Origin of the sequence: Brevundimonas sp. (genome assembly GCF_046299535.1) — a bacterium.
In the GTDB taxonomy this organism is placed as follows: Bacteria; Pseudomonadota; Alphaproteobacteria; order Caulobacterales; family Caulobacteraceae; genus Brevundimonas.
The window spans coordinates 1-108,384 of record NZ_JBKBIB010000008.1; the positions used below are offsets into that span (position 1 = coordinate 1).

General features: G+C 66.3%; 124 protein-coding genes and 3 tRNA genes (1 of these 127 only partly in view). 74 read left to right on the plus strand and 53 right to left on the minus strand.

Annotated features, from left to right (window positions below; translation table 11 throughout):
- The 7 genes from ACK4FB_RS07610 to ACK4FB_RS07640 all read right to left on the minus strand — a co-directional run.
- Positions 1–3,150, minus strand: a 3,150-nt coding sequence (locus tag ACK4FB_RS07610; RefSeq protein ID WP_409750046.1) for a discoidin domain-containing protein, incomplete at its 3' end; no start/stop codon positions are given.
- 21 nt (positions 3,151–3,171) lie between these two features.
- Positions 3,172–3,993 carry a carbohydrate ABC transporter permease gene (locus tag ACK4FB_RS07615; protein WP_409750049.1) on the minus strand — a complete coding sequence of 274 codons (822 nt, stop codon included), beginning with the start codon at positions 3,991–3,993 and terminating at the stop codon, positions 3,172–3,174.
- A complete protein-coding gene (locus ACK4FB_RS07620; RefSeq protein WP_409750050.1) occupies positions 3,990–4,880 on the minus strand; it encodes a carbohydrate ABC transporter permease in 891 nt (296 codons plus the stop codon). The genes ACK4FB_RS07615 and ACK4FB_RS07620 overlap by 4 nt, the downstream gene beginning before the upstream one ends.
- On the minus strand, positions 4,877–6,157 hold the full coding sequence (locus ACK4FB_RS07625; protein WP_409750053.1) for an extracellular solute-binding protein: 1,281 nt from the start codon (positions 6,155–6,157) through the stop codon (positions 4,877–4,879). Before ACK4FB_RS07625 ends, ACK4FB_RS07620 begins: the two co-directional genes overlap by 4 nt.
- Positions 6,154–7,572 (minus strand): glucoamylase family protein, encoded by a 1,419-nt coding sequence (locus ACK4FB_RS07630; protein ID WP_409750056.1) that lies wholly within the window; start codon positions 7,570–7,572, stop codon positions 6,154–6,156. The genes ACK4FB_RS07625 and ACK4FB_RS07630 overlap by 4 nt, the downstream gene beginning before the upstream one ends.
- An 87-nt stretch (positions 7,573–7,659) precedes the next feature.
- Positions 7,660–10,662 carry a TonB-dependent receptor domain-containing protein gene (locus ACK4FB_RS07635; RefSeq protein WP_409750059.1) on the minus strand — a complete coding sequence of 1,001 codons (3,003 nt, stop codon included), beginning with the start codon at positions 10,660–10,662 and terminating at the stop codon, positions 7,660–7,662.
- Between the two features lie 4 nt (positions 10,663–10,666).
- Positions 10,667–11,704: a LacI family DNA-binding transcriptional regulator gene (locus tag ACK4FB_RS07640; RefSeq protein WP_409750063.1), complete on the minus strand. Its 1,038-nt coding sequence runs from the start codon at positions 11,702–11,704 to the stop codon at positions 10,667–10,669.
- Positions 11,705–11,915: 211 nt separating this feature from the next.
- Here ACK4FB_RS07640 and ACK4FB_RS07645 point away from each other — a divergent pair, with 211 nt between their 5' ends.
- Positions 11,916–13,271 (plus strand): GH1 family beta-glucosidase, encoded by a 1,356-nt coding sequence (locus ACK4FB_RS07645; protein ID WP_409750066.1) that lies wholly within the window; start codon positions 11,916–11,918, stop codon positions 13,269–13,271.
- On the opposite strand, the gene ACK4FB_RS07650 is transcribed toward ACK4FB_RS07645, so the two are convergent.
- Positions 13,268–14,956, minus strand: coding sequence for an alkaline phosphatase D family protein (locus ACK4FB_RS07650; RefSeq protein WP_409750069.1), 1,689 nt, complete (start codon positions 14,954–14,956; stop codon positions 13,268–13,270). The two genes, ACK4FB_RS07645 and ACK4FB_RS07650, sit on opposite strands and share 4 nt — an antisense overlap.
- 11 nt (positions 14,957–14,967) lie before the next feature.
- Entirely contained in the window at positions 14,968–17,514 is a 2,547-nt protein-coding gene (locus ACK4FB_RS07655; protein ID WP_409750072.1) for a TonB-dependent receptor, read from the minus strand.
- A 210-nt stretch (positions 17,515–17,724) separates the two neighbouring features.
- Between ACK4FB_RS07655 and ACK4FB_RS07660 the strand changes: the two genes are divergently transcribed.
- Together ACK4FB_RS07660 and ACK4FB_RS07665 are read left to right on the plus strand one after the other, a co-directional pair.
- Positions 17,725–18,009, plus strand: a complete 285-nt coding sequence (locus tag ACK4FB_RS07660; protein WP_409750075.1) for a DUF4212 domain-containing protein — start codon at positions 17,725–17,727, stop codon at positions 18,007–18,009.
- On the plus strand, positions 17,987–19,927 hold the full coding sequence (locus ACK4FB_RS07665) for a sodium:solute symporter family protein (protein ID WP_409750078.1): 1,941 nt from the start codon (positions 17,987–17,989) through the stop codon (positions 19,925–19,927). Before ACK4FB_RS07660 ends, ACK4FB_RS07665 begins: the two co-directional genes overlap by 23 nt.
- Before the next feature lie 168 nt (positions 19,928–20,095).
- On the opposite strand, the gene ACK4FB_RS07670 is transcribed toward ACK4FB_RS07665, so the two are convergent.
- Entirely contained in the window at positions 20,096–22,033 is a 1,938-nt protein-coding gene (locus ACK4FB_RS07670) for a S9 family peptidase (RefSeq protein WP_409750081.1), read from the minus strand.
- Between the two features lie 144 nt (positions 22,034–22,177).
- Here ACK4FB_RS07670 and ACK4FB_RS07675 point away from each other — a divergent pair, with 144 nt between their 5' ends.
- Positions 22,178–24,163 carry an acyltransferase family protein gene (locus ACK4FB_RS07675; RefSeq protein ID WP_409750083.1) on the plus strand — a complete coding sequence of 662 codons (1,986 nt, stop codon included), beginning with the start codon at positions 22,178–22,180 and terminating at the stop codon, positions 24,161–24,163.
- Here ACK4FB_RS07675 and mnmA read toward each other — a convergent pair.
- The 5 genes from mnmA to ACK4FB_RS07700 all read right to left on the minus strand — a co-directional run bounded on the left by mnmA (position 24,160) and on the right by ACK4FB_RS07700 (position 29,739).
- Positions 24,160–25,362: a tRNA 2-thiouridine(34) synthase MnmA gene (gene mnmA, locus ACK4FB_RS07680; RefSeq protein ID WP_409750582.1), complete on the minus strand. Its 1,203-nt coding sequence runs from the start codon at positions 25,360–25,362 to the stop codon at positions 24,160–24,162. The two genes, ACK4FB_RS07675 and mnmA, sit on opposite strands and share 4 nt — an antisense overlap.
- Before the next feature lie 104 nt (positions 25,363–25,466).
- Complete coding sequence (locus tag ACK4FB_RS07685) at positions 25,467–25,751, minus strand: DUF1153 domain-containing protein (RefSeq protein WP_409750086.1); 285 nt, start codon at positions 25,749–25,751, stop codon at positions 25,467–25,469.
- Positions 25,752–25,921: 170 nt separating this feature from the next.
- Positions 25,922–27,376: a flagellar hook protein FlgE gene (gene flgE / locus ACK4FB_RS07690; RefSeq protein WP_409750088.1), complete on the minus strand. Its 1,455-nt coding sequence runs from the start codon at positions 27,374–27,376 to the stop codon at positions 25,922–25,924.
- A gap of 21 nt (positions 27,377–27,397) precedes the next feature.
- Positions 27,398–28,144 (minus strand): flagellar hook assembly protein FlgD, encoded by a 747-nt coding sequence (locus ACK4FB_RS07695; protein WP_409750091.1) that lies wholly within the window; start codon positions 28,142–28,144, stop codon positions 27,398–27,400.
- 2 nt (positions 28,145–28,146) lie between these two features.
- A complete protein-coding gene (locus ACK4FB_RS07700; RefSeq protein WP_409750093.1) occupies positions 28,147–29,739 on the minus strand; it encodes a flagellar hook-length control protein FliK in 1,593 nt (530 codons plus the stop codon).
- 404 nt (positions 29,740–30,143) lie between these two features.
- On the opposite strand from ACK4FB_RS07700, the gene flgK reads away from it, so the two are divergent.
- Positions 30,144–32,261 carry a flagellar hook-associated protein FlgK gene (flgK, locus tag ACK4FB_RS07705; protein WP_409750096.1) on the plus strand — a complete coding sequence of 706 codons (2,118 nt, stop codon included), beginning with the start codon at positions 30,144–30,146 and terminating at the stop codon, positions 32,259–32,261.
- Positions 32,258–33,187, plus strand: coding sequence for a flagellin (locus tag ACK4FB_RS07710; RefSeq protein WP_409750099.1), 930 nt, complete (start codon positions 32,258–32,260; stop codon positions 33,185–33,187). Before flgK ends, ACK4FB_RS07710 begins: the two co-directional genes overlap by 4 nt.
- Here the strand turns inward: ACK4FB_RS07710 and ACK4FB_RS07715 are convergent.
- The 3 genes from ACK4FB_RS07715 to ACK4FB_RS07725 form a co-directional block, all read right to left on the minus strand.
- A complete protein-coding gene (locus tag ACK4FB_RS07715) occupies positions 33,184–34,230 on the minus strand; it encodes an ABC transporter ATP-binding protein (protein WP_409750585.1) in 1,047 nt (348 codons plus the stop codon). The two genes, ACK4FB_RS07710 and ACK4FB_RS07715, sit on opposite strands and share 4 nt — an antisense overlap.
- Positions 34,231–34,249: 19 nt before the next feature.
- Positions 34,250–35,794: an ABC transporter permease gene (locus tag ACK4FB_RS07720; RefSeq protein WP_409750102.1), complete on the minus strand. Its 1,545-nt coding sequence runs from the start codon at positions 35,792–35,794 to the stop codon at positions 34,250–34,252.
- An 86-nt stretch (positions 35,795–35,880) separates the two neighbouring features.
- Positions 35,881–36,921: an extracellular solute-binding protein gene (locus ACK4FB_RS07725; RefSeq protein WP_409750104.1), complete on the minus strand. Its 1,041-nt coding sequence runs from the start codon at positions 36,919–36,921 to the stop codon at positions 35,881–35,883.
- A gap of 168 nt (positions 36,922–37,089) precedes the next feature.
- Here ACK4FB_RS07725 and ACK4FB_RS07730 point away from each other — a divergent pair, with 168 nt between their 5' ends.
- Genes ACK4FB_RS07730 through ACK4FB_RS07745 form a run of 4 tightly spaced genes read left to right on the plus strand, consistent with a single transcriptional unit; the run spans position 37,090 to position 40,611 of the window.
- Positions 37,090–38,202 (plus strand): MlaE family ABC transporter permease, encoded by a 1,113-nt coding sequence (locus ACK4FB_RS07730; protein WP_409750107.1) that lies wholly within the window; start codon positions 37,090–37,092, stop codon positions 38,200–38,202.
- Positions 38,199–38,999 carry an ABC transporter ATP-binding protein gene (locus tag ACK4FB_RS07735; protein ID WP_409750110.1) on the plus strand — a complete coding sequence of 267 codons (801 nt, stop codon included), beginning with the start codon at positions 38,199–38,201 and terminating at the stop codon, positions 38,997–38,999. Before ACK4FB_RS07730 ends, ACK4FB_RS07735 begins: the two co-directional genes overlap by 4 nt.
- A gap of 2 nt (positions 39,000–39,001) precedes the next feature.
- Positions 39,002–39,940: an MlaD family protein gene (locus ACK4FB_RS07740; protein ID WP_409750113.1), complete on the plus strand. Its 939-nt coding sequence runs from the start codon at positions 39,002–39,004 to the stop codon at positions 39,938–39,940.
- The gene (locus tag ACK4FB_RS07745; protein ID WP_409750116.1) at positions 39,937–40,611 is read left to right on the plus strand and encodes an ABC-type transport auxiliary lipoprotein family protein; all 675 of its coding nucleotides are present in this window, start codon (positions 39,937–39,939) and stop codon (positions 40,609–40,611) included. Before ACK4FB_RS07740 ends, ACK4FB_RS07745 begins: the two co-directional genes overlap by 4 nt.
- On the opposite strand, the gene ACK4FB_RS07750 is transcribed toward ACK4FB_RS07745, so the two are convergent.
- On the minus strand, positions 40,608–42,392 hold the full coding sequence (locus tag ACK4FB_RS07750) for an acyl-CoA dehydrogenase (RefSeq protein ID WP_409750119.1): 1,785 nt from the start codon (positions 42,390–42,392) through the stop codon (positions 40,608–40,610). The genes ACK4FB_RS07745 and ACK4FB_RS07750 overlap by 4 nt on opposite strands.
- Before the next feature lie 160 nt (positions 42,393–42,552).
- Between ACK4FB_RS07750 and ACK4FB_RS07755 the strand changes: the two genes are divergently transcribed.
- Both ACK4FB_RS07755 and ACK4FB_RS07760 read left to right on the plus strand, forming a co-directional pair.
- A complete protein-coding gene (locus ACK4FB_RS07755; protein WP_409750122.1) occupies positions 42,553–43,101 on the plus strand; it encodes a cytochrome b in 549 nt (182 codons plus the stop codon).
- Positions 43,102–43,111: 10 nt separating this feature from the next.
- Positions 43,112–44,035 carry an L-threonylcarbamoyladenylate synthase gene (locus tag ACK4FB_RS07760; protein WP_409750125.1) on the plus strand — a complete coding sequence of 308 codons (924 nt, stop codon included), beginning with the start codon at positions 43,112–43,114 and terminating at the stop codon, positions 44,033–44,035.
- Here the strand turns inward: ACK4FB_RS07760 and ACK4FB_RS07765 are convergent.
- The 5 genes from ACK4FB_RS07765 to ACK4FB_RS07785 form a co-directional block, all read right to left on the minus strand.
- Positions 44,032–44,946, minus strand: coding sequence for a hypothetical protein (locus ACK4FB_RS07765; RefSeq protein ID WP_409750128.1), 915 nt, complete (start codon positions 44,944–44,946; stop codon positions 44,032–44,034). The genes ACK4FB_RS07760 and ACK4FB_RS07765 overlap by 4 nt on opposite strands.
- 50 nt (positions 44,947–44,996) lie before the next feature.
- A complete protein-coding gene (locus ACK4FB_RS07770; protein ID WP_409750131.1) occupies positions 44,997–45,656 on the minus strand; it encodes a 3-oxoacid CoA-transferase subunit B in 660 nt (219 codons plus the stop codon).
- Entirely contained in the window at positions 45,656–46,360 is a 705-nt protein-coding gene (locus ACK4FB_RS07775; protein ID WP_409750134.1) for a CoA transferase subunit A, read from the minus strand. The genes ACK4FB_RS07770 and ACK4FB_RS07775 overlap by 1 nt, the downstream gene beginning before the upstream one ends.
- A gap of 216 nt (positions 46,361–46,576) precedes the next feature.
- Positions 46,577–47,359, minus strand: coding sequence for a DUF1365 domain-containing protein (locus ACK4FB_RS07780; RefSeq protein ID WP_409750137.1), 783 nt, complete (start codon positions 47,357–47,359; stop codon positions 46,577–46,579).
- A 4-nt stretch (positions 47,360–47,363) separates the two neighbouring features.
- A complete protein-coding gene (locus ACK4FB_RS07785; protein ID WP_409750140.1) occupies positions 47,364–48,755 on the minus strand; it encodes an NAD(P)/FAD-dependent oxidoreductase in 1,392 nt (463 codons plus the stop codon).
- A gap of 124 nt (positions 48,756–48,879) precedes the next feature.
- Between ACK4FB_RS07785 and ACK4FB_RS07790 the strand changes: the two genes are divergently transcribed.
- The 7 genes from ACK4FB_RS07790 (at position 48,880) to ACK4FB_RS07820 (ending at position 57,045) form a co-directional block, all read left to right on the plus strand.
- Positions 48,880–49,908 carry an SAM-dependent methyltransferase gene (locus ACK4FB_RS07790; RefSeq protein WP_409750588.1) on the plus strand — a complete coding sequence of 343 codons (1,029 nt, stop codon included), beginning with the start codon at positions 48,880–48,882 and terminating at the stop codon, positions 49,906–49,908.
- Positions 49,909–49,929: 21 nt separating this feature from the next.
- Positions 49,930–50,343, plus strand: coding sequence for a DUF2177 family protein (locus ACK4FB_RS07795; RefSeq protein ID WP_409750143.1), 414 nt, complete (start codon positions 49,930–49,932; stop codon positions 50,341–50,343).
- Positions 50,344–50,471: 128 nt separating this feature from the next.
- Positions 50,472–51,365 carry a DUF459 domain-containing protein gene (locus tag ACK4FB_RS07800; RefSeq protein WP_409750146.1) on the plus strand — a complete coding sequence of 298 codons (894 nt, stop codon included), beginning with the start codon at positions 50,472–50,474 and terminating at the stop codon, positions 51,363–51,365.
- A gap of 71 nt (positions 51,366–51,436) precedes the next feature.
- A complete protein-coding gene (locus ACK4FB_RS07805) occupies positions 51,437–52,588 on the plus strand; it encodes a GDSL-type esterase/lipase family protein (RefSeq protein WP_409750148.1) in 1,152 nt (383 codons plus the stop codon).
- A 3-nt stretch (positions 52,589–52,591) separates the two neighbouring features.
- Complete coding sequence (locus ACK4FB_RS07810; RefSeq protein ID WP_409750151.1) at positions 52,592–53,995, plus strand: MBOAT family O-acyltransferase; 1,404 nt, start codon at positions 52,592–52,594, stop codon at positions 53,993–53,995.
- A gap of 15 nt (positions 53,996–54,010) precedes the next feature.
- A complete protein-coding gene (locus tag ACK4FB_RS07815) occupies positions 54,011–54,520 on the plus strand; it encodes a hypothetical protein (protein WP_409750154.1) in 510 nt (169 codons plus the stop codon).
- A gap of 65 nt (positions 54,521–54,585) precedes the next feature.
- Positions 54,586–57,045 carry a prolyl oligopeptidase family serine peptidase gene (locus ACK4FB_RS07820; protein WP_409750157.1) on the plus strand — a complete coding sequence of 820 codons (2,460 nt, stop codon included), beginning with the start codon at positions 54,586–54,588 and terminating at the stop codon, positions 57,043–57,045.
- A 52-nt stretch (positions 57,046–57,097) separates the two neighbouring features.
- Here ACK4FB_RS07820 and ACK4FB_RS07825 read toward each other — a convergent pair.
- From ACK4FB_RS07825 to ACK4FB_RS07865, 9 genes are all read right to left on the minus strand, one after another.
- A tRNA-Lys gene (locus tag ACK4FB_RS07825) sits at positions 57,098–57,173 on the minus strand.
- 99 nt (positions 57,174–57,272) lie between these two features.
- Positions 57,273–58,286 carry a tyrosine-type recombinase/integrase gene (locus ACK4FB_RS07830; protein ID WP_409750160.1) on the minus strand — a complete coding sequence of 338 codons (1,014 nt, stop codon included), beginning with the start codon at positions 58,284–58,286 and terminating at the stop codon, positions 57,273–57,275.
- 171 nt (positions 58,287–58,457) lie between these two features.
- Complete coding sequence (locus ACK4FB_RS07835; protein WP_409750163.1) at positions 58,458–58,925, minus strand: hypothetical protein; 468 nt, start codon at positions 58,923–58,925, stop codon at positions 58,458–58,460.
- A gap of 71 nt (positions 58,926–58,996) precedes the next feature.
- Complete coding sequence (locus ACK4FB_RS07840; RefSeq protein WP_409750165.1) at positions 58,997–59,260, minus strand: hypothetical protein; 264 nt, start codon at positions 59,258–59,260, stop codon at positions 58,997–58,999.
- The gene (locus tag ACK4FB_RS07845; RefSeq protein WP_409750168.1) at positions 59,257–59,586 is read right to left on the minus strand and encodes a hypothetical protein; all 330 of its coding nucleotides are present in this window, start codon (positions 59,584–59,586) and stop codon (positions 59,257–59,259) included. Before ACK4FB_RS07845 ends, ACK4FB_RS07840 begins: the two co-directional genes overlap by 4 nt.
- The gene (locus ACK4FB_RS07850; RefSeq protein WP_409750171.1) at positions 59,579–60,184 is read right to left on the minus strand and encodes a hypothetical protein; all 606 of its coding nucleotides are present in this window, start codon (positions 60,182–60,184) and stop codon (positions 59,579–59,581) included. Before ACK4FB_RS07850 ends, ACK4FB_RS07845 begins: the two co-directional genes overlap by 8 nt.
- Positions 60,185–60,187: 3 nt before the next feature.
- Positions 60,188–60,388 carry a hypothetical protein gene (locus ACK4FB_RS07855; protein WP_409750174.1) on the minus strand — a complete coding sequence of 67 codons (201 nt, stop codon included), beginning with the start codon at positions 60,386–60,388 and terminating at the stop codon, positions 60,188–60,190.
- Entirely contained in the window at positions 60,385–61,041 is a 657-nt protein-coding gene (locus tag ACK4FB_RS07860; RefSeq protein ID WP_409750177.1) for a hypothetical protein, read from the minus strand. The genes ACK4FB_RS07855 and ACK4FB_RS07860 overlap by 4 nt, the downstream gene beginning before the upstream one ends.
- Positions 61,034–61,531 carry a hypothetical protein gene (locus ACK4FB_RS07865; protein ID WP_409750179.1) on the minus strand — a complete coding sequence of 166 codons (498 nt, stop codon included), beginning with the start codon at positions 61,529–61,531 and terminating at the stop codon, positions 61,034–61,036. The genes ACK4FB_RS07860 and ACK4FB_RS07865 overlap by 8 nt, the downstream gene beginning before the upstream one ends.
- 9 nt (positions 61,532–61,540) lie before the next feature.
- Here ACK4FB_RS07865 and ACK4FB_RS07870 point away from each other — a divergent pair, with 9 nt between their 5' ends.
- Entirely contained in the window at positions 61,541–61,696 is a 156-nt protein-coding gene (locus tag ACK4FB_RS07870; RefSeq protein WP_409750182.1) for a ribbon-helix-helix protein, CopG family, read from the plus strand.
- Positions 61,697–61,727: 31 nt separating this feature from the next.
- Here the strand turns inward: ACK4FB_RS07870 and ACK4FB_RS07875 are convergent, their stop codons facing one another.
- The 19 genes from ACK4FB_RS07875 to ACK4FB_RS07965 form a co-directional block, all read right to left on the minus strand.
- Positions 61,728–62,075: a hypothetical protein gene (locus ACK4FB_RS07875; RefSeq protein ID WP_409750185.1), complete on the minus strand. Its 348-nt coding sequence runs from the start codon at positions 62,073–62,075 to the stop codon at positions 61,728–61,730.
- Positions 62,072–62,494, minus strand: a complete 423-nt coding sequence (locus ACK4FB_RS07880; protein ID WP_409750188.1) for a hypothetical protein — start codon at positions 62,492–62,494, stop codon at positions 62,072–62,074. Before ACK4FB_RS07880 ends, ACK4FB_RS07875 begins: the two co-directional genes overlap by 4 nt.
- Entirely contained in the window at positions 62,491–63,048 is a 558-nt protein-coding gene (locus ACK4FB_RS07885) for an HNH endonuclease (RefSeq protein WP_409750191.1), read from the minus strand. The genes ACK4FB_RS07880 and ACK4FB_RS07885 overlap by 4 nt, the downstream gene beginning before the upstream one ends.
- On the minus strand, positions 63,045–63,746 hold the full coding sequence (locus ACK4FB_RS07890; protein WP_409750194.1) for a hypothetical protein: 702 nt from the start codon (positions 63,744–63,746) through the stop codon (positions 63,045–63,047). The genes ACK4FB_RS07885 and ACK4FB_RS07890 overlap by 4 nt, the downstream gene beginning before the upstream one ends.
- A gap of 95 nt (positions 63,747–63,841) precedes the next feature.
- Positions 63,842–64,195, minus strand: coding sequence for a hypothetical protein (locus ACK4FB_RS07895; RefSeq protein WP_409750197.1), 354 nt, complete (start codon positions 64,193–64,195; stop codon positions 63,842–63,844).
- A 1-nt stretch (position 64,196) separates the two neighbouring features.
- A complete protein-coding gene (locus tag ACK4FB_RS07900) occupies positions 64,197–64,517 on the minus strand; it encodes a hypothetical protein (RefSeq protein WP_409750200.1) in 321 nt (106 codons plus the stop codon).
- Positions 64,514–64,936: a hypothetical protein gene (locus ACK4FB_RS07905; RefSeq protein ID WP_409750203.1), complete on the minus strand. Its 423-nt coding sequence runs from the start codon at positions 64,934–64,936 to the stop codon at positions 64,514–64,516. Before ACK4FB_RS07905 ends, ACK4FB_RS07900 begins: the two co-directional genes overlap by 4 nt.
- Positions 64,933–65,472: a hypothetical protein gene (locus tag ACK4FB_RS07910; RefSeq protein ID WP_409750206.1), complete on the minus strand. Its 540-nt coding sequence runs from the start codon at positions 65,470–65,472 to the stop codon at positions 64,933–64,935. The genes ACK4FB_RS07905 and ACK4FB_RS07910 overlap by 4 nt, the downstream gene beginning before the upstream one ends.
- A 9-nt stretch (positions 65,473–65,481) precedes the next feature.
- The gene (ssb, locus tag ACK4FB_RS07915; RefSeq protein WP_409750209.1) at positions 65,482–65,940 is read right to left on the minus strand and encodes a single-stranded DNA-binding protein; all 459 of its coding nucleotides are present in this window, start codon (positions 65,938–65,940) and stop codon (positions 65,482–65,484) included.
- Positions 65,940–66,575, minus strand: a complete 636-nt coding sequence (locus ACK4FB_RS07920) for a lambda exonuclease family protein (protein ID WP_409750212.1) — start codon at positions 66,573–66,575, stop codon at positions 65,940–65,942. The genes ssb and ACK4FB_RS07920 overlap by 1 nt, the downstream gene beginning before the upstream one ends.
- The gene (locus ACK4FB_RS07925) at positions 66,572–67,318 is read right to left on the minus strand and encodes an ERF family protein (RefSeq protein WP_409750215.1); all 747 of its coding nucleotides are present in this window, start codon (positions 67,316–67,318) and stop codon (positions 66,572–66,574) included. Before ACK4FB_RS07925 ends, ACK4FB_RS07920 begins: the two co-directional genes overlap by 4 nt.
- A complete protein-coding gene (locus tag ACK4FB_RS07930; protein ID WP_409750218.1) occupies positions 67,311–67,544 on the minus strand; it encodes a hypothetical protein in 234 nt (77 codons plus the stop codon). The genes ACK4FB_RS07925 and ACK4FB_RS07930 overlap by 8 nt, the downstream gene beginning before the upstream one ends.
- Positions 67,541–67,750 carry a hypothetical protein gene (locus ACK4FB_RS07935; protein WP_409750221.1) on the minus strand — a complete coding sequence of 70 codons (210 nt, stop codon included), beginning with the start codon at positions 67,748–67,750 and terminating at the stop codon, positions 67,541–67,543. The genes ACK4FB_RS07930 and ACK4FB_RS07935 overlap by 4 nt, the downstream gene beginning before the upstream one ends.
- Entirely contained in the window at positions 67,747–67,980 is a 234-nt protein-coding gene (locus tag ACK4FB_RS07940) for a hypothetical protein (protein ID WP_409750224.1), read from the minus strand. Before ACK4FB_RS07940 ends, ACK4FB_RS07935 begins: the two co-directional genes overlap by 4 nt.
- A gap of 94 nt (positions 67,981–68,074) precedes the next feature.
- Positions 68,075–68,572: a hypothetical protein gene (locus ACK4FB_RS07945; protein ID WP_409750227.1), complete on the minus strand. Its 498-nt coding sequence runs from the start codon at positions 68,570–68,572 to the stop codon at positions 68,075–68,077.
- A gap of 193 nt (positions 68,573–68,765) precedes the next feature.
- Positions 68,766–68,942 (minus strand): hypothetical protein, encoded by a 177-nt coding sequence (locus ACK4FB_RS07950; RefSeq protein ID WP_409750230.1) that lies wholly within the window; start codon positions 68,940–68,942, stop codon positions 68,766–68,768.
- 11 nt (positions 68,943–68,953) lie between these two features.
- Entirely contained in the window at positions 68,954–69,304 is a 351-nt protein-coding gene (locus ACK4FB_RS07955; RefSeq protein WP_409750233.1) for a hypothetical protein, read from the minus strand.
- A gap of 47 nt (positions 69,305–69,351) precedes the next feature.
- Positions 69,352–69,741 (minus strand): hypothetical protein, encoded by a 390-nt coding sequence (locus ACK4FB_RS07960; RefSeq protein WP_409750236.1) that lies wholly within the window; start codon positions 69,739–69,741, stop codon positions 69,352–69,354.
- A 211-nt stretch (positions 69,742–69,952) separates the two neighbouring features.
- Positions 69,953–70,549 carry a hypothetical protein gene (locus ACK4FB_RS07965; RefSeq protein WP_409750239.1) on the minus strand — a complete coding sequence of 199 codons (597 nt, stop codon included), beginning with the start codon at positions 70,547–70,549 and terminating at the stop codon, positions 69,953–69,955.
- Positions 70,550–70,642: 93 nt separating this feature from the next.
- On the opposite strand from ACK4FB_RS07965, the gene ACK4FB_RS07970 reads away from it, so the two are divergent.
- The 49 genes from ACK4FB_RS07970 (at position 70,643) to ACK4FB_RS08210 (ending at position 105,395) form a co-directional block, all read left to right on the plus strand.
- Positions 70,643–70,870, plus strand: coding sequence for a hypothetical protein (locus tag ACK4FB_RS07970; protein ID WP_409750242.1), 228 nt, complete (start codon positions 70,643–70,645; stop codon positions 70,868–70,870).
- A 115-nt stretch (positions 70,871–70,985) separates the two neighbouring features.
- Positions 70,986–71,153 (plus strand): hypothetical protein, encoded by a 168-nt coding sequence (locus tag ACK4FB_RS07975; RefSeq protein ID WP_409750245.1) that lies wholly within the window; start codon positions 70,986–70,988, stop codon positions 71,151–71,153.
- Positions 71,154–71,324, plus strand: a complete 171-nt coding sequence (locus ACK4FB_RS07980) for a hypothetical protein (protein ID WP_409750249.1) — start codon at positions 71,154–71,156, stop codon at positions 71,322–71,324. It begins immediately after the preceding gene.
- An 86-nt stretch (positions 71,325–71,410) separates the two neighbouring features.
- Positions 71,411–71,842, plus strand: coding sequence for a hypothetical protein (locus tag ACK4FB_RS07985; protein ID WP_409750252.1), 432 nt, complete (start codon positions 71,411–71,413; stop codon positions 71,840–71,842).
- Complete coding sequence (locus ACK4FB_RS07990) at positions 71,842–72,186, plus strand: hypothetical protein (RefSeq protein ID WP_409750255.1); 345 nt, start codon at positions 71,842–71,844, stop codon at positions 72,184–72,186. The genes ACK4FB_RS07985 and ACK4FB_RS07990 overlap by 1 nt, the downstream gene beginning before the upstream one ends.
- Positions 72,183–72,362, plus strand: a complete 180-nt coding sequence (locus ACK4FB_RS07995; RefSeq protein WP_409750258.1) for a hypothetical protein — start codon at positions 72,183–72,185, stop codon at positions 72,360–72,362. The genes ACK4FB_RS07990 and ACK4FB_RS07995 overlap by 4 nt, the downstream gene beginning before the upstream one ends.
- The gene (locus ACK4FB_RS08000; RefSeq protein WP_409750261.1) at positions 72,359–72,514 is read left to right on the plus strand and encodes a hypothetical protein; all 156 of its coding nucleotides are present in this window, start codon (positions 72,359–72,361) and stop codon (positions 72,512–72,514) included. Before ACK4FB_RS07995 ends, ACK4FB_RS08000 begins: the two co-directional genes overlap by 4 nt.
- A complete protein-coding gene (locus ACK4FB_RS08005) occupies positions 72,511–73,164 on the plus strand; it encodes a GcrA family cell cycle regulator (protein ID WP_409750264.1) in 654 nt (217 codons plus the stop codon). Before ACK4FB_RS08000 ends, ACK4FB_RS08005 begins: the two co-directional genes overlap by 4 nt.
- Entirely contained in the window at positions 73,161–73,502 is a 342-nt protein-coding gene (locus ACK4FB_RS08010) for a hypothetical protein (protein WP_409750267.1), read from the plus strand. Before ACK4FB_RS08005 ends, ACK4FB_RS08010 begins: the two co-directional genes overlap by 4 nt.
- Positions 73,499–74,803, plus strand: coding sequence for a DNA-methyltransferase (locus tag ACK4FB_RS08015; RefSeq protein ID WP_409750270.1), 1,305 nt, complete (start codon positions 73,499–73,501; stop codon positions 74,801–74,803). The genes ACK4FB_RS08010 and ACK4FB_RS08015 overlap by 4 nt, the downstream gene beginning before the upstream one ends.
- Positions 74,800–75,033 carry a hypothetical protein gene (locus ACK4FB_RS08020; RefSeq protein WP_409750273.1) on the plus strand — a complete coding sequence of 78 codons (234 nt, stop codon included), beginning with the start codon at positions 74,800–74,802 and terminating at the stop codon, positions 75,031–75,033. The genes ACK4FB_RS08015 and ACK4FB_RS08020 overlap by 4 nt, the downstream gene beginning before the upstream one ends.
- Positions 75,030–75,971 carry a ParB N-terminal domain-containing protein gene (locus ACK4FB_RS08025; protein ID WP_409750276.1) on the plus strand — a complete coding sequence of 314 codons (942 nt, stop codon included), beginning with the start codon at positions 75,030–75,032 and terminating at the stop codon, positions 75,969–75,971. The genes ACK4FB_RS08020 and ACK4FB_RS08025 overlap by 4 nt, the downstream gene beginning before the upstream one ends.
- A complete protein-coding gene (locus tag ACK4FB_RS08030; RefSeq protein ID WP_409750279.1) occupies positions 75,968–76,222 on the plus strand; it encodes a hypothetical protein in 255 nt (84 codons plus the stop codon). The genes ACK4FB_RS08025 and ACK4FB_RS08030 overlap by 4 nt, the downstream gene beginning before the upstream one ends.
- Positions 76,216–77,790 carry a DEAD/DEAH box helicase gene (locus ACK4FB_RS08035; RefSeq protein ID WP_409750281.1) on the plus strand — a complete coding sequence of 525 codons (1,575 nt, stop codon included), beginning with the start codon at positions 76,216–76,218 and terminating at the stop codon, positions 77,788–77,790. Before ACK4FB_RS08030 ends, ACK4FB_RS08035 begins: the two co-directional genes overlap by 7 nt.
- Positions 77,787–78,716 carry a hypothetical protein gene (locus tag ACK4FB_RS08040; RefSeq protein ID WP_409750284.1) on the plus strand — a complete coding sequence of 310 codons (930 nt, stop codon included), beginning with the start codon at positions 77,787–77,789 and terminating at the stop codon, positions 78,714–78,716. Before ACK4FB_RS08035 ends, ACK4FB_RS08040 begins: the two co-directional genes overlap by 4 nt.
- 362 nt (positions 78,717–79,078) lie before the next feature.
- Complete coding sequence (locus ACK4FB_RS08045) at positions 79,079–79,300, plus strand: hypothetical protein (RefSeq protein ID WP_409750287.1); 222 nt, start codon at positions 79,079–79,081, stop codon at positions 79,298–79,300.
- A 235-nt stretch (positions 79,301–79,535) separates the two neighbouring features.
- Positions 79,536–80,375: a DNA cytosine methyltransferase gene (locus ACK4FB_RS08050; RefSeq protein ID WP_409750290.1), complete on the plus strand. Its 840-nt coding sequence runs from the start codon at positions 79,536–79,538 to the stop codon at positions 80,373–80,375.
- A gap of 85 nt (positions 80,376–80,460) precedes the next feature.
- Entirely contained in the window at positions 80,461–80,946 is a 486-nt protein-coding gene (locus ACK4FB_RS08055; RefSeq protein ID WP_409750293.1) for a hypothetical protein, read from the plus strand.
- A gap of 1 nt (position 80,947) precedes the next feature.
- Entirely contained in the window at positions 80,948–81,661 is a 714-nt protein-coding gene (locus ACK4FB_RS08060) for a hypothetical protein (protein WP_409750296.1), read from the plus strand.
- A gap of 118 nt (positions 81,662–81,779) precedes the next feature.
- A tRNA-Thr gene (locus tag ACK4FB_RS08065) sits at positions 81,780–81,855 on the plus strand.
- Positions 81,856–81,870: 15 nt separating this feature from the next.
- Positions 81,871–81,941: transfer RNA gene (locus ACK4FB_RS08070), tRNA-Val, on the plus strand.
- A gap of 273 nt (positions 81,942–82,214) precedes the next feature.
- Complete coding sequence (locus tag ACK4FB_RS08075) at positions 82,215–82,691, plus strand: hypothetical protein (RefSeq protein ID WP_409750299.1); 477 nt, start codon at positions 82,215–82,217, stop codon at positions 82,689–82,691.
- A gap of 91 nt (positions 82,692–82,782) precedes the next feature.
- A complete protein-coding gene (locus ACK4FB_RS08080; protein WP_409750302.1) occupies positions 82,783–83,169 on the plus strand; it encodes a hypothetical protein in 387 nt (128 codons plus the stop codon).
- Complete coding sequence (gene terL, locus ACK4FB_RS08085; protein ID WP_409750305.1) at positions 83,156–84,532, plus strand: phage terminase large subunit; 1,377 nt, start codon at positions 83,156–83,158, stop codon at positions 84,530–84,532. The genes ACK4FB_RS08080 and terL overlap by 14 nt, the downstream gene beginning before the upstream one ends.
- The gene (locus tag ACK4FB_RS08090) at positions 84,532–85,932 is read left to right on the plus strand and encodes a DUF4055 domain-containing protein (RefSeq protein WP_409750308.1); all 1,401 of its coding nucleotides are present in this window, start codon (positions 84,532–84,534) and stop codon (positions 85,930–85,932) included. The genes terL and ACK4FB_RS08090 overlap by 1 nt, the downstream gene beginning before the upstream one ends.
- An 80-nt stretch (positions 85,933–86,012) precedes the next feature.
- A complete protein-coding gene (locus ACK4FB_RS08095; protein WP_409750311.1) occupies positions 86,013–86,825 on the plus strand; it encodes a hypothetical protein in 813 nt (270 codons plus the stop codon).
- 89 nt (positions 86,826–86,914) lie between these two features.
- Complete coding sequence (locus ACK4FB_RS08100) at positions 86,915–87,892, plus strand: major capsid protein (RefSeq protein WP_409750314.1); 978 nt, start codon at positions 86,915–86,917, stop codon at positions 87,890–87,892.
- Between the two features lie 58 nt (positions 87,893–87,950).
- The gene (locus ACK4FB_RS08105; protein ID WP_409750317.1) at positions 87,951–88,388 is read left to right on the plus strand and encodes a hypothetical protein; all 438 of its coding nucleotides are present in this window, start codon (positions 87,951–87,953) and stop codon (positions 88,386–88,388) included.
- Complete coding sequence (locus tag ACK4FB_RS08110) at positions 88,388–88,636, plus strand: hypothetical protein (RefSeq protein ID WP_409750320.1); 249 nt, start codon at positions 88,388–88,390, stop codon at positions 88,634–88,636. Before ACK4FB_RS08105 ends, ACK4FB_RS08110 begins: the two co-directional genes overlap by 1 nt.
- The gene (locus tag ACK4FB_RS08115; protein ID WP_409750323.1) at positions 88,623–89,573 is read left to right on the plus strand and encodes a hypothetical protein; all 951 of its coding nucleotides are present in this window, start codon (positions 88,623–88,625) and stop codon (positions 89,571–89,573) included. Before ACK4FB_RS08110 ends, ACK4FB_RS08115 begins: the two co-directional genes overlap by 14 nt.
- Positions 89,561–90,004 carry a DnaT-like ssDNA-binding protein gene (locus tag ACK4FB_RS08120; RefSeq protein WP_409750326.1) on the plus strand — a complete coding sequence of 148 codons (444 nt, stop codon included), beginning with the start codon at positions 89,561–89,563 and terminating at the stop codon, positions 90,002–90,004. Before ACK4FB_RS08115 ends, ACK4FB_RS08120 begins: the two co-directional genes overlap by 13 nt.
- The gene (locus ACK4FB_RS08125; protein WP_409750329.1) at positions 90,001–90,273 is read left to right on the plus strand and encodes a hypothetical protein; all 273 of its coding nucleotides are present in this window, start codon (positions 90,001–90,003) and stop codon (positions 90,271–90,273) included. The genes ACK4FB_RS08120 and ACK4FB_RS08125 overlap by 4 nt, the downstream gene beginning before the upstream one ends.
- A 2-nt stretch (positions 90,274–90,275) precedes the next feature.
- Positions 90,276–91,301 (plus strand): hypothetical protein, encoded by a 1,026-nt coding sequence (locus tag ACK4FB_RS08130; RefSeq protein WP_409750332.1) that lies wholly within the window; start codon positions 90,276–90,278, stop codon positions 91,299–91,301.
- Positions 91,298–91,666: a hypothetical protein gene (locus ACK4FB_RS08135; RefSeq protein WP_409750335.1), complete on the plus strand. Its 369-nt coding sequence runs from the start codon at positions 91,298–91,300 to the stop codon at positions 91,664–91,666. Before ACK4FB_RS08130 ends, ACK4FB_RS08135 begins: the two co-directional genes overlap by 4 nt.
- Positions 91,667–91,907: 241 nt before the next feature.
- Positions 91,908–92,084: a hypothetical protein gene (locus ACK4FB_RS08140; protein WP_409750338.1), complete on the plus strand. Its 177-nt coding sequence runs from the start codon at positions 91,908–91,910 to the stop codon at positions 92,082–92,084.
- A gap of 31 nt (positions 92,085–92,115) precedes the next feature.
- Positions 92,116–92,655 (plus strand): hypothetical protein, encoded by a 540-nt coding sequence (locus tag ACK4FB_RS08145; RefSeq protein WP_409750341.1) that lies wholly within the window; start codon positions 92,116–92,118, stop codon positions 92,653–92,655.
- Positions 92,656–92,953: 298 nt separating this feature from the next.
- The gene (locus ACK4FB_RS08150) at positions 92,954–93,364 is read left to right on the plus strand and encodes an HNH endonuclease (RefSeq protein WP_409750591.1); all 411 of its coding nucleotides are present in this window, start codon (positions 92,954–92,956) and stop codon (positions 93,362–93,364) included.
- Entirely contained in the window at positions 93,318–93,719 is a 402-nt protein-coding gene (locus ACK4FB_RS08155; RefSeq protein WP_409750344.1) for a hypothetical protein, read from the plus strand. Before ACK4FB_RS08150 ends, ACK4FB_RS08155 begins: the two co-directional genes overlap by 47 nt.
- A complete protein-coding gene (locus ACK4FB_RS08160) occupies positions 93,716–94,150 on the plus strand; it encodes a hypothetical protein (RefSeq protein WP_409750347.1) in 435 nt (144 codons plus the stop codon). The genes ACK4FB_RS08155 and ACK4FB_RS08160 overlap by 4 nt, the downstream gene beginning before the upstream one ends.
- An 84-nt stretch (positions 94,151–94,234) precedes the next feature.
- Complete coding sequence (locus ACK4FB_RS08165) at positions 94,235–94,666, plus strand: phage tail tube protein (protein WP_409750350.1); 432 nt, start codon at positions 94,235–94,237, stop codon at positions 94,664–94,666.
- Between the two features lie 4 nt (positions 94,667–94,670).
- Positions 94,671–95,057, plus strand: a complete 387-nt coding sequence (locus tag ACK4FB_RS08170) for a hypothetical protein (RefSeq protein WP_409750352.1) — start codon at positions 94,671–94,673, stop codon at positions 95,055–95,057.
- Positions 95,054–95,311 (plus strand): hypothetical protein, encoded by a 258-nt coding sequence (locus ACK4FB_RS08175; RefSeq protein WP_409750355.1) that lies wholly within the window; start codon positions 95,054–95,056, stop codon positions 95,309–95,311. Before ACK4FB_RS08170 ends, ACK4FB_RS08175 begins: the two co-directional genes overlap by 4 nt.
- Entirely contained in the window at positions 95,304–97,805 is a 2,502-nt protein-coding gene (locus ACK4FB_RS08180; protein ID WP_409750358.1) for a tape measure protein, read from the plus strand. Before ACK4FB_RS08175 ends, ACK4FB_RS08180 begins: the two co-directional genes overlap by 8 nt.
- Entirely contained in the window at positions 97,805–98,494 is a 690-nt protein-coding gene (locus ACK4FB_RS08185) for a hypothetical protein (RefSeq protein WP_409750361.1), read from the plus strand. The genes ACK4FB_RS08180 and ACK4FB_RS08185 overlap by 1 nt, the downstream gene beginning before the upstream one ends.
- A complete protein-coding gene (locus ACK4FB_RS08190) occupies positions 98,484–99,068 on the plus strand; it encodes a hypothetical protein (RefSeq protein ID WP_409750364.1) in 585 nt (194 codons plus the stop codon). The genes ACK4FB_RS08185 and ACK4FB_RS08190 overlap by 11 nt, the downstream gene beginning before the upstream one ends.
- Positions 99,068–99,466 (plus strand): DUF6950 family protein, encoded by a 399-nt coding sequence (locus ACK4FB_RS08195; protein ID WP_409750367.1) that lies wholly within the window; start codon positions 99,068–99,070, stop codon positions 99,464–99,466. Before ACK4FB_RS08190 ends, ACK4FB_RS08195 begins: the two co-directional genes overlap by 1 nt.
- Positions 99,451–102,015 carry a hypothetical protein gene (locus ACK4FB_RS08200; RefSeq protein WP_409750370.1) on the plus strand — a complete coding sequence of 855 codons (2,565 nt, stop codon included), beginning with the start codon at positions 99,451–99,453 and terminating at the stop codon, positions 102,013–102,015. The genes ACK4FB_RS08195 and ACK4FB_RS08200 overlap by 16 nt, the downstream gene beginning before the upstream one ends.
- Before the next feature lie 26 nt (positions 102,016–102,041).
- Entirely contained in the window at positions 102,042–104,603 is a 2,562-nt protein-coding gene (locus ACK4FB_RS08205) for a hypothetical protein (protein ID WP_409750373.1), read from the plus strand.
- 21 nt (positions 104,604–104,624) lie between these two features.
- Positions 104,625–105,395 (plus strand): hypothetical protein, encoded by a 771-nt coding sequence (locus ACK4FB_RS08210; protein WP_409750376.1) that lies wholly within the window; start codon positions 104,625–104,627, stop codon positions 105,393–105,395.
- A 21-nt stretch (positions 105,396–105,416) separates the two neighbouring features.
- Here the strand turns inward: ACK4FB_RS08210 and ACK4FB_RS08215 are convergent, their stop codons facing one another.
- Positions 105,417–105,743: a hypothetical protein gene (locus ACK4FB_RS08215; protein WP_409750379.1), complete on the minus strand. Its 327-nt coding sequence runs from the start codon at positions 105,741–105,743 to the stop codon at positions 105,417–105,419.
- Positions 105,744–105,933: 190 nt separating this feature from the next.
- Here ACK4FB_RS08215 and ACK4FB_RS08220 point away from each other — a divergent pair, with 190 nt between their 5' ends.
- The 5 genes from ACK4FB_RS08220 to ACK4FB_RS08240 form a co-directional block, all read left to right on the plus strand.
- Positions 105,934–106,179 (plus strand): hypothetical protein, encoded by a 246-nt coding sequence (locus tag ACK4FB_RS08220; protein WP_409750382.1) that lies wholly within the window; start codon positions 105,934–105,936, stop codon positions 106,177–106,179.
- Positions 106,176–106,382, plus strand: coding sequence for a hypothetical protein (locus ACK4FB_RS08225; RefSeq protein ID WP_409750385.1), 207 nt, complete (start codon positions 106,176–106,178; stop codon positions 106,380–106,382). Before ACK4FB_RS08220 ends, ACK4FB_RS08225 begins: the two co-directional genes overlap by 4 nt.
- A gap of 26 nt (positions 106,383–106,408) precedes the next feature.
- Complete coding sequence (locus ACK4FB_RS08230; RefSeq protein WP_409750388.1) at positions 106,409–107,104, plus strand: glycoside hydrolase family protein; 696 nt, start codon at positions 106,409–106,411, stop codon at positions 107,102–107,104.
- Entirely contained in the window at positions 107,101–107,484 is a 384-nt protein-coding gene (locus ACK4FB_RS08235; RefSeq protein WP_409750391.1) for a hypothetical protein, read from the plus strand. The genes ACK4FB_RS08230 and ACK4FB_RS08235 overlap by 4 nt, the downstream gene beginning before the upstream one ends.
- Before the next feature lie 174 nt (positions 107,485–107,658).
- Positions 107,659–108,384, plus strand: partial view of a hypothetical protein gene (locus tag ACK4FB_RS08240; RefSeq protein ID WP_409750394.1) — the 5' portion only. It continues 462 nt past the right edge of the window; only the first 726 of its 1,188 coding nucleotides appear in the window; it begins with the start codon at positions 107,659–107,661; its stop codon lies off the right edge, out of view.

The following is a 108,384-nucleotide window of genomic DNA, read 5'->3' on the forward strand; positions in this document are numbered from 1 at the left end:
GGTTAAACGCCTGGTCCTGCCGCCGATCTCCACCCGCCGCGCGCCGGACGGAACCGCGAGTTCCAGCCCGTCCCATCCGGCCGCCACGCCGTCGACCAGCGTGCGCCCCGGCGCCGGGGCGTCCGACGGCCACGACAGGATGAAGCCGGCCGGGGGCGCCGCGTCTCCATCCAGCGTCAGGGTCCAGCCGGTCTGTGACGGCGTGAGGGCCCAGGTGATGGCGCCATACGGCGTGCGTAGATCACGGACTCCCACCCCCGCCGGATCGTCCAGCCAGCGGCCCGGCACGCCCGCCGCCAGCACCAGGGCCTCGCCCCGGTCGTGCACGAACAGGTCCAGCGCCGAGCGGATGTAGTCCGAACTGATCCAGGCGTGGGGCATGTCGCCGATGAAGCGCGGCTCGCGCTTGTCGCGCACCACCACCTCGGCCCAGCCGTTCCACGCCCGGGGCCGCACGTCCCCGAAGAAGAAGTCCAGCGCCGCCAGCGCCCGCTCCCGCTGGCCCAGCCGCACGAAGGCGCCGACGTTGCGCAGCTCGTAGGGGGTGTAGTCGTCCCAGTCGCGGCGGTTCTCGATCCGCTGCTCGAACTCGCTCCAGTAGCGCTCGAAGGTGCCGGCCAGCAGGACGGGGTCGAGCCGCGCCTGCTCACCGCCCGGCGACAGGCCGATGGTGGTGGAGGTGGGATCGAAGTCTCCCCGGTCCGCCGCCCCGGCGATGAAGTCGATGCCGTGATGCTCGGCCGTCGCGCGGATGGAGGCGTGCAGGTCCGCCGCGAACTCGTCCCGCGCCGCGGCGATGCGGGCCGCAGCCTCGGTCTCGCCCAGCGCCTCGGCGATGAACACCGCGTCCTTGTAGCCCAGCAGGCCCCAGAAATCGTCCCAGTAGGAATAGGCCGGCTGGTCCGAATAGCCCTCGTGGCTGATGGTGGGCGGCAACAGGCCGTACAGATGCCGCCGCTCCGGCGTCTGGTTCCGGGCCGTGCGCTCCGAGGCGCGCAGCTGGTCCATGTAGCCGATGGCGCCCTGCACCTGCGGCCACACCGACCGCAGCAGGTCGAGATCGCCGTTGTAGCGATACGTCTCGGCCGCCAGGAAGATGTACTCCCCATGGCTGTCGTTCTCGGGCACCGGGTCGGCGCCGCGCGCATCCACGCAGCACGGCACCTTGCCGTCGCTGAAGATGTAGGGGGTGAACCAGCGCAGATAGTCCGCCGACACATCGACCCAGCCCAGCCGGTTCAGCCCTTCGGCGATCATGGCCCCGTCGCGGATCCACGAGCGATTGTAGGATCGGGTGCCCGGCTTCAGGTTCGGCCCGTCCCGCGACATCAGGATGTGCGCCAGCGACGAGCGCATGACGTCGACGATGCGCTGGCCCTCGTCCGGCACGGTGATGTGGAACCGGTCCAGCTTCTCGCGCCAGACGGCGGCGGTGCGCTGCTCGACGCCGGCCAGCACCGCCTCGGGCGCGCCGGTCAGGGCGGGCAGGGCGCCTTCCAGCGGCGCGGCCCAGCCGACCACGCGGCGTTCGCCGGGCGCCAGGGTCACGCGCCATGTCATGGCGGCGGCGGCCAGGCCGGTATCGTCCTGAACCGAATGGGACGGCTCGCGGCCCGAGGCGATCAGGCTCTGCGGGTCCGATCCCGCATCGAAGGTCGAGGCCGTCACCGCGTCCGGCGCCGACAGGGGCGTCACGGCGAAGGCCTCGCCGAGGCGCAGGCGCCGTCCGTCCCAGTGGATGCGCTCGACGGGGCTTACCCCGCCCGGCGTGGACAGGAACTGCACCGGTCCGTTCACCTGCAGCGGCCGGGCGGCCAGCGCGAGAGTCAGGTCCAGCGTCCGGTTCGAGGTGTTGGTCAGCACATAGCGGCCATACAGGGCGGCCCGCTCCGGCTCGCCCTCGGCCATGGCGGTGACGTCCAGCGTCCAGTCCTCCGCCGCCCAGCGCACGGACGGAATGGGGAGGTCGTCGTCCCGCAGGCTCTGGGTCACGCCCACGTCGGCCCAGGTGACCAGCCGCCCGTTCTCCACCAGGAAGGGCTCCATCGACGGCCCGCCGCGGCCCAGCTCGATGGCGCCGTCCTCGCCCATCAGGCCGCTGTCGCCGCCGCCGTCCACGCCCACCAGGGTCCAGTAGGGTTGCTCGCCGTGGAAGCCGCGGGGATACAGGCCGCGCCGCGCCTCATCGGCCACCGCTGCGACGAAGGTGGTGGCGTCCTCGCCGAAGCTGAGGGGTTCGATCTCGATCTCGTTCAGGGCGTAGGCGTCGCCGGGGCCGTCCATCAGGTCCAGACGCAACCAGCGCGCGGCGGTCTCGGTCAGCATGATGGGGTCCGCCCCGCCGTTCCCCCCGGTCACCTCCCGCAGGCGGGTCCAGACCTGCCCGTCCGACGACGTCGACAGCGTGTAGCGGGTCGCCTGCTCGTCCTCGGCCCACCGCAGGGTCACGCCGCCGAACGCCCGCTCATAGCCCAGATCCAGCGTCAGGCTCTGGGCCCCGCCCGCCGCGCTGCGCCACGGGGTCTCGGGGTCGCCGTCCACCGCCTGTGCGGCGGCGAACACGCCGGCCTCGGAGGTGGCGGCGGCGAGGGGGCGGGGCGGCGACGACGGCTCTGGCGGCAGTTCGCGCAGGGTCAGTTGATCCACCTCGATGAAGCCCACGCCGCCTTCGCCCGCGGCGATGACGAACTCGATGCGCTCCGACCCGCGATAGACCGGGTCCGGGTTCGGCCCCCACGCCTTGACGATGTGACGGCGGCGGATGGTGACCAGGGTCCAGTCGTCGGGGGCCTCCCAGCGGGTGACCTGGCGCCAGTGCACATTGTCCACCGAGGCGTCGGTGAACTTGACCTCGAAGGTGTTGGCGGGTCCCGCGCCGCGCACCCAGAAGCTGATCTCGTAGTTGGCGGGCGGGTCGATGGTCAGGGGTCGTGCGGCGAAGGCGTAGCCCGACACATCGTTGAAGTCATAGTCCAGACGCAGGGCGCGCCCCTCGCGTCCCTCCACCTGACTGACCCTGGCGCTGATGTCGGTGGAGGCGTCCGCGCTCCAGACCGAGATGTCCTCGAAATCGTCCAGCACGATCTCCTGCGCCAGGGCGGCGGCGGGCAGGATCAGGACGAACAGGGCGATCAGCAGACGGGTCAGCATGGGTTACGCACTCACAAGGGATCAGCCCTTCACGCTGCCCGCGAGCATGCCGCGGATGTAGTAGCGTTGCAGGGCGAGGAAGAGGATCAGCACCGGCAGGACGGTGATGACCGATCCGGCCATCATCATCTCGATGTCCTGCACGTGCTCCCGCGACAGGGTCGCGAGGGCTACGGGCAGGGTGTAGTTCGACTGGTCGGTCAGGATGATCAGGGGCCACAGGAAGTCGTTCCAGGAGCCCACGAACACGAACAGGGCCAGAGTCACCAGAATGGGCTGCAGCGTCGGCAACACCACGCGGGTGAAGATCTGGCGCTCCGAGGCGCCGTCCACCCGCGCGGCTTCCAGCATCTCGTCGGGGATCGACAGGGCGTACTGGCGCACCAGAAACAGGCCGAAGATGGACGTCAGCCATGGCACCAGCGCCCCGGCGTAGGTGTTCACCAGACCCACCTGCTTGAGCATCAGGAACAGGGGCAGGGTGCCGATCTGGGCCGGGATCACCAGCGCGCCCACCAGCATCTGGAACAGCCGGTCGCGGCCGGTGAACCTCAGCTTGGCGAAGGCGTAGCCCGCCGGCACCGTGAACAGCAGGCACAGGCCCGTGGCCAGCCCGGCCAGCGCGAAGCTGTTCCACAGATACCGGCCCATGCCCTCGTTGGCGAACAGGTCGCGGTAGTGCTCGAAAGTGGGCCGGGACGGCAGCAGCGGCGGCGGGAAGGTCGCCGCCTCGCCCGCGCTCATGAACGAGACCGACACCATCCACGCCAGCGGGAACAGCACGATCAGGCCGATCAGGGCCACGGCGATGTTCAGCAGAATCTTGGGCAGGGCGTGCTTCATGTCTCGCTCCCCAGACGGCGCGAGACCCACAGCTGCACCAGGGTGATGGCGAAGATGCACAGGAACAGGATGAAGGCCACGGCGCTGGCGGAGCCCAGGTTCCACCATTTGAAGCCCTCTTCGTACATGAAGTAGAGCACCGTCACCGTGCTCTGGGCCGGCCCGCCCTGGGTCATCACATAGGGCTCTGCGAACAGCTGGAAGAAGGTGGCCACCGAGATGATGCTGACCAGCAGGACGGTCGGCGCGATGGCCGGCAGGGTCACGTGGCGGAACTGCTTGACCGGCCCGGCGCCGTCGATGCGGGCGGCTTCGTACAGCTCCTCCGGCACGGTCTGCAGCACGGCCAGGAAGATCAGCATGGAGTAGCCGAACAGCTTCCACACCGCGAAGATCAGGATGGCGGGGATGGCCGTTTCGGGCTGGCCCAGCCAGTCCACCGGCGGAATGCCGAACCCGTCCAGCACCCAGTTGATGACGCCGTAGCGGGTGTGCAGGAGGTAGCGCCACACCACCGCCGTGGCCACCAGGGTGGTCACATAGGGGGCGAAGAACGCGACCCGCCAGATGGGCCGCCACTTCACCATCTTCGAGTTCAGCAGCACCGCCGCCAGCAGCGAGGCGACGATGGTGGCCGGCACGCCCAGAACGGCGAACCAGGCGGTGTTGCGCATGGCTGTCCAGAACAGCGGATTGCCCAGCAGGCCCACGTAGTTGTCCAGCCCCACGAAGCGCATGTTGCGGATGTCAGCGAGGGCGTAGATGTCGAAATCGGTCAGGCTCAGCAGCAGGGCGCCGAACACCGGAATGACCAGAAACAGGCCCACCGCCGCCAGCGCGGGCGAGACGAAGCCCCAGGCCGCCCGTTCAGTCCGCGCCGCGCTCATACCGCCCGCCCCTGATCCAGCATCCAGCGCCGCTTCTCCAGCAGCCGGTCGGCGCGCCGGTCGATTTCCACGCCGGCCGTTTCAGGCGTGTATTCGCCGCGCACCATGCGCTCGGCCACCACCTGCATCTCGGTGACCACCCGCTCCCATTCCGGAGCCTTGGGCACGGGCACGGCGCGCTCCAGTTGACCCTCGAACGGCGCCAGCTTGTCGTCGCCGCGAATGCCCGCCACGTCCCAGGCGTCCACCTTGGCGGGCAGGTTGCCGGTCAGGGCGTTGAAGCGCGCCTGGGTGTCCACCTGCGACAAATACCGCACCAGCCGCCAGGCGGCCTCCTTGCGGGGCGAGCTGTCGAACACGATCAGGCTGGAGCCCCCCGGCGCCGAGGCGCCCGGCCCGTCCGGCCCCGGCACGCCGACGGTGGCCCAATTCGCCTGCATGGCGTCGGACAGGCGACGGCGGAAATCGCCCACGCTCCAGGGACCGGAGAAATAGAAACTGAAGAAACCGCGGCTGAACTCGTCCCAGACGTTGGAGATCTGCGTCGCCGACATGGTGGGCGCCAGACCCTCGTCGAACAGGCTCTTGTAGAAGGCCAGGGCCGAGACAAAGGCGGGGCTGGAGAAATTGCCCCGGCTGTCATTGTCGCGCAGCAGGGGCTCGCCGGTCTGCAGCCCGAAGGTCAGCAGCTGCTCGAACTCGTTCACCGGCATGAGGATGGCGTAGTTTCCGTCGCCGGCCGTGCGCTTCACGGCGTGCATGGCGCGCTTCCAGCCGGTCCAGTCCCGGGGCACGGCGTCATAGCCGGCGCGGGACAGAAGATCGGTGCGATAGAACACCAGCCGGGTGTCCACATACCAGGGCGCGCCCATCAGCCGACCACCGACGCGGTTGGTCTCCATGACGCTGTCGAAGCCGCCGGCCACGATGTCGTCGGCGTCGGCCGGCACCGGCGTGGCCGCGCCGATAGCGGTCATCTCGGCGATCCAGGTGTTGCCCACCTGGCTCACGTCCGGCAGGGAGTCCCCGGCATAGGCCGTCAGCAGCTTCTCGTGCGCGGCGGTCCAGGGCAGGGCCTGCACCGTCACCCGGACGTCCGGGTTCAGACGGTGGAATTCCTCCAGCAGGGCGGGGGTCGCCGCCCCCTCGTTGCCCATGGCCCACAGGCTCAGGCGCGTGACCCCGTCGTCCGGCCGCGCGCAGGCCCCCGCCGACGCGGCCAGACCCCCGGCCATCAGGCCGAGCGCCGCGCGTCGATGGAGGCCGGACCCGGTCATGCGCTCAGCCATCCTCCGGTGAACCCTGCCCGCTGGAGTCCCCGGCGCAGGTGCGGGTCGGTGCGCATCAGGCGCCAGACCAGATCGGACCTGTGGTTCTCGATCATGATGACGATGGGGCCCTGATCGATGCCCAGATACTCGTCCGCCACCCAGCCCCGCTCGGGGTCGACCGAGCCGTGAAGCAGGCGGTTCCCGCCCGTGTCGGTCAGGCTGGGGTTGAAGGCGTCAAGGAAGCCGTAGTCGGTGTAGATTTCGGGATAGCGCGCCTTGATGGCCTTGACGCAGGGGATGACGATTTCCGGCGCGAAGGCGATGGAGGCCGCCGCCGCTGTCGGGGCGATGGTGCCGTCGTCGCGCTCGCCCGGCCCGCGCGCGGAATAGCTGAAGAACTCTCGTTCGCTCCCGCGGATGTTCAGGAAGAAGTCCCCCGGTCCGTCACAGGCGGTCAGGCCCCAGACCTCGTCTGAATAGCCGGCCCAGCCGCCCGGATTCTCCCGCGCGTAGGCCTGCTGGGCGTAGGCGGCGCGCCGGCTGTTCTCGAAATAATCGAAGCCCTTCTCGCGCATGTACGGGTCAAGGATGCCGCGGAAATCCACCCACTTGTGGCTGTACTGGTGCCCGAACATGGGCGCGAAATGCAGGTGCGGCTGGCCCCAGCGGTCCGTCCAGCTGAGGGTGTCGTAGGTGGAACACCAGGTGGTCCAGGCTTCGGGGCCGACCGGATGGGTCGGGCTGCCAAGGGCCATCAGGATCACCAGCATGGCCTCGTTGTAGCCTTCCCACCGGTGCTCGATGAAGCCGGTCTCCGGATGCCAACCCATGGTGATGTAGGCGTCGCCGTAGGGCTGGGCCCAGGGCCATTCCACCCGCGCATAGACGGCCTCGGCCAACTGCCGGATCTCGGCTTCGTCGGGGTGGTCCTGATCGAAATAGCGGGCGGCGAACAGCATGCCGGCCACAAGCAGGGCCGTGTCCACGGTGGACAGCTCGGTGGTCCCGAAGCGGTGGCCGGTGTCCATCTCCAGGAAGTGGTAGAAGAAGCCCTTGTAGCCGGTGACGCCGCGCGCCTCGGGCCCCTGCGGCGCGTTGTAGAAGAAGCGCATGGTGTTCAGGGTCCGCTCGCGCCCCTGCTCGCGGGTGATCCAGCCGTTCTCGATGCCGATGGGCCAGCAGGTCAGGGCGTCGCCCACCGCGGCCACGGAGCAGAAGCTGAGGCTGGGCGCCCGGTCCGGGGTCAGGCCCGTGTCGTGGGGCGTGACGTCCCAGAACCAGCGGAAGGTGCGCTCCTGGAGTTCGGCGATCTCGGGATCGAGCCGGCCCGGCGCGGCGCCCGTGGCGCAGGCGCCCAGGGACGCCAAGGAGAGGCCGGCGGCGGCGGCGCATGAGGTCAGAAGAAAACGACGGCGGTCCATGGGGGAACCTCCCTACGCAATACTGTAACAAAAAAATCGGCCGCCCCCGGGGAGATTTGGGAGCGGCCGAGGCTCAGGAGAAAACCGTCACCAGCGGTAGCGCATGCCCACCTGGAAGCTGCGGGTGGGCAGCGACACGCTGTTCGGACGCCCGTATTCCGGCGAGTTGAAGTCCTGGTTGAAGCCCGAGTAGTTGCGGAAGCCGAATACGTTGATGGCGTCCACGTAGATCTGGGCCTGGTGGCCTTCGAACAGGTCGAAGTTCTTGGTCAGGCGCAGGTCCAGCTGGCGGTAGGCCCAAGCGTCCGGAATGATGAAGCTGAACTTCTCCGGACGGCCCTCGTTCCAGCAGATGTTGGGGCCGCCGGCCGGCGCGTCGGGGCAGTTGAAGATGGTGTAGGGCCGGCCCGATCCCAGCGTCAGGAAACCGGACAGCTGGAAATCCCAGGGCAGATCCACCAGGCCGCTGGCCGTGACCCGGTGCCGCTCGTCCGTGGGCGAGTAGAACGTCGGGGTAGTGTCGATCCAGTTGTAGTCGAAATCAAAATTGCCCAGGCCCTGATCGCGGCTGCCGTTCTGGGTGGCTTCTGACAGGGTGTAGTTGATCTGGAAGCCCCAGCCGTCGGTCCGGTTGTAGGGTTTCTCGGCCTGCAGGTGCAGGGCCGCATATTCCCGCTCGCGGTCATGGTTGGAGATGAAGATCAGATTGCGGAACTCGGGGAAGCCCACCGAGGCCGGCGTGGGGCCGCCGAAGCGGTTGCCGTCCGTGGCCGGGTTCCCGATGTACCATGAGAACTCGTTATCTGTGAACGCATACGCCAGGGTGGCCGACAGTTGCCAGTCGTTCCATTGCTGGCGAACACCCAGATTGAACTGGTCGGTACGCGGCGGCGGGGCGTCGTTTCGGATCAGGAACACCTCGCCGGCGCCGGGGGTGGCCGCCAGCAGCGGGTCCAGTCCTTCGGGCGTCAGATAGCTGGGATCCCACGCGACCGTGCCCGGCCGGGAGCCGTCGGCGGAGAACTGGATTTCAGTGATGAACTGGGTCGGCTTGAACCGCTCGTCGAACGGGAAGTTGAAACCGATGCGATCATAGTACCGCCCGGCGCCGCCGAAGATCACCGTGCTTTGATCGCCTAAGACATCAAAGGAAAACCCGATGCGTGGCTGGAAGGCCTTGGCGAAGGCATCGCGGCTTCCATCGGTGACATAATCGGCCGGGTTGAAGTACGTCGGGAAGCTGTAGTCGGGCAAGGCCTCCATGGCGGCCAGCATGTCCCGGATATTCTGGGGCGTGGTGTAGTCGTTGTTGACGGCGTTGTCCTCGTAGTCCCAGCGCAAGCCGAGGTTCAGTTCCAGACGCTCAGTGATGCGCCAGTCGTCCTGGATGTAGAGGCCGATGACCCGGTTCGACAAATCTGCAGGCGGCACCGCCGATCCGAAGGTCACCCTCACGGGGATGGCGTCCGAGCCATTGATCTCCGGGCGTCCTTCTATGTCGAAAAGAAACTGCGGGTTCCGGCCGAACTCCTTGTTCACGAAGTAGCTCTGGTCCGAGTACTTGAGGCCCATCTTTATGGTGTGTTCGCCATTCCACTCGATATTGGTGAACGTCAGGTCATTGCGGAATGTGATGCTTTCCTGCTCGGACGTCTGATCGTCACTGCGGCCGCCCAGAAAGAAGACAGTCGCTTCGCGCGAATTGACGTCAAACTGAAACCCGGGTGCGGTTTCGCTCGAATCCCGGAAGATCACGTACTCCTGTCCGAACGTGTCGAAATTCAGTGACGTCGGATTGTAGGTGTAGCTGAAATAATCCAGCGACATTTCATTGAGGAAGTTGTCGCCCTGATACTGATGCCGGAGCACGAGCGACCGGGTGTCGCTGTTGATCTGTCTGGCGCGTTCGGGGCCATTCTGCCCGCCCACGTCGCGGATGTCAGATTCTTCGCGCCATGTCCCGGTGAGTTCAATGCGGTTGCGGTCGTTGACCTGCCAGCTCAGCTTGCCAAAGAACAGGTCCTGTTCGAAGGGCGTGGCGAAGTTGCCGATCTGGTCGGCGAACCGGTCCGCATACTCCGGCCGCGTGATGAAGGTCTGGGCCGAACGCATCTCATCCTTGCGCTCATAGGACGCCAGGAAATGCAGGCGATCCCGGATGATCGGACCGGACAGGACGAAGCCATACTGTTCGCGGGTCAGTTCAGGCTGTTCCGCGCCGCGCAGCTCCGAGAAATAGTCCTGCTGGATCCAGTTCTCATTTTGATATGTGGCGAACACCTCCCCTTCGAACTCATTGGAGCCCGACCGGGTTACGGCGGTGATGATGGCCGAACCAGCCTGTTCATACTCGGCCTTGAAGTTCTGCGAGACGACGCGGAATTCCTGCACGGCGCCTTGCGGGAACGGATTGCCGCGGCTGTCGTCCTGACCGGCCACACCGCCGTCGACGATGGTGGATTTCTGGTTCTGGCCGTCGATGAAGACATTGATGGCGGAAGCGGGTTGGCCGCCGGCCGTGATGGTGCGCTCGGTCTCGCCTTCGGTTACGCGTACGCCGGGGGCCAGAGCCGCGAAGTTCAGGAAGTTGCGGCTGATCTGCGGGAGGGTATCGATCTGGGTCCGGCTGACGTTGGTGGCCACCTCGGAGGTGCGTGTATCAGCAAGCTGGCGAGCGACGATGATGACTTCGGCCACTTCCGTCGCACCCGGAGCAGCCTCGGCAACCGATCCGGTCGCGCTGGCCACGTCCACGTCCAGCGTGCCGGTCTGGCCTACGCCGATGCTGACGCTTTCGGTCGTGCTCTGGCCATCGGCCGTGGTTACCGTAACGGTGTAGGAGCCAGGACGCAGGCCCGACAGCACGTAGTTGCCAGCTGCGTTGGCTGTGGTTCTGGAGACGTAACCCGAGGCATTGTCACGCGCGATGATCTGGGCGCCGGCCTCCGCCTGGCCCTGGTCGCTGACATTGCCGCGAATGGTCGAGGTGGCGGTCTGCGCCATGGCGCCGCCCGCGAGCAGCAGTGAGGCCGCCAGGGCGGCGGCCGAGACGCCCATCAGGCCTCGGTGACGCTTGGTGTTCCGGATCATGATCTTAACCTCCCTGAGCGGGCACGGCCTTGACGCCGCATTCCCCGCTGTTGCTGCTGCTGGACTCGCGCACGACCAGTTCGGGTCGCACGATCTCGTGGGCCGGAGACGACTCTCCAGCGTCGCCGATGATGCTCACCAGTCGCTCCAGAGCGCGGCGGCCGGTTCCGGCGATGTCAATTCTCATGGTGGTCAGGGCGGGCCGCACCAGCGATGAAATCGGCACGTCGTCGAACCCGCCGACGGCCACGTCCTGCGGGCAGCGCAGCCCCGCTTCCTGGAGCGCCATGAGCACGCCGAGCGCCATCATGTCATTTCCCGCGAAAACGGCGTCAGGACGAGGGGTCATGGCCGCGATCGCGGCGCCGGCGCGATACCCGGATGCCTGATGGAAATCGCCGTCCAGCACCACGGGCTCGATTCCGGCCTCGGTCATGGCGGCCAGGTATCCGGTGCGCCGCGCCTCGGCCTCGAGGTTGCCGCCGGGACCGGCCACATGCGCTACGCGCCCGCGACCCTGGTCCAGCAGGTGACGGGTCATGGCCCGGGCGCCGCCATGATTGTCCACGGTGATGGACGGACGCTCCGCATCCCGCGCCCCGCCGTTCATCAGCAGCACGGGCAGCGACTTCGGCAGGCTGGCGGCCAGGGCCGCCGCGTCAAGATGGGGGGACAGGATGATCAGCCCGTCCACGCGTCCGCGCATGGACTTGATGGCGAAGGACGCCTCATCGGCGTCATCGTGGGAACTCGAGACGATCAGGTGCAGTCGCTTCTCGCGCGCGGCCAGATCCAGGCCCCTGATCAACTCCGAGAAGAACTCGCCGAACAGGTCCGGCAGGATCACCCCCACGGTGTCGGTGCGGCGGGTGATGAGGCTGCGGGCGCCGGAATGGGGGACGTAGGACAGGGCGTTGACCGCCTCGGTGACGCGACTGCGGGTATCCTCGGCGACCACGCCCTGGTCGTTCAGCACCCGTGACACCGAAGCCACGGATACGCCGGCGCGGGCGGCCACGTCCTTGATGGTCGCGGGCTTCACGGGCGCGACCCAAAGGCTGATTTGAGGGCTTTCGCCGTCATCCTGCTGCCGTCTCCCTGGCGTCTCGTTGAACCGTCCCGGCGGCCTTGACGGCGGTCCGGCGTTCAGCGTGTAATCGTTTACATGACACAGCCGTAATCGTTTAGGCAAGCGTTTGTCGAACGCCCGCACGTGAACGAACCGGCCACAGGGCAAGGGCAGGAAGACTCGCATGAACAGAAGCTACGAATTTCCCGAGGGTTTCCTGTGGGGCGCCGCCACCGCGGCCTATCAGATCGAAGGCTCGTCCATGGCCGACGGCGCCGGCGAGTCCATCTGGGACCGTTTCGTTCACACGCCCGGCATGATGAAGGACGGCGACACGGGTGAGGTGGCCTGCGACCACTACAACCGATGGCGCGAGGACATCGCCCTGATGACGCGTCTGAATCTGCAGGCCTATCGCTTCAGCGTCTCATGGAGCCGGGTGATGCCCGAGGGCCGAGGGCGCATCAACGAAGCGGGCCTGGACTTCTATGACCGGCTGGTGGACGGCCTGCTGGAGGCGGGGATCGAGCCGCTTTGCACCCTGTATCATTGGGACCTGCCCGCCGCCCTGGATGATCGCGGCGGCTGGCTGAACCCGGACATGGCCGACTGGTTCGCCGACTACGGCCAGGTCCTGTTCGAAAAGTTCAGGGGCCGCATAAAGACCTGGGGCACCATCAACGAGCCCTGGGTGATCGTGGACGGCGGCTATCTGCACGGCGCGCTGGCCCCGGGCCACCGCTCGGCCTTCGAGGCGGTCATCGCGGGCCATAACGTGCTGCGCGCCCACGGCGCCGCCGTGCGCCGTTTCCGCGAGGCGGGCGAGGGCCGGATCGGCATCGTCCTGAACATCGAGCCGAAATATCCGGCGAGCGACAGGCCGGAGGACGAGGCCGCCCGCCGCCGCGCCGAGGCCCAGATGAACCGCTGGTTCCTCGATCCCCTGATGGGGCGCGGCTATCCCGAGGAACTGAAGGACGTCTATGGCCGCGCCTGGCGCGAGTTCCCCCGGGAAGACTTCGACCTGATCGCCACGCCCACCGACTGGATGGGCCTGAACTGGTACACGCGCGCCGTGCCCGAGAACGATCCCTCCGCATGGCCCGTCCGTGCGCGGCCGGTGAAACAGGTCCGGCACGCCCACACGGAGACCGGATGGGAGGTCTATCCTCCCGCCCTGACCGACACCCTGGTCTGGCTGCACGAGCAGACGAACGGGCTGCCGCTGATGATCACCGAGAACGGCTCGGCCTGGTACGACCCGCCCCACGCCATCGACGGCCGCATCCACGATCCCATGCGGGTCGAGTATCTGAAAAACCACCTCAAGGCCGCCCATGACGCCATCGGCAAGGGCGTCAACCTGACCGGCTACATGGCCTGGTCGCTGCTGGACAACCTGGAATGGTCGCTGGGCTTCTCCAAGCGGTTCGGCATCACCCACGTGAACTACCAGACCCAGGAGCGGACCATAAAAGACTCAGGCCTGCTCTACGCCGAGATCATCCAGACCAACGGCAAGGTGCTGGATACGCTCTAGGCCTGGGTCAGGTCGCCCGCGCCCGTCTGGCTCCGCGCCACAGTGAAGCGCGCCGCATCGCGCACCTCGAAGGGCTTGGCCAGGATGGTCGACACCGCCTTCAGTTCGGCGGTGGCCTGATCGCGGGTCAGGGTCAGCAAAACGAAGCCCTTGGAGGACTGGTCGCAGAACACGACCTCCTCATTGGTCTGGGCCAGGGCCGGGCCCAGCGGCAGACCGGGGACCGCGTCGCCCACCGACGGGCTTGAGATGGCGCTGGTGCCGAACTCGACGCCGCGGCGTTCCCCGCCCGCATCCTTCAGCTCGTTGACCCAGAAGGCGTGACTGTCGCCGGCCAGGACGATGGGCGACACCCCCGCCTCGGCGAAGGCGGCGTACAGGCGCTCGCGCTCGGCGGGATAGCCGTCCCAGCTGTCCAGATTGAACGGCAAACCGAAGCGGAACAGCTGGATCGACTGCTGCACCTGGGCCCGGATGTCGTCCGGAAGTTGCGCCAGCAGACCCTCGATCATGGCCGGCGGCAGGGTGTCGGCGATATTGGGCCCGGCCACCCGGGCCATGACCACCTGGTTGCCTATGATCTGCCAGGGACGACCCGCCACACGGGACGCCTCCAGCTCGCCCTTCAGCCAGGCGATCTGGTCGTCGCCCATCAGAGCGCGCGCCGGGTCATTGCGGATGGCCTCGAACCCGGCCACGTCGGGGATCGGATTGCCCGCTGCGTCCGTGGTCATGGGCAGGTGGGTGGCGTAGCCGATGGGCTCGTCCCGCGCGGTCAGGCGGGTCTCGACCATTATCAGGGTCGCCAGGTCGCCGAAGTGGAAGGTGCGGTTGATCGCCTCCATCGACAGGCCGCCCTGCGGCTCGCGAATGGGCATCCATTCGTAATAGGCGCGCAGGGCCGCGGCCTTGCGCGCGCCGTAGTCGCCCTCGTCGCGAGGCTGGTGGTTCTGGGCGCCCTCGGTCCAGCTGTCGTTGGCGACCTCGTGGTCGTCCCAGACGCAGATGAAGGGCGCGCGCGCATGGGCGGCCTGCAGGTCGGCGTCGGTCTTGTACTGGGCGTGACGGCGGCGATAGTCGTCCAGGCTGACGATCTCGTGGGCCGGGTCGGGGACGCGGTTCAGCGCCGCCCCGGTGGCCATGCCGTAGTCGTCCGCCTCGGCGCCGTACTCATAGATGTAGTCGCCCAGGTGCACGACCGCGTCCAGGCGCTCCAGCCCGGCCATGGCCTCATAGGCGTTGAACAGGCCGCCGGGGTGCAGCTGGCACGACGCCACGGCCAGCACCACGTCCCCGGTTCCGCCCGCGGGCAGGGTGCGGGTGCGGCCCTCGGGCGAACGCACATCGCCCACCGCGAAGTCGAAGCGGTAGTCGGCGTCGGGCTGAAGACCGCCCACATCGACCTTGACCGTGTGGTCGCGCTCCGGGCCGGTCTCGACCACGCCGGAGGCGACGACCGTGTCGCCGTCCAGCGGCCGGATGCGCCAGTCCACCGAGACCGCCCCATCGGTGCGGTCCGGGCTCACCCGGGTCCACAGGATCACCCGGTCGCCCAGCGGATCGCCCGAGGCGACGCCGTGGCGGAATTCGACCGCCGCGGCGGCCTGGCGGGCCTGGGCGGAGGCGGCGGGGGCGGCGGCCCCCGCTCCGATCAGGCCCAGAACGCGGCGACGGTCGATGCGCATGACAGCGGCTCCTAGTAACGCAGGCTCAGGTTGACGCCCCAGGTGCGGGGACGGCCGGGGATGAAGGTGGGCATGCCGATGCCGTCGCCGGTGTTGCCGGCGTCCTTGATGAACTGCTCGTCGAACAGGTTGTCGCCGAACACCTCCACGCCCCAGTTGGCGCTGTCGGGCGCGTAGCGCAGGCGCAGGCTGGCCAGGCCATAGCTGTCCTGCAGTTCGTCCTGGATCAGATCGGGCACGAGATTGTTCGCCTGCAGGGCCGGAAGGTCGTTGTCGTCGTCGAAGAAGACCTGCGACTGCCAGGTGTAGCTGGGCTGGATCTCGAAGGCGCCGGCGCCCGCCCGCACCCGCCACACCGCGCCCACCGACGCCATATGGTCCGGCGACAGACGGAAGCGGTTGCCCTCATAGATGCCGTTGCCGAAGCGGGAGTGATTGAAGCCGTAGGTGGCGAACAGGTCCAGATCCGGCGTGGCGGCGTAGAAGATCTGGCCCTCGAAACCGTAGGACTCCGCTTCGCCCGCGTTGGTGACGAAGAACTGGGTGCCCTCCTGCACGGTGGTCTGGAAGTTTTGGTAGTCGTAGAAATAGACCGCGCCGTCCAGGCGCAGACGCCGATCCATCAGCACGGTCTTGGCGCCGATCTCGAAGCTGTCCACCGTCTCGGCCTCGATCACATTGAAGGTGGGTGCGCCCTGGGGGGCCGAAGGCGGGCTGACCGACAGCACCTCGGGGCGACGGCCCCGGGCGTAGTTGGCGTAGACGTTGACGTTGTCCGACACCGCATAGCGGGCGGTCAGGCGCCAGGTGAAGCCCTCGTCCTCATGATCCTGGGTGATCATGTCGCCGTTGTTGGCGGTCGGTTGGGCGGTCAGGGCGAACAGGGGCAGGCCGGGCAGGGTGGCGAAGCCCGGCGTGGCCAGGGCGCCGATCAGACCCGTCAACTGGCCGTTCAGGGCTGCGGCCTGGGCCAGGGCCTCGGGCGTGCCGACGGCGATCAGTTGCTGGATCTGGGTTGCGATGCCCTGCGCCCCCAGGATGCCGCCCAGGGTCGAGCGGCCGTTGTCCACCTGGGACGCATAGCCCGTGGTCTTGTCGTCGCGAGTGTAGCGAACGCCGGCCGACAGCTCCAGCCGGTCGGTAGCCTGGAACGTCATGTCGGCGAACACATCCCAGGACGTGAGCTCGGACGCATTGGTGGGCGTCTCGATGTGCACAGGCTTGAGGTTCGCGGCGATGGCGGGCGCCAGGGCGCCGGCGCCCAGCGGCGTCAGCAACTGGCCCAGGATCAGCTGGGACAGGCCCGGATAGGCCGCCGCCGGCAGCGTTCCGCCGCCCAGTCCGCCGTCGAGGAAGCCCGACAGCTGGGCCAGGGCCATGCGCTCGTCGAACTGTGTGGGCGTGCGCTGGTAGCCTTCCTCATGGAAGTAGCCGGCGCCGACAAAGCCCGTCACGCGAGGACCGGCCTGGAAGTTCAGGCGCAACTCCTGGCTGAACTGCTCGCCGTAGGCTTCCTCGGCGGCGGTGAGGATGGGCAGGGATACGCCGTCGGCGTCGAAGGTTTCGTAGGAGTCGAACTCGCGGTAGGCCGTGATGCTGTTCAGGGTCAGCGAGGGCGAGAGCTCCCAGGCCATCAGTCCGGTCACGCCCCAGACGTCGCGATCCAGCCCCAGGGACTTGCCGCCGTCGAAGTCCGCGCCCGGCGTCAGGGCCGCGCCCGCCCACGGATCAATCGGGCCCAGCGGGGCGCCGGTCACGGGATCGGCGGGGGCGTAGGCCATGGAGGTGAACGGCGTGCCCGACGCGCGATCGGTCTGATAGTTGGCGATGACGTCGATGCTGAACCCGGGCGTCGGTTCAAACGCGCCGGACAGGCGGAACGCCTCGGTGTCGATGCTGTTGTAGTCCTGACCGCCCAGCAGATTCTCCACATAGCCGTCACGGCTCTTCAGGCGCGTGGCGAATCGGATGGCGGAGGTCTCGCCCAGCGGCACGTTGATCATGCCTTCGGCCAGACGATAGCCCAGGTCGCCGACCCCGACGCGGGCCTCGGCGTCGAACATGCCCGGTTCGGCCCGGCGCTGGACAATGTTCACCGCGCCGATCAGGGCGCCGCGTCCGTACAGGGTCGACTGCGGACCCTTGGCGATTTCCATGCGCTCGATGTCGAACAGTTCCACGTAGGAGCCGCGCGACTTCGAGATGGACACACCGTCCTGATAGACCGACACGCGCGGTTCGGCGGTGGCGGCGCCGGAGTCAGAGGTGATGCCGCGCATCACGAAGCCGGGGTTGTTGGGCGACTGGTTCTGCACCAGGAAGCCGGGAACGAAAGCCGAGAGTTCCTCGAACTCCTGAACCCCCAGATCGCGCAGGAAGTCGCCGTTGTACGCGGTCAGGGCGAAAGGCACCTCGATGGGGTCCTGGGCGCGCAACTGGGCGGTGACGATGATTTCCTCGACCTGGGTGGCTTCCTGGGCCTGGACGGCTCCGGCGCCGAGCGCGCAGGCGGCCGCCGCGCTCATGAGACCGATGCGATAGGATGTGGTGCGCGACATGACGGTTTCCCCAAATGGTTCGAGACCCCTAATCACCGTTCATGTAGCTCGCGCGACAACTCGACCACGGAAACGTGACGCTTGATCCGGGGCGGCTGAAATACCGGATCAGCGGCGCCCGCGCCACAGCCCGCAGGCCCGTGACGGCAAAACTTGGTTGCGCCCTGCGGCGTCATCGTTTCACTCTGCGCAAACACAGGGAGGCGATGCATGACAGACCCCAGTCGCGCCGAGATCCGCCGGGCCGAGCACAGGGCCTACTGGAAAAAGAACCTGACCCTGATGGGCGCGCTGCTGGCCATCTGGTTCCTGGTCTCGTTCGGGGCGGGCATCCTGTTCCGCGACTGGCTGGACCAGTTCAGCATCGGCGGCGCGCCTCTGGGCTTCTGGTTCGCCCAGCAGGGGTCGATCTACGTGTTCGTGGCGCTGATCTTCGTCTATGCGGCGGTGATGGACCGTATCGAGCGGCGCCATGCCGCAGACGACCAGGACTGAGGGGCGGATCATGGAGACCATCTTCGGCCTGTCGCCGACCCTGTTCTGGACCGGCCTGTTCGTCATCACCACCTTCGGGCTCTACATCGGCATCGCCATCTGGGCCCGGGCCGCCAGCACCAACGACTTCTATGTGGCCGGGCACGATGTGCATCCGGTGTTCAACGGCATGGCCACCGCCGCCGACTGGATGAGCGCGGCCAGCTTCCTGTCCATGGCCGGGATCATCGCCTTCTCCGGCTATGACGGCTCGGTCTATCTGATGGGCTGGACCGGCGGCTATGTGCTGCTGGCGCTGCTCCTGGCCCCCTATCTGAGGAAGTTCGGCAAGTTCACCGTGCCGGACTTCATCGGCGACCGGTACTATTCCCAGACCGCCCGGATCGTGGCGGTGATCTGCGCCCTGTTCGTGTCCTTCACCTACATCGCCGGCCAGATGCGCGGGGTGGGCATCGCCTTCTCCAACTTCCTGAACGTGCCTATCGAGATCGGGGTGATCGTGGGCGCGATCGTGGTCATGTTCTACGCGGTTCTGGGGGGCATGAAGGGCATCACCTACACCCAGGTGGCTCAGTACTGCGTGCTGATCTTCGCCTTCATGGCGCCGGCCATTTTCCTGTCGCTGCAGATCACCGGCTCGCCCATTCCGCAGCTGGGCTTCGTGGGTAACGCCCAGGACGGGACGCCGCTTCTGCTGAGTCTTGACCGGACCCTCACCGACCTGGGTTTTTCGGCCTACACCGAGGGGACCAAGGCGCGCATCGACGTGTTCGCCATCACCCTGGCCCTGATGGTGGGCACCGCGGGCCTGCCTCACGTGATCATCCGCTTCTTCACCGTGCCCAAGGCCTCGGATGCGCGAAAGTCGGCGGGCTACGCCTTGGCCTTCATCGCGATTCTGTACACCACAGCCCCGGCGGTGGCCGTGTTCGCCCGCTCCAACTTCATCGATACGGTGCACCAGTCAGAGTACTCGGTGGACGTGCGGCGGGGCGAGGCCACGGCGGCCGAGGAGGGCGAGGGCGCCACGCCCCAGTGGTTCTACAACTGGGAGCGGACCGGCCTTCTGGAGTTCACCGACAAGGACGGCGACGGCCGCATCCGTTATGACGCCGACCCGGCGGTCAATGAGGTGACCCGGCTGGATCAGGACATCTTCGTCCTGGCCAATCCCGAGATCGGCGGCCTGCCGGCCTGGGTCATCGGCCTGGTGGTGGCGGGCGGTCTGGCGGCGGCCCTGTCCACAGCGGCGGGCCTGCTGATGGTCATCTCCTCGGCGGTGTCCCACGACCTGTGCAAGAAGGTGCTGTTCAAGGGCATGAGCGATGCGCGGGAACTGCTGGTGGCGCGGCTGGCGGCGGTTGTCGCGGTGCTGATCGCCATTCTGGCGGGGATCTATCCGCCCGGCTTCGTGGCGGCGGTGGTGGCCTTCGCCTTCGGCCTGGCCGCGGCCAGCTTCTTCCCCGCCATCTTCCTGGGCATCTTCTGGAAGCGCATGAACAAGCACGGCGCCATCTGGGGCATGATCTCGGGACTGACGATCACCGGCACCTATCTGATCCACTTCAAGATCGGCTTCTCGCCCATGGTCATCGGCATCACCGCCCTTGTGCTGGCGTTGGCGGTTTTCGTGCTCCATCTGGGCGCCTCCCAGGACAGCGGGCGGCGCTTCACGCCGTTCGCGGCGGCCTCGGGCCTGCTGGTCCTGATCGGGCTGGCGGGGCTGTTCGGCCTGTTCCCCGGCGTGGCCATGGGCACGCCAGAGGCCTGGTTCCTGTCCATCTCGCCCGAAGGATTCGGCGCTGTGGGCATGCTGATCAGCTTCGCCGTCTCGATCGTCGTGACCCTGGCCACGCCCGCCCCGCCCGCCGAGGTCCAGGCCATGGTCGAGGAGATCCGGCTGCCGTCGGCCAGTTAGCCTGTCGGAGCGAAAAACCGTCTAACTTTGGAGTCAACTGCGTCCATTCTCTCCCTTCCGCGCGCAGTATGGCAGCGCCCGGAAGGGGCGGGACGAAACAGGGGCCTCGCCAGTCGAAAACCCTTGCGGGGCTTGCGACTGGCCCATGGAAATGCGGAAATTAGGGCCCTATTCGCCGCGCACGTGCTCGTTGAGGAACGCCAGATAGGCCTCCTGGGCGGTGATGCGGTTCTCCCGGCGCAGGAAGCCGTGGCCCTCGTCCGGGAAAAGCACGTATTCCACCGGCACATCGTTGGCCCGGATGGCGGCGACCAGTTCGTCGCTTTCCACCTGCAGCACACGCGGGTCGTTGGCGCCCTGGACCACCAGCATGGGCCGCACGATGTTGGCGGCGTGGAACAGGGGCGAGATGCGGCGGTGGCGCTCGGCGTCGGTGGCCGGGTCGCCCATTTCGTCAAAGAGGGCGTCGCGCTGGGCGCCCCACCACGGCGGGATGGACTCCAGCGTGCGCACCCAGTTGGTGACGCCGAAGATGTTGACCCCCGCCTCGAAGGCCTCCGGATGGAAGGCCAGGGCCGCGGCCGTAATGTAGCCGCCGTAGGAGCCGCCCATCACCGCCACCTGGTCGTCGGCCACCCAGTCCTGCTCGCGCAGCCACTGGCCGCCGTCGACGATGTCCTGAAGGTCCGCCTCGCCATGGGCCCGGTCGTCCATGTGGAAGAAGGTCTTGCCGTAGCCGGACGAGCCCCGGTTATTGGCGCCCAGCACCGCATAGCCATGATTGACCAGATGCTGGACCATGGCCGAATAGCCGCGCCGGGTCTGGCCCCCCGGGCCGCCGTGCACCAGCACGAGGGCGGGGACCGGATTGTCGGACGAGGCGCCGCGCGGCCGGTAAAGCACTGCCGGGATTTCAACCCCGTCCGAGGCGCGGTAGCGGACGATGACAGCCTCCACCAGATCGCTTTCGGCGATGGCCGGGTTCAGGGCCGTGGTCAGGCGCCGCGCCTGTCCGGTGGCCAGATCCGCCACGAACACGTCCGACGGTGAGGTGTCGGACGCGACCGTAAAGGCGATGGCGCTTTCATCGGCATTGAAGCGCACCTGGCCGATGTCGCCGTCCGGCACGCCGGTCAGGGCGACGGGCTGCCCCGTGGCAGTGTCCAGCAGGGTCAGTTCGGTGGAGGCGTCGGCGTTGACCGCGGACACCCGGTACCGGCCGGACGGCGAGAAGGCGACGTACATCACGTCCCAGTCCGCCGCCAGATAGGGCGTCTTCTCGCCGGTGGACAGGTCGTGGCGCCAGGCCTGATTGAACTCACCGTGCGCGTTGGTGGCGTAGATCAGAGCGGCGCCGTCCGGGGTGAAGTCGTAGGTCCCGTGGGCGACATTGCCTTCATGTTCGGTGATCAGCACCGGCTCGCCGCCGCTCTGCAGGTCCACCACATAGACGTCGGCATTGGCCGAGGTGATGGGTTTGTCCATGGCCAGCCAGCGCCCGTCGCGCGAGATCGCCGAGATGAACATGCCGGGGTTCTCGTAAACCAGCCGGCTGTCATAGGTCGCCGCGTCATAGGCGTAGAGGTCGAACACCTGCGGGTCGCGGGCGTTGGAGGTGATCCAGAACGCAGCACCGTCAGCGCTCCAGCCCAGCAGATCGGCCTTGACGTTTTCGCCCGGGGTCAGGTCGCGGACCGATCCGTCCTCCTCGCGCACATAGACATGGGTGAGCTCGCTGCCCCCGCCGCCGGAATCAGCGGTCAGCAGCACCCGGCCGTCGTTCGGAAAATAGCTCTCGGCGAAGGTGGCCACGTCGGTTGACGCCGTGAGCGGCACGGGATCGCCGCCGTTGAGGGGCAGGGCCCAGGCGTTGAACACACCCGTGCGGTCGCTGGAGATCAGGATCGAGGATCCATCGGGCGAGAAGGCCGCGCCCGATGGACTGGCCATGCCGTAGCTGGTGGTCTCGAAGAACTGGGCGGCGGTGTAGGTGCGCGGGGCCTCGGCCGATGCGGCGGTCTGGGCCAGAGCCGGGACGGGCGCGATCAGGGCGGGAACGGCGGCGGTCAGGGCGAGCGCCGAGACCAGGCAGGCGAGCTTACGCATGGAGAACCCCTCTATCGATGATGATCCCTAGAGGCCGCAATCCATCACGCCGGATGCAGGCTGTCGCGGAATTAATCGCCGGTCGTTGAGCCGCCGGTAACCGCGACTGTGGCACGGAGGCCGCTCAACTGTCGGGGAACGCCCATGTCCGTCGCGCCAGCGCGCACCGATCGCCGGGGAGACATCCAGGGCCTGAGGGCCGTGGGCGCCTTGCTGGTCGCCGTGTTTCACATCTGGTTCGCCCGGGTGTCGGGCGGGGTGGACGTGTTCTTCGTGGTGTCCGGCTTCCTGCTGATCGGCTCGCTGGGCCGGGAGACGGTGGCCAGGGGCTCGGTGGACCTGATCCGCTATGCGGCCAAGCTGGCCAAGCGGCTGTTGCCCGCGTCCCTGTTCGTGCTGGTGGTCATCGTCCTGACCGCGCCGCTGTGGGCGCCGGGCGTGCGGTGGGAGCCCTACGCCAAGCATGTGATCGCCTCGGCCGCCTATCTGGAGAACTGGTATCTGATCCGGTTCTCCACCGACTATCTGACCCGCGACGCGGCCACTCCGCCGGTGCAGCACTACTGGGCCATGGCGGTTCAGGTTCAGGCGCTGGCCTTCTTCGGCGTGGCCATGTGGGGTCTGGCCTGGGCGCTGGGCAAGACGGCCATCGACCGCACCAAGGCGGTGACCGGCTTCCTGATCCTGATGTTCGTCGGCTCGCTGGCCTGGTCGGTGATCCATACGGCGCGCGATCAGCCCGCCGCCTATTTCGACACCTTCGCCCGGCTGTGGGAGTTCGCCCTCGGCGGCATCGTCGCCCTGATCCTGCCGCGGCTGAAGCTGGGCGAGGGGATGCGGCTGATCGTGGGCTGGCTGGGTCTGGTCCTGATCCTGTCTTGCGGGTTCCTGCTGCAGGTCTCCACCGTGTTTCCCGGCTATGCGGCCCTGTGGCCGACGCTGGGGGCGGCCATGGTGTTGATCGGCGGACTGGGCGCCAGCCGCTTCGGCGTGGCCCGGCTGCTGGGCAGCCGTCCGTTCACCTGGCTGGGGGACCGGTCCTATGGCCTGTATCTGTGGCACTGGCCGATCCTGCTGGCCTATCTGGCGATCAGCGAACGCACCGTGGCCACCCCGCTGGCGGGTCTGGTCATCATGGGCGTGTCGGTCCTGGCGGCCGACCTGACCCTGCGCTTCATCGAGGGGCCGACGCGGTATCTCAGCGACGCGAAACCCTGGCGCATCCTGATCGCCGGGGCCGCCGCTGTGGCGGTGGCCGGCGGGGTCGCCGTGGGCTGGATCGGCTACACCAAATTCCAGGCCCGGGCCGAGTGGGCGCGGTTGGCGGATGCGGAGGCCTATCCCGGCGCCGCCGCCTTCGGTCGCGATATCCCCGACGCGCCGGTGACGCCCGGCCCGTTCACCGTGCGCGCCGACCGGCCCGAGCTTTACGACAACGGCTGTCACCAGTCCGAGACCGGAACCGCCACGCCGGGCTGTGTCTATGGCGACCCGGATGCGCCCCATACCCTGGCGGTGGTGGGCGGCTCCCACGTGACCCAGTGGTTCCCGGCCTTGCTGGGCGCCGTGGAGGGCTCCGACTGGAAGCTGATGATCTTCACCAAGAGCGCCTGCCTGTTCCGCGAGACGCCGGAGCCGCACGAGCCGCCGTCCTGCGCCGTGTGGAACCGCAATGTGATGGCCGAGCTGGAGCGCATCCGCCCGGACGCGGTCTTCACCACCACCACCCGCGGCGAGTATGCGGCGGACGAGATCGCGCCGGGCTATGTGGACCGCTGGCGCGAGCTGGAGGCGCTGGGCATCCCCATCGTGGGCATGCGCGACACGCCGTGGTTCCAGTTCGATGTGGCCGAGTGTGTGGAGCGGTTTGGGCGCGACGCGGCGCGGTGCTCACGGGCGCGGGCGGACCTGCTGTCGCCGGAAAACCCGACGCTTCAGGTGACCGGGATCGATGGGCTGTATCCGCTCGATTTCTCCCGCTTCTTCTGTGATGAGACCACCTGCCCGGCGGTGGCAGGCAACGTCATGATCTATCACGACACCCATCATTTCGGGTCGACCTACGCCCGCTCGCTGGCGCCGATGCTGAGGGACGAGCTGATGCCCGTGCTTGACCGGATTGCGGACTAGACCACGACCGCCGTGGTGCCCTTGATGAACCCGCCGCCCAGCAGGCGGTCGGGATCGGCGGGGTCATAGAGGACGCAGGCCTGGCCCGGCGCCACGCCTTCCTCGCCGTCGTCGAACACCACAGCCACCGCGCTGTCCTGGATCGTCAGGCGGGCGGGGGAGGGATCACGGGTCGAGCGCACACGGGCCAGCACGGCCGCGCCGTCGCGGGCCGCTTCCTCGATGGATGCCTGATCGCCCAGCCAGTTGGTTTCCTCCAGCGTCAGGGACGCGGTCAGCAGAGCCTCACGCGGGCCGACAATGACGCGGCGGGCCTCGGGCTCCAGCCTGATCACGAACAGGGGCTCGCCCACCGCCACGTTCAGACCCCGGCGCTGGCCGATGGTGTAGTCGGTGATGCCGGAGTGCGTCCCCAGCACGCGCCCGTCCATGTGCACGATCTCGCCGGCCTCGCGCCCCTGCGGCCGCAGCCGGTCGATCAGGGTGCGGTAGTCGCCGGTGGGCACGAAACAGATGTCCTGGCTGTCCGGCTTGGCGGCGATCTTCAGGCCCAGTTCGGCCGCCACGCCCCGCACCTGGGGCTTGTCCAGATCGGCCAGGGGAAAGCGCAGGTAATCGAGCTGGTCCGCCGTGGTGGCGAACAGGAAATAGGACTGGTCTCGGGAGTGATCGACGGCCTTCCTCATCTGCGCGCGATTGCCGACGGCGGCGCGGCGCACATAGTGGCCCGTGGCCATGGCCTCGGCGCCCAGGTCGCGAGCCACGTCCAGCAGGTCGCGGAACTTCACCGTCTGATTGCAGCGGATGCAGGGCACCGGCGTCTGGCCGCGCAGATAGCTGTCGGCGAACTGGTCGATGACCGCGTCGCGGAAGCGGCTTTCATAATCCAGCACATAGTGCGGAATGCCGATCATTTCGGCGGCCAGCCGGGCGTCGTGGATGTCCTGACCGGCGCAGCAGGCGCCCTTTTTCTTCAGCGCCGCGCCGTGGTCGTACAACTGCAGGGTCACGCCCACCACGTCGTAACCGGCCTTGGCCAGCAGGGCCGCCACCACGGTGGAGTCCACCCCGCCCGACATGGCCGCCACCACCCGCGCGCCCACGGGCAGACCCACCGCCGCGCGCGCGGCCTCGATCGCCACGTCCATGTCGGCGCGCGCGATGTCGGGAACGGGGCAGATGGGCTCCATCAGGGTCATGGGCGCCATTTAGGGGCTAAAGACGGAGAATTCGAGGCTGCCGCCAAAGGAAAGGGCCGCGCCCTTGCGGACACGGCCCTGAAACCTTCGGAGAAACCCCGCGACTACTGGCGGTAATGCTGGATGCGCGTGGTGCGCAGGCCCTGCATGCCCCATTTGTCGATCGCCTTCTGCCAGGCGATGAATTCCTCGGCGGTCAGACGATAGCGCTCAAGGGCGTCCTCAAGCGAAAGCAGACCGCCGCGCACGGCGGCGACCACCTCCGCCTTGCGGCGGATGACCCAACGATCGGTGTTGGGCGGCGGCAGGTCGGCGAGGGTAAGCGGCGTGCCCGTCGGACCCACCACATACTTCTCGCCGCGGTTATTTAGGCGCTGTTCTTTCAGCATGGGCTTGAGCCTCGTACGTCACCATCACGATCATGAGCATAGGCCGACGCCCTAAAAGGCCGCTTAAGCGCCTTGGTGAACAGAAAGATAAAATCCGCCGTTTCCCAAGGGATTCCACCCGAATTGCTTAGGCAATGATTCATTGACTCTAACGATTACTTGCCTGCGTATCAGCGTTTGATCCGCAGAAGCTCTTCCAGCATCTCGTCCGCCGTGGTGATGATCTTGGACGAGGCCGAGTAGGCCCGCTGGGTGGTGATCAGGCCTGTAAACTCGGTCGACAGGTCCACCGTCGAGGCCTCCAGCTGTGAGGCGCCGATGAATCCGGCTCCGCCGGAGCCCGGCGCCTTGAGGTTGAAGGTGCCGCTGCCCTGGGTCACCCGATAGGCGTTGCCGTTGACGGCCGTCAGGCTGTCCGGGCTGGGGAAGGTGGCCAGCGCCACCTGGGCGATGCGGCGCACGACCCCGTTGTCGAAGATGGCGGTGACGTAGCCTTCGTCATCGATCTGGATCTCGGTCAGATTGCCGAAGGCGGTGCCGTTGGTGAGGGTGGCCTGCACCACCGAGGCGCTGTCGTACTGGGTCAGGCCCCCGGCCGAGGCGTTGAGATCGAAGCTGACCGTCTGGTTGTCGATGCCCAGGCCGTCGGCCCAGCGGAATTCGCCGGCCCCCGGCGCCCCGCCGTTCGAGGCGCCGAACGTCAGGCTGGCGTTCTGCGGGTCGTCGAACAGGGCGTCGGCGCCCAGGGCCTGCATGGCCGGGACATCCAGGCGGCCGTCCTGGGTGAAGGCGATGATGCCCGAGCGCAGCTGGCCGTTGGTCAGACCCGCGCCGGTGACCACGTCATCCTCGGGAATGGCGCGGATTTCAGCATACCACTGGTTGGGAACGTCGCTTTTCAGGAAGGACACCGCGAGGGTGCGCTGGCCGCCCTTGGAGTCCGAGACCGGAATGGTCAGCTCGAAATCGGGCCTTACGCCGGTGCCGGTTTCGGCATCCCACATGGCCATGGAGTTGGTGGCGGGATCATAGGCGTTGGCGCCGGGCGGTATGGCGGCGGCGGCCAGGGCCTCTGCGGAAACCGCCTGACTGGAGCGCAGATTGGCGTTCAACTGGACCCGCGTGGTGGCCTCGGCCGTGCCGCCGACGGTGCCCACATTGATCGAGCGCAGACGGTTGAGGTCGGACGGATCGGTGTTGAGGTTGCCTTCGGAATCCACGGGCCAGCCCTGCAGATAGAGGCCGGCGGTGTTCTTGAGATAGCCCATCTGGTCGACGCGGAAGGCGCCGGCGCGTGTGAACAGCCGGGTGTCGGTGGGCTCAAGTCCTTCGGAGCGTTCCGTGACCACGAAGAATCCCGAACCCGAAATGCCCAGGTCGGTGGACGAGTTGGTGCGCTGCAACTGTCCGGCCTGGCTGATGAAGTTCCGCGTGGCGGCCATGACGCCGCCGGCGGAATAGCCCGTGCCGAAGCTCTGGGCGTTGACCATGGTCTGGAACTCGCCCTGGGTGCGCTTGTACCCGATGGTGTTCACATTGGCGATGTTCTGGGAGATGGCGGACAGGGCGGCCGAGTTGGCGGCGAGGCCCGAAACGCCGGCGAGAAGCGCGCTGTTGATGCTCATGATGAGACTCCTGGGAAGAAATCAGTTGAAGGGGTTAAGGGCCGAGACGACCTGAGCCAGCAGGCTCTCGTCATCGTCGTCGTCCGGAAGGGGCGGGGTCGGCGTCGGGCCTGGCTCATCCAGGGCGATGACGTTGCTCAAGGGTACGACAGAGCGGCCGATGGTCAGGTAAGGCTGGCCATTATAGAGCTCGACCCCGGTGACCCGGCCGCGCACCAGCACCTGGGAGTCGATGCGGGAGCCTCCGGTCGAGGCCGCAGTGACCCGCAGGGTGTAGACGCCGCCCTCGGCCACCTGGCCCCCGGCTTTGGTCTGGCCGTTCCATGTGAAGTCATGGACGCCTTCGGATTTGCCGTCAGGCTGCCCGGACCAGACCACGTCCCCGTTGCCGTTCAGCACCTCGACCGTCACCTGTCCTGCGTTGGAGGCCAGCTCGTAGCTCCATGTGGCCTGGCCGTCCTGGAATTTGACGGCCTCCCAAGCGGCGGTGGCGTCACGACCGATGTAGTTGGCTGCGTTGGCCATGCCGCCTCCGCCGCTCTGCTCCAGCAGCGCGGTGAGGAGGTCGTTGGTGAGCAGTTGCTGCTCCACGCCCGCCATCTGGGTCAGCTGGGACGTGAACTGATTGGAATCTACCGGTGACAGGGGGTCCTGGTTCTTCAGCTGGGCGGTCAGCAGAAGAAGGAAGGTCTCGAAATTCGAGGCCAGCATCTGGCTCCCGGCATTCAGTCGGCTGCCAGCCTGGCTGGTGGAAACGGCGTCAACCATGGTCAGACTTTCATGTCCACGCCCTCGGGCGTCAGGGCCAGGGCCGCCCATCGGGAGGGCGGCGGCGTGGCGGGTGCATCGTCAATCAGTCGTCCGGCCCCCGCGAAGGCGCGGTCCGGGCGACGGTCGAAGGGATTGTCGGGCGCATGATCCCGTCGGGACTCGCGGTCCGTGAACTCCAGAGCGTCCTCGCCCAGATGGAAGCCCGAGGCCTCCAGCTGGCGGCGCAGGTCGTCGACACGCCCGCGAAGCTCGGCGGCGGCCGCCGGATTGTCGAACGCCAGACGGGCGGCCAGCCGCCCCTCGGAGTCGATCTCCATGCTCACGTCCACCCTGCCCAGACCCTCCGGGGTCAGGGCCATCTCGAAGCGGGTGGATCGACCCTCGAGGCGGCGCACGATCTGGGCCGCCATCAGGGCGGTCGTCTCGATCGTGGCGCGCGACAGGCCGGAGGGCAGGCCGTCCCGGCCGAGCAGGGGGGCGGACGACGGGCTGTCCAGCGGGCGCCCCGTTGCTTCTGCTTCCCCCTCAGGCAGGGACGCTTCGACGAGCGGTTGCGCCGGGGGCGGCGTGGCGTCCGCCTTCACCTGTCCGCCCTGCGGGCCTGTCGGGGTCAGACCGCCCTGCGAGAGCGAGGGAAAGAAAGAGGCGTTCTGACCATTGGACGTCGGTCGCGCCGTGGCCTCCCCCGACTCGGAGGTCGAGGCCAGCAGCGGGTTCATGAACGGCGGAGGGCGCTCGCCGCGGCGCCCGGCCTCGTCTGTCACCCCTCTCATGGGCTGCATCATCCGCGCCGCCTCTCCGGACGGAACGGGCAGTGCGCCGCGCGCGGCCATCTGGCTCGCCTCGACCGGGCCTGAAGGAACGCGTCCTGAAAGACCGGCCAGCGTCAGACCGTCTTCAACCGCGGTGAGGGGGCCGGGCGTCGGGGAGGTGACCGCGGCCTCAACGCCAACCCCTGGCGCCGGTGTCGGGGCCGAAGGCGGAGTCGGAGTCGGAGTCGCGGAGACCGGAATGTTGACGGCGGCGGTGGCCGGCCCGCCACGCTCCGTCATCGCCCGGGAGACGCCCGGCCCCGCCGGGTCTCCCGCATGAGGCGCGGCGACCTTCGTCTCCATGCCCGATCCTGCCGGCTCCGCCGAGGCGACAGGTGCAGCGGAGGCGCCGGCCGTTTCGAGGGTCTGCAAGGGCGGTCCGGCGGTCCCGTCCCCTGTCAGGGGCGGGATCATCGTCTTCCCGGCATCCCCCCCGACCGTCGTCCCCGCGTCGTCTTCGGGAGCAGGCAAGCCGGTCGGGGACGTCGGGGCGAGATTGAGCAACTGTCCCTGGATCGCCAGCAGTGGGGCGGAGGCGACATCGGCGGCGGGCGGCGTGGGGGCGAAGGCAGGTGCGGGAACCATCAGGACCGGCGTTTGGCCCTGGTCTTCATCGGCGACGGTTTCCATGCCGGCGACGGCAGGCCCCGCCTGACCCGCCTTTCCGCTCGTCGGCGCCTGCCGGGCGAGAAAGCCGGCGAACGCGCTCGCGACGCCCTCATCACCCGCCGCCGACGCGCTGCTTGCGCCGCCGATGGAGGCGGGGGCTGACAGGATCATGGACAGATCAAGCGCGGGCATGGGCGCGGGCGTGCCTTGTGACAGGGGATGAGGCGGCGCCTGCTGCGCCCGGAGTGTTCAACAGGGGCCCAAGCAACTGCCGCGCCAGTCCGGAAATGATGGTTAGTACGCTGATATAATTAGAAAAAATTGCGCTCTTGTGCCGGGTGATAAACACGGCACGGGGTGTTTTTTGCCGCGCTTCAGACCGATTATTGCCCGGCGCGAGGACCCGGCTCCGTCTGGCCCGCCATTTGCGCCGTGCCGGACGCGGACTTCCGTCCCCGCACAGAGACCATCATGAATATCAATGACTTGAGCAAATTGATCTGCAGCCGCGCCGGGCAAAAATCGCCATGGCGCCAGCAGGCTTTGCCGGGTCGCCAGCCGGAAGGCGCGCGCGCATGTCCCTGAACATGATCATGAACACCGCCACCTCGGGCATGATGACGGCCCAGGGGCAGCTGCGGGTGATTTCTGACAACGTCGCCAACGTCAACACCCCCGGTTATGTGCGCAAGGTCGGCGAGCAGCAGGCCCTGACCACCCAGGGCGTGGGGGCGGGCGTCGAGCTGACCCGGGTGCGCCTGGCCACGGATCGCTTTCTTCAGGCCGCCAGCTTCAACGCCGGGGCCGAGGCGGCCCGCCAGGGCGTGCGCTATGAACTGTATGACCGGATCCAGTCGCTGTTTGGCAATCCCAGCGGCGGGACCGATTTCTTCAGTCAGGTCGACTCCATGTTTTCGGCCTTCGCCGTGGCGGCCGAGGATCCGGTGTCCTCGCCTCGCCGGCAGGAAGCGCTGTTCCGGGCCCAGACCCTGTTCGACGAGGCCGCCCGCATCCACACCCAGATCCAGGCCGTGCGCGAGGATGCGGACGGGCGCATCAAGAGCGCGGTGGGCAGCGCCAATCTGCTGCTGGAGCAGATCGAGGCCCTGAACATCGAGATCGCGCGCGCAACGGTGACCAGCGCAGACGCCTCGGGCGCGGAAAGCGCCCAGGCCAGGCTGATCGGCGAACTGTCCCTGCTCATGGATGTGCGGGTTTCAGCGCGAAGCCAGGGCGGCGTCACCCTGCGCACCAACGCAGGGGTGCTGCTGGCCGGCGACGGCCATGCGACGCTGGAGTACCAGCGCGCCGGCACGGTCAATGCCGAAAGCGCCTTCTCCGACGTGTGGATCACCGAACCGCGCGGCACGAAGCGGGCGCTGGCGGAAAGCATCACCTCGGGCGAGATCAAGGGTCTGCTGGAGCTGCGCAACGTCGAGGCGCCGGCTGCGGCCGAACGGCTGGCCGAACTGGTCACCCGCGTCGCCGATGAACTGAACCGCGCCCACAACGCCAACAGTGCGGTGCCTGCGCCCGTCGAGCTTACCGGGCGCAACGTCGGCCAGTCGTTCGAAAACGCCATCGCCGGCTTTACCGGGACCACCAATATCGCCGTGGTCAATCCCCAGGGCGTGGTGCAGACCCAGGTGGAGATCATCTTTTCGGGCGGGACCATGACCGTCAACGGAACGGCGGCCACTCCGGCCACCTTCCTGGCGGTGCTGAACGCAGAACTGGGCGGTCAGGCCACGGCTACCTTCAGCAACGGGGTGCTGAGCCTGTCGACTGGCGGGACGAACGGTGTGGTCGTCGCCGACGATCCGGCCGATCCATCCAGCAAGACGGGGCGCGGGTTCTCACACTTCTTCGGCCTGAACGATCTGGTCACCACCGACCGTCTGGCGCTCTATGAGACCGGACTGACAGGACTCTCGGCGCACGGTTTCACCCCCGGGGAGACCATCAAGTTCCGCTTCACCGGCGACACGGGCGCGCGGTTGCGCGACATCGAGGTGACCATTCCGCCGGGTGGAACGGTGGACGACCTGCTCGCCGCCATGAACGACCCCACGACGGGGGTGGGCTATTACGGAAGCTTCTCGCTCGACGCCTCCGGCGCCCTGAACTTCACGCCGGCCAGAACACCCGCGCCGCAGTTGTCGGTGGTGGAAGACCGCACCACCCAGGTTCCGTCCGGCGTGTCCCTGACCGAGCTGTTCGGCATCGGCGGCGGGGTCAGGGCGTCGCGCGCGGACGGGTTCGCGATCCGGGCCGACATCAACCAGAATCCCTCGCGGCTTGGCCTGGCCCAGCTGGACCTGAACGCCGCGCCTGGAACCCAGGCCTTGTCGACGGGCGACGGTCGCGGCGCGCTTCTGCTGGCCGACGCGGGTCAGCGGGCGGCCGCCTTCCAGGCGGCGGGCAGCGCCCAGGGCGGGCCCATATCGATCTCCCGCTATGCTTCCGAGATGGCGGGAGACATCGGCGCCCGCGCGTCCATCGCCAAGGATCGCCGCGACGCGGCCATGACCCTTCACCAGGAAGCCAGGTCGCGCCAGATGGCGCAGGAAGGCGTGAACATGGACGAGGAACTGGTGCTGCTGACCACCTATCAGCAGGCCTTCAACGCTTCGGCCCGTCTGATCCAGGCGGCCAGCGACATGTATGACACCCTGATGGGGATGATGCGATGACCCGTGTTTCCACAATGGGCAACTATCAAAGCGCCCTGCTCAATCTGATGACGGCGCAGGTGCGCGGACTTGACGCCCAGAAGCGGGTTTCCACGGAGAAGGTGGCCCATGATTTCGCTGGCTACGGACGGGCTTCGGAAACCCTGACCGCCCTGAAATCCGCCCAGAGCCGCATCCAGGGCTTCATCGAAACCGGCCAGGCGGTGGCGGGCCGCATGAAGACCCAGGCCCTGGCGTTCGATCGCATCGCCGAGGGCGCCAGCGGCGCGCGCCAGACCATCGCCGAGGGACTGGCCGCGGGCCGGGTCGACGGGCTGATGCAGGAGTTGCAGTCCTACTTCCAGATTTCCCAGGAAGGGCTCAACGCCAAGCATCAGGGCCGCCATCTGTTCGCGGGCGGCGACACGGAAACGGCGCCCGTGACGGTCTCGAGCCTGGCGCAACTGGCGGCGGCGCCGGACGTGGCCTCGGTATTCGTCAACGACAGGCTGGCGACCGTGTCACGCCTTGATGAGAACGCCACACTTCAGACCGGCTTTCTGGCCGATGACGTGGGCGCCGAGCTGTTCCAGATTTTCCGCGACATTCAGGAGTATCACACCGGTCCGGACGGCCCTGTGGACGGCCTGCTGACCGACCAGACGCGGGACTTTCTGACCATCCAGCTGGGTCGCTTCCGGGACGCCCATAGCCGCATCACCGACGTGGCGGCGCGCTCAGGCTCAATGCAGGCCCGCGTGGATTCTCTGCTGACCTCCCACGACAACCAGAAGCTGACTCTTCAGCAGCTGATCGGCGACCGTACCGACGCCAACATGGCCGAGGCGCTGACCGACCTCGAGATGTCTCAGATCTCGATCCAGGCGTCTGCCCAGGTGATCAGCCAGCTTCAGTCCACGTCGTTGCTGAATCTTCTGAGGTTCTAGGCGGGGAACACCCGGGCCCGGTCCGCATCGATCATCACCGATACGTCTTCGTCCACAGCGGGGACGCCGCCATGCAGGCGCAGGCGCGCGGTCTGGCCGCCCGCAGCGATCGTCACCTCGTGGAAGCCCCCGCCGAAGGCCACGGATGCGATCCGGGCGCGGGCGCCCTCCAGCCACAGGCGCAGGCCCTCGGGCCGCACCATGACGACGCCCGCGCCATCGGGCAGGCCGGGCGCGGGCACATCGCCGAATGCGGTTTCGGCCATCCCGCCGGCGATACGCGCGGGCAGGGCGTTGGCCTCGCCCAACAGGCGCGCCGCCGCCATGCTGACCGGATTGAGATAGCAGTGGCGAGGGTCGCCGATCTGCAGGATGCGGCCCTCGCTCATCAAGGCCAGATCGTCGGCCATGAGCAGGGCTTCCTCGGCGTCATGGGTGACGATCAGAACCGCCGCCCCCGCCGCGCGCAGGGCCGACAGCAGGGTCTGGCGCACCTCGGCCTTCAGATGGCTGTCCAGTCCCGAGAAGGGTTCGTCCAGAAGCACGGCTGCGGGCTCGCGGGCGAGGGCGCGGGCCAGGGCCACCCGCTGTTGCTCGCCGCCCGACAGCATGTGGGGCCAGGCGTCGGCGCGCACCGCCAGTCTGACCTTCTCCAGCAGGGCCAGGGCGCGGGCGTTGCGCGCCTTTCGCGGTAGATGCCTGAGGCCGAAGGCCACGTTGGCGAGCACGCTCAGATGGGGGAACAGGGCGTAGTCCTGAAACACCAGGCCCACGCCCCGCTGTTCGGGCGGCACGTGAAGGCCGGGGCCGGACAGCGTCTGGTCGCCGGCGAGGATCTCGCCCTCATCCGCAGGCTCCAGTCCCGCGATCAGGCGCAGCAGGGTGGACTTGCCGCAGCCGGACGGCCCGAGCAGGCAGGTGATGCGGCCCGGCCGCAGGTCGAGATCTGCGCCCTCAACCGCCGTCTTGGCACCGTAACGCCGCGAAACGCCGCGCGCCGAGAGGGCGGGCGGGGCGAGAACGGGGTCGGCGTTGACGTGCATATCCAAGGGGCGGGTCCGATCAGGCGGGGGCGCCGGGGCGCGAGGCGGCGACCTTCCGGGTCAGCCATACCACCGCGGGCAGGGCCATGAGAACGATGATCAGGGAGGGCCAGCCTGCCTGGGGCAGGCGTTCATCCAGGGCGTAGTTGTTGGCCAGCACCGCCAGGGTGTCGAAATTGAACGGCCTCAGGATCAGGGTGGCCGGCAGCTCCTTCAGAACGTCGATGAAGACGACCAGCGCTGCGGTCAGGAGCGACCCCCAGGCGACGGGCAGTTGCACCGCCCGGGCGGCGCCGCCCTCGGTGCGTCCCAGGTTGCGCGCGGCCCAGACCATGTTGGGCGTGACGCGGGACAGGCCGGCGTCGATGGGTTCCAGCGCTGCGGCCATGAGGCGTGCGGCATAGGCGTAGATCAGCAGCGCCAGCCCCATGCCGAAGCCTGAGGCCGCGCCCGGGACGGTCTGCCAGACGAACGCGGCGGGCACGAGCAGGCCGATGGCCATGACGGCGCCCGGGGTGGCGTAGCCCAGGCTGGCGATGCGCGCGGCCATGGGCATGCTCCGGGCGCCCAGGGCCAGAGCCGCCGCGAGAACGACGGTGACCAGGGCGCCGCCGGCGCCCATGATCAGGGTGTGCAAGGCGGCGCGTCCGACGCGGGGCCATTCGGGCGTGACGTCCAGCGACGACCAGGCCAGCCACCCGGCCGGCAGCAGCAGGCCGAAGGTCAGAAGCGCAAGGCAGAACGCGGTCGCGCTCCACGCCTTGACGCCGGTGAGAACCGTGGTGGGCAGGGGGCGCCAGCGGGCGTTGGGACTTTCGAAGCCGCGACCCTTCCGCCCCCAGCGCTCCAGCCACATAAGCAAGGCCGCTGCGCCCAGCAGCGGCAGGGCGAACTGGGCCGCGCTCGCCGTCGAGCCGTAGACCGACCAGGCGCGCACCACGCCGGTGGTGAGGGTCTGGACGGCCAGGAACTGCACCGCGCCGTAATCGGCCAGGGTCTCCATCACCGCCAGGGCGATCCCCGCCGCCAGCGCGGGACGGGCCAGGGGCAGGGCGGCGCGCAGGAAGGCCTGACGCGGCGTGCAGCCCAGGGTGCGGGCGGCCTCCAGCGCATGCACCGACTGGTTCACGAAGGCCGCGCGCATGGCCAGATAGACGTAGGGATAGAAGGCGCAGCTGAGAATGAACGCCGCGCCGTAGAGGGTGCGCATCTCGAACGGCATGTCGAAGCCCAGCGTCGGGCGCATCCACATGCGAAGCGAGCCGGCCACGTCGAACAGGTCGGCATAGGCGTAGGCCACCGCGAAGGCGGGCGCCGCAAGCGGCAGGGCCAGAGCCCAGGCGAACAGGTTGCGGCCCGGAAAGCGGTGCATCACCACAAGCCAGGCGGCGATGGACCCGGCCACGCCAGTCAGCACCGCCACCATCAGCGCCAGCGCGGCCGAGGTCAGGGCGTAGCGGATCAGGTCCCGGGCGGCGATGTCCGCTGTTTCCCCGGACAGGGCGGCCATCACCACCCCGATCAGCGGCAGGATCGCCGTGAGCGCCGCCAGCAGGGCCAGCACGCGCAGGGGGGTGAGCCGGAAAGGCGAAAACCCGCCCCGTCGCGTGACGGGGCGGGCGGTGTCGGCCGTCGGTGCGGCGACGGGGCTTATCGCCAGCCCGCCGCGCTGATCAGGCTTTGCGCTTCGGCCTGACGCGGACCGTAGGCGGAGACCGGCATGGGATGGGCCGCGAAGTCCGCCCAGGCGTCCACCGGAGCGGGCGCCGGCACGTTCGGGCTGGCCGGGAACTCATTGTTGTATTGCGACACGAGGGTCTGGGAGGGGGCGGAGGCCAGAAATTCCAGCAACCGCACGGCGTTCTCCCGGTTCGGCGCATTGGCCGCCACGCCGCCGCCGGAGATGTTTACATGGCTACCCTGCCCGTCGAGGCTGGGGAAGGCCAGCAGCACATTCTCGGTGATCGCGCGGTCCCCTGCATCGTCGCCGTTGGCCATGCGTATGTAATAATAGCTGTTGGTCAGGGCCACGTCGCAGACGCCGGCGGCGATGGCGCGGATCTGATCCCGGTCGCCGCCTTCAGGCTGACGCGCCATGTTGGCCACGATCCCCTCGACCCACCCACGAGTCTTGTCCACACCCCAGGCCTCGATCAGGGCGCCCACCAGCGACAGATTATAGACATTGTCGCCGGACCGGACGCACAACCGTCCGCGGAAGCGCGGCGAAGCGAGCTGCTCGTAGGTGGCGACTTCCTCCGGGCGGACCCGGGCGGAATCATAGGCCACGACCCTCGCGCGGCGTGAAAAGCCGAACCATTCGCCGCCGGACGCGCGCAGGTTCTCGGGGATGGCCTCGTTGAGGGTCTCTGAATTCGCCGCCTGGAACAGGCCTGCATTCTGGGCCCGCCACAGGGCGCCCGCATCGGCGGTGACGAAGACGTCGGCGGGGCTGTTGGCGCCCTCGCTCTGCATGCGGGCGATCAATTGGTCGGCGTTGCCCTCGATGCGGTTGACGCGGATGCCCGTCTCCTCGGTGAAGCGGTCGTACAGCGCCAGGTCCGCATCGTAGTGACGCGCGGTGTACAGGTTCACTTCGCCAGAGCCGTTATCAGGGGCCGGATTCTGGCCGCAGGCTGCCAGGGCGGCGGCGCCGGCGACAGCGGCGATCAGGGACAGGCGAAGGCGCATGGGGGACTCCTCGTTCGGTTCGACGTGGTCCTAGCGGCATTGAGAATAAATCGCAAGAAGGCGAAGGGGCTTGTTCTCCTGTGACTGAACGGAAACAGCTTTCGAGACGTTAGGGCCAAACGCAGCACAGCCATTAGGCGACGCGCGGGGGCAGGGTATGATGCGCGCATGAAGGCTGCGGAATTCCAGATTGATTCGGGCGCGAAGGGCGCGGTTCTGCGTCTGTCCGGCGACTGGACCACCGCAGGCCTGCGCCGCACCCCCGAAAAGCTGAACCGCGCCCTGGACGGTGTTCAGGTCGAGAAGCTGGACATCGACGAACTGGGCGGCTTCGACACAGCAGGGGCTCTGGTGCTGGTCCAGGCCACGGCCAGGGCCCTGCCTGCCTCGGCATGGAAACCCCGGCCTGAAGCCGGGCGCATCTATGCGCTGGTGGAAAAACTGGAGCGCGGAACCGCCCCCCCGCCCAAACGACCGGACGCCATCACCCGTATCTTCGCCAGGATCGGTCACGGCTTCTATGACGTGATGGCCGAGATCATGCTCAGCATGGTGTTTCTGGGCCGGTTGATAATGGCCATCGGCGGCTCCCTGAAGCATCCGGGCCGGATTCGATGGGCCGCCTGGGTCAGCCATGTGGAGCGCGCCGGGCTGGACGCCATTCCCATCGTCATCGCCACCAATTTCTTCATCGGGGCGGTGATCGCCTTCATCGGCGCGGACCTGCTGCAGCAGTTCGGCGCCCAGGTTTTCGCGGTGGAACTGATCGGCATCTCGGTCTTCCGCGAGTTCGCCGTGGTGATCACGGCGGTTCTTCTGGCGGGCCGGTCGTCCTCGGCCTTCGCCGCCGAGATCGGCTCCATGAAGATGAACCAGGAAATCGACGCCATGCGGGTGATGGGGGTGGATCCGTTCCAGGCCCTGGTGATTCCGCGACTGGCGGCCCTTCTGATCATGTTGCCGCTGCTGACCTTCATCGCCGTGCTGGCGGGCATGCTCGGGGGGCTTCTGGTCAGCTGGTCGCAACTGAATCTGGGCCCGGCCTTCTTCATCCAGCGTATCGAGCAGAATGTGGGCATCCAGCACCTGTGGGTGGGCCTGTCCAAGGCACCGGTTTTCGCCATCGTGGTGGCGGCCATCGGCTGTCGTCAGGGCATGGCGGTGTCCGGCGATGTGGAATCCCTGGGCCGCCGGGTCACGGCCGCCGTCGTCCAGGCCATCTTCGCCATCATCTTTCTCGATGCGGTGTTCGCCCTGATCTTCCTGGAGCTGGGCGTATGACCGAGCGGGCCGAGCCCATCATCGAGGTCGAAGGCATGGTCACCGCCTTCGGCGATCTGGTGATCCATCAGGACCTGGATCTGACGCTGGAGCGCGGCGAGGTGCTGGGCGTGGTGGGGGGCTCGGGCACCGGCAAGACCGTGTTGCTCAACTCCATCCTGGGCCTCAAGCAGCCGGACGGCGGTCGCGTGCGCCTGTTCGGCAAGGATGTCTCAGAGATGTCCAAGGCCGAACACGCCGACGCCGAGCGTCGTTCGGGCGTCCTGTTTCAGCAGGGCGCCCTGTTTTCGGCGCTCACCGTGATCGAGAACGTCTCCTCACCCCTGATCGAGCACACAGGGCTGTCGCGGGACACGATCCGCGAGTTGGCCGAGCTGAAGATCGCCATGGTGGGCCTGGGGCCCGAAAGCCATCATCTGAAGCCCGCCGAATTGTCCGGCGGCATGCGAAAGCGCGCCGGTCTCGCCCGCGCCCTGGCGCTGGACCCCGAGCTTCTGTTTCTGGACGAGCCGACGGCGGGCCTCGACCCCATCGGCGCGGCGGCGTTCGACAAGCTGATCCGCACCCTGTCTGACGACCTGCACCTCAGCATCTTCATGATCACCCACGACCTCGATAGCCTCTACGCGGTGTGCGACAAGGTCGCGGTGCTGGCTGACAAGAAGGTGGTGGTTAAAGCCCCGGTTGAGGATCTGGAGCGGTCCGATCATCCGTGGATCAAGGAATATTTCCTCGGCCCGCGCGGCAGGGCCGCGAAGGCCAGCACGACAGAGAAACCCGACAGGAGAGCGGGATAATCATGGAAAGAGACGCCCATTACGCCGCCGTCGGCATGGCCACAGTCGCGATCGTCGCGGCTCTCGCCGTGTTCGTCATCTGGCTGGCCCGGTTCCAGTTCGCCAACGAGTACGACATCTACGACATCGTGTTCTACGGCCCGGTTCGCGGGCTGCAGGAAGGGGGAGAAGTCCACTTCAACGGCATCCGGGTCGGCGAGGTGACGGACCTGAACCTGGACCCTGAACAGGCCGATCAGGTCATTGCGCGTGTCCGTCTGGGGGGCGGCACGCCGATCCGGCTCACGTCGCGCGCCCAGCTGGAGCCCCTGGGCATCACCGGTCTGAATTACATCCAGATCACCGCCGGCGATCCTGAAAGCGCCCTGCTGAAGGCGCAGTACGATGACAACGTCATACCGGTGATCCAGAGCCAGCCCAGCCCCATCGCCGAGCTGCTGCAGGGGGGCGGAACGGTGCTGGCCGAGGCTGTCGACGCCCTGAACCGCATCAACCGGGTGCTGTCGGACGACAATATCCGCTCTTTCTCCACCAGCCTGAACAACGTGGAGCAGGTCACCACCGAGCTGGAGGCCCGGCGCGGCATGCTGCGAGAACTTGAGGAGGCGCTGGCCGGGGCTAATCGCGCCATCGCCGAATACGAGGCACTGGGAGCCAGCGCCCGGCGTCTGGTCGAGGGCGACGGCGCCCGCGCCATCGCCAGCATCGAACAGGCCTCAAGCGAGGCCAGTGACGCCATGGTCACTCTCAACCAGACGATCCAGGGCGTTCAGGCCCCGGTGAACGACTTCGCCACCAACGGGCTGCCGCGCTTCGCCGCGGCGATCCAGGCGCTGGAAGAAGCGTCTGAATCCCTGGAGCGCCTTGTGGACGACGTGCGTTCCAGCCCGCGCGACTTTATCGGGCGTCCGCAATCCCGTGAACTGGAGGTCGAACAATGAGCCGCGTCATGATGCTCCGACGCCTGTCGGGTCTGGTCGCTGCGTCGACCCTGCTCTCGGGCTGCGCCCTGTTGTCCACGCCCGATCCGGTGCAGCTGTACCGCTTCGGGCCGCCGTCGGCGGAGATGATGGCGGCGTCGGCTGCTCCGGCGGGGGAACTGCGTCCTGTCGCCCTGCGGCGTCTGCAATTCTCCGAAGCCTCCCGGGGCGACCGCCTGCTGGCCGTCACCGGAACCCGGGCCGCGTATCTTTCGGGCGCGCGCTGGGTGTCCACCGCGGATCAGTTGTTCACGGAAAGCCTCACCAACGCCTTCTCGGACCGCAGTCGCAACACCCGGCTGATCGGCCCGCGCGAATTCAGCGCGTCGACTCTTTCCCTTGATCTGGATGTGCGGGCCTTCGAAGCCCGTTACGCACAGGAGGGCGCCATGCCTGTGGTGCATGTGTCCGCGCGCGGCCGCATCATGCAGTTCCCGGACCGGGAGGTCGTGGACGAACGAATCTTCACGGTGACCCGCCCGGCGGCGGACAACCGGGTGTCTGCCATCGTCGCCGCCTTCGAGTCGGCGGTGGACGATATCAACGGACAGATTGTCGACTGGACAGACGCGGCGGCGGTCAACGCACCGGTCCCCGAGAGCCTGTTCGGAGGGACGAGGGGCCGCGACTAGCCGCCCAGCGCCTCGACGGTCATGCGGTGAAGCAGATCACCGCCCTGGCCCACCGCAGCCAGCCGGCTCGAGGCGTGGCCCAGCACGTTGGCGGCATAGACCTCGTACAGGGCGATCAGGCCATTCAGCCAGGCGGGGTCGCCCTCGCCCGCATCCAGCCGCGTTTTGGCCGCCAGCGCGCCTCTGGCCAGCATCCAGCCGCCGACCACATCGCCCATGAGGCCCAGGTAGGCGTCCGCCGCGGCCAGGACGTCGGCGGAGGCTTGCGGGTCGGCCTTGCGGTCGATCAGCCACAGGGTCGCGTCCTCCACGGCCTGGATGGCGGCGGTGAACCGCTCGACGGGCTTGCCTTCAAAAAGTCCGTGCAGCGCCAGCAGGGTCTCGCGCATGTCCGCAATCACCGCGCGGGCGGCCTCGCCGCCGTCCATGGACAGCTTGCGGCCGACCAGATCCATGGCCTGGACGCCATTGGTCCCCTCGTAGATCGGGGCGATACGGGCGTCGCGGTAATGCTGGGCCGCGCCGGTCTCCTCAATGAAACCCATGCCGCCATGCACCTGAACGCCCATGGAGGCGACCTCGACCCCCATGTTCGTGGACCACGCCTTGGCGATGGGGGTGAAGAAGTCCTCGCGCGCCTTCCACTTGCGGCGCTCTTCCTCGGTCCCGGCGTGACGGGCCAGGTCGGCGGCGACGCCGGTGGACAGGCAGATGCCGCGCGCCGCCTCGATCCGGGCCTTCATCACCGACAGCATGCGACGCACGTCGGGGTGGTCGAAGATCGGGGCGTTGTGCTCGCCGGTCCACACGCTGCGGCCCTGACGGCGGTCCAGCGCATAGGCCAGCGCCCCCTGATACGCCCGCTCCGCGATGCCGACGCCCTCGACGCCCACAGCCAGGCGGGCGGCGTTCATCATGGTGAACATGTGCGACAGGCCCTGATTGGGCTCGCCCACCAGTTCGGCGGTGGCGCCCTCATAGCTCATGACGCAGGTGGGCGAGGCGTGGATGCCCAGCTTGTGCTCGACGCCCACCGGCCGGAACGCGTTGCGCTCGCCAAGCGAACCGTCGTCCTTCACCAGGAATTTCGAGGCCAGGAACAGGCTGATGCCCTTGGGCCCCGCGGGGGCTTCGGGCAGGCGGGCCAGCACCATGTGCACGATGTTGTCGGTGGCGTCGTGGTCGCCCCAGGTGATGAAGATCTTCTGGCCGTTCAGGGCGTAGGTCCCGTCGCCGTTCGGCGTGGCGGTGGCTGTGAGGGACCCCAGGTCGGTGCCGGCCTGAGGCTCGGTCAGCACCATGGCGCCGGTCCATTCGCCGGAAACCAGCTTCGAAAGGTATGTGTCTTTCTGGGCCTCGGTCCCGTGCTCCTGCAGCGCCTCAATGGCCGCCAGCGACAGCATGGGGCACAGGCCGAAGGCCATGTTGGCGGCATGCACCGTCTCGAAGGCCGCAAGCTCCAGCGCCCTGGGCAGGCCCTGACCGCCATGGGCCGGGTCGGCGGACAGGCCGGTCCAGCCGCCGGCCGCGAACTGGCGATAGGCGTCGGCGAACCCGGGCGCCGCGGTGACCGAGCCGTTGGCGTAGACCGAACCCTTCTGGTCGCCTACGCGATTGAGGGGCGCCAGCACCTGCTCCGAAAACTGGCCTGCGGCTTCCAGCACCGCGCTCATCAGATCGGCGTCATAGTCTGGAAAGGCGCCGGTGGCGGCGACATCCTCGATGCCGGCGACGGCCTCGAGGGCGAAAGCCAGGTCACGAACGGGGGCGCGGAAGGTCATGGGGGCGTTCCTGAAGCGGTGCGTTTTCTTTCGCTTCTGATTGGGGGATGCGGGCCCGGTACGCAAGGTCACGCAGGGTCAAGCGGGTAAGGTTGTATCGCGCGTCTTGGCGAAGGCCGCCGGCCGGGTCACTGTGGGGGCCACGATTCAGGAGGGACCCATGATCCAGACCCGCAGCCGCTATTCCGCCGTGTCCATGGCCCTGCACTGGGTCATCGCCGTTCTGGTGATCGGTCAGGTCCTGCTGATTTCTGCAGCCGATCAGGAAGGGCCGAACCGGGCCCTGTGGATCGCCACCCACAAGGCCAACGGCATCTCGATCCTGCTGCTGACCCTGTTTCGTCTCGGATGGCGGTTCAGGCACCCGGCCATTCCACTGCCCGCCACGACCCCGCGCTGGCAGAGGCTGGCGGCGCGGACCACCCACATCCTGTTCTACGTTGTACTGCTGGTGATGCCCCTGACCGGCTGGCTGGCCTCCTCGGCGGCCGGCCGGGCGATCGAGTGGTACGGCCTGTTTAACTGGCCCCTGCTGCCGGTCGGCGGCGGACGCGAGACGGCCGGGCTGATGATGGCGATCCATGGCGCGGTGGTGAAGTCGCTGTATATCCTCATCGCCCTGCATATCGCCGGGGCGCTGAAGCACTACTTCATCGACAGGGACAATGTGCTGCAGCGCATGCTGCCCTTCCTGCGCCAGAGGGCGTAAGCTGGCGGGCATGACGCCCGAGGCCGAAATCCAGCACGCCGCCGTCGCCCTCAAGCGGGGCGAACTGGTGATCCTGCCGACCGAGACGGTCTACGGGCTGGCGGCCGATGCGGCCAATGGCGAGGCGGTGGCGCGCATCTTCGAGGCCAAGGGCCGGCCGCGCTTCAACCCCCTGATCGCCCATGTGGCCGACGCCGCCCAGGCCGAGCGCATCGCGGTGCTGGACGACCGGGCGCGCGCCCTGGCTGACGCCTTCTGGCCGGGGCCCCTCACGATCGTGGCGCCGGTGCGGGACCGGGCGGCGGTCTGCGATCTGGCGCGGGCGGGCCTGGACACGGTGGCCGTGCGCGTCCCCGGCCACATGCGGGCGCGGGCGGTGATCGCCGCCTTTGGCGGCGCCGTGGTGGCGCCGTCCGCCAATCGCTCGGGACGCCCCAGCCCCACCACATTTGACGACGCGGTGGAGGAGACGGGCGACCACGCGGGCGCCGCCCTGGACGGCGGGCCCTGCGCGGTGGGGGTGGAAAGCACCGTGGTGGCGGTGATGGACGGCGCGATCCGCCTGCTGCGCCCCGGCTCGGTGACCCGCGACGAGATCGAGGCGGTGGCCGGCGCCCTGTCGGACGGCGGCGGCGAAGGCCATCGCTCGCCCGGGCGGCTTGCCCTGCACTATGCGCCGGATGCGCCGGTCAGGATCAATGCGGAGCGGGGGGAGCCGGGCGAAATCCTGCTGGGCTTCGGCCCGGTCGGCGAGGGACGCTGGAGTCTGTCCGAGGCCGGCGACCTGCGAGAGGCCGCCGCCAATCTGTTCCGCATGCTGCGCGAGGCGGATCGGGAAAAGCCCCGCGCCATCGCCGTGGCGCCCATTCCGGCCCACGGTCTGGGGGAAGCGGTCAACGACCGGCTGAAACGCGCGGCCGGGTTCGTGGGTTAGGCCGCCTGTTCGTCGCCCCGCACGGCGGTCAGGGTGCGGTCCATGCGGGCCATGATCTCGTCCCGGCGCGCCCCGGCGGCGATCACGGCGGCCTCGGCCCGGTCGATGGCGGACAGCAGCGCTTCGCACGCCTGATGGAGAGCGGCCTGATCGGGGTTTACGCGGCGCAGGGGCGTCAGTTTCTTGCCGTCGGCGCCCAGAGCCTTCAGCAGGTCGTCGCGCCAGCCCGTGGCCGCCTCGGCTGCCTGTCCGGCGATCTCAGCGAGGCGGGCGTCCACGTTCTGGACCATGCGCGTGAGGGGCAGGTGCTTCAGTCCGCCGTCGCGGGCCGGATCGGCGCGCTCGGGAAAGGCCATCAGGGCCTCGTCCAGCCCGGTGATGGCGTCCAGCAGGCCCTGATGGTGCGCGTTCAGCGCGCCGTTGCGGCGGGCCAGCTCCGCCGCAGCGTCGCGCAGCTTGACCGCGGCCGTGGAGATGGAGGGGGCCAGATCGGTCACATGGTGACGGAAACGGGCGAGACGCTTCTTGCGGCTGTCGAACAGTCCGCCCAGGCCGCTGCGCGGCGTCAGTTCGGCCGGGCGCACGCTGGCGACCCTAAGGCGCAGATCCTGAAGCTGGCCCCGGATGAAGTCGGCGTCAGCGCCCTGACAGGTCTGGTTCAGCCGCTCGCAGCCCGCGATGACGGCCGCCCGCAGGCTCTCCAGAGGACCGGGGTCGGCAGAGGCTTCGGAGGGAGCGGGCGACTTATCTGTAGCCCCATCGACAGTTGGCCCGACGCTGTCCGTCCCGGCAAGCGGCTGATCGCCAGCCGCCTCATCCGCCACGGTCCCGGCCGCGGCGGTCTCCTGCGGTTCCGTAACGACAGGCTCCGGCGCGTCCCGGAGCCTGTCCTCGGTTTGCACGTCTGACACTGGCCCCCTCCATGTCCTGAACATCCGGGTCTTTCGCCCGGTGAACAGCACTATGCCAGCGAATTAACCTTTTCGGAAACCGTGAAGTCGGCCTCGGTCTTTGCGCGCACCTCGTCCAGGGCGACGCCGTCGGCCAGTTCGATCAGCTCCAGGCCCGACCCGTCCGGCTTGACGTCGAACACGGCCAGGTCGGTGATGATGCGGCTGACCACGCCGGTTCCGGTCAAGGGCAGGGTGCAGGATTTCAGCACCTTGGACTGGCCGTGCTTGTTGGCGTGGTCCATGACCACCACCACGCGCTTGACGCCGGCCACCAGATCCATGGCGCCGCCCATGCCCTTCACCAGCTTGCCGGGGATCATCCAGTTGGCGATGTCGCCGTTCTGGGCCACTTCCATGGCGCCCAGGATCGACAGGTCGATGTGCCCGCCCCGGATCATGGCGAAGCTGTCGGCGCTGCTGAAATAGGCGCTCTCGGGAATCTCGGTGATGGTCTGCTTGCCGGCGTTGATGAGGTCCGGGTCCACCTGATCCTCATAGGGGAAAGGCCCCATGCCCAGCATGCCGTTCTCGGACTGCAGCGTCACCTCCATCCCCTCGGGGATGTGGTTGGCCACCAGGGTCGGGATGCCGATGCCCAGGTTCACATAGAAGCCGTCCTGCAGTTCGAGGGCGGCGCGTTCGGCGAGTTGGTCGCGGGTGCGGGGCATTATGCGCTCTCCTTCTGACGGACGGTGCGCTGTTCGATGCGCTTTTCGAAGGTCCCCTGGATCAGGCGGTCCACATAGATGCCCGGGGTGTGGATGTGGTCGGGGTCCAGCGACCCGGTGGGGACGATCTCCTCCACCTCGACCACGCAGACCTTGCCGGCGGTGGCCATCATCGGGTTGAAGTTGCGGGCGGTCTTGCGGAACACCAGATTGCCGCGCTCGTCGGCCTTCCATGCCTTCACGATGGACAGGTCGGCGACCAGGCCGGTCTCCATCACATAGTCGCGGCCGTCGAAATTGCGGATTTCCTTGCCCTCGGCCACCAGGGTGCCGACGCCGGTGGCGGTGAAGAAGGCCGGGATGCCCGCCCCGCCCGCGCGGATGCGCTCGGCCAGGGTGCCCTGGGGATTGAACTCCAGCTCCAGCTCACCGGCCAGATACTGGCGCTCGAACTCCTTGTTCTCGCCGACGTAGGAACTGATCATTTTGGCGACCTGCCGGGTCTCCAGCAACTGGCCCAGGCCGAAGCCGTCCACGCCGGCGTTGTTGGAGATGACCGTCAGCCCCTTCACGCCAGAAGCCTTCAGCCCGGCGATCAGGTTCTCGGGAATGCCGCACAGGCCGAAGCCGCCCGCCATGACGGTCATGCCGTCGAAGGTCAGGCCCTCAAGCGCGGCCGTGGCGTCGGGAAAGATCTTCCGCATCGCGTCCTCTGATTTTATTTCACCGCCCGGTGAATATCGGCGGCCTTGTCTCGTCTCTAGGGCCGGGCGGCGGCGGGGGCAAGTCCGACCGGGCGCCGAGGCGAAGTGCACTGTCATGTGCATGGTGCAATTGGTGCAATTGGTGCAATTCCGTTCCGACAGGACACGGCCCCCGATATAGGCATCGGGTTCGTCATTTTCGGACGTGGGGCGCCTCTAGCGCGCCGTTCCAAGCGTCACGGGCCGGACGGGGGGCGCTCCGCGCGAGCGGTACTTTGCGCCCTTGATCATGCTGACCGCCGCCTCCCAGTGGATGCCCCACATGACCTTCCAGGTCAGCAGCGGGTGGGTGACGAAGGCGCGGATCAGCGCGCCGCTGGTCAGGGGCCGGCGCTGGCCTGCGAAACTGGCGGTCAGGATCGGGGTCTGGCCCCTGCGCACGGCGATGGTGACCACGACCGCCTCGCCGGGCGGGCGCACCGTGAAGTCATAGGTCAGGTCCATGTCCATCAGGGGCGAGACGAAGAACGTCTTGTCCGCGCTCTGACGCACCGGTCCGTCGGTCGGCGGCGTGGCGATCAGATAGCTGTGGCGCTCATGAAAGGTGTTGGTGACCTCGTACAGGATCGCCGCCAGGTCGCCGTCCGGGCGGTGACAGAAGAAGACGCTGAGCGGATTGAAGCCATAGCCGAGGATGCGCGGCATGGTCAGCAGGCGGATCGGCCCGCCCGCGATGTCGATGCCCGCTTCGGCCAGATGGGCCTCCACCTGTCCGCGCAGGGTGCGGCCCGATCGGTCGCCGTGGTCGGCGGCGCGCCAGCTCATCAGGCCGAACCGGCCCCGGCTCAACAGGCCCGGCCGCCGGTCCTCCATATGGTCCAGATCCAGCAGCAGCATATAGACCCGGTAGGCCAGCCGGTGGCGGATGCCGTGCATGCGCTCGTGGGTCACCCGACCCACATACAGCGCGCTGGCGTCGGGCGGGGCGGCCATCAGCATGGGATCAGGCCACCTGCCCCACCGGCCGGCTCATGGACGGGCCGGGAGACGCCGGGGCGGGCGCCGTCACATGGATGCGGCCGCTCTCGTTGTCGACGGTCCAGGGCCGGCGCACGCCGCCCAGTTGCTCGGCCACGGCGAGGCCGGACTGCAGGCCGTCCTCGTGGAATCCCGAGCCGAACCAGGCCCCGCAGAACCAGACATTGCGCGCCCCCTGCAGGGACCACAGCTCGCTCTGCGCGGCCACGGCGGCGCGGTTGAAGACGGGATGCTCGTAGTCCCATTCGCCCAGCACCGTGGCGGGGTCCGGCTCGCGCGCCGGGTTCAGGCTGACGAACAGGTTGGGGCCGGGGAGGGACTGGAGATCGTTCATCCAGTAGGTGACGCCGCCCTCGCCGCACCGGTCGCTGTGGCCCAGGTGGTTCCACGCCGCCCACGCCTTGCGCCGTTTCGGCATCAGGGAGGCGTCCCGGTGCAGGACGGCGCGGTTCTTCTGATAGGGGATGGCGCCGATCAGCCGGCGCTCGTCGGCGGTGGGGGCTTCGAGCAGGGCGAGGGCCTGATCCGAGTGGACCGCCAGCACCACGGCGTCGAAGCGCTCCAGCGATCCGTCGGCCAGCCGCACCGCCGCCGCCTCGCGCCCGCGCGCCACGCCCGTAACGCGCGCGTGACGGACCGTGCCCGAGAAGTCGGCCAGGATGCGCTGGACATACTCGCGGCTGCCGCCGTCCACGGTGCGCCAGGTGGGCCGCGTGTCATAGGTCAACAGGTTGTGGTTCATGTAGAACCGCACGAAGGAGGCGGCCGGATACTCGCTCATCTGGCTCATGGACGAGGACCAGATGGCCGCCGCCTGGGGCAGCAGGTGGGCGTCGCGGAACAGGGGCCCATAGCCGCGCCGGTCCAGATAGGCGTCAAGCGTCTCGCCCGAGGCCTCCAGTTCGGCCAGGTCTGCGGGCGCCTCCTTCTGGAAGCGCAGCACGTCGCCGATCATGCGCCAGAACCGGGGGCTGGCGTAGTTGCGCTTCTGGGCGAACAGGGCCCCGACCCCGTGGCTGGAGTACTCCAGCGCCCCGCCGTCCAGCGACACGGCGAACGACATGTAGGCGGCCTTGTTGGGCACGTTCAGGTGCGCGAACAGGGCGGTCAGGTTGGGATAGTTGGCCTCGTTGTAGACGATGAAGCCGGTGTCCACCGCCACCGGCCCGTGGGGCGACGGCGTGTCCACGGTGTTTGAGTGGCCGCCGATGTGGTCCTCGGCCTCGTACAGGGTCACCTCGTGGGCCTTGCCCAGCAGCCAGGCGGCGGACAGGCCGGCGATGCCCGACCCGACGATGGCGATGCGCTTCCGTTCGCCGGATGCGGCGTCACTGGAGGCGACGAGATGGGGCGGCAAGGGGAACCTCCGGGTCCGAACGGGCTTCACCGACAACTACGGCCCGTCGCGCCCGCCGGATGACATCCGGATGCAAACCTCCGCCGTATCTGGACTGAACACCGCATCAGGGGAGCCGTTCCGCATGAACCTGGCCAATGCCGCCATCCGCCGCCTGCAAGACGCGCCCTTTCCCGACTTCGTGGCGCGTCCGGCGGTGGCCAGTCTGGTAGCCGAGGCCCGCAGGCGGCTGGCGAAGGATCCGCCGCATACCGAGTTCGATTTCGCCTGCCAGATGGCGGCGCGACCGGTCGCCGAGCACACTGACGCGGCCAATGAGCAGCACTATGAGCTGCCCCCGCGCTTCTTCCGGCTGTGTCTTGGACCCCGCCTGAAATATTCCTGCTGCCTGTACCCGACCGGCGCCGAGACGCTGGCGGAAGCCGAGGAGTCCGCCCTGGCGGAGACCTGTCAGCACGCGGACCTGAAGGATGGGCAGTCGATCCTGGAGCTGGGCTGCGGCTGGGGCTCGCTGAGCCTGTGGATGGCTGAGCGCTATCCGAATGCGCGGGTCACGGCGGTGTCCAATTCCAGCAGCCAGCGGGGCCACATCGAGGCGGCGGCCACAGCCATGGGGCTGAAGAATCTGACCGTTATCACCCGCGACATGAACGACTTCCAGACCAACGAGCGGTTCGACCGCATCGTCTCGGTGGAGATGTTCGAGCATATGGCCAACTGGCGCGAACTGCTGACGCGGGCGCGCGGCTGGCTGAAGCCGGACGGGCGGCTGTTCATCCATGTGTTCACGCACAGGGACGCGCCCTACCGTTTCGATCACGGCGACAGCAGCGACTTCATCGCCCAGCATTTCTTCACCGGCGGGGTGATGCCCAGCCACCGGCTGATCCGCCAGTTCCCCGACCTGTTCGAGGTGGAGGAGGAATGGCGCTGGTCCGGCGGGCACTATCAGCGCACCGCCGACCACTGGCTGGAGAATTTCGACGCCCACAAGGCCGAGGTCATGGCGCTGATGCGCCAGACCTATGGGGCCGATGCGAAACTGTGGGCGCGGCGCTGGCGGCGCTTCTTCATGGCGACGGCCGGCCTTTTCGGCGACGACGGCGGGCGCACCTGGGGCGTCAGTCACTACCGGCTCAAGCCGTTCGTTTGATGGAATAACGGGAGAGGATCGATGATCAAATATGTAGCCGCCTATCTGGGGGCGGGCGTGGCCTTCGCCGTGATCGATGCGGTGTGGCTGACCACCATGGCCAATCGTCTGTATCGCCCCGTGATTGGCCCGATCATGGCCGACAAGCCGAACATGGTCGCGGCGGTGGCCTTCTATCTGATCTATCTGTTCGGGATCGTCTTCCTGGCCATCGCGCCGGCGCTGAAGGACGGCCAGTGGACCCGCGCCCTGATCACCGGGGCGGTGCTGGGGATGGTGGCCTACGCCACCTATGACCTGACCAATCAGGCGACCCTGAGCGTGTGGTCCACGCGGATGACGATCATCGACATCATCTGGGGCACGGCGCTGACCGCCAGCGCGGCCACGGCGGGGTATTTCGCCGCCAGCTGGGCCGAGGGGCGCTGGGGCTGATCCGGTTCGCGTGACACAACCCGCGTTAACCTTTTCCCTCGCCTGAGACGGGTCCGGGCTGGTCTGCCAATCCCTTGTTGGGTTAACAGGGGTTCGTAAACCAGTCTGGTTTCCGGGGGGCGATAGGGTTGCGCGCCAGCATCAACGCACTGACGGCGGCATTGATCGTGGGGGTGATCGTGGGCCTTGCCCTGACGCCGGACGGTCGCGGCTGGCTGCGCAACCCAACCCTCATGCTGGGCTCGGCCAACGCCTCGGCAGGGGTCTCGGCTGGCCCGCCCGCGCCGCAGGTCGTGGCCACGGTGGCCCGGCCCGAGCCGGCCCTTCCCGCCGCCCCGCGCGTCACGCCGCTCAGCCAGCGTCTGGCCGGGGGCGAGCTGGTGGTGGGGGTGATCGGAGACTCCATGGCCGACGGCCTGTGGACCGGCGTCTATCGCGATCTGCGCCACGTGGACGGAGTGCGGGTGGTGCGCATGGCCGAAGTCTCCACCGGCCTGTCGCGCTATGACTATGTGAACGTTCAGGACAAGACCGCCCGCCAGCTGCGCGAACAGCCCATCGACGCGGCAGTGGTCATGTTCGGCACCAACGACGCCCAGGCCATCGAGCACGACGGGGTCATCCACCCATTCGGCACGCCGGGCTGGCGCGAGATCTACGCCCGGCGGGTGGATGATCTGGTGGCCCTGCTGCGCGCCAACGACGTGGCGGTCTACTGGGTCGGCCTGCCCCGCATGAAGCGCGAATCCTTCGACGGGCGCATGAGCCTGATCAACGAGCTTGTGGCCGAGCGCATGGCGGCGCTGGACGTGCCCTACATCGACACCGTGGCCCTGACCTCCAACGAGGGCGGCGCCTATGACGCCTATCTGACCGCCACCGACGGGCGGCGGCGGCTGATGCGGGCCCATGACGGCATCCACATGTCCATGGCCGGCTACCTGCGCCTGACCGAGCCGGTGACCGAGCGCCTGCGCGCCGACGCCGGGCTGACCCGCACGCCGGACGGGGCCGGGGGGTGAGGCCGGCGCGGCTGGCCGGGCTGGTCGCGGCGTTCATGACAGCCATCACGCCAGCGGCCGCGCAGGACTCCATGACCGCCCTCGAACGTCCTGAAACCCTCGCGCGCTTCTTCGACGCCCTGGACGCGGCCGAGGCCGGCGAAGGCGAGCGGCCGGTCCATATCCTGCAACTGGGCGACAGCCACACGGTGGGAGACATGATCACCGCCTCGGTGCGCTCGCGGCTGCAGAACAGCATCGGGCGCGGCGGGCGTGGCGTCCTGCCGCCGGGCAAGCCCTATGTGCTGTATCAGCCGCGTCAGGTGGAGCTGTTCGAACAGGCCTGGACGGCGGTCACGCCGGGGCCGGGCTCGGCCGCCATGTCGGGCGTGGGTCTGAGCGGATCGCGGGCGCTGGTCTGGGGCGAGGGGTCGTTCCTGCGCATCGAGGCCGAGGGTTCCGCCGCCTTCAGCCGCATTGTCCTGTGCGGTGCGACGGGGCCGGGGGCCGGGAGCCTGACGGTGCGGGCGGGCTTCACCGAGACGACGGTCAGTTTCGCGGAGCCGGTCGCGGGCGCCGCCTGCCGCGAGGTGCGGCTGGGCGAGCCTTTGCGCGCTGCGACCCTCGTGGGCGGCACCGGGGCCGTGGACCTGCATTCGGTGGCGACCTTCGCGGAAGGCCCCGCGGTGGCGGTGTCGGCGCTGGGCGTCATCGGTGCGACCCTGAGGGATCTGGCCGTGCGCGACCCGGCGGTGGTGCGCGCCGAGCTGGACGCGTGGCGGCCGGACCTGATCGTGCTGGCCTTCGGCACAAACGAGGGCTTTGATCCGTTTCTCGACCCCGCCGCCTATGAGCCGCTGCTGCGGGGCCAGATCGGACGATTGCGGACCCAGGCGCCATACGCCGACATCCTGATCCTGGGGGCGCCGGACGCCCAGCGGGCCGAGGGCGGCGGAACCTGCGGCGACGAAGAGACCCTGTGGCGCATCCCGCGCGAACTGCCGCTGGTCCGGGATGTGCAGCGGCGGGTCGCCGCCGACATGGGTGTGGCGTTCTGGGACTGGCATGCACGCATGGGCGGGGACTGTTCAGCGCACCGGCTGGCCACGGCGTATGAGCCCCTGATGCGGGGCGACCATGTGCATTTCAACTCCGCCGGGGGCGACTGGATCGGACAGATGCTGTCCGAGGATTTGACCGCCGCCTGGCGTGCGAGGGCCGTCCCGGCCGCCGCAGAGGAATAGCCGATGCTGTTCCCCACCCTGGGCTTCGGGATCTTCTTTCTGTTCGTCTATTTCACCGCCTGGTCGCTGGACCGGGAGAACGGACGGCGCAAGATCTTCCTGCTGCTGGCCAGCTGGTTCTTCTACGCCCAGTGGGACTGGCGCTTCGTCGGCCTGCTGATCGCCTCGGCCATTCTGAACTGGGGGGTGGCGGCCCTGATCGCCTCCAGCGACAGTCCGGGCCGGCGAAAGTGGCTGGTGGGGCTGGGCGTCGCCCTCAATCTGACCATCCTGGGCGTGTTCAAATACTACGGTTTCTTCGTCGAACAGGCGATCGAGCTTCTGAACCAGTTCGGCTGGGAGCGGGATGCGCCGCTGCTGCAGATCGTCCTGCCTATCGGCATCTCCTTCTTCACCTTCCAGGGCATCAGCTATGTGGTGGACGTGCACCGGGGCAAGACGCCGCCGGCGCGCTCGCTGGTGGACGTCATGCTGCTGATGTCCTTCTTCCCCCATCTGGTGGCCGGGCCCATCGTGCGGGCCTCGGACCTGCTGCCCCAGTTCGACCGGGTGCCGCGCCTGACCCGCGAGATGGCGGCGCTCGGCCTGCTGCTGATCGCCTGGGGCCTGTTCAAGAAGACCGTGATCGCCTCGGAGCTGGCCGTGCGGCTGGTGGACCCGGTGTTCTTCGATCCGTCGGCCTACGGAGCGCTGGACATCGCGGCGGCGACCTACGGCTATGCGGTGCAGATCTACTGCGATTTCTCGGCCTATTCAGACATGGCCATCGGGCTGGCGGCGCTGCTGGGCTATTCCTTCCCGCGCAATTTCGACCAGCCTTACCGCGCCGCGTCCCTGCAGCAGTTCTGGCGGCGCTGGCACATCAGCCTGTCCAGCTGGCTGAGGGACTATCTGTATGTGCCGCTGGGGGGCGGCCGTAAGGGGCTCGTCTCCTCCTGCATCAACATCATGATCACCATGCTGCTGGGCGGGCTGTGGCACGGGGCCGCCTGGACCTTCATCGCCTGGGGCGCGCTGCACGGGGCGGTGCAGGCGGTGGAGCGGGTCTGGCGTCACTTCCGAGAGGGCAAGGCGGGGCTGCCGCACTGGCTGGGGGTCATCGTCACTTTTCACATCGTCTGCCTGGGCTGGATTCTGTTCCGGGCCGAGAGCTTCGACCTGGCCATGCAGATGCTGGAAGGTCTCACCCGCATGGCGCCGGTCATGGTGCTGACGCCCTTCCTGCTGGCGCTGATCGTGGGCGGCATCGCCATGCACTGGCTGCCGCCGCGAGCGGTGGAGGGGCTGGCCGTGCGGGTCAAGGAGGCCCCGGCCATCACCATGGGCGTGCTCATCGGCATCATGATCCTGGTGGTGGAGGCCATGCGTCCCGAGGGTGTGGCCCCCTTCATCTATTTCCAGTTCTAGGCGTTGGCGTAACCGATGGACCCGAACGAGCCGAAAGACCCTGACGAACCCGCCCCCTTCCCGGCCGGCGAGCACGACCCGTTTCCGCCGCGCGGTCAGGAACTGGCGCCCGCGTCCGCGCCGGAAGCGGCCGATGACGCGCGCAACGACTGGATCGAATCCGCCGACCCCCACGATCTGCCCACACGCGAGCCGCGCCTGATCGCCCTGGGCCGCTACGCCTTTCCGCCCGAGCCGCCGCTGGACGAGGAGGGCGAGGCCGCCCGCGACCGCCGCTGGACCAGCCGCAGCATCATCGTGGCGGGCCTGTTCCTGCTGGTCTTCAACAGCGTCTCGATCCAGTCCTGGGCCCGCCAGCAGGAGCCGGGCTGGATCACCGCCACGGTGCAGCAGCTGGCCGACGTCTGGACCGGCCAGATCAGCCAGCTGGGCGCCGACCAGCCCCGCCAGGGCGTGCGCGAGGCCTACGAATCCGCTCGCGACCAGCGCTTCCCGGGCCAGCCGGACGCGCCGCCGCCCACCTGACCGCTTGACCCCCGGGCGCGCGCCCCTAGCTTGTCTCGCCTTCAGTCAGTTCGGGACGGTCCTCAATGCATCAGCGGTTCTTCACCGGCGCGGTCTGCGCCGCAGCCCTCCTCGCGGTCGTCATGGCCCCCGCCGCCATGGCCCAGGACGCGCCCGCCTACCGCATGCCGCCCGCCCCCATCGCCCAGATTCTGGACACGGCCCCGGCGCCGGTCCCCAGCATCAGCCCGGACCGGGCGACCCTCGCCCTGCTGGGCCGGTCCAACCTGCCGTCCATCGCCGAGGTGGCGGAGGCGGACCTGCGTCTGGCCGGCTACCGCATCAATCCGCGCAACAACGGCCCGGCCAACAGCCGCACCAACTGGCTGAACAGCCTGACCTTCCAGGATGTGGCCACGGGCGAGCAGCGGGTTGTGGCTCTGACCGAGGGGCAGCGCTTCATCGCCGGCGGCTGGTCGCCGGACTCCCGCTTCATGGCCTTCCTCGCCGATGCGTCCGAAGGCCTTGAACTGTGGGTGGCCGAGGCCGCGACCGGACAGGCGCGCCGCCTGACCGGCCCGGTGATCAACGCCGCCTTCAGCACGGCGCTGGACTGGACGCCCGACAGCGCCGCCGTGCTGGCCCGTCTGGTCCCCGAGGGGCGCGGCGCGGCGCCCGACGTGACCGCCGCCCCTGCCGGCCCGGTGATCGAGGAAACCACCGGCCAGGCGGCGCCCAACCGCACCTATCAGGACCTGCTGTCCGGTCCGGGCGACGAGCGCCTGTTCGATCACTATTTCACCAGCCGTCTGGCCCTCGTGCCCGTGGACGGTTCGCCCGCCCGCATGGTCGGACAGCCCGGACTGATCGCCGGGGCCGCCATCTCGCCGGATGGACGGCACATCCTGCAGACCCGGCTGAAGCGGCCCTACAGCTACAATGTCCCGGCCCGGTTGTTTCCCACCGACGTCATCGTCACGGACCTGAGCGGGGCCCTGATCCATCAGGCGGCCGACCTGCCCCTGCGGGACAATGTGCCGACGCCCTTCGACTCGGTGGCCGAGGGGCCGCGCTCGGTGCAGTGGCGCGCCGACGCCCCCGCCACCCTGGTCTGGGCCGAGGCGCAGGACGGCGGCGACTCGCGCCGCGAGGCGGCGGTGCGCGACCGGGTCTTCATCCAGGCCGCGCCCTTCGACGCGCCGCCCCGGGTGCTGATCGACCTGAACGAACGCTACGCGGGCGTGGACTGGGGCCGGAGCGATCTGGCCATGGTGTCCAGCCGCTGGTTCAACACCCGCCACGAAACCCGCTGGCTGGTGGACCCGTCCAATCCGGGTCAGGGGCGCCTGCTGCTGGAGCGCAACTATCAGGACCGCTATAACGACCCCGGCTCGCCCATGTCCCGCCCGACGCCCGAGGGCTTCAGCGTCATGCACATGACCCCGGACGGGCAGGGGGTGTTCACCACCGGCGCCGGGGCCACGCGCGAGGGGGCCTTCCCGTTCCTGGGCCGCATGGACCTGGCCTCGGGCGAAACCGAGCGGCTGTGGACCTCGTCACAGACCCACTACGAGACGGTGGCGGGCCTGCTGGACGACGACGGCCGGGTGCTTCTGACCCGCCGCGAGAGCCTGACCGAGCCGCCGAACCTCTATGTGCGCGACCTGGACGGCGCGGAGCCGCGCGCGATCACCGCCTTCCCCGATCCCGCGCCCCAGCTGGCCGGGGCCACGCGCGAGACCATCGCCTACACCCGCGACGACGGGGTGCAGCTGTCGGGCACGCTCTATCTGCCGGCCGGATACGACAAGGACCGGGACGGCCCGTTGCCGCTGCTGATGTGGGCCTATCCGGCCGAGTTCACCGACGCCGCCGTGGCCGGTCAGGTGGTGGACACGGGCAACCGCTTCGTGCGGCCGGGCGGCTCCAGCCACCTGTTCCTGCTGACGCAAGGGTTCGCCATCCTGGACAACCCCTCCATGCCCATCGTGGGCGTCGACGGGGCCGAGCCCAACGACACCTATGTGGAGCAGCTGACAGCCAGCGCCCGGGCGGCGGTGGACGCGGTGGTGGAGCGCGGCGTGGCGGACCGGGACCGCATCGCCGTGGGCGGGCACAGCTACGGCGCCTTCATGACCGCCAACCTGCTGGCCCATTCCGACCTGTTCCGGGCGGGCATCGCCCGGTCGGGCGCCTACAACCGCACCCTGACGCCCTTCGGCTTCCAGGTCGAGCAGCGCACCTACTGGGAGGCGCCGGAGACCTACAACGTCATGAGCCCCTTCATGCACGCGGACCGGGTCAATGAGCCGATCCTGCTGATCCACGGGGCCGAGGATTCCAACTCGGGCACCTTCCCGGTCCAGACCGAGCGCTTCTATGCGGCGCTGAAGGGTCACGGGGCGGTGGCCCGCTATGTGGTTCTGCCCGCCGAGGACCACGGCTACCGCGCCCGGGAATCGGTGATGCACACCCTGTGGGAGATGACCGACTGGCTGAACCGCCATGTGCGCGACGCCGGGCCCGCAGCGACGGGCGGTCGCTGAGGACGGAGAGCGGCGCCTTCGGGCGCCGTTATCTTTTCAGGGGGAGGGCCGATGGTGGGTGATCACGGGCTCGAACCGTGGACCCGCTGATTAAGAGTCAGCTGCTCTACCAACTGAGCTAATCACCCACATCGCTTACTGTATAAGGGTTTGGTTGCCCCCATACAATCGACCCGAACGTGCCGTTTTACAGTCGTTTTACAGCGACCCGTTCGGGAGGCGTTCTCCTAACCATCCTTTCGCCCGTGTGCAAGCATATCCTGAACCACTGCGGAGCGGCTGACGTATTTGCGCTTCAGGGCGTCCACGGTGTCTTCCTCCCACCCCATGATGAGCGCGACCTGTGACGCGGGCCTCCCGGCCTTCATGAGGTTGGTTGCGGCGGTCCTGCGAAGGTCGTGGAACGTCCGCTTGATCCCGGCGTCCCGACACGCCTTGCCGAACGATGAGCGCAGCCCGTCCGGGGTCCACGGGCGCTTGCCCCGCTCCGTCGTCAGCACCGTGACGTGGCGCTTCTTGATCCTGGCCATCACCGCCCGGCATTCCGGGGTTGCGGGGATCAGCACGTCGCGCCCGCGCTTGGAGGTGGTCATGGCGAAGGACTCGCCGTCGTAGTGCGTCCACGCCAGCCGTGTCAGGTCGCCTTGGCGAAGGCCGGTGTGCATGGCCAGCTCGACGGCCCACATAAGCTCGTCTGAGGCTTCGTCGCGCAGGGCTTCGATCTCTTCGGGCGTCCAGATGCTGTCGGCCCGGTTGGCGCTGTGGAGGCGTCCTATGGGCTCGGCGTGATTGATCGTCAGCCGCACCTCTGAGACGGCCCACGACAGGATGCGTTTCAGCACGGTCATGGCGTAGTCCGCCGTCCGGGGCCGGTCCTGCATCGTGTTGCGCCAGTCGATGAAATGACGCCGGACCTTCGCGTCCTCCAGTGCAGCGAGCGGCATGGTCCCGAACCTGCTCTCGATCTGGGCTATGTGGCGGTCGTAGGCGCGCTTGGAGTGATGACCCAGCTTGCGGTATTCCGGGCTGGCCTGATAGGCGGTGATGATCTCTCGGAACGTCCCCTGCCGCGCGACCTTGACCGACTCCAACGCCTTGCGGAGTCTGGCCAGGTATTCCGGCGAGCCTGGCTTTCCATGGATCCGGGGGCCGCCGCGCCACGCATAGTGATACTCGCGGACTTCGCCGCTGGACAGGCGCCGGCGCACCACATGGACGCCTCTAAGCCGCATCGTCACCATGTTCCCGCTCCCAAGCCTCCAGCGGGCTCAGGTCGTCATTTGCCGGGGGCGTAGTCAAGAGCCGCACCTTTCCATCCGGCAGGCACTCGACGCCGTAAACGGTCAGGCCACAGTCCTGCGCCCCCTTGATGAGCCGTTTGACGTCAGCCTGCCGAAAGGGGGCCGGTTTGTTCAAGGCTCTTTCTCCCCTGGTTGGTTGGTAGCGGGCTCCCCCGCCTCCTTGGGGTGTTGGTTTTTTGAGACTACGCCTTCGGCTTCGTGCCCAGCGAGCGTGGGGGAGTCGGTGGGGCCATAACTGTCAAGAAAGTCGGCCTCCGACTCGAATACTGGCGCGGACCAGTCCAGCCGGTTGAGCACCGCTTCCTGCTTCGCCTCCGAAAGCCGCGTGAACGGGACCGGGCCGTCGCCATGTCGGGCGAACATGAGAAGGGCGCCGGCGCAGTGCTGGGTGTTTCCCCCGAACACATAGCCCGCATCGCCCTCGTCTTCCTCCAAGTCGGCAGACAGGTGGCAGGGAAACCCGTTGCGATAGGCGCTCTCCTCGATCTCTTCGGCGCGCTCCAAACACTGAAACCGGATGGCCGTCTCGTCGGTCCTGAACGGGCAGTTTTTGCACGGCGTCTTAAGGTCAAAGCGCATAGCGGCCTCCAAGAGCTAGAACCGTTCTGACCGCTCCCCGCTGGGTATTTCCCGAAGGGAAATGAGCTAAACTATTCACGGCGTGGTTCCTCTGGAGGTGTGGGGAGGGGCCATGCACCGAGCGCCTTGTGTCCGAGCCGTTCAGGCCCCGCCTCGTTGAGCATTTCGGCCAGCGTCGCGGCGCGAGCGTCGGCGTTCTTTCCCGACCCGCAGTCGATCAGATGGCCATCAGAAAGAAGGACCATCCAAACGGTAGCCCCGCCATGCTCGCAGTTGATCTCGCGCTTGCAGACCAACGCCTTGTCGGACTTCAAATCGTCCCACGAACGGGTCATCGGTCGCCCCCTTTGAGGCGGTTCAGGTCGTGGCAGGCAATCCAGCCGGTCGGGCTGAAATCCAAGTGGGCAGGCGTCGGCTTGTGCATCAGAATGCTTGCCCGCCAGACCATCATCGCGCCATCGGCACGACGGGCCAGGATCATCGAGTCATCGGCCGGACATTCAGACATCGGCCGCCACGCCACCGGCTCCTCCGACACCAGCATCCCTGCTTCATGGAGGGCTAGGGCGCATTTCAACGCATTGGCTTCCGTGAGGTGCTGATAGCCCGCCGCAAGGATCATCCGCTCGACTGCCTGTTCTATGGTGGATTGCTCAGCCATTGTTCTGATCCTGGGATTGGAGGAGGGCGAGGAGCCGATTGACCAGCCCGTTGGAAAGCTCGGGCTTCCACGTCATCTTCATGTTCAGCGGGGCGTCATCACGGAACCAGTCGAGGACCGCGCGTTCCACCTTCTCCCGCAGATTACCAGCCCCCACCCGTTCAGGGGCGGTGGAGAGGGCTTGGCGAGCCTTTGCGATTTCGGCAGGATCATTCGGGCATCCCGACCAATCTCTGGCTATGACCGAAAGCGGCTTTAGCGCAGCCTCGATCTCATCAAGAGCCTCGCCAAACTCGCGCTGATATTGCTCATCATCGTAGGCGAAAGGGCCTCGCCCTGGTTCCCGCAAATGCTCGCGGCTGGCGAGGGCCTTCTTGACCGCCGCCACGCCGACAGCAACAGCGGAGCGCTCCCGCTCTAAGACGCTTGGATAGCCCGCCTCCACAGACGGGGAGGGGGAGGCTGCGAGGGCTTCCTGAGCCGCTTGCGCTGCCTCAAGCGAGCCATAGCCGAGGATCAGTCGATAGGTCCCCGCTCCAGTCTCGCTCATTGCATATTCAGGGGCGGGCACAAGCCGCATATCAGGGGTGTGGGTCACGGCTCAGTCCTCCCAATGCTGCATATCGACGGCCAGAACTTCGCCGGGCGGCGGAACCGTATCGAAGCAGGTTTTGTCTTCGGCCATTTCTCGGAGGGCTCCGCTGTAGGCCCATGCGCTGGGCAGACCCCATCCGAAGCCGCCGCGGCGCATGATTCTCACAAGGCGATAGCGCCAGATCAGGCGGGCGATTGTGTTGGTCACGGCGTCTTCTCCTTGAGGGCTTGGAGGGCGGCGTCCACCTCAGCGTCGATGGCGAACAAGACCTTCTCAGGATCACCGTCGCCCTGCGCTAGGCGCGAGTACTCGTCTCGAAGTTTGCTTGCCCGCTCCAACGCCTCCACAGCCCGCGCAGTCTCAGCCTGGGATGCGGTGAGGGCTGCTTCGGCGGCGGCGAGGGTGACGACCGGCGTGACCGTGCAGGAGTCGGACAGGACCATTTCTCGGCCATCGTTCGGGACGAACACGGCGTCGCGGGTTCCGCGCTTCACGACTTGCCCGAACACCGGAAGCGCCGCTTCGACTTCCCCCTTGGGCGGGCTAGGGGCTTCGGGGGGAGGCGGGTCCGTGTAAGGCATCCCCAGCGGGCCGCTCTCGTGCCATGTCACTGAGGCCGCGCCGCGTTCGACAGCCTGATAGACCTTGAACGAGTCGCGGAATATTTTGGGGCCGTCCAAATCCTTCTTCGCGATCAGATCTTCCAGCGCCGCCATTTCGGCATCGGTCAGGTCGATAGTCATGGTGCGTTTCGGCGCACCCTCACCAGCAGGGGCCTCGGGCTTCTTCACTTTGGCCCAGAAAGCAGCGGCAGGGCCGAGGGTTTCGCCGGGCGGGGTGTTGCGTGAGGGTTCAGACATTGGCGAGCCTCACCTTGCCGTCGTCGCCTAGCTGGACGGTCTGGGGCTGGCGCGTCGTGAGGTATTCACCGGCTTGGCGGCGGTTCCAGTAGTCTATGCCCTCCATGCGCCCATCGCCCTCACGTTGAGCGAGGCCGCAGTCCGCGATGATACGCGCGAGGGTTTCCGGGGCGAGGTCGGAGAAGCCGAACGGTCCCGGCGCAAGGCGAACGCCCGGCGTGGGCTCAGGATCGAACGCCGCAAACAGCGCCTCGATATAGCCCTGCGTGAAGGGCGAGAGGTCGGACCAGCGCTTGGCGACCTTGCTGTTGCGATCGGTGATGAAGGCGGACTGGACGTAAACGACGCCTGACGTGTCAAGCTGGAAGGTCATCGGCTTGTCTCCATAAACAGTATGGAGCGAGTTACACACCTTGCTGTTACGCATGTCAAGCGACTTGTGTAACTTCTGCAAGTCGCCTATGTTGCACTCGTCGCCCTGCTCGGGCATGAAGCCGACATGGAGAAAAAGGACGTGAGAGTTCAGCTGGTCATCAGCGCCAAGGAAATCGAAGCCTTGGACGCATGGCGCGCCCGTGAGCGCATCTGGTCCCGGTCGGAAGCCATTCGCCGCCTGATCGCGGAAGGTGTCGCCCGCGCCGAAAAGAAGGGGTGACGAACGCGAGGCCAAACCCAAGGGCTGAGGTTCAGACATTGGTTCCATCCTTGGGCTGGAGGGCGCGGAGAAGGGCGATCACGACGGCCAGCGCCGGGGTTGAGGCCACGGCCTGATGTGTCGCCCCGCAGGGGTCCATGTCGTGAATCTGCACCTGTGCCGACCCGGCCAAACAGATGTTGATGTTCAGGGGACCGCGCACGTCCAATACTCGGTCAGCTAGGGCGATGGCCGCGTCTATGGAGCTTTGGTAGAGAACGCCTGCGATTTGCGAGTGGACCAGCCCGTCTTCCGCGAACCCGATCGCTGCGGCGAGCTCCGCAATGTATGGCGGTCGGCCATCCTGAAGCCTTTCGATAAGTGCGGTGTGGTCAGTCATTTGTTCACTCCGGCGCAAGCGCCTTCGTCCCCAGCGAGGGCTTGGCGGGCGATGGTGGCAATGTGATCCGCGAGCATCAGGAACGTGTTTCGTCCGTCTGACCCCTCGGAGTAGCATCGAGCGTATCGGCGCGCAGATGCCTCGGCTTCTGTCACCGCCTCCTTCATCCTCCGGTTCTCTGCGATCAACTGGTGGATGCGGGCGGGATTGGCGGCGGCGATGTAGGCGGCGTTGGCCTGCATCTGTGTCAGCTTGCCGTAGGGCTGATGAACGGACACCAGCCGATATGTGCCGCCCGTTCCGGCAGCGTGCCCCACTATAAACGGCTGATTACGGCCACTGCGCTCATTGATGACCCACGGCCCAGCCGTCGCCTCCCTCGCCAGCCGTTCAAGTTCAGCCCAAGGGTCATCGGTCATGTCGTGGGGTCCTTGTGTTCACTCGCCTTGAGGCTCGTCCCTACCGAGGGTGGGGAGGGGGCGGTGGCCAACCGTTCAAAGTAGAACGTCACGGGCTCGCCAGAGACGATGATAACCCCGAACCGCTCACCCGCTCGGAAGGTCGAGGTCTGCCTACGGACGATCTCGGCAGAGCGGCGGATGATGTCTCGCCAGCCTTCCAGCGAGTAGCCTCCCTTGTGCAGGTTGCAGGCTTTGCAGGCGGGCATCATGTTGGCGACGATGTTGCGCTCGGGCCGGATGACGCGCTGTTCAGCGGCTGGGAGGCGTCGCCCCCACTGGTCAGTCTGAACGCGAATGATCGGCTCCAGATGGTCACAGTGCATGTCAGTCAGTTCGCACCCGCAATAGGCGCAACGGCCATCGAACTTCTTTCGCAGGGCCTCCCGCTGCTTCCGGTTGCCCTTCCATTCGTCGGAAGCGAGAACCACCCCATCCGCCCCCGGCTGGGTATTCGCCCCCTCGGGCGAATGAGCCAAACCCTCACCGCCCAAGCCTTCATGGTTCTGGGTCATGTGGAATCTCCTTTGTTCACTCCGCCTTCGGCTCCGTACCCATCGAGCTTGTCAGATGCGGCGGGGATGACCTTGAACGAGACAGCCCAGACCCAGGGATTGGCATCCCAGCTTCCGGGGCCGTTGATGTATTCCCAGAGGCGAGCGTAGCCATCCCGGGGGCTCCACCATGCGCCGGGCGGGACCACGTCCTTCACGCCCGGGTGCTCGACCCCTTCGGCCTCGGCGTCGGCTTCGCTGATCGCCTGCAACCGCTCGGCGCGAACGTCGGTGATTTCCAGCGTCAGGCGCGAGGCCCATCGGGGCATGTGGATGCCAGGCTTCCACGGCGTGTTGCTCGGAGCGTAGGTGTCGTCCGCCTGATAGAAGATGCGGCTCTTCGGCACGTCGCGAGGCTTCATCCCGGCGAAGGTCGAGTGCGGCTTCCACGTCTCGCGCACATAGAGGCGGTCGCCGGGAACGCCGTATGGGCACCTGATCCAGTCGGATCCTTGGCGATTGTCGGGCGCCCACCAGCACCAGTGCTGCGACATGCGACGGGGGTTGGCGGGCGATGCCGGGCCATTGCAGTATGAATCGAAATACGGCTCCGTTCGAATAGTGGGGTGTCGGTTCGGTCCCGGAATGTAGGCGCTCGGTTGCGGCTTCATGATGCGCCGGGTCTGGGTTTTCCGCCCGGCCAACAGAGCGCGCACCATCGGGCCGCTGAACAGGATTGGCCGATCTACACCAGACCTATCCGTCGCGCGGTGGGTATGGAGGGGCGCAGCCCCGGAATGAACTATATCCCCCATTACGACACACCCGCCTTGGCCAGAGCGGCTCGGACGCCGGTCCAGACATAGAAAGCGTCTTCGTTTGACCAGCGAGAAGCGTCCTTCTGGGCGTCCTCATCCACCGGGCCGAACTCCGCAGACAGGAAATCCTCCACGTCCCGCAGAGCCTCCGCCATATCAGGAGAGGCGGCAGACTGGTCCAAGAGCATCTTGATGTCCGACAGGCGAAGTTCGGACTCGCGCGGGCATCCCATGTGCAGCCCGTGGATCATATCCCCCCGATGGCTTCCCTTCGGCCACTCGGAAACGAACTTAGCGATGCGTTCGCGAGCCGCAGTCCATGGCTGTGCTTTGGCTTGTGGGTCGGTCATGTCAGAATCCTCGCTCGTCGCGTTGACGGGGTTCGTCGCCAGGCTGGACGTGGGACACCTGCATCGGACGCCCCTCGCGGGTGACGAGATACATGGGCCACGATGGGTAGAGCAGATCGATTTTGGCGTCCTCAACCTCGTCGGACATCAGCTCAAACTCGCCGTCCGTGATCATCTTTTCGACCTTGGCGCGGGCCTCTTCCTTCGTGTCCGCCTTCACGGTTTCGCGGACTTCGCCCGTCAGTGTGATGACGACTTCCCAATGTCCCGTTCGGTCATCTTTCTCAAACTTCGTCAGGTCGATGGCTTGTGGGTCGGTCATTTCGGTTGTCCCTGGTAGGCCGCGTAGTGGCGCGCGGCGGTTTCGTATGCGTCCTTGCCGATAGAGGCCCAGAACCGGCGCTCGTTGCCCATGTCGTGCTGGATTTTGTGGTGCTCGGCGCAGAGCGGGTTTGCGTGACGGTCGTGGTTTTTGACGCCCCGTCCGAAGCTGTTCGGGATGCCATGCTGCTGATAGCTGACGTGCGCCGCCTGAACGGGGCCGCCGCAGAACCCGAACCCCTGCGCCTCGCATGGCTGGCGTCGGAGGTATTGCAGGAAGCCCTTGTCTTTCTCCTGTCCCCGGTGGCGCTTTTCGGCGGGGATCTGGGATTTGACCGCTCGCCGGCGCTTACGGTTCTCTTCCCGCTTGATGGCCTGTGCGGCGGCGAGGATTTCGCGCTGCGTCCAAGAGAGGCTCACGCTGCCTTCCCCTGTGCTTCATTGGAGTTGGCGGCCTGATGCAGTTCCTGGGTCGTCACGCCGATCATTTCCGAAAGGACAGCTAGGACCGCTTCCTTCGACTCCTGAAACGCCGCCTTGCCCATTGCGCGCAGGGACTGGCTCTTGGCGGTCAGTTGGACCACGGACGTTCCGTTGACGGACACGATGGCGTAGTCATCGACGGGTCGAAGGAAAGCCGCCAGACGGATGGCTTCGGCGCGGGAGCCGCAGACGAACGACCGCTCGTCACGATAGCCCGCCCGGATCAGGGCTTTCTTGCGGAGGTGTTCAGGCGTCGGGAAGTCCTCAGCCATGTCCTCGGGGATGTTCTGCCAAGCCTCATTGATCGAGGCGAAGTAGTGGCGGTGCGATGCGGCTGAACGGTCCTCGACCGGCGCCAGGCTGACCACCTCGCCATCCCCATAGGCTTCCTTCGCCGCGCGCATGAAGCGGGCGTTCAGGGGCCGGAAGGCTCCGTCGTCGTCAGACCAGATGAAGGGGATGGGGGGGGTCATGGCGGCGCCCTAAAAGGGGATGTCCGAATTCAGATCGTAGGTTTCGCGGGGACCGGAACCGCGCCCGGCCACACCCGCATCACCGCCTCCCTGAAAGCTGTCATCGTCCCGCTCGGGCTTGCCACCCAGCATGGTCAGTTCGCCGCGGAACTTCTGGAGCACCACTTCCGTCGAATACTTCTCGATGCCCTGCTGATCGGTCCATTTGCGGGTCTGGAGAGAGCCCTCGACGTAGACTAGAGAGCCCTTTTTCAGGTAGTTTTCCGCGACCTTGACCAGATGCTCGTTGAAGATGACGACGCGGTGGAATTCGGTCTTTTCCTTGCGCTCGCCGGTCGATTTGTCCTTCCAGCTTTCGGACGTGGCCAGAGACAGGTTGGCGACCTTCTCTCCGCTGTTGAGGACGCGGATTTCCGGGTCACGCCCGAGCGCGCCCACCAGGATCACCTTGTTGATCGAACCGGCCATTATGCGGCCTCCTTCAGTTGGGCGCCGTAGCGCGTTGTCAGGTCCGCGATCCGGCCGTCCAGTTCAGCGAGGAAGGCCACGACTTCGGCCTCCGTCGCTTCAATGAAGGCGTCGTCGCGGGGGATGCGGGTCAGGAAGAACCGCAGGTTTTCAGGCAGGCGCGGGTCGTAGGAAACGAAGTCGCACCAGTCGCGCCCGGTGCAGGCGAGTTGCCATTGCATTTGGGTGACGTACTTGGCTGCGGGCTTGCCGCTGGCGAGGGTTTCGAGGTGTGTCGAGGTTTGAGGGCACTTGATCTCCAAGAGCCCGTCCGTGCCGATCAGGCCGTCCGGTGACGCGCCTGCCATGCTGATCCGGGGGTGGTCCACGAAGGCGATCTGCTCGACCTCGGCATCCGTCCTGAAGGCGTAGGCGGCGCGAGCCTCGGGCTCCTTCTCTGTGCCCCAGCGCATCGCGTCGTTCATGAATGAGGGCGCGGTGTCGCCAGTCAGCCTCTCGCAAAGCAACTCGGCCAGATAGTTGGCGCGCGAGGCCGCGTAGCCGGATTTCGTCTTGGCGATCACGTCTGCCACGCGCGAGGCCGTAACCTTGCCGCGCCGGGCGTCGTGCCAAGCGTCGCTCCCTTGCTCGATCATTTTCCCGCTCCCTTGGCCTTCTGGCGCAGGGCGGCGATGGCGGGCTGATACTTGGCGGCCGGAATGTCAGCGACAGACGACGCGCCGATGTATTCAAGGAACGGCCCGATCTTGGAGCCGGTGGACTGGATCAGATCCCGGATTTCGTTCGCCTGGGTGTCGGTGATTACCGCGCCAGAGCCTCCCGACTGTCCGTCGTCATCCTCACCCCGGCTGGTCAGGTTCAGCAGCAGGCCCGCCGTGTAGCGCTTGCCGTAGGACGTGCTGGAGCCGACCGCCTGCACGGCGTTCTTGGAGCCGCTGGAGTCGTGGGGCAGGGTGATGGTGGTTTCTTCGGAGTGGCCTTCGCGGTGCGACAGGACGCCGGTTACCGTGATCTGGCCTTCCTGACGCCCGGTGCGGAACGACAGGGCAAAACCATGGGTGGCCAGCACCGGCTTGATGGCGTCGTTCACGTCCTCCCACAACGCATAGGTGGACTGGACCGTCTTGCCCTTGTCGGTGCTGATCTTGCCGCGCTCGCTGATGACGGGCAGGGCCGGGGCCATAGCGGCCAGCGCCGCCGCATAGGCCGCCTTCGCATCGCGGGCCATGATGCGCTCCTGCATTTCCAGCAGGCGCTCCATCTTGTCGATGTCCACGTTCGGATTGGTGGCGGCGCGCTCGATCACTGATATGATCGCGGTCGTGGCGGGCGCATCCTCGCGCATCACCACGTCGCCTTTCAGGGCGGGTTCAGACATAGGGGTTCTCCTCGAAAAAGGTCAGGTCGGAAGCGAAGACGACACGCTCGCCGCCGCAGTAGTCGCAGGGTCCGTTCGTGCAGTAGTGACACCGCACAAGGTCGCCATGCCTCGGCGCCCGGAACAGGTATTCATCACCACCCCCGGCGCTGTTATTGGCAGTCAGGCTTTCGCCCTCGCTCTTGCGAACCGCCGGTTCCTGGGTGGGTGATTGGGTGGGGGTCATGCCGCGATCTCCAAGGCGGGATACAGGTCGCGGGTTCGGAAGGTCAGCGGGCCGTCCTTGAAGTCGTAGGGGAGAACTTCGCCCTTCGGACCACGCCGGACATATTGCGCAGGCTGAACCCATGCGTAGTCACCGTGGACAGCGAGGACGTTTCCGACCCAATGGCCGTTAGTGACGACCGCGCCTGTTCCGAACGTCGCGCTCATACCGCCGCCCCATAGGCCGGAATGGAGAAGTCAAAATCTCGCCGTGTGGGTGTCGCGCGGGGGCGATAGACGCGCCGGGCCATGATGGTGACTTCCTCCAGATAGAGGCCGTCGTGGAGCATGGCGTTGTCCTTCACCCATGCGCGGGCTGCGTCTTGGCGGTCGAAGGTGCGGAGGGTGACGCCAGCGGCGTTCACAGCCTGGTAGTCGGTTCTAAGAACGCGTGTCATGCGAGCCTCGCAATGATGATGGGGAGCCAAACCCCGCAGATCGTCGCCAGAAAGACGGCGAAGCAGGACAGGGCCTCAGTTATGGAATGGCGGGTCATGATGGGTTCACGCCGCTTTCAGCGTCGTCCCCAGCGAGACTGTCAGACGCGGCGGTTCTCGCCTTCAGCAGGGCGATGCAGAGGGCGAGAGCGGGGGTTGGGGCCGTGACCTCGCCAAGACCATCGTGAAAGTCCTTCGGGACCGGCATGTAGATTTCAGCCTGCCCCGTGGGAGCGTCATCGTAGATGTTGCTTCCCGCCGTCCAGAGCGCCCCCGGCAGCACCCGCTCCACAAGGGCCACGGCAGCGTCTAGGCTCTCGGTGACAGATGCTCCGCGAAGAGCGCCGCCGACCTCCCAAATCCGTGGCTTCTCGGGGCGCTCGTAAATGCACCACGCGCTGTTGAAGCGAGACTGCGCAACCCATGTATCAGCCGGAGCGAGCGCGGCCTTGACGACGAGCGCCGACAGTTCTGGGCTCCCCACGGAAGCAGCCTCAAGCCGTGCAACAAGCTCGGTGGGTATGGAGGCGCTCGCGCCGGAATGAGCACTCATACCGTTCTCTCCTGTATAGTAGGGGAGAGCACTTCTATGTGCCCTCTCAGTTCGGCCATCAGAGCCTGGAACTTCTCGTTCTGCTGTTCGATCTCGTCTGGTCCTTCATGCTTGTTCAGGAGCATGGAGCGGGTGAGGATGGGGGCGGGAGCGACCCTCTCGCCGTTGCCCCGCGCTGGCATCGCGCGGCCCATCACTTGAACCCGCCCAGTTTGTTGAGTGCGTCGCGCAACTCACCGGCCGTCACGATGGGGCCGATCGGCTTGCTCCAATGGTGGTAGTTCGCCGGGTTCTGGGCCATCACGTAGAGGCGCGCGTCGTCGGCGTATTTGTCCAAGCCGATCAGGTTCTCGATCAGCGACTGGGCCATGCGGTTATCGCTCACGCCACAGCCCTCCGTTCAGGAGCATCCGAAGAGAAGAACGGATACCCGCCCTCAAGCTCGTTCATTGCGGAGGCGCGGATGACCTTGTGGCCACGAACCGCTCCCGACATGCCGTCGCAGACATGCTCCACCAGCTCGCTCGCCGTGACGCGCATCTCGCCGTAGCCCGAGGGCTTCATGATCGAGCAGTTCGACATGCGGTCGATCTTGCGGACGCCCTCCCGAATGGTCTGGGCAATGTCGATCCCGATAGCCGTCAGGGCCGCCGCGTCATCCCATGCCTCGGCAGGGTGAGGGGACTCCTGAACGAACGTGGTGATCTCGTCTTGAAGGGCTTGCGCCGTCATCGTCGTGCTCCATTACGGCTAGGCCGTTGGGGTGGGGGGGGTGGCGCTCAGAACGGCAGCGGCTCGTATTCAGGCGCAGTGGTGGCGGACGGGGCCGGGGCGTCACCGACGACAGCACCGAGTTCGTTCACCAGAACGGTCACCTCGTCGCGGGTGACGGTGGCGCCGAGCCGTTCCAGTTTGGAGACGGCGCTGTCGGCCTCGAAGGAGTGTTCGTAGTGTTCGACCTTCGTGCCGAAGTCCTCCAGCACGGCGGTCACTCGGTGGCGCTTCACGGCGTCGCCGGGCGTTTCGACCACCACGGCGAGGCCGGTGTATTGGCCAGCGCGAACGCGCATCTTTCCGATGATGACTTCGGTGACGGTCTTATCGACGGTCACAAGTTCGACGCCCGCGTAGGGCAGATCGGCGGCGGTCTTTACGGTCTTGAGTTGCATCGTGGTCGCTCCATTCGGCTAGGCCGTTGATGGAGGTCATCCTATACGATGTTTCGTAGTGCGCAAGCGATAAATACGAAAACCCGTAATCCGCTGCGCTACGGGCGGTCGTAGTTCTTGTTGCGAGTGTTGCGCAGGAACGCCAGAATTGACGAAGCCCCGCCGGTGAGACGGGGCCTCGCTTAACCTGCGTTATTGACTGGGGTGGCGCTTACCGGGGGCGCATACCCGTGACCTTCGCGGCCCAGGCTATCACCACGTCACTGATCGGGGCTTCAAACTGCGAGTGCAAGTGGAACAGCCCCGGCGTTCGGGCGGCCTGAACCTTCTTGAGCAGCACCCGCCCATCCTCCAGCCCGACGATGCATATTTCCCCAATCAGATCTTCGGTGATCGGAGAGCGCACGTCGTCATAGAAGACGACCCACCCATCAAACCACGGCCCCATGCTGGAGCCTGACACTTTGGCCGCGACCGTCTTGTCTGTCGCGTAGTCCGGGGCCTCTACATACTCGAACGGCCCTTGTCCCTCACTGAATGCGTGCACTTCTGACCCCGCCCCCACATAGTAGGCAATGGCCACTTCACGGTTGAGTGGCCCACCACCAAACAACTGCGCGACGGGAACGTCAAATGCGGTCGCGACCTTCTCCTCGGTCGTGCCCTTAAGTGAATCCGATTTACCCGAGAGGTAGCTGTAGAGGGTCGTCGGCGGCACTCCGGCGCGTTTCGCCACAATGGCAACGCTTCCGTGCTCATCTACGAAGCGTCGGAACCCCTCGCGTCTATCGTTAACCTGATCGCTCATGGGGCGGTCATGGCGCCAGATCACTTTGTTGGGAACGACGGTCTTTCGTAATAGGGCTTGCAACGAATACGAAAGATCGTAGTATGCGTTCCCATGAACACCATCGACGCAGCGATCCAGGCCGTGAAGGCCGCCGAAGACAAGGTGGGGGCTAAGGGCCTCTCCGAAGCCTCCGGCGTTCCGCTGACGACCATCTACACCCTGAGCGGCAAAGGCTGGCGTCACAAGAGCCTCGACAATCTTCGGAAGCTGCTGGACGCCGCCGAGCGGCTGAACGCTGCCCCCGCCAACGACGAACAATCAGCGGAGCGCGCGGCATGACCGCCCCCGCTCACGAACACGACGCTGTGCCCCCCGGCCGCGTCGTCAGGCCCGCCGTGGTTTCCCGAACCCCCCGGCCACGGCGGGCCGCCTTTTCTGAAATGGAGGCTGTCTGATGGCCGGGATCGTTTTTTCCCTCACCGTGACCCTTATCGCGCTGATCGCCGCTGCGGTCGAAATTGAGCGCGCCAAGCGGGCTTTTTCGTTCGCGTGGTTCTTGGTGTTCTTCGCCATGGGTTCGGTGGCTGGCCACCTCGTGCTGGCCCTTTGGGGGGTCGCCTAGATGCTGACCTTCGCCCTCGGTGTCGGGACCGGCGCCCTTCTCATCATCATCGGCGGGTGGGCGTTCATCGCCAGTCTGCCGCCCGCCCCGGAAGCTGACTACCCCGCGCCTGATCCAGCGTGGGCCGCCAATGACGACGGCCCTGAGGACCATCCCCCGGCCGCCGCCTGATTTTTCCCTTCCTTCCATAAGCCCGAACATACGGGGCGAGGGGGGAGGGGTCATCTGGAACGCCACCAAGAACAAAAGGTGCTCGCATGAACCCGAAACGACACGCCAAGCTGGCCCGCGACCTGATCGACGCCTGTGGCGGACTGGACGAAGCCGCGCACAACTGCCGCGTCGGCAAGTCCAGCCTGTCAGACTACCAGCTCCCCCAGATCAGCACCACCATGCCCGCCGACGTGATCGCGGACCTGGAAGCCTACTGCGGCGAGCCGATCTATTCCCGCGAACTGGCAGCGGCCCGGCCCTATGCCCCGATGGGCGGTTGCCCGGTGAAGGAAACGCACGACGTGGTGCAGTCGGCGGCGGCGTTGCTGCCTCTCGCTGACGATCTCAAGGCCGGTCGCCCCGGCGCTCTCGACGCCTTCCTCAACGGCATCGCCAACCTGAAAAGCGAAGCCCGCGAGTGCCACGCCGTCGCCGCCAACGAGGATTCCAACGTCACCAAGCTGGGGAGGGCGTGATGGCTTACTGCGACTTCAAGCCGGGGGATGAGGTGGTGGTGGTGGCAGTCGGAGAGGTTTCTGGCTGCTTCATCAGCGTCGGGCAGGTTCACGTCGTCAGGGAAGTGTCGCTCGTTCACGATGAATTTGGAAACCCGATTGCGTTCGATGACGGCGAGAAGTGCGGCGTCAAGCTCGTGGGCATCTACGCACAGCGTCCGGGCTCGGTTCACCGTGACGGCCATTTCCACCCGAGTTATTTCCGCAAGGTCCAGCGCCGCGATCTTTCCGCATGGCTGGAAACCGCCACTGATTACGAGGAGCCGAAGGTCAAGCGCGCCCCTGTGAAGGAGCGTGTGCAATGACCCGCTTCCTTCCCTTGGCCGCGCGCTACGCCTTCACCCGCTGGCGCCTCCGCCGCTTCACCCGCCCCATTGACCGCCAGATCGCCACGGCCCGGCGCAAGCACAAGCCGGTGAACCACCTGATAGCGGCCCGGCAGTCCTTCGTTCACGCCGCGCTGGCGGGAGGACGGGGATGACGAAATGCACCGTCCTGACCTGCACCCGCCGCCGTGATGATCGGTTCCTGGTGGTCTATCGGATGCCCGGCGCCATTACCGGATCAGCCATTTCAGACCGTGAGCTGAGAGAAGGCCAGTCCATCACCGTGAAAGACGGGGTGGTGCAATGAGCAACGTCGAGCGGTTCTGGACCAGCGAGCGCATCGCCTTGCTTGAGAGCTTGTGGATGGCGGGCAAATCCGCCGGTCAGGTGGCCCAAGCCATCGGAGGCGGCGCGACACGAAACGCGATCATCGGCAAGATACACCGCTTGGGGCTGGTCCGCGACCTTCCCACGAAGCCGGGGCGTGGGGTCGTTGTCAGACCCGCGAAAGCCGACTGGACGCCTGACGAAGACGCGACCTTGCGGAGACTGTTCAACGATCACCGCGCGAACCTCACCATCTCAGCGATGATGGACCGCTCGCCGTGGGCCGTTTCGCGTCGGATCAAATACCTCGGCTTGAAGCGCGAGCATCGCCCCAGCAGGCACACACCCGAGGTGGCCGAAGCCAACCGAGTCAGGTTCCGCAGCGAGGGCCGGGCCGCTGCTGATCGCGTGGCCGCCTTCGCTGACGCGACCGATGCCGTGCCCCTGATGTCTCGCAAGGCGGGCATGTGCGCGTGGCCGGTCGGCATTCCTGATCGGCCGGCGAACCAACTGTGTTGCGGCAAGACGGCGGAGGGAAGCTACTGCCCCGCGCATCGCCGCCTCGGCACCTCCGGCGACACGTTCACCCAGCGTGACATGACGCGCCTAATCCGGCGCTTTGCCGCATGACCCGAGCCTCCACCATACAGGAACAAGCCGCCGGTAAGATCGACGCGGCAAGGGCGAGGGAAGTCCGTGGCGAGCGTGACCGCATCATCGCGGACCATGCCCGGACCCAGGCATCGGCCTTCATCGGCCTGAACGACAACGAGCAGACAGCCTTCGCCAAGCACCTGATCCGCCACGCCCGCGAAGACCTGATGGCGCTTATCGACGCCCCCGGAGCCGCCGCCTTCCTCTCCAGCCAAGCCTATGAGGCAGGAAAGGGCATCCTGCCCAACAAGATCGCCAAGGCAAGGGCGGAGCAAATGTTCACGCGGGCCGCGAATGAGGGGGAGGGGGAATGAGCGTCACCGTCCACCATGGCGACAGCCGCGAGGTCTTGAAGGGCTTCGCTGATGCATCGGTCGACTCCGTCGTCTGTGACCCGCCCTATGCGCTGGTCAGCATCGGCAAGCGGTTCGGAGCGGAGAACGCGGCCCCGGCCAAGTCCGGTAAGAGTGGGGCATATGCTCGCGCCTCCGCTGGTTTCATGGGCCAGAAGTGGGACACGGGCGAGACGGCCTTTGACCCCGCGTTCTGGGTCGAGGTCAAGCGCGTCCTGAAGCCCGGCGGCCACCTGATCGCCTTCTCCGGGACTCGCACCTATCACCGCCTCGCCTGCGCTATCGAAGATGCGGGCTTCGAGATGCGGGACATGATCGCTTGGCTCTATGGGTCAGGCTTTCCCAAGTCGCACGACGTGAGCAAGGGAATCGACCGCAAGAACGGCGATGCCCGGCCCATCGTCGGAGATAGCCCCTTCGCTTCCCGCAAGCCGAACGGGTCCGGGGGCGTCAACAGCGTTGGCTTGTCATCCGAACCCGGCTCCGTCATCACTTCGGCGGCCTCGGCGGCCTCGGCGGCCTCGGCGGCCTCGGCGGCCTCGGCGGCTTGGGAAGGCTGGGGAACCGCCCTCAAGCCCGCGCTGGAGCCCATCGTCCTCGCCCGCAAGCCCCTCGCCGGAACCGTCGCGGCCAATGTGCTGGCGCACGGCACGGGGGCGCTGAACATCGACGGGTGTCGGATCGCGGGAGAGCCGACTGGCGAGCGGAAGAACAACGTCAGCCTCGGGTCCGCGTCTGGAGGTATTTACGGGACGGCGGGTGGATTCACATCATCCGGCCACAGCAATGGCCGCTGGCCCGCCAACGTCATCCATGACAGCAGCGAGGAAGTGGTGGCGGCTTTCCCTCCCAATTCTCCATCGAGCCCGGTTCGGGCGAAGGGCGATAGCCACACGCGCGGTCTCGATTTCCACATGACCGAGGGAAGTGGCTTTGGCGACAGCGGCTCCGCCGCCAGGTTCTTTTACAGCGCCAAGGCCGACGCCGCCGACCGCTGCGGATCGAAGCACCCGACCGTGAAGCCTATCGACCTGATGGCTTACCTCTGCCGTCTGGTGACGCAGCCGGGCGGCGTCGTGCTGGACCCCTTCGCGGGCTCCGGTTCGACCGGCATGGCCTGCCTGCGCGAAGGCTTCGACTGCGTCCTGATCGAGCGCGAGGCTCAATACGTGGCGGACATTCACCGCCGTCTGAAGCACGTCGAGGGAGCCGACACGCCGCTCTTCGCCGCCAATGATGAGCGTGGGGAGAGTGCAGCATGAACGCCCCCTTCACAGCCCCCCAGCCCGACACCGCCAGCGAGTATCTGGACATAGCCCGGCGCGTGGCCCTGATCCACGCCACCATCGGCGGTCCTGATCTCCACGAACAGGCCCGAGTGGCCAAGCGCATCATCCGTGCTGCTGGCCTCAACGCCATGGCCCTCAACCCCAGGCCCGAAGTCATCGCGGCATTGCGCGGATTGGCCGATGAACTGGAGAATTCTCTATGAGCGCACAGACCATCAATATCGCAGACGTGCGCGTGAACGGAGGCACACAGTCTCGCGCATCAATCGACCGGGGCGTGGTGTCCGACTACGCCGAGGCCATGAAAGACGGGGCCGAGTTCCCGCCCATCGTCGTGTTCTTCGACGGTTCGGCCTACTGGCTGGCGGATGGCTTCCATCGGTATGAAGCCTACTCACTGGCCCAGGTCTACGACGTTCCCGCTGACGTGCGGCAGGGGACGCAGCGCGATGCCATCCTGTTCAGCGTCGGCGCCAATGCCGCGCACGGGCTGCGCCGGACCAATGACGATAAGCGCCGGGCAGTGATGACGCTGCTGAATGATCCCGAGTGGGCTGCATGGTCGGATCGGGAGATCGGGCGACAGTGCGGGGTTGGAAATCGCTTCGTTGGTGACGTTCGTAAAGCTCACTGTGTCCCGGACACAGTGAGCCAGGAGCGCACCTATACCACGAAGCACGGCACGACCGCGACAATGCAGACCGCCAACATCGGCACGTCATCTGCGGGGAAGGCGACGGATCGTCCGGCGCCCGAACCTGACCGCGCCGGAACCGCCGAACCTATCCAAACAGCGCCAGATTCCGCCAAGGACGACCCAGAGACCAAGGCCCGGCGCGAGATCGCGCGGCTGTCGCAGGACGGCATGATTGACGAGATCATCGGCCTTCGCGCCGACCTAGACGACGCCAAGGCCAGGATCGAGGAAGTCACCCGCGAGCGCGACGACTTCAAGGCGAAGTGGAAAGAGGCCACGTCCTCCGACCTGGGCCGCGCCCTCGGCAATGCACAGCGGCGGCTCGATACCGTCACCGGCCGGATGAACGAATACCAGGCGCAGGTGAAGCGCATGGAGTTCAGGGCGAAGAAGGCCGAGGCGCGGGTCAAGGAACTTGAGGACATGGAGGTCGTCCCGGCATGACCTCGATCCTTTCACGCATCCGGGCCAACGGCGGCGATGTGACCCGGCAGGAATGGCGCTTCGCCTTCAAGCGCGGACGGCTGTCGCAAGAGGCTGTGGCGTGGGTAAAGGCCCGCTGGTCCGAGGTCTGCGCCGAGGCTTGGCCGCCCTTCTGGGATTGGCAGGAGCGCGCCGCCATCCGCGAATATGACGGCGGGCAGATTCGGGCCGATGCGGAGCGCGACGCTTACGGCGAGGTCGCGCAATGCTGAGCCTCGTTGACCCGAAAGAGATCGTCCTGCGGGACTATCAGTCGAACGCGATTGACGCCCTGCGCGCCAATATCCGGGAGGGCCGCCGCCGCCTGATTCTGTGCGCGGGCACCGGGGCGGGCAAGACCATCTGTGCAGCCCATCTACTGAGGGAGGCCAGCCGAAAGGCCAGCTACGCCCTGTTCATCGTGGACCGCGTGGCGCTGGTGAACCAGACCAGCGAGGTCATGGACGAGTACGGCGTCGAGCATGGCGTGATCCAGGGCATCAACCGCCGCTGGTCGCCGCGCGAGCATGTGCAGATTTGCTCTGCCCAGACGCTGGCCCGGCGCGGCCTGCCCAGAGAGCCGGACCTGATCATCGTTGACGAGGCCCACTGTCAGTATGAGGCCACGCTGAACCTGATGAAGCGCTATCCCTGCGCGGTGAAGGTGGGCCTGACCGCTACGCCGTTCACGAAGGGCATGGGCCAGCATTGGGATGGCATGGTCAACGTCATCCCGACGCGCCAACTGATCAGCGAAGGCTATCTGATCGAGCCGAAAATCTACATCGCCAAGAGCCCGGATGAAGCGGAGTTCAGCAAGAACAGCTTCGGAGAGTTCAGCGACGAGAGCGCCGCATCGGCAGGCATCAAGATCGTCGGGGACGTGGTGAAGGAGTGGGAGGCCAAGACCCAGGAGCATTTCGGCGGCCCCGCCAAGACCATCGTTTTCAGCCCCACGGTGGAGCATGGCCGCGAGCTTTGCGCCGCCTTCTCGGCCGCCGGGTACAACTTCCAGCAGATCAGCTACCTGGACAGGGACGATGACGCCCGCGCCCAGAAAATTGCAGAGTTCCGACGCCCCGACAGCATCATTCACGGCCTCGTTTCCTGCGGCGTCCTGACAAAGGGCTTCGACGTTCCGGACGTGCGGATCGGCATCAGCTGCAAGCCCTATCGCAAGAGTCTCTCCAGCCACATTCAGGAGATCGGCCGCGTGATGCGGACCATCCCTGGTGAGGACAAGAAAGCCCTGTGGCTTGATCACTCAGGCAACTTTGAGCGGTTCGCCCTGGACATGTACGACGTGTGGGAGAACGGCCCCGGCGAAATGGACAAGGCCGAGAAGCGCGACAGCGCGGCCCGCGAGCGCAACGAACAGGTCCGCGAGAAGGTGGTCTGCCCGGAATGCTCTGGCGGGTTGCGCGGCAACACCTGCATGTCCTGCGGATGGGAGCGCCCGGCCCGATCACACATCCACGCCGTTGAAGGAGAGCTTCGGGAGTTCGATCCTTCGGCTCTTGGCATAGAGGCAAGAGCGGGGCTCCGGGCGGAGTGCTTGAAGCACCCGCGCAAGGTCTGGGAAGCGGCCCTTCACTACAGTGTTTACAACGGCGCGCGAGGTGAGGAAGCAGCTCGAAAGCGAGCCTACGCCGTATACTGCGGAATCTACCCCGGATCGAAGCCCGCCTTCGGCTGGTTCGACATGCCGGTCCCCGCCATCGTTGACCCTAACGCCTACGCTCTGATCGAGCGAGAGGTTCGTCGTTTCAGGAAGCAGACCAACATGCGGAGGGCCGCATGACGCGCACCCTTGCCGAGGCGCTGCACGACGCCTGCGCAGTAGTCGGCATCCAGCCGCCGAACCATCACGTCAAGCCGGGCCAGTGGGTCCGGACGAACACTCTCGGCAAGAACGGCAAGGGCGACGGCGCGGTCCTGATCTTTGATGACGAGCGCGGCGGCATGGTCTGGAACCACCAGACGGCCCGGAACCAGCGGTTCAGGATCGACGGGGCCAATGACAACGCCCCGGTTGACCCGAGGATGGAGGCGAAGCGCAAGGCCCGCGAAGCTGAACGGGAAAAGGAACGCCGACAGGTCGAGCGCGTCTGTGCCGACATCGTGCGGGCCTGCCGGTCTGAGGTGCATCCCTATCTGGAGAAGAAGGGCTTCCCTGATGAGTTGGGGCTGGTCTGCGACGACCCACGCGAGCATTTCCCGCGTGGCCGGTTCGGGGATCTTCTGGCCAAGGCCATGCCCGAGGGCGAGGGGCCGTTCCTGATCGTTCCCGGCCGTGTCGGCAAGACGATCACCACCATTCAGTTCATCACCCCGGACGGGGCAAAGAAGAACATCCTTCGCGGCGTCATGTCTGGCGCATCCCACAGGATCGCCACAGGGCGCGATACATGGGTCTGCGAGGGCATCGGCACGGCCATGACCGTGAGGGCCGCCCTGCGGCTTCTGGGGGCGTCTGTGACGGTCCTGTCGGCCTTCTCTGCGTCTAACGTCGGGCAAGTGGCGGAAGCCATCGCTGGGTCACGCATCGCAGCGGACCACGACAAGCCCGTCGAGGCTCTGGAGGGACTTGGCGCGGGGGAATTCTACGCCCGCCGATCCGGTCGGAAGTGGACCATGCCGAAGGTCGCGGGAGAGGACTTCAACGACCTTCACCAGCGTGAGGGCCTTCGGGCCGTAGCGCTGCACCTGAGGGAGGCTATGGGATGAATAGAGCATCCCCCTCACGCTCAAAGAGAGGGGGTCCATTCTGGTTGGTCGGTTTCGATGAGAGACGGCGGCGGCGGAAATGGGAAGGCCCACCGTGGGGCAGGAACCAGGGCAAGCGCAGTCCGAAAGAGAGAAGCGCGGTTCCCGGCGCGTCGCAATGGCGCCGACATAGTAGCTCTCAACGGTGCGGGGGATGCGACCCCACCACACCGGCCCAAGGCGGCGGCCCGGCTCCGGCCAGCAAGATCGTCACGGGTATAGGGACTAGCCGTCAGCGAGATAATCGCTGGGGGCTAGTCGTCCTATGCCCGGACAACAGCCCTTTCCAGCCAGCAAATCAGTATAGACTCAGGAACTACAGGATGAATCTGAAACAGACACTCAGGGCGCGAGACATGATCCCGGCGAACGATTTTACCTACCGCGTCCTAGCCGATGGCCTGATCCACCAGGCTGAAATGCTCCCGAAGAAGCACCCCGCCGCGCGCCATCTGCGGGAGGCCGCCGCGTCGTTGCTTGACGCCGACATGTGCCTCTCCCCCGCCAACGACACCGCTATTCAATCGAAAAGGGGAGTGGGGTGAAGACTTTGGCTCATTCGGCTTCGCCTCATACCCAGCCGGGCGCCGCTCACAACGTCGCTGATCGGGAACCGGCGTCGCACCGCCATACGGTCGGCGTCTATCGTTCCGAAGCGGAGACCCGACGCATGTCGCACCCCGCGTTCGCCGCGCTTCTCGATCAATGGGCGCAAGCTGCCGAGGCAAGGGCCGCGCTCTGCGAAAGCTACGCACAGCCTGACCTTTTCGGAGGTTCCGCATGAAGGTTCTGGACCTGTTCAGCGGCATCGGCGGCTTCTCCCTCGGTCTGGAGCGCGCCGGTTTCGAGACGGTGGCGTTCTGCGAGATCGACCCCGCCCGAAGAGCCGATCTGGCCCTCGCGTGGCCCGGCGTTCCTATCTTTGAGGACGTGAGTACGCTTCGCGCTAAAGACGTAGGAGCGGTTGACCTTATTTCGGCAGGGTTTCCCTGTCAGGACATTTCAACGGCAGGCAGGAAGGCCGGCATTCATGGCGAAAGAACTGGCCTCTTTTCTGAAATCATCCGCCTCATGGGCGACCTTCGACCAAGATACGCAATCATGGAAAACTCCGCAGACCTCCTTACTGGAGAGCGCGGCGGGTGGGCAGGACACGTTTTTGGAGAGTTGGCCTCGCTCGGGTATGATGCGGAGTGGCACGTTATACCCGCTGCCGGACTTGGTGCCCCGCACGAGCGCGAGCGCGTCTGGATCATTGCTACCGACGCCCGTTGCCCGCTCGAGCAGCAGCGGAGCAAGCTATTTTTTGGACGGCGGTTCACACGCGCGGGCCAAGCTGCGGCGGTTGTTGCCAACGATTACTGTGAACGGGAACTACAATCGGGTTGGCGCTTCACCGACCAGTGGGGACGGACTCTATACGACCCTGAACGCGCTTGGCCTGAAACCTGGATCGAAAAGCTGTCACAGCTTCGCGGCGTGGATGATGGGCTACCCGGAGGGCTGGCCACACAGACAGCGAGACAGTTCGGTAACAGCGTAGTCCCCCATATCCCCGAGCTAATCGGCCGCGCCATCCTCGCAGCGGAAGCCGAAGTGAGCCGGAAGGCCGCCGCATGACGCCCGCCGTTCCCCCTCGCTCGCTGGATATTTTCCGTAAGGAAAATGAACAAAGAGAACCTGACCCCCAACCGGAGAACACCTGATGGACAGCCTTAGTTCATTCCGCGCTGACGCGCTCCATACCCAGCGAGGCCAGTCTTTCCAGTCGCGCGTTCTGCCGTGGCTTATGGAGTGCTTCGGCGCTGAGATCGCTGCGGACAAGGTAGAGCGGTGTGACCGCTTTATCGAAGAGGCACTGGAACTGGCGCAGTCGCTGGACTGGCCCATAGAGCGCGCTCACGCCTTGGTCGAATACGTCTTCAATCGGCCCAAGGGCGAACCGCATCAGGAAGTCGGCGGGGTCATGGTCACGCTGGCGGCGCTCTGCGAAGCGGCTGGCCTCGACATGCAGGCGGGCGGCGATGACGAGCTGGCGCGCATCATGCGGCCGGAAATCGTCCTCAAGATCAGGGCGAAGCAGGCCGCCAAACCGACAGGTTCAGCGCTCCCGATTGCCCCACCACAGACGGGTATGGAGCCCGAAGGGCGGAATGAACACAACGCCCCCACCACCCCGGAGACTGTCTGACATGGCCCGCCGCAACCGCAAGCCCTCGACCCCGCGCGTCGTCTGCCATGCCAACGACAACGCCAGCAGGGTGGCCAACGACTACAACCCGGAGGCCCTGACTGGCGATCAGCTAAGGCGCATCAACAAGGCGGAACGCAAACTGCGGTCCAACGACCCGGCGGTTCGCGCGGCGGGCACTGCCGATCTGGCCAAGGTGGAGCACGAAAGGCGCCAGCGCGTCGAGAGCGCCCGCCGCGCGGAGAACATCAGCGAGACGCTGGCGCTGGAGGCGCTTCGCGACCCGGAGGCCAGTCACACGGTCTCCACCGCCACCGCCACACGCGGTCGCATCCATCTGGGCAATCGGGACGGTCTGGAGAGCCTGTGGGTGTCGGGGCGCATCACGGATGCCCAGCGACAGGCGGGCCGCTCCTACCGCACCAGCTTCGAGGTGGCCAACCAGTCGGTCAAATCGGGCCTGAACTTCATCACGGGCGGCCCGGGCCAGGCCGCGCCCCAGGATGACCGCATCGCTAGAGCCAAGGGCGAGGTGGTCCGGCTTGAGCGCATGGTGGTGGACTCCACGGACAAGGCCAACGAGCAAGGCCGCCGCCTACTGTGCCTGCGCGAGATCGCCGGGGCGGGCCACACCCTGAACCGGGTCGCGGGCGAGGGATCAAGCCATGCTCGCCATATGTTGAGCTTTCGCGCCGCGTTGGACGCTATCGCTTGACCGGGGAAGGAAATGGTGCGACAAATCGCTATGCTCCCGCATAGCGCGGTGCAGCCAACCAATCCACCCTACGTCCTGATCTGCGGAGACGGGCTAGAGGGGATCGGGAGAGAGTTTCGCCGTCGTAGCTCAGTTGGAAGAGCGCCCGCCTTGTAAGCGGATTGTCCGGGGTTCGATTCCTCGCTGCGGCACCAGTTCACAGTGGAAGCGCCGCCTTAGCTCAGCCGGTAGAGCGCCGTTCACTGATCGGATGTCGTGGGTTCAAATCCCGCAGGCGGCCTTTCACTGTGAAGCCACCGGCCCTCGGGCCACAGAGATCGTGCGAGCGGCGTTGAAGGAAACGCACTGGTGGTAGTTCGGTAGCGACAGAAACAGGATCGTCGCAAGGCGACTGGAAACGAGCCGGACTGACCCCGGCGCGACACGCACCGAGCGGGTATCAAGCCCCGCCTCGCACGACACCATCCCCGGCTCATTCGTGACCGGGCACGGCGGCGGGTTAGGACTGGTGTTTCTCGGTTGCCCGCCGCCAGCTTTATTCAGGAGGGCGGATATGACGTTCATGCTTTTGCTGGCGGCTCTGTCCGCTTGCCTGTTCACTGTGTTCTTTCGGCCCTTCACGCACCTGCCGTTCCCCTACACGGCAGACGAGCAGACGATGGCCCGATGTGCCGCCTTCGATGCGTGGGATGACGCCATGCGAGGCCGTAACGTGTTCGCCGGCCTGCACTTGTTCAGGCGCACAAGCTGCGCCCGAACCGTCAATCTGGCCTGCCGACACTGGCCGCACCTGCTTTGCTGGCAGTGGATATTGGCGCTCGATGTTCGCCCGCATCGTCCGATGCTCTGGCACTTCCACCGTAGCGGACCCGGCGCAATGGGCGGCGAAAGCTGGACCCTCCGCTTCCTGTGGCTGTTCTGCCTCCGCTATCAGCGTCAAGCCTCTGACCGTATCACCCAGCCCGGCCCGCTCCGCAGCGAGGCTCCCGAGGTCTATCCTCGCGACCACCATCTGAAGCTGGTCGCGTAGCCCCATCGCCCTGCCCACCGGACGAACATCCAAACGATGAACCCTGAAAACCCAGCCGGATAGTGGCGGGGCGATACCTATTGGAGGCCGCATGGCGAATAAGCCGATAGGCCGCCCGAGTAAGTTTTCCGACGCCTATTGCGGCGAGGTGATCGAGTTCATGGGCCAAGGCTACAGCCTGACAGCCTTTGCTGGCGAGATCGGCGTGGCCCGCTCCACCATCAATGTCTGGATGGATGAGCACCCCTCATTTTCGGAAGCGGTAAAAATAGGGCAGGCGAAACGCACCCGCTGCCTGGAGAAAACGCTGCTGGCCGGCGAGACCGGCCCCAAGGTCACAAGCCACATTTTCGCGCTGAAGAACGCGGACCCGGAGGGCTGGCGCGACCGCCACGAATACGACCATCAGTCCAGTGACGGCAGCATGACGCCGCCCGGTGCGGTGATCTACCAGTTGCCGGATAATGGACGGGGCTGAACCGAAGGTCATCCGTCCGCAGCCGGGGCCACAGGAAAGGTTTCTCGCGTCGGCGGCCGACATTGCCATCTACGGCGGCGCGGCGGGCGGCGGTAAGACATTCGCCCTTCTGCTGGAGCCCGTCAGGCACAGCGCTAACGCCGAGTTCGGCGGCGTCATATTCCGGCGAACGACAGTCCAGGTTCGGAATGAGGGCGGGCTCTGGGATGAGAGCGAGAAGCTTTACCCGCACCTGGGGGCAACGCCGATCCAGCACACGCTGGACTGGCGGTTCCCATCCGGGTCGAGGATCGGGTTTTCCCACCTGGAGCATGACAAGACTGTCTTGAACTATCAGGGCTCGCAGATCCCATTCATCGGTTTCGATGAGCTGACGCACTTCAGCCAGAAGCAGTTCTGGTACATGGTTAGCCGGAACCGGTCCATGAGCGGGGTACGGCCCTACATCCGCGCCACCTGCAACCCGGACGCTGATAGTTGGGTTGCTGAGTTCATCAGTTGGTGGATCGATCAAGAGACTGGTCTGCCCATCCCTGATCGCGCTGGCGTTCTGAGGTGGTTCGTCAGGGTCAATGACAAACTGGTCTGGGGTGACAGCCCCGAAGAACTTGAAGCGCTCCACCCCGGCATTCCGCCGAAGTCGCTGACGTTCGTGCCTGCCAAACTGTCGGACAATGCCGCGCTCATGGCAGCGGATCCCGGCTATCTGGCGAACCTTATGGCCCTGCCGAGCGTGGAGCGCGAAAGGCTTCTCGGCGGCAACTGGAAGATCAGAGCGGCGGCGGGGCTGCTGTTCAAGCGGTCATGGTGCAAGGTCGTGGACGCGCCTCCTGCTGAGATGGATGTCGTGCGCGGTTGGGACATCGCGGGCACGCCGAAGACAGACGACAACGACCCCGACTGGACGGCAGGAACGAAGATCGGTCGATGCAAGCGCACTGGTCGGTTCATTGTTCTGCACCACGTCAGAGACAGGGACACGCCCCACAAGATCGAGGCCCTGATTGAGAACACCGCCAGCCAGGACGGCAAGGGCGTCGAGATCAGCATTCCTCAAGACCCCGCGCAGGCCGGTAAGTGGCAGGCGATCAATCTGGTGAAGTTGCTGGCGGGTTACACGGCCCGGAAGTCTCCAGAGAGCGGCGACAAGGAAGTCAGGTTCGGCCCGTTCTCAGCTCAGTGCGAGGCGGGCAACGTGGACGTTCTTCGCGGGCCTTGGAACGAAGACTGGTTCACGGCCCTAGAGGGCTTCCCTGACGCGGCCCATGACGACGACGCAGACTCCACGTCGCGTGCCTTCAATGTGCTGGCGCTCAAAGACAAGCCTGAAACGACCACCACTGCCGTGCGGGGGCTCTACTGATGACAGAAGCAGTGGCGAACCTGCATCCTGACTACACCGCCCGCGCGCCGGAATGGTCCCTTATGCGAGACGCTGCATGGGGGGAAAGCGCCGTAAAGGACGCGGGCGAGACCTATCTCCCAAAGCCGGGTGGGTTCAAATCCCAGTCTGACGGCGGGGTGGCCATGTATGCGGCCTACAAGACCCGCGCCGGGTTCCCTGAGATTGTCTCACCAGCCGTTCTTTCCATGGTCGGCGTCATCCACCAGGCCGAGATCAAGATCGACCTTCCTGCGGGCCTTGAGGGCATGTGGGAGCGGGCCACGGCTGACGGGCTTCCGCTGGAGGCGTTTCACCGCCGCATCACCGCCGAGCTGCTAACCACGGGCCGCTATGCCGTTCTGACCGATGCGCCCTCGACGGGCTCGGTTCCTTGGCTGGCCGGCTATCAAGCTGAGAGCCTGATCAACTGGTCTGACGACCGGACCATGTTCGTGCTGGACGAGTCCGGGTTAGTCCGCGACGGGTTCAGTTGGGAAGAGAAAAAGCAGTATCTGGCCCTCTTGATGGAGGAAGGGCGCTACGTCGGCAGGCGCTACGACCAGGCCGGGAACGTGATCGAGGGGCAGGAGGCCCAGCCGACCACGGCAAGGCGCGAAACCTTGGCCGAAATCCCGCTGGTGGTGATCGGCCCCCGTGATCTGGCGCTCAAGCCGGAGACGCCGCCGCTGATCGCCATCGCCCGTTCCGCCAAGGCCATGTATCAGCTTTCGGCGGACTACCGCTGGCAACTGTTCATGACCGGGCAGGAGACGCTCTTCGTCATCAACGGAGACGCGCCCGATACGGTTGGAGCCGGGGTCGTGGTGGCGCTGAAGGGCGGGTCTGACGGCAATCCGCCGAACGCCAAGTATGTTGGGCCAGCCGGAACCGGGATCGAGGCCCACCGCAAGGCCATACAGGACGAAGCCCAGAACGCGGCCAACGCCGGGGCACGGCTTTTCAACAGCGGCGACAAAGGCGTTGAGAGCGGCGTCGCCCAGCGCTTTCGCTTCTCTGCCGAGACCGCCTCCCTGATCAGCATCGCGCAGGCCAGCTGTGCCGGGCTGGAGAAGGCCCTTCGCTATGCTGGCCGGATGATCGGCCTGTCTGACGCGGAAATCGCTCAGATCATCGTCAAGCCCCCCGCGACCCTCGCTGACCGCGAGATGACCCCGGAGCGCATGGCCGCGATCATGGGGCTCTGGGAAAAGGCCCTGATCTCCTACGAGACGGCCTACGAGAACCTTCAACAGGGCGGTGTCGCCAACCCCGACCGGACATGGGAGCAGGAGCAGGCCCTGATCGACCGCGAGGATAGCGGTGCGGAGGATGCGCGAGCCGCCCTTCCGCCGCCGCTGGACCCTGACGAAGCGGTCTGAAAATCAACCACCCCCGCCCGCCTCGCGCGGGCTTTTTCATGCGCCCTCAGTGAGCGGCGCGCATCCCCAAGGAGCGGCCAGTGGCCCTGCAATCAATTGTTACCGACATCGATGCTGTCGATGAAGCCGTGCGTGACCACTACGTCGAGACTGACGGAAAGTGGGTTCTCCAGATCGAGGGCGTGAAGGATCACCCTGACGCCCAGGCCCTTCGTCGAGCCCTTGAGCGGGTCCGGCAGGAAAAGGCGGCTCTCCAGACCGAGCATGACGCCGCCAAGGCCCGGCTGGACGGCCTGCCCGACGATTTCGACGCCAGTGCCTACGAGACCTTGAAAGCCCAGGCGGACGGCAAAGAGCCTCTCAAGACTGACGAGCAGCTTGTGCGTGTCCGGGAGCAACTGGAGCGAAAACACGCCGACGCGGTGGCCAAGAAGGACGCCGAGATCGGCAAGCTCCAGGGCGCCATCGAAAAGCTGACCATCGAGGACGGGCTTTCCCGCGCGATGGACGAAGCCAACATCGATCCCAAGCACAAGAAGAAGCTGGCCCCGTATCTGCGCTCTCTCGGCAAGATCAAGATGCACGAGGACGACGGCGAGTTCTCTGCCGAGGTCGATACCGACATGGGGCCGGTCAGCCTGACCAAGTTCGTGTCGGATTGGGCCGGGTCGGACGACGGCAAGGAATATGTCGGCAAGCCCACGGGGCTGGACAGCCGAGGATCGGACGGTCGCCGGATGGAGGGCAATCCCTTCGCCAAGACCAACTGGAACAAGACCGAACAGGGCCGCGTCATGAACGCAGACCGCGCCAAGGCCGAACGCATGGCCAAGGCTGCGGGATTCCCTTCGCTCGATCGAGCTATTCAGGCCAGCGCACCTCTCGCCGCCTGACACCGTGGGCAGTGTCCACACCTACCCGCAGCCAGCCAGTGGCCGGCTGATTTCACACTGAAACCAGCCAACCAACAGGAGATATTCCCATGGCTGCTACCGTTCTGGGCGACGTGATCGTCCCCGAAGTTTTCACTCCCTACATGATCGAGCGCACGGCTGAACTGTCGGCGTTTTTCCGCTCCGGCATTGTCGCCCCCGTCGCTGATCTGAACCTCGGCGGCTCGGGCGGTGACAAGGTGCAAATGCCGTTCTGGCAGGACCTGGCCGGTGACGACCAGCTTCTGTCCACCGACACCAACCTGACCGTTGCCAACATCGAGGCAGGCAAGGACGTGGCCGTTCTGAACGCTCGCGCTCTGGTGTACGGCGCCAAGGATCTGGCCGGCGCTCTTGCCGGAGACGACCCCATGGACGCCATCGCCACCCTGGTGGCCGAAAAGTGGAACCGTCGCTGGCAAACCGCGCTCATCTCCACGCTCAATGGCGCGATGGGCTCGCTCGCTGCGGAAACCCCTCCGAAGAACACGCTGAACATCTCCGGCCTGTCGGCCGGTGCGGCTGTGTTCGACGGCGAGGCATTCATCGACGCGCTGGGCCAGCTGGGCGATGCCGAAACCCGCCTGGCGGCCGTCGCGGTTCACTCAGCGACCTACCGCCTGATGAAGAAGCAGGGTCTGATCGAGTTCATCCGCGAGTTCGAGGGAGCCGAGGCGATCCCGTTCTACATGGGCAAGCGCGTGATCGTGGACGACGGGATGCCCGTCACCGATGGGGTCTATACGACCTATCTCTTCGGTGAAGGCTCCATCGGCTACGGGGAAGGAACCCCCAAGGTCGCCACGGAGGTCGAGCGCAACGCCCTGGTCGGCGGCGGTGAGGAATATCTGGTGTCTCGCCGCCACTTCGTCCTGCACCCGCGCGGCATCGCCTGGGACGGCACCCCTGACGCCGACACCCCGTCCAACGCTGAACTGGCGACGGCGGGCAACTGGGAACGCGCGTACGAGCCGAAGAACATCCGCATCGTCCGGTTCGTTCACCGCAACGTCGCGGCGGGCTCCTAAGCCTGAAACAGGGGAGGTGGGTTCGTCCTGCCTCCCCGCCTTCATTTCGAGGTAGATAATGCGCCAGCCCATCACCGTTCTGGACGACCACGACCGCGCCGTCAGGGCTCGCTTCTTCGCGGCGCTTGAGCGTGGCATGTCACCAGAGGAGGCATCTGAGATCGCCAACTCTGGTCTGGTGGAGCGCGAGCCGGTTGAACTGGCCCCGCCGCCTGCCGAGATCGTGCAGGAGGTGGTCGCTGATCCGGAGCCCGCCGCGCCCGAGCCCGAACCTGCGACGGTCGAGGGCGCAAACGAGGCCAATGACGCCAGCCTTGCCAATCTGGACCGTGACGGAGACGGTGACCCGGGCGGTTCGCTCCCTGCCGATCAGCAGGGCGATGAGATCGAGGCCCTTCGCGCGGAAGCCGAGGCCAAGGGGATTGCGGTGGACAAGCGCTGGGGAGCCCCGCGCCTCCGCAAGGAAATCGCAAAGGAAATCGCGGCCCTCACCTGATGGCCTTCAAATACGAGATCAACCCGCACCACGAAAGTGGGCGCGACACGCTCTGCCAAGCCCTGCGCGAGATATGGCGGGAAGCCGACGCGCTGAAAGACGAGGCAGCATCCGAGCGGATCAAAGCCCTCAGCGCCAAGTCCTTTGATTTCGCCAAGCGGATCGTGGCCAAGGCTCAGGAGCACAAAGCGGCGCGGGGTATCACCGGCCCGCTGATACAGGATGGCCACCCGGATGCAGACGACTGAACCGATCCGCATCCTGACGTGGTGGTGGGGCCAGCCCGGCGGGCGGACGCTCTACACGAAGGACCACGTTCTGATCTGGCGCGACATGCTGCGCCGCAATCTGACCATCCCGCACACGATCGCTTGCGTGACCGATCTGGTGGACGAACTGGAGGGCGTCGAGGTCATCGCTCCTCCGCAGGACTTCGCGGATGTCAGGATACCGACCTGGGGGCCGGAAAAGCCACAGTGCCTCCGCCGCATCGCCATGTTCGCGCCCGACGCCGGGAAGGTGTTCGGGGAGCGGTTCGTCTGCATGGACATGGACTCGGTGATCGCGGGCAATCTGGACGACCTGTTCACCCGGACTGAGGACATCGTTCTCTACGCCAGCCCGAAGGGACGCACCTACAACCCCCGGCCCTACAATGGGTCGATGCTGATGATGACGGCGGGGGCCAGACCCGAGGTCTATACCCGGTTCACGCCCGAGGGAGCGAGAGAGGCCGGGGCGCTTTATGTGGGCTCCGATCAGGCGTGGATCAGCCATGTCCTCGGCCCCGATGAGGCGACGTGGAGCGAGGAAGATGGCGTGGTCTGGTGGCGGCGTCCCCAGCCCGGTCAGCGCCTGATGTTCTTCCCCGGCTCTCCGAAGCCGTGGGAGGTAGCCGAGGCGGGAACGGATGTCTGGGTCGAAAAGCACTATCACCGCTCCCCACGGGGCCGGGCGCTGATCCTGGGCTACGCCCCGACCGTCTGGGATGATGCCCAGGAAGCTATGAAGACCGGGCCGTTTGATTTCGTGATCACTTCTCCCGAGGCGGCGGCGCACTGGCCCCGCCCGGCGGATCGCATCGCAAAGAATGACGACCACGCGATCAGGCTGGCCCGGCTGCACGGGTTCACCGAATTCACCTTCTGCGGAGCGCAGGAAAGGAGGGCTACATGCTCAGCCTGACCATCGACTCCGTTACCGTTGAGCAGGCCGACGCCTACGCGGCCTCCCGTGGCCGTGCGTCATGGGTTTCAGCCCCGAGCGAGCCGCCGACCGCCAAGGAAGCAGCCATTCGCCGGGCGACCGATTGGATGGCGGGCGAGTTCAACAGCCGGTGGCTGGTGGATTTTGGCCCCGACGATGTTCCCGAGCCGGTGCGGTTCGCCATCTCGGAAGCGGCCATACGCGAACTGGCCGTGCCAGGCAGTCTGGCGCCGGACTATGTGCCAGCCCAAAGGGTGCTGAATCGCCGGGTTGACGTGATCAGCATCACCTACGCCGACCCGAAGTCTCCTGACGACATGCTTCCGGTAATGCGCATTATCGACGGGCTTCTTTCAGGGTTGGTCAAGAAAAAGAGCGCAACGTCAGTCGTGGCAGTGGGGCGGGCGTGACCATCGGGCTGACCTGTGGCATGCTCTTGCCCGTGAGGGTTGACCCAGACGATCCGCGCCTTACCGCGCACAAGCTGCCCATGGAAATGGCGACGGAGACGCTGATTGACATGATCGGTGCGGCTCAGGCGCTCATGGAAGGCATCACCAACGACAGGCCGCCCGAGGAACTGGACCGCATCCGGGAGACGGCGCGGGGCCTGTTTGAAGCCTACATCAACCTTATGGCCCAGGCTGCGCTTGCCGCACGGGCGCTGAAACCCGACTGACCATGCCCAACCGCAGACAGGCCCGCCGCCTCTACGAAGAGGCGCTGAACCGCTATGGTCGAGAGATTGCCGAGGCGTTCCGTCTGGCTGTGCAGGATCTGAAAGAAGGCGCGGACCTGCAACGGGTCATCGCTGCGATTGAGCAGGGGAACATCGAGGCCGCCGTTGAGGCCATGAACCTTGACCGCGCGGCCTTCGCCAATCTGGAGGCCAAGATCAGGGAGGCATACGCCACCGGGGGCGCTCTGACGGCCCAGACGGTCCCTGCATCGGTCGGGATAGGGTTCCGGTTCAACCCGGGCGATCCGGGGGCTGAGAGGTGGCTCAGAGAGCATTCCTCGCGCCTGATCACGGGTCTGGTGGAGGAACAGCGGGAGGCGGTTCGGGCCGTGCTGGTTCAGGGCCGGATTGATGGCGTCGGGCCACGGGCTCAGATCACCGAACTGGTGGGGCGGGTGTCGAGGGCGACGGGGCAAAGGACGGGTGGAATTCTGGGTCTGTCAGGCCCGCAAACGGACTATCTGGCGAGCGCGAGAGCGGAGCTTGCGTCTGCTGACCCGGCTGGGCTGCGGAACTACCTCACCCGGGCGCGTCGTGACAGACGCTATGACCGGGCCGTTCATAAGGCGTTGAGGGACGGGACGACGGTTCCTGCCGACACGGCTAGGATGGCAGCGGAGGGCTATCGCTCACGGATGCTGGCCTACCGAGCCGAGGTCATCGGCAAGCACGAAGGCCACGCGGCGGTCAGGGCGTCTAAGCAGGAAGCCTACGATCAACTGGTGGCCACGGGCCGGGTTGCGGAAAGCGATCTGGAAAAGGTGTGGCTACGCACCGCCGCGAAGAACCCGCGCGACAGTCACGTTGCGATGGCCGGGAAGACGGTCGGCTTGAAAGAAGCCTTCACGAGCCCGACCGGGGCTCGGATGATGTATCCGGGCGACTCGTCAATGGGCGCCGGGGCCTCAGATTTGGTTGGGTGTTTGTGTGATTTCGTTATCCGCATCAAACGGGAGCCGTCGCAATGAGCATCCTCGACGGCCTCGCGGAAGAAATGCTGGAGGCGTTTAAGGACGACTTCAAGGACGGGACGCTGCATGTCCCCGGAACTCAGACCAGCGACGGGCAGGGGGGCTGGATACCGGGGTCGCCGGTCAATCATCCCTGCAAGGTCATCGTCACCGACCCGAACGACTTCCGCCGCCTTGCGCTGGGCATCCCGGCCACTGATCGGCTGATCCTGGTGCTGGCGGCTTCGCTCTCGGTCGTCCCATTGAACGGCTGGACCATCACCGCCCCTGACCCGGATGCGGGGTTCGCTGACAAGACGTTCCTGATCACCGGGAAGAAGGGCGACCCTGCGGGGGTGCTCTACAAGCTACAGGCGCGATAACGCTGGCCCGCTGTGGTGGACGATGGTATTTTGCGGGCATGGAAACTGTGATCGTTTACCGCCACACACAGCAGGACATCGACCTTTCGCGGGCGCGTCGTGAAAGCCTTGTGGTTCGCGCTCAGCAGGGCGAGGCGACCGACTACTACAGGGTCGTGGGCAGGACGTGGGATTTCCGGATTGCTCGGCATCAACTGGAGAGGGTCGCGGCGTGAAGCCTCTCCGGTGGAAAACGGAGCCAATGCCCGCCTCTTCGCGAGAGGAGGCTGTCCGCTACCTGAACGGCGGCGCTCAGGCAGACATTGAGCGGGCGTTCCGCGATGGTGTTGTGATCGACTACGCCAAGAGCGTCACCCGAGACGGAAGCGACTTGGAGATCAAGATCGTCTTCCGACACAAGAGCGCCCTGCCCGAGTAGCCTATCCATCTAGTCGCACCGGAGGTTGACCATGATCGCGGTCTGCCTCGGCGGAAGCCTGAGCGTCTGGGACGATCTGAAAGAGGCTGAACGGCTGTTAGGCGACCGGCCCCGGATCATGGTGGCCGCGAACTTCGCCGGGATCGACTACACGGGCCATCTGGACGGGTGGGCGACCCTTCACCCGGAACGCATGGGCGCATGGCTCAAGGCCCGTGCAAAGATGGGACGCAACACCGACTGCCGGCGCTTCGTCTGGCGCGCTGGAGCCGGGCTGGAGGCCGAAGTCGTCAAGGAGCGGTGGCGAGGGTCATCGGGCCTCTACATGGCGCAGGTGGCGCTAGATCAGCTTGGAGCGACGGGCGTCATCCTTTGCGGCGTCCCGATGGACAAGGACGCGGGGCATATCCGCGAGCCGGGGCCGTGGCTGCGGACAGAGGTTTACCGCAAGGGCTTCCTTGAGGCCCGCAAGGTCATCGGCGGGCAGGTTCGGTCAATGAGCGGCTGGACCGCTCGTCGTTTTGGAGAGCCGGAAGAGCAGTGGCTATCTGGTCGATACAGTGTAAACTGAACGGGCCGACTTGGTGCTGGTAACACCGCATCGGCCCTAACCACCCGAGCTGTTGAGGAGCATCGGAATGGCTACGCAACGCGTATGCAACATCGCGGGCTGCGGCAAGCGACACTTTGGCCGAGGGCTTTGTAACGCCCATTATCTTCGGTGGCGCCGATATGGCGATCCCCTTGAGGGCGGCCGTCCGCCAGCAGCCGCCGGTGAGCCAGTTTCATGGATGAAGGCCCATCTCGGGCACGAAGACGGAGACTGCCTGATGTGGCCGTTTGCCGTGCACACCAACGGCTATGGCGCAATGTCTCTCAATGGGGAGAGGCTTCTCGCGCATCGGTGGGTCTGCGAACAAATTAATGGGCCGCCGCCATCAACGGTGCACCACGCGGCACATTCGTGCGGGGTTCGATCTTGTGTGAATCCTCACCATCTGCGGTGGGCGACGCCGAGCGAAAACTGCATGGATCGAGCGAAGCACGGGACGAGCGGCAAAGGAAAGCCGGGACCGCGACGCGTCTTGACTGAGGCGCAAGTGAAAAGAATTCGACGCTTAGGCCCGTCCATGTCTCAGAGGCAGATCGCTGATTTGGTGGGCACCAGTCAGGGTCACGTCGGGCGTATCCTTCGCGGCGAACTGTGGGGGTGGCTAGATCGGAGGAGGGAGTATGGCGAAGGTGGCGCTGGACCTGACGAAGATGGACGCGCTGGCTGACGAAGCGGCCGAGCGAGGCCTGAGAGCTGCGCTGGGTGAGGCGGAATTCATCCTCAAGGACGACATGCTGAACCGCCCCGGAACGGGGGAACTCTACGGCAACCATCGCGCTTCGGCCCCGGGTGAACCCCCGGCCCCGGACACGAACACGCTCCGCGCCAACACGAACGCGGACACGGTGATCCGCCGAGACGGAGAGGATCACGTCGGGAGCGTGGTGGCGAACACTGCCTACGCCAAGGCCCTGGAGTTGGGCACTGAGCGCATGGCCGCCCGCCCGTATCTGTCGAAGCTGAGAGGCGAAAAGGCCGCGCAGTTGTGGCTGGCGTTTAAGAATGGGGCCAAGAGCGCATGAACTCGACCGCCACCATCTGGAGCCGCCTGAGTGCGGACGCGACCCTGATCGCCGCGCTGGCCACCTACGGGACTGGACCGGCCATCTTCAACGAGAAGGCCCCGACTGGCTTCGTGTTCGCCACGGGCGTGAAGCCCTGCCTCATCATCGCCGCCCCCTCCAACGATCAGGGCGCCGAGACCTTCACCGAGAACGGCCGCGCCATTCAGCAGGACGTGCGGGGCTATGCCTTCGACACCGGCTCATCCGCCGCGCTGGACACCATCATGCGCCGAGTGCGGACCCTGTTCCACAACGCCCCCGGAAGCCTGACCGTGACCGGCGGGAAGGCCATCCTCTCCCGCGTCACCGGCCCCGTGGCCAGCCCCACGTCCGAGGCGTCCGTGATCGGGCGTCGGGTGACGATCAGCCTGGAACTGCAGAACACCTGAACCCCGCGACCGTGGCAGGCGGCGCGCGATCCCAACGCCATCACGGCGCCCTGAACCCTGCCTGCCATTCATGGAGATCATCACATGGCCATCAAGACCAAAGGCAACGTCAAGCTGGAAGTGAACATCGGCGGTTCGTCCCCGGATTGGGAAGTCGTGCCCGGCGTGTTCCAGAACGAAGGCGGCGGACGCACCGTCGATGAGATCGACGCCACCGACTTCGACTCGGTGGGCAATGACCGGGAATACATCGCCGGTCTGGGCGACAACAACAACCGCACCTTCCAGATGCACTATGAGCCGGGCGACGCGGTTCAGGAGTTCCTTCGCGACGCCAACATTGAGAACGATGTGGTCGAGTTCCGCATGACCTTCGGCGCCGAGGAAATCTCGGGCGGCGAAACCTGCACCTTCGACGCCTTCGTTCGCAACTATGGCGACCCGACCGGCCCCATCGACGGCAAGCTGACCGTGAGCTTTGAAATCCGCCAGACCGGCGCGTCTGTGTGGGCGTAACCGCGTGAGTGACGAACACCTCGGGATTGTCCGCCTGCCCATGCCGGATGGGCGGACGGTTCCCCTGCGCTTCACCATCGGGCGCATGGGGCAGATGGGTCGCGACGGCATTGTCTCGCGCATCAGCTCTGTCATCGAAGGACTCCCCGGCGACGGGCAGGCCCTTGCTGAACTGCTGGACCTGACATCGGGCGGCGAGATCAGCGCCAAGGACGTTCTGGAGGGGGAACAGCCCCCATTGGAACTGGCCATCTTCGCCATCACGGAAGCCTGGGCCTTGTTCCGCTTCGGCCCCCTCCGCAAGCCCGAAAGCGAGGGTAGCGCAAACCCTCTGATCCGCCTGTGGACGCAGTTGAAGACGCTCTACAGGCGGGTTTTCGCGCGAGGTTGAGCGCAGCCGAGACACTCGATACCACCCTCTACCTGCTTCGCCTCGCCTGTCGCGGGGCCATGCACCGGGAACTCGGGCACGGCTGGTGGGCCGAACGGTTCGCGCGGGAGAAATCCCTGCATCCGCAAGCGCACTACACCGACGATCAGCCCGAAGCTGAAGTGAATACCGCCGAGTCCCTCAAGGACTGGATCAAGGCCAACGACCGCCGTTTCAGGCGCGAGAAACGACGGAAGGGAGGCGCCGATGGCTGACGTGATCGGCTCCGCTGAGTTTGAGCTTCGGGCGTCTCGCCGCCAACTGGCCCGCGATGTCCAGAACGCTGAAAAGGATCTGAAAGCGTCGGTCCAACGGACTGAGAAGGACTACGAGCGGGGGGGGCAGAATGCTGCCCGTGGCTGGGCCAAGGGCCAGCGCGACATGGTTCGGGAGACGAAGCGAGCCGAGGGCGAAATCAGGTCGTCGGCGGGCTCGATCCGGGCATCCATCATCGCCATGGCCGCCCCGCTGGCTGCGTTGTTTTCCATCGGGGCCATCACCCGCATGGGCGATGCCTGGACTGACCTGAATAGCCGGGTTCGTCTGGCGGTTGGAGAGCATGAGAACGCCGAGGCAGTTATGGGCCGGCTGACCCAGATGGCACGGCGGACCTACTCCAGCCTCGATGTGACGGCGGAAGGGTTCCTCCAGAACGCCAACGCCATGCGCGAGCTTGGCTACACGACCCAGACCACCCTCAACTTCGTGGAAGCCCTGAACAACGGCATGGTGGTTTCGGGGGCCAAGGGCCAGCGAGCCGAAAGCGTCATGAATGCGCTGTCCAAGGCTATGGCTTTCGGAGAGTTGCGCGGCGACAATCTGAACACCGTCCTGCAAAGCGGCGGGCGGATCACTGAGGTTCTGGCGGCTTCCCTCGGCGTGGCGACGACCGAACTTCGTCAGATGGGCGAAAGGGGCCTTCTGACTACGGACGTTCTGGTTCAGGCGCTCACCGGGTCGCTGGAGCAGCTTCGCGCCGAGGCGGATTCCATGCCTGCGACTGTGGCGGACGCCTACACCCTGCTGGGCAACAAGTTGGTCGAATACGTGGGGCAAGCCGACCAGTCCCTCGGTGCGACCGAGAAGATGTCGGCGGCCATCATCAAGATTGCCGACAACCTGGATGACATCATCCCCGTGCTGGCCGCTGTAACGGTTGGCGTAGGCACGGCCTATGTCGCGGGGGCCATTGCAGCGACGGGGGCCACCATCAGCTTCACGGCGGCCCTGCGCGGGCTGAATGTCGCGATGCTGGTTGTCAGTCGTCATCCGCTTATTGCCGTGCTTACCATCGTGGCGGCGGGCTTGACCTATGTGGCGATGCGTGGCCGAGAGGCTTCGGCCGCCATGCAGGAGATCGACGCGACCGCGCAGGGTGCGGCCGACGCGATGAACGCTTACGAGCAGGCTTCGCGTGAAGCTGCCAACGCGGCAGGAGCTAACGCGGCGGCGGCGGCTCAAAATGCCGCGCGAATGCGAGAGGAAGCGGTCGCGGCCCTGAATTCAGCACGCGCACTCTACGCTCGTCGCGCTGCGCTCGCATCGGAAGCCGCTCAAGAAGCGCGGAACAGTGCAGAGGCGCGCCGCACTCAAAGGGAAAACAGGCCGAGCGCCGGCCGCTATGACGACACCGGGGCCGATACCCTTCGACAAGCCGCGCTGGATAGCAGGGCCAGGCGCCTGGAGGACGAGGCCAGCGCTGCCTTTCAGGCACAGTTTCAAGCGGGCTACCGTTTCGCTGAGATCGAGAACAGCATTCGGCAGGGCGCTTACAGGGTCACGCCGACAAACACGGGCGGTGGAGGTGGCTCCAGCGGCGCTGCCCGTTCGGCTGGCCCATCTGAAGATGATCTGGCCCGCCTGCGCGAAGAAGCAGACATCTACGCCAAGCAGAAGCGGGAGCGTGAACTATTCGAGGATGCCGAGCGTGAGATCGACGCCATCCTTGAGGGCCGCCGACGCCAGCTTGAGCGGGATGCGGAGTTTGCCGAGCGCGAGCTGGCCATCACCCGCGACCGGCTGGGCTTCGAACTGGAGCTTGCGAGGCTGGGCGGGAACAGCGCCGCAATCGAGGCTGCCAGCCAGCGCCTTTGGATTGAAGAGCGCATCAACGAGCTTCTGCGCCTTCGCCCTGAACTGACCCGTGAAGATGCGCGGTCCATCGCTGAAAACGAGGACCGCCAGTTGGGGGACGCCCTCCGCACCGGCCAAGCCCGAGATGCTTTCCGGTCCATCTTCGTTGACGCTGCTGACGGGCTGGACTCGGCCTTGATGAACGTGGCCGACCGCTTCCGCCAACGGCTGCTGGAAAACCTGGCCGATCAGATTTTCGACGCCTTCTCGGGATCGGGCGGCGGCGGGATCATGGGCTTCATCGGCGGCCTGTTCGGTGGCGGTCGTCAGTTCGGCGGCTCCGTCAAGGGCGGCATGGCCTACCGGGTAGGCGAGGGCGGGGCAGAGACGTTCGTTCCCGCCAGTGACGGCTACATCGTCCCCAACGGCGGCATGTCCAGCCAAGGGGGCCAGCAGCGCCAGTCCGTCGATGTCCGCATCAGTCTAGATAACGACATGCTCATCGCCACGATTGACGGGCGGGCCGTGCCTATCGCGCAGGCTGAGGGCAACAAGGCGGTCAGGGCCTCGCTCTCGGCTTCCCAGAAGTCCGCCCCCGGAATGCAGCAGCGTATGCGGAGGCTGGGCACCCCCTGATGATTACCTGGCCCTTCACGACGCTCACCCCCTATGAGGAGCGCTGGTCGCTTGATGGTGTGGCTCTCAATGGGCCAACCTCAGCCAGCGGGCTGAACCGCTTCGCCAAGACGGACGGCGGCGGGTTCTGGACCTGTCAGCAGAAGTTCTTCTTCCATCGGCCCGCCCAGATCAAAGCGGCGCGGGCGATTGAGGCCCTGCTGGACGGTGGGGCTACGTCCATCATCATCCCGGCGTTTGAGCGGCCCTTTGCGCCCTATCCGAACGGCTATTCGGCCCATCTGGTCCCTCACAGCGACGGGACGCCGTTCAGCGATGACACGCTGTATGAGGGCGGGCTGATCGACGTGACCCTGGCTGCGGATGCGGCCCTTCGCGCGACGACGCTGCAACTCAGCGTGACGGCGGTTGCCCCCCTTGAGGGCGGCGAGCGGTTCAGCATCGTTCACCCGGTCCTCGGCAAGCGGCTCTACACGGTCGCCAGCGTCGGGGAGGTGTCGGGCGGGGTGCAGCAAATCAAATGCCGCCCGCCTCTTCGGGAAGCCGCCACCGCAGGAACGGAACTGGATTTCGACAAGCCCGGCTGCATCATGCGGCTGGCCAATGCGCGGGACTTTCTCAGCGCCCTGAACGTGGCCCGCCACATGACGTGCGAAGCCGTGTGGGTGGAGTCGTTCGATGCTTCCTGAACAGGCGGCGGTCATGTCGGCGCTTGAGGCGCCGCGTTATGCTCTGCTGGTCAGGATCGAGACGACGGAACAGGTGTTCTGGCTGTGGACGGGAGTGGGCGACTACGCCACCGCGCCCGGCGACGAACTGGACCCGGAAGGCGCGACCTTCACCGGCATCGGCATTGTCGGGGAAGTGCCGGCGCTTCGCCAACTGATCGGCGGGACTGCCGAGCGGGTGACGTTCTCGCTGGACGGGCTGACCGATGCGCTGCTGTCTCTTGCGGATGAAGGCGCGGCCACGGTCAAGGGCGCGGCGGTCAATGTCGGCATCGTGTTCTTCGACGGTGAGTGGCAGGACGTGGCCCCGGTAGCGTGGCCGTGGTGCGGCACAGCGGATGTCCCCTCCGTCCAAAAAGACGGCCTAATCCGGGGAGTTTCTCTCTCGGTGGGGTCGGCGTTGTTTTTGGACCGGACCCGCGCTGTGTTCACCTACCTGACGGACCAGGATCAGCGCCGCCGGTCTGCAACCGACCGCTTCTGTGAGCGCACGGCGATCTACAACATCGAATCCACGATCAAGTTCCCGAGCTGATGCTTGATCGGTTTCTGGAGGAAGCGACGGCCCGGCGGTTTCGGGACGGCGAGTGGGACTGTCAGCTTTTCCCGGCGGAATGGGTGCTGCGGGTCACGGGTCTGGACCCGGCGGCGGAATGGCGGGGCCGATACAGCACCGCCCTCGGTCGTGAGCGCATCCTGAAGCGCGGCGGTGGCCCCTTGGCCGTCATGACAAAAGGCGCGGAGTCCGTGGGGCTCCAGAGAACGAGCGAACCGAAGCGCGGCGACATCGGCCTGATCCGGGTAGGCGGGCGGCACTACGGGGCCGTTTGTCTTGGCGGGCTGTGGGCTGTGGCGACCAGCAAGGGGCTCGCTGCGGTCAAGCCAGATGAAGTCGAGAGAGCTTGGGGGGGGGCGGCATGGCTGAGTTCATAGTCGCCGCCGCCGGGCAGGTTGGCGCATGGGTAGGCGGCGCGACCTATTCCGGCCTGACATCTGTTGGCGTCTCGTCGGGGCTGGCGGGCACCATCTCCATGTATGCGGCCGTCGGGGCCGCGTCCCTGTCCGTGGTCGGCATCTACGCCGGGCTTTCGCTGGCGGCCCAGCCGAGCATCCCCAAGCCGGAGGCGGGGAGGCGTCCGATCCGTCAGGCCCGTCCTCCCCGCATCTACGGCGTCGGGGACTATAGCCGCGTCGCCGGGGCCTACATGCACCGGGAGACAAGCGGGAACACCCTAGGTGTCGTCACTGCCCTGATGGAAGGCCCTGCGGAGTTCTCCGGCGCCTACTACCTGAACGATGATCCTGTGACCCTTTCCGGTGGCTACGTCACCGAGGGTGCTGACGGTCGGTTCCGGGGAAATCTGGTCCAGATCCTCACCCGGCAGGGCCTTGCGACCGAAACGGCCTACTCGCAGGTGGTGTCCGCCTTCCCCGATACCTGGTCTTCCTCACACCGGGGCGACGGCGTGTCCAGCCTCGCCATGCTTGCGACTCACACCAAGCGCGAGAAGTTCAACATCGAGTTCCCGAACGGGGAGCCGATCCCGTCCGCCGTCCAGCGCGCCAAGTGCTACGACTGGCGCGACGAAACCCAGAACCGCTCAAACCCGACCACATGGAAGGCGACGAGCAACCCGATTGTCTGGCTGGTCCACTGTGAGTGGGCGCGGTTCGGCCGGTCGTGGGATCGGTGCATCGCGCCTGTGCTGGACGCCCTGACCGTCGAGGCGAACTATTGCGACGCGTCGGTGGCCAAAGTAGGGGGCACAGAGGCCCGCTATCGGTGCGCGGGCTGGTATCCGGCGGACATCGAGCCCGATGCGGTCAGGCAGGCCCTGCTGGCCTCCTGCGACGGGTGGATGACCACGGACGGACGGGGGCGACTGGTCATCAAGGCCGGGCGCTACGAGGCCCCGACGTTCACCATCACCGGGGAGCATCTGGAGGGCTACGTCTGGAGGGCCGGGCGAGAAGCCGAAGAAGACGTGAACGAGCTGATCGTCAGCTTCACATCGGCCGCGCACGATTATTCCGAAATCCAGTGCGACCCTTGGCGGGATGAAGACGCCATCACGGCGGCGGGCAAGGTCTATTCCGAAAACCTCGAACTGACGTGGGTACCGTCGTTCAGTCAGGCCCGGCGTCTGGCCAAGCGGAAAATGTCGCGGCTCCAGTCGCTTCGTTCCGGTCAGGTCCGCGTCGGCATCTATGGCCTGAACGGTCTGGGCCAGCGGTATATCCGGGTGCAGAACCCCGACCTTGGCCCGACAGGCTCGATGGCCGACGTGGTGTGCGAGGTTACGGGCGTCGAGATCGACTTCCCTTCGGGGCAGGTGGTTTTCGACATCATTCAGGCTGACCCCAACATCGACGCATGGAACCCGGCGACCGAAGAGGGCGCGGCGCCTGTGGTCGGTGACAGGGCTGTTCCGGAGGCTCTTGCGGCCCCGGCGATCACGGGCATTGCGCCCTTCTTCGAGGCTGGCCAGACCCGGCTGGAGATCACCGCGACCGGCCCCAGCCGGAACGATCTGGAGTGGGCGACGCGCTGGCGCCTGACCGGGACGACGACGTGGGCGGAGGAAAGCCACACCGACGTAACGGATGTCGGCACGGTCACGCTGGTGACGGGCGTTGTTCCCGGCGCCGCATCGCTTGATGTGCAAGTCGCCTACATCACCGGGGGCAGCAGTCTGTCGCCATGGTCCAACACTGTCACCACGGACGGGCAGGCCCCGACTGGCCCGGTCGACGTAGCGTTGCAGGCATGGCTTGATGAACTGGAGGTTCAGCCCTCACCGACACAGGCCGGCCGAGTTCGGACCCTGATCGAAAGCCTGATGGACGACGGGGTCTGGGCTGAACTGGACGCGCTGTGGCTTCATGCCGGGCACCACGAGCAGGCCGGACGGGTCAATCTGGTGGACCCGGAGTCCCTGCGTCTCTCCCCCTTCGGCTCGCCCAGCTTCACGGCCTACGAAGGGTTCACAGGCAACGGGACGACGGCCTACCTTGATGCAGGGGCGGCACTTTCGACGCTCGCCAACTACGCCCAGAACGACGCCTGCATGTTCGCTTGGGGCATGGCCAACGTCGCCTCGAACACAGCCTACGACATCGGCACCGCAAGCTCAATCGACAGCGCACTGAGGGCGCGGACGGCGGCGGGGAACTTCGCGGTTTCGGCCAACTCTTCCACCGGTCTCTCCGGGGCGTTGGTGGGTGACTCTCTGGGCCTGTTCGCATGGGACCGCGCGTCTTCAGGAACGGTCGTTCGCTACCACGACGGGGCGTCCGTCGCTTCGACCAGCAACACCTCGACGGGCCTTGGCGGCGGCAACGTGACGGTGCTGCGCTCCAATACCAGCTACTCCACCCGTCCCTTGGGCGTGGCGGGTCTGGGTGGCTCTCTGGGGTCCACCAAGCAGGCGGCTCTTCATGCCGCTCTGAACACCTACCTGACCGCCGTGGGCGCGGTCTGATCCATTCCTGAAAATCGAGGCTGATCATGAGCATCAAGGATGCTGGCGCGAGCTGGCTGCGCGAATATGTGACCGATGGCGTTCCGGCCTCGGGAGAGAACAAACCCAGCAAGGCCGAAGGCCGGGATCTTTTCGTCCTGATCGAGGAAGAGGTTCAGGCGGTCCAGTCTGGCCTTGTCCGGCGCCAACCCGTCCGGGCCATGACGTCAACGAACGTCAACCTGACCACCAATGTGGACGCTGGGTCCCCGCTCGATGGCGTGACGCTGGCCGCAGGCGACAGGATTGCGTTGATCGGCCAATCCACGCCTTCCCAGAATGGGGTCTACGTGGTTCCGGCGGCAGCAGGAACCGCCGCCCGCGCTGAGGACATGAACGAACCCTCGGAGTTTCCGGGATCCACGTTCCTGGTGCTTGAAGGCGATACCTATGCAGGCACAACGTGGACCTGTTCCAACCCCTCCGCCCCGGAAATCGGCTCAACCGCGATCACCTTCATCCAGACCGGGCAGTTCGCGAACTACGACGCCATTCAAGAGCAACTGGACGAGTTGGCTGATACGGTCGTCACGTTCGATGATGAAGCCGAAGAGATGGTGGGCCACACCTTTTCGGTCGGGCGCGGATATGGCACTGATCCGGCGGGGATCAAGTTTCCGTTTAAAGGCCCGGTCGGTTACGACCATGCCGATGGGGCAATCACAACGCTTGGGGGAGCGCGCCGGATCGTGCCACGCGATGGCATTCTAGTGCATGTTGACGAGGCAGGGATTGCGTATCCCCTCGGAGGCAGGCGCGATTACGGTTCCGAATGGGACGAATTCACGGATGCCGAACTGGCGGCGGCCGATGCAATCGGGGCCGCTGAAGTCCTGCGCCTGAACAATATCAGCCTGTCCTATCTGGCGCGGTCGATCACCGGCTACAACTTCCGATCGGTCAATGGCCAGTCCTTCCCTGCCCAGGCGCGGGGGGCCGGGGTATGGCTGACCGGAACCGCGATCGCCACGCTGGGTCTGGACAATCCCGGTCGCTCCATCGGCCCCGACTCCCGCTGCGTGTTCACCGGCCCTGACTTCCGGTCCTTCGCGGATGCCCATTTCACGGCGTCGATCAGCGGCACAACCATGACCGTCACGGCGGTTCAGCAGGGCGTCATCACGGTCGGCATGGCTGTGCAGGGGAACGGGGCGATCACCAACCCCGTGTCGGGCGGAACGACCATCACCGGCCTTGGAACAGGCACGGGCGGGACCGGAACGTATATCGTCAACAACAGCCAGACTGTGGCGTCGAACTTCCTTGTCGGCGCTCCTGAAAGCCGCACCCTCTACCCGCTGGTGGAGCGGATGCGGCGTCCGACGAACGTCGATGGCTTCTACACCGCCGCCGATGTGGCCACCGGGAACTATCCCGACAACGCGCGGGCGGGGGCTGTTGAGCCCACCATCATCATCGCGGAAGAGCAGATGAACCGCGTGTGGGATGGCCGTACTGCCCTGGTTTCGGGTCGGTTCGTGGTCCCCATGAACGGCGCCCTTGCGGATGCCTCAGCGGCGGCAGTGTTCTCCGGTGACGGTCTGTCCCGCATCCTTGATGCGGTATCGATATTCAAGGAAGTTGTCGGCTCCGGGGACATGTGTAACGACGCCAACTACGTCTGGCATGGTCCCGCGACCGAAGGTGTGAGCGGGCCAACGGCGGTGTCAGACTACATCGCATTCATGCACGGCTACAGCACTGCTGTTCGGGCTGAGGTTGATGCGGAGTTCGCGGAACAGAACGGTGATCCGCCTTTCATGTTCATCCAGACCGGCGGCGGGGGTTACAGTTCCATTCAGATGACGGCGGGCCTCGCTCACCAGCAGATGGCTTTCGATTTCACAGGCGAGAACGCATTCTGGTTCTGCGCGGGGGCGGACCACGAATTCCACTCGTCCGGCAACATCGCCGCCGGGACCGGGTTCGACTTCCCAGTGGACAACGACTGGCACCTGACTCTGGCCGGCAAGGCCAAGGCGGGCCTGCGCTTCGCCATACTGACCCACTATCTGCTGACCCGCCGCGAGATGCTCTACCAGCCTCGCCCGTTCATCGCCTATCGCAAGGGTCGGCGCTTCATCATCGTCTGCCCCACCAAGTATCCGCCGCTGCGCGCGGCGTCCATGCCTTATGGGTCAGTGGAGATGATGCTGGCTCACCTCGGGTTCTCATTCAAGGTGAGTTCAGCGGCGGGTGCGGCCCGGGCCAGCATCAAGAGCATCGCGCCCCACCCGGCATACAATCACATCCTGGTTGGCGAGTGCGACGAGGACTTGTCGGCCTTCCCCTTTGTTCGGGCGGGCGAGGACAAGGAACTGGACAACGGCGCGGTCTTCCTGCGCGACAGCTTCGTTCCGCCTCCGGGTCTGGAAAAGCTCAAGCCGGTATTCAGGGCGGAGGACCGTTACTGGTCGGAGGCTTTTGAAGAAGTACTGGACGAGAACCACCCGACCGGCCGCTACATCCGCGACCAAATCATCTCAGACTTCGGTCAGCCCTGCCTTCGCGGCCAGTGCGCGGTCGAAGACATTTCCGTCATTCTCTGATCTGGAGCGATCCCTATGGTAATGCAAAACTGGCAAATGGACGGGGCCTATTTCGACGGCCTCCCAACTGATCCCGTGTTCGCCCATGTGTTCGGGCAGGCGCGAGAGAGTGATGCGGACTCGATCTTGCACTGTTCGTTCAATATGGTGCGCGGTGATCGCGGCGCTCCCGCCGACCGGGTGGTGACATCCGCACCGGATGTGTTCGACGGTTATTTCCGCTTCACCCCCGGCGAGGCTGTCCACGGGCGAGTCCGTGAGACGGAGGCTATGAGCTGGTATGCGCTGGTTCGTTCGTCCGACACGGACATCGGGTCGGCCTCTGACGCAAGAGCGCCATTCATCAGCAACTTCCGACAGGCGGCCAGCCGGGGCAGCGCGCTCTACTTCCTGACCAACTCGGCCATTCGCGCCCAGACCTATGACGGCGCGGGCAACCTGACCACGAACGTGCTGAACCTGCCGACCGGCACCGCCAACCTGTGGCGCGTCATCAGCTGGCACCGATACCTGGATGCGGGCACGTGGAAGCACCGCTTGATCAACCACAGCGGGGATTCCGCTAGCGTATCCGGCGGCAACAACCCGACGCCCACAAGCATGTCCAACGATCCCGCCATCGGCGCCTATCCGATTGCGGTCGGGGATGCTTTCGGCATTTACACGAAGCACGCTGATATCGGCGGCGCTATCTGCTTCCCCGGCATGCACGACGAAACACAGCGGGGCCAAGTCGCGAATGTTCTCCGTGAAGTTGCTGCCCAGCTTGAACTGGTGGAGTTGGGTTCCTAGCGCCTGACCACAGCCCTTGGCCTAGTCGCTCTTTGCGGGGAAACTCGTGCCGATGACTTGGCCGTCCAGTTGGCCGCTCTCAAGGAGTTGGAGCACTTCCGCTATCTCGCTGGTCGTAAAGCCGGGGTGGATGGGGAAGGACTCGTAGCTTGTGGTCGGGAAGTCGTAGTTCGATTCCGAGACAAAGAACTCCCCGGCCCCGGCGTCTTCCATAACCTTGCGCATCTGCTCGGCGGCCACCGAGGTCCCTTCCGGGTATGCTGCGCTACCCTTGCCCGGCTCGATCGGGAAGCAGTTGAAAAACACACCGCTATCGGCGGGCAGACGTTCGTCAGGCTTCTTTTCCATCCCGCCAATCTACTCCGAACAGCCCCGCCTCGCCAGCGGGGTTTTTCATGCCCGCAGCCGTGAGGGTGTCTCACCACCCCCACGGCCCCGACTGACCAGTCACGGCCAGCCGCACCACGCGCGGCGGCTGAAAGCTGGACCATCCCCTTCACGAAAGCGAGTCACCGCTATGCCTGACAGCCGACCTTCAATGACGAAGCTTCAGCGGGAAATCGACCGCGTGGACGCAGCGCAGGACAAGCACGAGGCTGAGTGCGCCCTCCGCTATGGGGAGTTGAACGCCAGCATCCGCGACTTGAAGGACGGGATGAAGTGGGTGATCAGGCTTGGCGCTGGCATCGCGTTCAGCCTGATGAGCTGGATGGCCGTGCAGCTTTGGGACCACACCCAAGCTGACATCGAGGCGGCCCGGTATGAGGCGAGGGCTCCGCAATGACCGTGGAGCAATTGAAGCATCTGATCGGTGATCTGGCCCGGCCCTATTGCCTGATCGCCACCGGCACGGCGACGGCGACGGCGATATTCTCCGCACAGGATGCAGGGATAATCACCGCATCGGGCGCGGTCCTGATCGCCCTCTACGGCTTCCGGTCGTGGGAGAACACCCGCAACCGCCCGGGCACGCATCCCGAAGGCTGACCCCCACTACAATCCAGGAGAACGCGATGTCCAAAGCTGCGGACAACGAGCGGTTCGTCATGGTCTTTCAACAGGCGCATGGGCTGACGGCTGACGGCTGGGCGGGGGAGAAGACGTTCGGCGCGCTGACGGCGGATGTAGCGGAACCCGCTACGGCCTACACGCCCGGTACGATCACCGAACGCATGGCCCTGGAACTGATCGGCCATGAAGCCATCGTGCCGGAGTGGTATCTGGACAGCAAGCGGGTCGGGACATGGGGCATCGGCGTCACGAACGCCTCGGGCCACAACGTTGATCGCTATAAGGACAAACCCCAGACCATCGCCCGGTGCATCGAGATTTTCCTGTGGCTCTGCCGCACGAAATACGGCCCCGAGGTGCTGACGGCGTTCGCCGGCCACACGCTGAGCGAGGCTCAATACGGCGCGGCACTAAGCTTCCACTACAACACCGGCGCCATCAAGACGGCCTCATGGGTCAAGTCCTTCAAGGCCGGGGATCTGGAAAAGGCCCGCGCTGAGATCATGAACTGGCGCTCGCCCGCCGAAATCATCCCCCGCCGTGAGAAGGAACGCGACCTGTTCTTTGACGGCAAGTGGTCCGGCGAAGGGAAGGCGACCGTCTATGACGTCAGCAAGCCCTCCTATTCCCCCCGCTGGTCCAGCGCCCGCAAGGTGGACATTCGCGCGGACATCGCTCTCGCACTGGGGGCCGCATGATCTGGGCCATCAAGCTACTGTCCGGCGCTCGCGCACTGGCCCGCAACACCCCATGGCAAGTCTGGGCCGCCATCGGTCTGCTGATCCTGGTCCTCTCCTTCGGCGGCTATTGCGCTCACAGGGCCGCACAGGGCGAGAAAGCCCGTCAGGCCGCAGAGCAAGCCAAAACCGAACAAAGGGCCTCCAGCAGCCGGGAAACTGCCTCTGCGGAGCGTCTGAACGATACCCTCACCATCCGTGATCGCCAACAGGAGCGAGACGACGATGCCGAAGCCCTCCCTGATGCCGTGCCTGATGATCGTGAGTTGCGCCGTCGTTGTCGCCAGTTGCGGGAGTCCGGCAATGATGGCCTTCCCGCCTGCGCAGGACTTGGCGGTTGAGCCCAAGCCGGTTCCGCCGGTTGAGGTTCTGACCAGCCGCGTGGCCGGGGAGAAATACGACAACGCCCTAGAGGCTCACGGCGAGCGCGGTTGGGCAGCCGTTGCCCGACTCTGCCGCCATTTCGACCGCATGGGAATGCCGGGGCTTGATTGCCCGCAACCGGAGCAAGGCGAGTGAGCCCCAGACCCGAACCGCTGGACGAAACCTTTCTCCAGTTTTGCCAGACGGACCGCCAGCGCGAATACGTCGAGTCGGTCATCCGGCACAGCAGCGTCATTGAGGCGGTGCGAGAACTTGGGATTGATGAACGATACGTCCGCAAGGTGCTGGCGGACGTAAGGAAGCGGGCGGCAGAGAAAGGCCACGCGCCGGGCCACTGGAATGACGGGACCGCCCCCGGGTATCGGATGGGGAAGGTCACCGTCCAGCGCGGGCCGGGCGGGGTGGAGCGGGTGTGGGAGCGCCAGCATCCCGAAGGCCAGAGATTAGAGGACATCATCGCCCGATGCGACGAGCGATTGCAGGACTTCCCCAGGTTCCCCGCCATCGCGCCGCCGCCCGCCACGAACGCCAGCCTGACCAACTTCCTCGGCTTGTTCGACATGCATATCGGGGAGAAGATCAGTTCCGACGATCCGGCGGGCCGGTGGGATGTCGCCACGGCCAAGCGGACCATCATGGCCAGCGCGGCGAACGCCATCGAGCGAGCGCCCAAGGCCCAACGCATCGTGGTCTGCTTCGGCGGTGACGCGGCACACTATGACGGCCTGTCGCCGGTCACGCCCCGGTCAAAGCACGTCCTCCACTCCGATGGCGACTTTGACGACATGGTGGATGCGGTACTCGACGTGGCCGTCTATGTCATTGACGCAGCCCTCAAGTCGCACCGAGAGGTTCAC

Coding starts and splice junctions, on each gene's coding strand:
- ACK4FB_RS08200 (WP_409750370.1), top strand. CDS start 99,451: ATGGCTGAGTTCATAGTCGCCGCCGCCGGGCAGGTTGGCGCATGGGTA.
- ACK4FB_RS07810 (WP_409750151.1), top strand. CDS start 52,592: ATGCTGTTCCCCACCCTGGGCTTCGGGATCTTCTTTCTGTTCGTCTAT.
- ACK4FB_RS08205 (WP_409750373.1), top strand. CDS start 102,042: ATGAGCATCAAGGATGCTGGCGCGAGCTGGCTGCGCGAATATGTGACC.
- ACK4FB_RS07635 (WP_409750059.1), bottom strand. CDS start 10,662: ATGATCCGGAACACCAAGCGTCACCGAGGCCTGATGGGCGTCTCGGCC.
- ACK4FB_RS07650 (WP_409750069.1), bottom strand. CDS start 14,956: ATGCGCATCGACCGTCGCCGCGTTCTGGGCCTGATCGGAGCGGGGGCC.
- ACK4FB_RS07790 (WP_409750588.1), top strand. CDS start 48,880: ATGAACCTGGCCAATGCCGCCATCCGCCGCCTGCAAGACGCGCCCTTT.
- ACK4FB_RS07660 (WP_409750075.1), top strand. CDS start 17,725: ATGACAGACCCCAGTCGCGCCGAGATCCGCCGGGCCGAGCACAGGGCC.
- ACK4FB_RS07805 (WP_409750148.1), top strand. CDS start 51,437: ATGACCGCCCTCGAACGTCCTGAAACCCTCGCGCGCTTCTTCGACGCC.
- ACK4FB_RS08140 (WP_409750338.1), top strand. CDS start 91,908: ATGCCCGCCTCTTCGCGAGAGGAGGCTGTCCGCTACCTGAACGGCGGC.
- ACK4FB_RS08150 (WP_409750591.1), top strand. CDS start 92,954: ATGTCTCTCAATGGGGAGAGGCTTCTCGCGCATCGGTGGGTCTGCGAA.
- ACK4FB_RS07990 (WP_409750255.1), top strand. CDS start 71,842: ATGGCTTACTGCGACTTCAAGCCGGGGGATGAGGTGGTGGTGGTGGCA.
- ACK4FB_RS07700 (WP_409750093.1), bottom strand. CDS start 29,739: ATGATCCTGTCAGCCCCCGCCTCCATCGGCGGCGCAAGCAGCGCGTCG.
- ACK4FB_RS08195 (WP_409750367.1), top strand. CDS start 99,068: ATGCTTGATCGGTTTCTGGAGGAAGCGACGGCCCGGCGGTTTCGGGAC.
- ACK4FB_RS07945 (WP_409750227.1), bottom strand. CDS start 68,572: ATGAGTGCTCATTCCGGCGCGAGCGCCTCCATACCCACCGAGCTTGTT.
- terL (WP_409750305.1), top strand. CDS start 83,156: ATGGACGGGGCTGAACCGAAGGTCATCCGTCCGCAGCCGGGGCCACAG.
- ACK4FB_RS08025 (WP_409750276.1), top strand. CDS start 75,030: ATGAGCGCACAGACCATCAATATCGCAGACGTGCGCGTGAACGGAGGC.
- ACK4FB_RS07815 (WP_409750154.1), top strand. CDS start 54,011: ATGGACCCGAACGAGCCGAAAGACCCTGACGAACCCGCCCCCTTCCCG.
- ACK4FB_RS08005 (WP_409750264.1), top strand. CDS start 72,511: ATGAGCAACGTCGAGCGGTTCTGGACCAGCGAGCGCATCGCCTTGCTT.
- ACK4FB_RS07615 (WP_409750049.1), bottom strand. CDS start 3,993: ATGAAGCACGCCCTGCCCAAGATTCTGCTGAACATCGCCGTGGCCCTG.
- ACK4FB_RS08035 (WP_409750281.1), top strand. CDS start 76,216: ATGCTGAGCCTCGTTGACCCGAAAGAGATCGTCCTGCGGGACTATCAG.
- ACK4FB_RS07900 (WP_409750200.1), bottom strand. CDS start 64,517: ATGACCGACCCACAAGCCATCGACCTGACGAAGTTTGAGAAAGATGAC.
- ACK4FB_RS08190 (WP_409750364.1), top strand. CDS start 98,484: ATGCTTCCTGAACAGGCGGCGGTCATGTCGGCGCTTGAGGCGCCGCGT.
- ACK4FB_RS08155 (WP_409750344.1), top strand. CDS start 93,318: ATGGCGAAGGTGGCGCTGGACCTGACGAAGATGGACGCGCTGGCTGAC.
- ACK4FB_RS07980 (WP_409750249.1), top strand. CDS start 71,154: ATGCTGACCTTCGCCCTCGGTGTCGGGACCGGCGCCCTTCTCATCATC.
- ACK4FB_RS08090 (WP_409750308.1), top strand. CDS start 84,532: ATGACAGAAGCAGTGGCGAACCTGCATCCTGACTACACCGCCCGCGCG.
- ACK4FB_RS07995 (WP_409750258.1), top strand. CDS start 72,183: ATGACCCGCTTCCTTCCCTTGGCCGCGCGCTACGCCTTCACCCGCTGG.
- ACK4FB_RS08015 (WP_409750270.1), top strand. CDS start 73,499: ATGAGCGTCACCGTCCACCATGGCGACAGCCGCGAGGTCTTGAAGGGC.
- ACK4FB_RS08055 (WP_409750293.1), top strand. CDS start 80,461: ATGGACAGCCTTAGTTCATTCCGCGCTGACGCGCTCCATACCCAGCGA.
- ACK4FB_RS07675 (WP_409750083.1), top strand. CDS start 22,178: ATGTCCGTCGCGCCAGCGCGCACCGATCGCCGGGGAGACATCCAGGGC.
- ACK4FB_RS08165 (WP_409750350.1), top strand. CDS start 94,235: ATGGCCATCAAGACCAAAGGCAACGTCAAGCTGGAAGTGAACATCGGC.
- ACK4FB_RS07975 (WP_409750245.1), top strand. CDS start 70,986: ATGGCCGGGATCGTTTTTTCCCTCACCGTGACCCTTATCGCGCTGATC.
- ACK4FB_RS07940 (WP_409750224.1), bottom strand. CDS start 67,980: ATGACACGCGTTCTTAGAACCGACTACCAGGCTGTGAACGCCGCTGGC.
- ACK4FB_RS07910 (WP_409750206.1), bottom strand. CDS start 65,472: ATGACCCCCCCCATCCCCTTCATCTGGTCTGACGACGACGGAGCCTTC.
- ACK4FB_RS07685 (WP_409750086.1), bottom strand. CDS start 25,751: ATGCTGAAAGAACAGCGCCTAAATAACCGCGGCGAGAAGTATGTGGTG.
- ACK4FB_RS07750 (WP_409750119.1), bottom strand. CDS start 42,392: ATGACCTTCCGCGCCCCCGTTCGTGACCTGGCTTTCGCCCTCGAGGCC.
- ACK4FB_RS07780 (WP_409750137.1), bottom strand. CDS start 47,359: ATGCTGATGGCCGCCCCGCCCGACGCCAGCGCGCTGTATGTGGGTCGG.
- ACK4FB_RS07755 (WP_409750122.1), top strand. CDS start 42,553: ATGATCCAGACCCGCAGCCGCTATTCCGCCGTGTCCATGGCCCTGCAC.
- flgE (WP_409750088.1), bottom strand. CDS start 27,376: ATGAGCATCAACAGCGCGCTTCTCGCCGGCGTTTCGGGCCTCGCCGCC.
- ACK4FB_RS07935 (WP_409750221.1), bottom strand. CDS start 67,750: ATGAGCGCGACGTTCGGAACAGGCGCGGTCGTCACTAACGGCCATTGG.
- ACK4FB_RS08185 (WP_409750361.1), top strand. CDS start 97,805: ATGATTACCTGGCCCTTCACGACGCTCACCCCCTATGAGGAGCGCTGG.
- ACK4FB_RS08020 (WP_409750273.1), top strand. CDS start 74,800: ATGAACGCCCCCTTCACAGCCCCCCAGCCCGACACCGCCAGCGAGTAT.
- ACK4FB_RS07925 (WP_409750215.1), bottom strand. CDS start 67,318: ATGTCTGAACCCGCCCTGAAAGGCGACGTGGTGATGCGCGAGGATGCG.
- ACK4FB_RS07710 (WP_409750099.1), top strand. CDS start 32,258: ATGACCCGTGTTTCCACAATGGGCAACTATCAAAGCGCCCTGCTCAAT.
- ACK4FB_RS07625 (WP_409750053.1), bottom strand. CDS start 6,157: ATGACCGGGTCCGGCCTCCATCGACGCGCGGCGCTCGGCCTGATGGCC.
- ACK4FB_RS07960 (WP_409750236.1), bottom strand. CDS start 69,741: ATGCAACTCAAGACCGTAAAGACCGCCGCCGATCTGCCCTACGCGGGC.
- ACK4FB_RS08135 (WP_409750335.1), top strand. CDS start 91,298: ATGAGCATCCTCGACGGCCTCGCGGAAGAAATGCTGGAGGCGTTTAAG.
- ACK4FB_RS07865 (WP_409750179.1), bottom strand. CDS start 61,531: ATGCCCGAGCAGGGCGACGAGTGCAACATAGGCGACTTGCAGAAGTTA.
- ACK4FB_RS08075 (WP_409750299.1), top strand. CDS start 82,215: ATGACGTTCATGCTTTTGCTGGCGGCTCTGTCCGCTTGCCTGTTCACT.
- ACK4FB_RS08000 (WP_409750261.1), top strand. CDS start 72,359: ATGACGAAATGCACCGTCCTGACCTGCACCCGCCGCCGTGATGATCGG.
- ACK4FB_RS08215 (WP_409750379.1), bottom strand. CDS start 105,743: ATGGAAAAGAAGCCTGACGAACGTCTGCCCGCCGATAGCGGTGTGTTT.
- ACK4FB_RS07880 (WP_409750188.1), bottom strand. CDS start 62,494: ATGACCGATGACCCTTGGGCTGAACTTGAACGGCTGGCGAGGGAGGCG.
- ACK4FB_RS07845 (WP_409750168.1), bottom strand. CDS start 59,586: ATGGCTGAGCAATCCACCATAGAACAGGCAGTCGAGCGGATGATCCTT.
- ACK4FB_RS07665 (WP_409750078.1), top strand. CDS start 17,987: ATGCCGCAGACGACCAGGACTGAGGGGCGGATCATGGAGACCATCTTC.
- ACK4FB_RS07965 (WP_409750239.1), bottom strand. CDS start 70,549: ATGAGCGATCAGGTTAACGATAGACGCGAGGGGTTCCGACGCTTCGTA.
- ACK4FB_RS07730 (WP_409750107.1), top strand. CDS start 37,090: ATGAAGGCTGCGGAATTCCAGATTGATTCGGGCGCGAAGGGCGCGGTT.
- ACK4FB_RS07645 (WP_409750066.1), top strand. CDS start 11,916: ATGAACAGAAGCTACGAATTTCCCGAGGGTTTCCTGTGGGGCGCCGCC.
- ACK4FB_RS08010 (WP_409750267.1), top strand. CDS start 73,161: ATGACCCGAGCCTCCACCATACAGGAACAAGCCGCCGGTAAGATCGAC.
- ACK4FB_RS07840 (WP_409750165.1), bottom strand. CDS start 59,260: ATGACCCGTTCGTGGGACGATTTGAAGTCCGACAAGGCGTTGGTCTGC.
- ACK4FB_RS08145 (WP_409750341.1), top strand. CDS start 92,116: ATGATCGCGGTCTGCCTCGGCGGAAGCCTGAGCGTCTGGGACGATCTG.
- ACK4FB_RS08100 (WP_409750314.1), top strand. CDS start 86,915: ATGGCTGCTACCGTTCTGGGCGACGTGATCGTCCCCGAAGTTTTCACT.
- ACK4FB_RS08045 (WP_409750287.1), top strand. CDS start 79,079: ATGAATCTGAAACAGACACTCAGGGCGCGAGACATGATCCCGGCGAAC.
- ACK4FB_RS07895 (WP_409750197.1), bottom strand. CDS start 64,195: ATGACCGACCCACAAGCCAAAGCACAGCCATGGACTGCGGCTCGCGAA.
- ACK4FB_RS08080 (WP_409750302.1), top strand. CDS start 82,783: ATGGCGAATAAGCCGATAGGCCGCCCGAGTAAGTTTTCCGACGCCTAT.
- ACK4FB_RS07870 (WP_409750182.1), top strand. CDS start 61,541: ATGGAGAAAAAGGACGTGAGAGTTCAGCTGGTCATCAGCGCCAAGGAA.
- ACK4FB_RS08210 (WP_409750376.1), top strand. CDS start 104,625: ATGCAAAACTGGCAAATGGACGGGGCCTATTTCGACGGCCTCCCAACT.
- ACK4FB_RS07830 (WP_409750160.1), bottom strand. CDS start 58,286: ATGGTGACGATGCGGCTTAGAGGCGTCCATGTGGTGCGCCGGCGCCTG.
- ACK4FB_RS07670 (WP_409750081.1), bottom strand. CDS start 22,033: ATGCGTAAGCTCGCCTGCCTGGTCTCGGCGCTCGCCCTGACCGCCGCC.
- ACK4FB_RS07620 (WP_409750050.1), bottom strand. CDS start 4,880: ATGAGCGCGGCGCGGACTGAACGGGCGGCCTGGGGCTTCGTCTCGCCC.
- ACK4FB_RS07655 (WP_409750072.1), bottom strand. CDS start 17,514: ATGTCGCGCACCACATCCTATCGCATCGGTCTCATGAGCGCGGCGGCC.
- ACK4FB_RS07770 (WP_409750131.1), bottom strand. CDS start 45,656: ATGCCCCGCACCCGCGACCAACTCGCCGAACGCGCCGCCCTCGAACTG.
- ACK4FB_RS08110 (WP_409750320.1), top strand. CDS start 88,388: ATGGCCTTCAAATACGAGATCAACCCGCACCACGAAAGTGGGCGCGAC.
- flgK (WP_409750096.1), top strand. CDS start 30,144: ATGTCCCTGAACATGATCATGAACACCGCCACCTCGGGCATGATGACG.
- ACK4FB_RS08030 (WP_409750279.1), top strand. CDS start 75,968: ATGACCTCGATCCTTTCACGCATCCGGGCCAACGGCGGCGATGTGACC.
- ACK4FB_RS07885 (WP_409750191.1), bottom strand. CDS start 63,048: ATGACCCAGAACCATGAAGGCTTGGGCGGTGAGGGTTTGGCTCATTCG.
- ACK4FB_RS07970 (WP_409750242.1), top strand. CDS start 70,643: ATGAACACCATCGACGCAGCGATCCAGGCCGTGAAGGCCGCCGAAGAC.
- ssb (WP_409750209.1), bottom strand. CDS start 65,940: ATGGCCGGTTCGATCAACAAGGTGATCCTGGTGGGCGCGCTCGGGCGT.
- ACK4FB_RS07835 (WP_409750163.1), bottom strand. CDS start 58,925: ATGCGCTTTGACCTTAAGACGCCGTGCAAAAACTGCCCGTTCAGGACC.
- ACK4FB_RS08180 (WP_409750358.1), top strand. CDS start 95,304: ATGGCTGACGTGATCGGCTCCGCTGAGTTTGAGCTTCGGGCGTCTCGC.
- ACK4FB_RS08120 (WP_409750326.1), top strand. CDS start 89,561: ATGCTCAGCCTGACCATCGACTCCGTTACCGTTGAGCAGGCCGACGCC.
- ACK4FB_RS07930 (WP_409750218.1), bottom strand. CDS start 67,544: ATGACCCCCACCCAATCACCCACCCAGGAACCGGCGGTTCGCAAGAGC.
- ACK4FB_RS07890 (WP_409750194.1), bottom strand. CDS start 63,746: ATGGTGCGCGCTCTGTTGGCCGGGCGGAAAACCCAGACCCGGCGCATC.
- ACK4FB_RS08230 (WP_409750388.1), top strand. CDS start 106,409: ATGTCCAAAGCTGCGGACAACGAGCGGTTCGTCATGGTCTTTCAACAG.
- ACK4FB_RS07875 (WP_409750185.1), bottom strand. CDS start 62,075: ATGACTGACCACACCGCACTTATCGAAAGGCTTCAGGATGGCCGACCG.
- ACK4FB_RS08060 (WP_409750296.1), top strand. CDS start 80,948: ATGGCCCGCCGCAACCGCAAGCCCTCGACCCCGCGCGTCGTCTGCCAT.
- ACK4FB_RS07985 (WP_409750252.1), top strand. CDS start 71,411: ATGAACCCGAAACGACACGCCAAGCTGGCCCGCGACCTGATCGACGCC.
- ACK4FB_RS07775 (WP_409750134.1), bottom strand. CDS start 46,360: ATGCGGAAGATCTTTCCCGACGCCACGGCCGCGCTTGAGGGCCTGACC.
- ACK4FB_RS07920 (WP_409750212.1), bottom strand. CDS start 66,575: ATGATCGAGCAAGGGAGCGACGCTTGGCACGACGCCCGGCGCGGCAAG.
- ACK4FB_RS07760 (WP_409750125.1), top strand. CDS start 43,112: ATGACGCCCGAGGCCGAAATCCAGCACGCCGCCGTCGCCCTCAAGCGG.
- ACK4FB_RS07795 (WP_409750143.1), top strand. CDS start 49,930: ATGATCAAATATGTAGCCGCCTATCTGGGGGCGGGCGTGGCCTTCGCC.
- ACK4FB_RS07715 (WP_409750585.1), bottom strand. CDS start 34,230: ATGCACGTCAACGCCGACCCCGTTCTCGCCCCGCCCGCCCTCTCGGCG.
- ACK4FB_RS07745 (WP_409750116.1), top strand. CDS start 39,937: ATGAGCCGCGTCATGATGCTCCGACGCCTGTCGGGTCTGGTCGCTGCG.
- ACK4FB_RS08235 (WP_409750391.1), top strand. CDS start 107,101: ATGATCTGGGCCATCAAGCTACTGTCCGGCGCTCGCGCACTGGCCCGC.
- ACK4FB_RS07820 (WP_409750157.1), top strand. CDS start 54,586: ATGCATCAGCGGTTCTTCACCGGCGCGGTCTGCGCCGCAGCCCTCCTC.
- ACK4FB_RS08105 (WP_409750317.1), top strand. CDS start 87,951: ATGCGCCAGCCCATCACCGTTCTGGACGACCACGACCGCGCCGTCAGG.
- ACK4FB_RS08040 (WP_409750284.1), top strand. CDS start 77,787: ATGACGCGCACCCTTGCCGAGGCGCTGCACGACGCCTGCGCAGTAGTC.
- ACK4FB_RS08225 (WP_409750385.1), top strand. CDS start 106,176: ATGACCGTGGAGCAATTGAAGCATCTGATCGGTGATCTGGCCCGGCCC.
- ACK4FB_RS07725 (WP_409750104.1), bottom strand. CDS start 36,921: ATGCGCCTTCGCCTGTCCCTGATCGCCGCTGTCGCCGGCGCCGCCGCC.
- ACK4FB_RS08160 (WP_409750347.1), top strand. CDS start 93,716: ATGAACTCGACCGCCACCATCTGGAGCCGCCTGAGTGCGGACGCGACC.
- ACK4FB_RS07950 (WP_409750230.1), bottom strand. CDS start 68,942: ATGGCCCAGTCGCTGATCGAGAACCTGATCGGCTTGGACAAATACGCC.
- ACK4FB_RS08115 (WP_409750323.1), top strand. CDS start 88,623: ATGCAGACGACTGAACCGATCCGCATCCTGACGTGGTGGTGGGGCCAG.
- ACK4FB_RS08130 (WP_409750332.1), top strand. CDS start 90,276: ATGCCCAACCGCAGACAGGCCCGCCGCCTCTACGAAGAGGCGCTGAAC.
- mnmA (WP_409750582.1), bottom strand. CDS start 25,362: ATGACCCTGATGGAGCCCATCTGCCCCGTTCCCGACATCGCGCGCGCC.
- ACK4FB_RS08050 (WP_409750290.1), top strand. CDS start 79,536: ATGAAGGTTCTGGACCTGTTCAGCGGCATCGGCGGCTTCTCCCTCGGT.
- ACK4FB_RS07630 (WP_409750056.1), bottom strand. CDS start 7,572: ATGGACCGCCGTCGTTTTCTTCTGACCTCATGCGCCGCCGCCGCCGGC.
- ACK4FB_RS07740 (WP_409750113.1), top strand. CDS start 39,002: ATGGAAAGAGACGCCCATTACGCCGCCGTCGGCATGGCCACAGTCGCG.
- ACK4FB_RS07860 (WP_409750177.1), bottom strand. CDS start 61,041: ATGTCTGAACCCTCACGCAACACCCCGCCCGGCGAAACCCTCGGCCCT.
- ACK4FB_RS07955 (WP_409750233.1), bottom strand. CDS start 69,304: ATGACGGCGCAAGCCCTTCAAGACGAGATCACCACGTTCGTTCAGGAG.
- ACK4FB_RS08220 (WP_409750382.1), top strand. CDS start 105,934: ATGACGAAGCTTCAGCGGGAAATCGACCGCGTGGACGCAGCGCAGGAC.
- ACK4FB_RS07735 (WP_409750110.1), top strand. CDS start 38,199: ATGACCGAGCGGGCCGAGCCCATCATCGAGGTCGAAGGCATGGTCACC.
- ACK4FB_RS07695 (WP_409750091.1), bottom strand. CDS start 28,144: ATGGTTGACGCCGTTTCCACCAGCCAGGCTGGCAGCCGACTGAATGCC.